The following is a 115,343-nucleotide window of genomic DNA, read 5'->3' as shown; positions in this document are numbered from 1 at the left end:
AATACCTGGAACACTATTCATGATAATAAAAAAGAAAATGCCGCACTCAATGATGTTCAGGTCGAAGTTAATTACGCAATAAAACTTGATGATCAATGGACTGTGCGCCCGGGAATGTTAACCCATTTTAGCAGCAACGGTACACGCTACGGACCTTACGTAAAACTGTCCTGGGATGCGACAAAAGATCTCAATTTTGGCATTCGCTATCGTTACGACTGGAAAGCCTACCGACAGCAAGACTTATCCGGCGATATGTCTCGTGATAACGTTCATCGTTGGGATGGATATGTCACTTACCATATTAATAGTGATTTCACCTTCGCCTGGCAAACAACGCTATACAGCAAACAAAACGATTATCGCTATGCAAACCATAAGAAATGGGCGACGGAAAATGCATTTGTTCTACAATACCATATGACGCCAGATATTACGCCATACATAGAATATGACTACCTTGACCGTCAGGGTGTTTACAACGGTAGAGATAATTTATCTGAAAACAGTTATCGCATTGGTGTGTCATTTAAACTGTAGTAGACAGGAGACAGTCACAATGAATAAAAAAATAATGGCACTTGCTATCATAATGGCTTCATTTGCCGCAAACGCGTCTGTATTACCAGAAACCCCTGTGCCTTTTAAAAGCGGTACTGGAGTGATTGATAACAACACTGTCTACATTGGTTTAGGTAGCGCAGGAGCAGCATGGTACAAGCTGGATACGCAAGCCAAAGATAAGAAATGGATAGCCCTGGCGGAATTCCCGGCTGGCCCGAGAGATCAAGCAACCTCTGCATTTATTGATGGTAATTTGTATGTATTTGGCGGTGTTGGTAAAAACAGAGATGGGTTAACTCAGGTGTTCAACGACGTACACAAATATAATCCCGAAACCAATACCTGGGTTAAATTGATGTCACACGCACCGATGGGCATGGCGGGTCATGTGACTTTTGTACACAACGGCAAGGCTTATGTTACTGGCGGTGTTAACCAGAATATCTTCAATGGCTATTTTGAAGATCTCAATGAGGCTGGAAAAGATTCAAAGACTATAGATAAAATCAACGCCAACTATTTTGACAAAAAAGCAGAAGATTATTTCTTCAATAAGTTTCTGTTGTCTTTTGATCCCTCTACACAGCAATGGAGTTATGCTGGTGAATCTCCCTGGTACGGTACGGCTGGAGCGGCGGTAGCAAATAAAGGTGATAAAACCTGGCTTATTAATGGCGAGGCAAAACCAGGATTGCGAACTGATGCTGTATTTGAGCTTGATTTCACCAGCAATAACATAAAATGGAATAAACTTTCTCCCGTCTCCTCACCGGATGGCGTAGCTGGCGGTTTTGCTGGTATTAGCAATGACTCTCTTATATTTGCCGGAGGAGCCGGATTTAAAGGTTCACGGGAAAATTACCAGAACGGTAAGAACTATGCGCATGAAGGCCTGAAAAAATCGTATAGCGCTGATATTCATCTTTGGCATAACGGGAAATGGGAGAAATCTGGCGAACTGACGCAAGGTCGGGCCTACGGAGTATCATTGCCCTGGAATAATAGTCTATTGATTATTGGCGGTGAAACTGCGGGTGGTAAAGCAGTGGCGGATTCAGTGTTGCTCTCAGTGAAAGATAATAAAGTTACTGTGCAAAACTAACTTTTCAGGGCTCCAGTAAAGGAGCCCTGATATCAATTCATCATTTTAATTACGCGACATTTATATGAACGCAATAATATCGCCCGATTATTACTATGTTCTTACCGTTGCCGGTCAGTCTAATGCTATGGCGTATGGCGAAGGACTCCCGTTACCAGACAGTGAAGATGCGCCTCATCCCAGAATAAAACAACTGGCGAGATTCACTCAGACGCATCCCGGTGGCCCGTTATGTCAATTTAATGACATTATTCCACTGACTCACTGCCCACACGATGTCCAGGATATGCAGGGTTATCACCATCCTCTGGCAACGAATCATCAAACACAGTACGGCACCGTTGGCCAGGCACTACATATTGCGCGGAAATTACTGCCCTTCATTCCTGATAATGCAGGCGTTCTTATCGTTCCCTGTTGCCGTGGTGGATCGGCTTTTACCACGGGCAGCGAAGGGACATATTCAGAACAGCACGGAGCCAGCCATGATTCATGTCGTTGGGGAGCGGATACTCCGCTGTATCAGGATTTAGTCAACAGAACACGAACGGCACTGTCAAAGAATCCGCAGAATAAATTCCTCGGCATATGCTGGATGCAGGGCGAATTTGACTTAATGACCAGTGACTACGCGTTACATCCTCAATACTTTAATCATATGGTTGAAGCCTTTCGTGAGGATTTGAAACAGTATCGTTCTCAGCTTAATAATATTGCTGCCGCTCCGTGGTTTTGCGGCGATACCACCTGGTACTGGAAAGAAAATTACCCTCATGCGTATGAAACGATTTATGGCAATTATAAAAATAATGCCTTAGCCAATATTATTTTCGTCGGCTTCCAGCAACAAGGTGAAAGAGGGCTGACGAACGAGCCAGATGAAGATCCGGACGATTTTAGCACGGGATATTACGGTTCAGCGTACCGAACACCAGAAAACTGGACGACGGTGCTACGCAGCAGTCATTTCAGCTCAGCAGCCCGTCGGGGGATTATTTCTGACAAATTTGTTGAAGCTATTTTACGGTATTGCTGCGAAAGGTGGTCGGGGAGTTTATTCATGGGGGATACTCTTATACGTTCTCAGAACAGGCAACAAAAAAACAAATGAGATCAAGGTAATATATCTTCGCTTGCGGGTTTGAACAGCAGGCAATTGCCAACATAAAAATCTGGCACAAGGGTGAACAGCGCGCGCCACATAAACCTCTGTTACTGCTATACGTATTGGCTGGCTACCAGCATGGACATCCACGCCTTTTCGATTATGGCTCGGAAATCTACGAACCTCTGCACAGTTTACTGGAACGTTTTGGATCACAGCATTCGCAGTATCGGCCTGATATGCCGTTCTGGCGATTACAAGGCGATGGATTCTGGCAATTAGACAATGATGATATGCTTAATACGGGCCGAAGACATTAGGCCATTGTTGTATCTGCTTTCATTCCTAAAAGCCCCTGTCGTTAATGCCAGGCGCATTATGCAAAGGAGAATGATTAGGTAAACAATAAGATTGAAAATCAGGAAAAGCGACTCGCAATAAATCTGAAAGTCGCCTTCACATTGTTAAAATATATCCCTTACCACTCCTGTGTTGTGAACTGTTCATCACACTTATAGCTGACGTTGATCCAGACTGCTATATATCGCCTTTATTTCATTTTTTACGCCTTCGCCACGGTACACCAAAGACGTATCGTATCGTTGATATTTATCTTCTCGCGCAGCACTGAACCAGTTAAAAGATCCAACGCACAGCAACTCCTCATCTCTAATCACAATTTTGCTGTGAACGCGATTCACCAATTTTGTAGCAATGCCCATATTATTGAGCTTTTCGACTGCATCATTTAGAAGATGCAGTTTCTCCTGGCGCTTATCATCATCGACATGCGCAATATTGCAGTTTTTATCCGTTACCACGGTAATATCAATACCCCGGGAACGGGCCAGAGCCATCGACGCAAGAAAACCCGTTTGCTCCACTTTTTGCCAGGATAACCAGGGGGAAATAATCGTGATCTTCTGTTGAGCTGCGGCCAGAGCATTATTCAAAAATTCATCATGCTGCTCCACACCATGCAACGTTGAAATTTGTGTCTGTGCGGAACTTAAATCCTGCCGTTTCTGAAACTCAAATTGCAACGCATTATTATCTGAAGCAAACAGAAATTTTGCCAATAACCCTCGCGGCGAAAATGCTGGCTGCATCTCTATAAGGTCCATATCACCGAAGACCAGAAAACTATCTTTAGCGCGTGAGACTGCGACATTCAGGATACTGCTATTGCTGTCAATAAACTGACCATCTTCATGTTTTGAATAGACCGTAGAAAAGAGAACAATCGCCCTTTCCGCACCCTGCAAGGAGTGCACAGTCCCCACGGTCAGCGAACCCTCTTCGTCATTGCAATTAATCTCCAGCTTACGCAATGACGTCTTGATGGCATTAACCTGTGCCGAAAATGGCGTCACAATACCAACGACTTTATACAGCGGTTCCCCGTAATGGCGCTCTATACCATCCTTATGCGCCACCAGCCATGCTGCAATTGTTTCCGCTTCAAGAGGGTTATAACGGCTACCTCCATTTGGCTTCATGCCCCTGCCGTCAATATGCAAAAACCCCATTGCCGGGAAAATCGTCTCTTTTTCCATTCCTCTTTTGGGCTGCAACTTACCGTGATAGCAAAGTGAGTTACAGTAGCCGATGATGTTATTGAAACAGCGACGATGCTCATACAGATACATTCCGCGCTCGAACCTGGGATCATATTGGTAGCGAGAATTGTACTGAGCAACTTTCATCACGCTGCCGGATGCCGCACTTTTTCCAGACTCACACACATGGGAATATGCATTCATTAGCTCTTCCTGAGTGTCGCCAGAAAGAATGTTCTCCTCCAGCATATTGCCTATATCGGTGACAGGCAGACAATTCCAGATTGGTGCTATTTGTTCTGTATCGCCTATTACCAGCGCTTTCTTAGCTAATGCAAAGGAAGCCGCAGCAACCTCCGGGAGCACCTGCCCTGCTTCATCGACGATCAGTAAATCAGCAAAGTTATATAAATAATCATTATCAAATTGCCTGGCACCTCCGACAAATTTCCCCGTTATCATTTGAGAAGGCAACATGTAGCAGGTCATCACCACACAGGGGGTAAGTTTCATTCTTCTTCGCCATCGGGCCTTGACACTAATCGCCCCAGTGAGTCCTTTTTCTTTTTGCAGATTATCGATTGTCGCCATATCCATCAGCCAGCGACCTTCCCAATAATGAGTCGCTAGCAAGAACGCAGGAAAACGAATCTGAGTATCGGCAAGCTCGTCCGCGCCGGCGAGGTTCAGCTCATCGCATCCCCTGTAGCCCAGCGCATAAGTCAACTCGTGCCATTGTTTTGCTGCTTCCACTTCACGTCGGGCTATGTCCTGCGCAAAGTTGATATTCTGTTGGCACACCGCCTGCTCTTGTTGCGCTTTAGCGATCAAACTATCGATAAATTTATCAATATCTTCGGGACAATTTCCCTGGAACGCTGTCATTCTTGCGCCGAACGTAGAGTCCAGGAAGAGGTTAATCTGGTAATGGCGTTTAGCACGAACAGCAGGGGCCATGACAAAAATGCATACATAAGCGACTCATTGGCACGGTATTGCTGCCACTGCTTTTTACCTCTGACTAAAAGTGAAATTTCATTGCCAATATTGAGAAGAAGTGTGTTTTTGTCCTGAAGATACTGGTCGAGATTCTCACTGATGACTCGCTGTTCATGGCGGATATCATTGAGTCTGCGCCATGCGGGTTCGATTTGCTGAAGTTGCATAAACTGTGAAGTTAAACGTTCATGCAAAAGCGTCACTACATGCTCTGGCGAATTGTACTCTCCAGCTCCAAACGCCGCCTCCGCTTTTTCAAGGTAAAAGGCCCGGGCTTTTTCCAGATATTCCTGGGATTCAACGCGGTTAAAAAAATCTCCAGTCTGGTATTTCTTCGCTGCCTCAACCAGACGGCTTTTAGACGGAAAATAAGCGCCATAGCTTATTACCTCCGGCAACCAACGCCCAGACATTACGCCAAAACCAGTAGAGAAATCTTTTCCAAAGGCTTCAATAATATTGGTGACGGCCTGATTGTTAGTCGATGTGGCAATGATTACAGGAGGTTCAGTTTGATTAAGTGCGGCTCTTGTCCATTCGGTGGCAATAATAGAAAGCACCAGCGTAGTTTTACCCGTTCCCGGAGGACCGTTGACAGCGAGCATATCACCCTGCTGTTGAGTCAGATAATGGCTCAGGGCATCGCGCTGCGCCACTGCCAGCGGAAACTTATCGCCGGAATGCCCCAAACGTTCGCAGAACATCACATTCTTAGCGAGAAGTGGCTCCACTGGAGCCATTTCGTTTGAGGCAAAACGCGTTAATAGCGGAACCTTAACCTGGCTCATCAGAAGATGGTCATACATAGGCAGGATATGAACGCTGGCCCCTACATGCTGGCTAGCTTTAACTATATAACCGTATCCAGCCCGTTCGTATGGCTCAGATGTAGCGACCCAATTTCCAGTGACGTTTCTTAAAAGGTTATCTGACTGTTGAAGATAATTTTGCCAATGCTGACGATACCTGGCATGGCGTTCCGCTTTCTCTTCGTCAGTTTCTTCGTAATGTTCTGGGTCATCTTCATTAATGGTGGCTGTGTTATGCGTGGTTTTGTATTTGTCATATTGCGCCAACTCACCAATAGAAAAATGACCGGAAGGGAGAGGTTCAAGCAGATCGCGGGGAATAGTGGCTGAAGCGGCAGGAAACAAAAAACCTTCCCTATTCAGAAGAGCGGAGGTAACCAGTGGCGTGATAATTGCGGGTGCATCTGCCATTTGCTCTTTGCCATGCTTTACTATGCGGTTCCACACTTGGGGCCGTAACACGACTTCAACGGTTTTTACCGACTCCCCTTCACCGTCAAAAAATGCCCGAATAGTCTCGTCATCCAACTTCCCTGTGGTGATATTTATCCATCGAATGAATGAATCTGTATCTTTACGTGAAAACGTTCCTTTACCAGATTCGGCGTCAGCTAAGGAGTTGCGCCAGTATGAAGTGAATCCCAATGTATTGCTGTCCATTTTCCATTCCGTGACATGATAGAAATCATTGATTTCATTGATGTAAATATTACTTATGATTAAACATTGTCCACGATGCGAGCACGATCGCAATAAATATTGTGCCTGGAGGATGGATTAGATTTTCTGAAAGAGCCGAATCCTTAATAGATAAGCGCAAACATACTTGGTTCGGTATTCTTAAGGGATTTAATATGGATTGAACCAGGTTGACGTTAGTTGGAAAAAACAGCGGAAAAGATTTGTGTGGCGCGGATTTCAGGCATAAAAAAAGACCTCAGTTGAGGTCTATTTACATACTTTTGGTGCCGAAGGCCGGACTCGAACCGGCACGTATTTCTACGGTTGATTTTGAATCAACTGCGTCTACCGATTTCGCCACTTCGGCACTGAAGAGGTATGCGGAAAACGTTGTGGATTATACCTGTCACGCGCCGCCATGCAAGCGTCAGCTTGCACCCACCTTGCTAAGTGCTGAAAATTTCAGCACCATTCTCAGTAATGTGTAACCTTTGTCACACTCCAGGCCTCCCGCCCGACCATGCTCTACACTTCCCGGGCAATATCAGAGAAGGGCAAAAGCATGTCGATGATAAAAAGCTATGCTGCAAAAGAGGCTGGCGGGGAACTGGAGCTCTATGAGTACGATCCCGGTGAACTGAAGCCACAAGACGGCGAAGTACAGGTGGATTACTGCGGGATTTGCCATTCTGGCCTGTCGATGCTCGACAACAAGTGGGGATTCTCACAGTACCCACTGGTTGCCTGTCATGAAGTGATTGGTCGCGTGGTTGCGCTGGGTAGCGCCGCGTAAGATAAAGGTTTGCAAATCAGTCAGCGTGTCGACCTCTGATCGCTCTGCCGGGTCACTTCTACCGGTCTTTAAGATATCTCGCAATCGGCTGAATTTAGTGGTGAAAAGCGCTCAACCGTGTCTATACTCCAGGCAGGGAACTGGAGGAAATCTCATGAGCGAACCGCGTTTAATTGCCCGCACGCCGGACACAGAACTGTTTTTACTACCCGCTATGGCTAACCGTCACGGACTGATTACTGGCGCAACAGGGACAGGTAAAACTGTCACGCTGCAAAAACTGGCGGAATCTCTGTCAGAAATCGGCGTTCCGGTATTTATGGCCGATGTAAAAGGTGATTTGACCGGGGTTGCGGCAGAAGGTACTACCTCGGAAAAACTGCTCGCTCGGTTGAAAAATATCGGCGTCAACGACTGGCAGCCACATGCGAATCCAGTCGTTGTGTGGGATATTTTTGGTGAGAAAGGTCATCCAGTACGGGCAACGGTCTCGGATCTGGGACCGCTGTTGCTTGCACGGCTGTTAAATCTCAACGACGTGCAATCCGGCGTGCTGAATATCATCTTCCGTATTGCCGACGATCAGGGACTATTGTTACTCGACTTTAAAGATCTCCGGGCGATTACCCAATATATCGGTGATAACGCCAAATCATTCCAGAATCAGTACGGTAATATCAGTAGCGCATCGGTTGGCGCCATCCAGCGCGGATTACTGACACTGGAACAGCAAGGGGCGACGCATTTCTTTGGTGAGCCGATGCTGGATATCAAAGACTGGATGCGTACCGATGCCAACGGTAAAGGTGTTATCAATATTCTTAGCGCCGAAAAGCTCTACCAGATGCCAAAACTGTACGCCGCCAGCCTGCTGTGGATGCTTTCTGAGTTGTATGAGCAACTGCCAGAAGCAGGCGATTTGGATAAACCGAAACTGGTATTTTTCTTCGACGAAGCGCATCTGCTGTTCAACGATGCACCGCAGGTGTTGTTGGATAAGATTGAACAGGTAATAAGACTTATCCGCTCGAAAGGTGTGGGCGTCTGGTTTGTTTCGCAAAACCCGTCTGATATCCCTGACAACGTGCTTGGGCAGTTGGGAAATCGCGTTCAGCACGCTCTGCGCGCCTTCACGCCGAAAGACCAGAAAGCGGTGAAGACGGCGGCGCAAACCATGCGTCCCAATCCGGCATTTGATACGGAAAAGGCGATTCAGGAACTAGGAACCGGCGAAGCGTTGATCTCTTTTCTGGATGCGAAAGGAAGTCCTTCTGTGGTAGAGCGTGCGATGGTGATCGCGCCTTGTTCACGGATGGGGCCGGTAACGGAAGATGAGCGTAACGGCCTGATTAATCACTCTCCGGTGTATGGCAAGTATGAAGATGACGTAGACCGGGAATCCGCCTATGAGATGCTGCAAAAAGGCGTGCAGGCCAGTACCGAACAGCAAAATAACCCTCCTGCCAAAGGGAAAGAGATAAGTGAAGATGACGGTATTCTGGGTGGGTTGAAGGATATTTTGTTTGGCACTACCGGACCGCGCGGCGGGAAGAAAGATGGCGTGGTACAGACTATGGCGAAAAGCGCCGCCCGTCAGGTGACGAACCAGATTATACGCGGGGTGCTGGGGAGTTTGCTGGGGGGAAGAAGAAGGTAAGTCAGGTGCGATTTATCTTCGCCTGATGCGGCGCTGGCGGGTCTTATCAGGCCTACACCACTGCAATATATTGATTTTTCAGGCATGAACGAAACACACTTTGCTGACAATAATAAAGGGAGCTTATGCTCCCTTTATTCGTTCATCAAGTTACGATTTTCTCATTAACAGCCACAGGCTGATTAAGAAGAAGCTGGCGCTTGGCAACAGTGCGCCGATGATCGGCGGGATACCGTAAACCAGCGTCAGTGGGCCGAAGATCTGATCCAGCACGTAGAACACAAAGCCAAAGCTGATACCGGTGACCACGCGCACGCCCATCGGCACGCTGCGCAGTGGACCGAAGATGAACGACAGCGCCATCAACATCATCACCGCGACAGAAAGCGGCTGGAAGATTTTGCTCCACATATTGAGCTGATAACGTCCGGCGTCCTGGCCACTCGACTTCAGATACTTCACGTAGTTGTGTAAACCACTAATGGAGAGAGCATCCGGATCCAGCGCTACAACGCCCAGTTTGTCCGGCGTGAGGTTGGTTTTCCAGGTACCGCTCACGGTCTGCGAACCGGTTATCTGTTTGGGATTGGTCAGGTCAGATTCATCAACCTGCGAGAGACGCCAGACTTTATGTTCCGGGTCAAACTTCGCGGAAGCAGCATAGCGAACGGATTGCAGACGACGATTCTCGTTGAAGGCATAAATACTGATGCCACCTAACTCTTCATCGCCTTTTACTCGTTCAATATAGACAAAGTTGTCGCCATCTTTCGCCCATAAACCTTGCTGGGTAGAGAGCAACGAGCCGCCGTACATCGCCTGCGCACGGTAGTTACGCGCCATCTGTTCGCCCTGCGGCGCGACCCACTCGCCAATCGCCATGGTCAACAAGACCAGTGGAATGGCGGTTTTCATCACTGACAGCGCCACCTGCATGCGGGTAAAACCAGAAGCCTGCATTACCACCAGTTCGCTGCGTTGTGCCAGCATCCCCAGTCCGAGCAACGCGCCCAGCAAGGCCGCCATCGGGAAGAAGATTTGCACATCTTTCGGCACGCTCAGCAGGGTATACATCCCCGCGCCTAACGCGTCGTAGCTCCCCTGCCCGGCTTTTTTCAACTGATCGACAAACTTGATAATGCCGGAAAGCGACACCAGCATGAACAGCGTCATCATGATGGTGGTGAAAATAGTTTTACCGATATAGCGGTCAAGTACACCAAAGGGTTGCATTATACCGCTCCTTTACGCGTAAAACTGGCGCGCAGACGGCGGACCGGCACCGTATCCCAAAGGTTGAGAACAATCGCCAAAGCCAGATAAATCAGGTTTACGGTCCACATCCACAGCGTCGGGTCCAACTTACCTTTACCGCCGTTCGATTTCAGCGAGGTCTGGATCAGGAAGAAAAGCAGATACAGCAACATGGCCGGTAGCATCGACAGGACACGCCCCTGACGCGGGTTAACCACGCTCAGAGGCACAACCATGAGCGCCATCATAAACACGGTGAATACCAAAGTGATACGCCAGTTCAGTTCCGCGCGGGCACGATCGGTGTCAGTGTTCCACAGTGTGCGCATGTCCATCTGGTCAGTATCGTTCGGGTCCAGCGCTACCGCCTGATGACCGATGATCGCCTGATAATCCTGGAAGTCCGTAATGCGGAAATCACGCAGCAGTGCAGTGCCTTCGAAGCGCGTTCCCTGATTGAGGGTCACGACCTGAGAGCCATCTCGCAACTGAGTTAAATGTCCGGAATCGGCCACCACCACGGAAGGACGCGCATTACCTTTTGGTCGAATTTGCGCGAGGAACACATCTTTGAAATCGCTACCGTCAACACTTTCGATGAACAGCACCGAGCTGCCATTCGTCGCTTGCTGGAACTGACCTTGCGCCAGCGCCGCCATGCCGGGGTTAGCTTTCGCTTCCGCTAACACTTCATCCTGATGGCGCGATGACCACGGTCCTGCCCACATAACGTTAACCGCCGCGACAATCGCCGTGAATACCGCGAGAACCATCGCCGCTTTGACCAGAACCGCTTTGCTCAGGCCACAGGCATGCATTACCGTAATTTCACTTTCGGTATACAGTTTACCCAACGTCATCAGCAGCCCGAGGAACAGGCTTAATGGCAGGATAAGCTGCGCCATTTCCGGCACGCCCAACCCAAGAAGGGAGAGCACCAGGTTCGCCGGAATGTCGCCGTCAACCGCCGCGCCGAGGATCCTCACTAACTTTTGACAGAAGAAGATCAAAAGCAAGATGAAGAGTATCGCCAACTGGCTTTTGAGCGTCTCCCGAACCAGATATCTTATGATTATCACTTTAAATACGCCCGTAAAAACTCGTCTTTTGCAGGATTTTAGCTTGTTTCATGGCTTAAACGTCATTTATTCTCTTGAGTCGTCGAAATCGTCGCTAAGATAATTATACTCAACGGATTCGCCCCTCAGATTTTGTTCTGACGTGCCAATGCCGTAATAACGTTAAGATTAACACGAAGTCATCGCAACAGCGGACATGAGTTACGAAAGCTTGCAATTCTATCTGTAGCCACCGCCGTTGTCTTTAAGATTCAGGAGCGTAGTGCATGGAGTTTAGTGTAAAAAGCGGTAGCCCGGAGAAACAGCGGAGTGCCTGCATCGTCGTGGGCGTCTTCGAACCACGTCGCCTTTCTCCGATTGCAGAACAGCTCGATAAGATCAGTGATGGGTACATCAGCGCCCTGCTACGCCGGGGCGAACTGGAAGGAAAACCGGGGCAGACCCTGTTGCTGCACCATGTGCCAAATGTGCTCTCCGAGCGCATCCTCCTTATTGGTTGTGGCAAAGAACGTGAGCTGGATGAGCGCCAGTATAAGCAGGTTATTCAGAAAACCATTAATACACTGAATGATACTGGCTCAATGGAAGCGGTCTGCTTCCTGACTGAACTGCACGTCAAAGGCCGCAATAACTACTGGAAAGTGCGTCAGGCTGTCGAGACGGCAAAAGAGACGCTATACAGTTTTGATCAACTAAAAACGAATAAGACCGAGCCGCGTCGTCCGCTGCGTAAAATGGTGTTCAACGTACCGACTCGCCGTGAACTTACCAGTGGTGAGCGTGCGATCCAGCACGGTCTGGCGATTGCCGCAGGGATCAAAGCGGCGAAAGATCTCGGCAATATGCCGCCAAATATCTGTAACGCCGCCTACCTCGCCTCCCAGGCACGCCAGTTGGCTGACAGCTACAGCAAAAATGTCATCACCCGCGTTATCGGTGAACAGCAGATGAAAGAGCTGGGGATGCACTCCTATCTGGCGGTTGGTCAGGGTTCGCAGAACGAATCGCTGATGTCGGTGATTGAGTACAAAGGCAACGCGTCGGAAGATGCGCGCCCAATCGTGCTGGTCGGTAAAGGCTTAACCTTCGACTCCGGCGGTATCTCGATCAAGCCTTCCGAAGGCATGGATGAGATGAAGTACGATATGTGCGGCGCGGCGGCAGTTTACGGCGTGATGCGTATGGTCGCGGAGCTGCAACTGCCGATTAATGTTATCGGCGTGCTGGCAGGCTGCGAAAACATGCCTGGCGGTCGTGCCTATCGTCCGGGCGATGTGTTAACCACCATGTCCGGTCAAACCGTTGAAGTGCTGAATACCGACGCTGAAGGCCGTCTGGTGCTGTGCGATGTGTTAACTTATGTTGAGCGTTTTGAGCCAGAGGCGGTGATTGACGTGGCGACGTTGACGGGTGCTTGTGTGATCGCGCTGGGCCATCATATCACTGGCCTGATGGCGAACCACAACCCGCTGGCTCATGAGCTGATTGCCGCGTCTGAACAGTCTGGCGACCGCGCATGGCGTTTACCGCTGGGTGACGAGTACCAGGAACAGTTGGAGTCCAATTTTGCCGATATGGCGAACATTGGCGGGCGTCCTGGCGGGGCGATTACCGCAGGCTGTTTCCTGTCGCGCTTTACGCGTAAGTACAACTGGGCACACCTGGATATCGCGGGTACTGCGTGGCGTTCTGGTAAAGCAAAAGGCGCAACCGGCCGTCCGGTGGCGTTGCTGGCACAGTTCCTGTTGAACCGCGCCGGGTTTAACGGCGAAGAGTGATTGCATCAAGAATTATTGTTCTTGCCGGATGCGGCGTGAACGCCTTATCCGGCCTACACGCAGCACTGAACTCGTAGGCCTGATAAGACGCGACAGCGGCGCATCAGGCAATGTTGTTATTGTCGGATGCGGCGTGAACGCCTTATCCGACCTACACACAGCACCGAACTTGTAGGCCTGATAAGACGCGACAGCGGCGCATCAGGCAATGTTGTTATTGTCGGATGCGGCGTGAACGCCTTATCCGACCTACACACAGCACCGAACTTGTAGGCCTGATAAGACGCGACAGCGGCGCATCAGGCAATGCGGTGTATTACCTGATGCATATTTAAATCCACCACAAGAAGCCCCATATATGAAAAACGCAACGTTCTACCTTCTGGACAATGACACCACCGTTGATGGCTTAAGCGCCGTTGAGCAACTGGTGTGTGAAATTGCCGCAGAACGTTGGCGCAGCGGTAAGCGCGTGCTCATCGCCTGTGAAGATGAAAAACAGGCTTACCGGCTGGACGAAGCCCTGTGGGCGCGTCCGGCAGAAAGTTTTGTTCCGCACAATTTAGCGGGAGAAGGACCGCGCGGCGGTGCGCCAGTGGAGATCGCCTGGCCGCAAAAACGTAGCAGCAGCCCGCGCGATATATTGATTAGTCTGCGAACAAGCTTTGCAGATTTTGCCACCGCTTTCACAGAAGTGGTAGACTTCGTCCCTTATGAAGATTCTCTGAAACAACTGGCGCGCGAACGCTATAAAGCCTACCGCGTGGCTGGTTTCAACCTGAATACGGCAACCTGGAAATAATGGAAAAGACATACAACCCACAAGATATCGAACAGCCGCTTTACGAGCACTGGGAAAAGCAGGGCTACTTTAAGCCTAATGGCGATGAAAGCCAGGAAAGTTTCTGCATCATGATCCCGCCGCCGAACGTCACCGGCAGTTTGCATATGGGTCACGCCTTCCAGCAAACCATCATGGATACCATGATCCGCTATCAGCGCATGCAGGGTAAAAATACCCTGTGGCAGGTCGGTACTGACCACGCCGGGATCGCTACCCAGATGGTCGTTGAGCGCAAGATTGCCGCAGAAGAAGGTAAAACCCGTCACGACTATGGCCGCGAAGCCTTCATCGATAAAATCTGGGAATGGAAAGCGGAATCCGGCGGCACCATTACTCGTCAGATGCGTCGTCTCGGCAACTCCGTCGACTGGGAGCGTGAGCGCTTCACTATGGATGAAGGGCTTTCCAATGCGGTGAAAGAAGTTTTCGTTCGTCTGTATAAAGAAGACCTGATTTACCGTGGCAAACGCCTGGTCAACTGGGATCCGAAACTGCGCACCGCTATCTCTGACCTGGAAGTGGAAAACCGCGAATCGAAAGGTTCGATGTGGCACATCCGCTATCCGCTGGCTGACGGCGCGAAAACCGCAGACGGTAAAGATTATCTGGTCGTCGCGACCACCCGCCCGGAAACTCTGCTGGGCGATACCGGCGTCGCTGTTAACCCGGAAGATCCGCGTTACAAAGATCTGATTGGCAAATATGTCATTCTTCCGCTGGTGAACCGTCGTATTCCTATCGTTGGCGACGAACACGCCGACATGGAAAAAGGCACTGGCTGCGTGAAGATCACTCCGGCGCACGACTTTAACGACTATGAAGTAGGTAAACGCCACGCTCTGCCGATGATCAACATCCTGACCTTTGACGGTGATATCCGTGAAAGCGCCCAGGTGTTCGATACCAAAGGTAACGAATCTGACGTTTATTCCAGCGAGATCCCGGCAGAATTCCAGAAACTGGAGCGTTTTGCTGCACGCAAAGCGATCGTTGCTGCCGTTGATGCCCTCGGCCTGCTGGAAGAGATTAAACCGCACGACCTGACTGTTCCTTACGGCGACCGTGGCGGCGTAGTTATCGAACCGATGCTGACCGACCAGTGGTATGTACGTGCCGATGTACTGGCGAAACCGGCAGTTGAAGCGGTTGAGAACGGCGACATTCAGTTCGTACCGAAGCAGTACGAAAACATGTACTTCTCCTGGATGCGTGATATTCAGGACTGGTGTATCTCTCGTCAACTGTGGTGGGGTCACCGCATTCCGGCATGGTACGACGACGCGGGTAATGTTTATGTTGGCCGCAACGAAGATGAAGTGCGCAAGGAAAATAACCTTGCCGCCGACGTCGCTCTGCGTCAGGACGAAGACGTTCTCGATACCTGGTTCTCCTCTGCGCTGTGGACCTTCTCTACTCTTGGCTGGCCGGAAAACACCGACGCCCTGCGTCAGTTCCACCCGACCAGTGTGATGGTATCTGGCTTCGACATCATCTTCTTCTGGATTGCCCGCATGATCATGATGACCATGCATTTCATCAAAGATGAAAATGGCAAGCCGCAGGTGCCGTTCCACACCGTTTACATGACCGGTCTGATTCGTGATGACGAAGGCCAGAAGATGTCCAAATCCAAGGGTAACGTGATTGACCCGCTGGATATGGTCGACGGTATTTCGCTGCCAGAACTGCTGGAAAAACGTACCGGCAATATGATGCAGCCACAACTGGCGGATAAAATCCGTAAGCGCACCGAGAAGCAGTTCCCGAACGGTATTGAGCCGCACGGTACTGACGCCCTGCGCTTCACCCTGGCGGCGCTGGCTTCTACCGGTCGTGACATCAACTGGGATATGAAGCGTCTGGAAGGTTACCGTAACTTCTGTAACAAACTGTGGAACGCCAGCCGCTTTGTGCTGATGAACACTGAAGGTCAGGATTGCGGCTTTAACGGCGGCGAAATGACCCTGTCACTGGCAGACCGCTGGATCCTGGCGGAGTTCAACCAGACCATCAAAGCGTACCGCGAAGCGCTGGATAGCTTCCGCTTCGATATCGCCGCAGGCATTTTGTATGAGTTCACCTGGAACCAGTTCTGCGACTGGTATCTGGAGCTGACCAAGCCGGTAATGAACGGTGGAACTGAAGCCGAACTACGTGGTACTCGCCATACGCTGGTGACCGTGCTGGAAGGTCTGCTGCGCCTCGCGCATCCGATCATTCCGTTCATCACCGAAACCATCTGGCAGCGTGTGAAAGTACTGTGCGGCATCACTGCCGACACCATCATGCTGCAACCGTTCCCGCAGTACGATGCGTCTCAGGTTGATGAGGCGGCGCTGGCTGACACCGAGTGGCTGAAACAGGCGATCATTGCGGTGCGTAACATCCGCGCGGAAATGAACATCGCACCGGGCAAACCGCTGGAGCTTCTGCTGCGTGGTTGCAGTGCGGATGCAGAGCGTCGCGTAAATGAAAACCGTGGCTTCCTGCAAACACTGGCGCGTCTGGAAAGCATCACTGTGCTGCCTGCCGATGACAAAGGTCCGGTTTCCGTTACTAAGATCGTCGACGGTGCTGAGCTGCTGATCCCGATGGCTGGCCTCATCAATAAAGAAGATGAGCTGGCACGTCTGGCAAAAGAAGTGGCGAAGATCGAAGGCGAAATCAGCCGCATCGAGAACAAGCTGGCGAACGAAGGCTTTGTATCCCGCGCACCGGAAGCGGTTATCGCGAAAGAGCGTGAGAAGCTGGAAGGTTATGCGGAAGCGAAAGCGAAACTGATTGAACAGCAGGCGGTTATCGCCGCGCTGTAATACCCACCGTGAAAACGAAGGCCGGAGCATGCTCCGGCCTTTTTATTTAGATAAACGGAACATACGGCATAATACCGCGAGATATCCACATTAACGGCCCGCTATCCTGCGGTTTGTCATCATTGGTTAATTCCAGCGAATCAAGGTCACCCTGAACATGGGTATTATTGGCAATCCAGCCAACCATCCACATTTTCAGCCAGGGATAAGCCAGTCCACAGGTGATTGAAGCCCCCATTAATATCGCAAACATGCGCAGAAGCATACCGAAGGTGGTAACAGACGAATGGAAATGAATTGTTCCATTTGCCAGTGTCAGATTATTCAGAAACAGACCGCGTAACGTTGCATAGAGATAACTGGCAAAAACAAGAATCGCCACAAAATACAGGAAATAGGAAGCCATAATCTGCGGGTAATATTGCAATATAAGATCACTACCCGCACCAGCCCGCCCTAACATAGTCATCATCATTAATTGCTGAAATACTGGCGCAATCATAATACCAATGACAATGATGAAAGGAACCATGGTCAATATTGCGAGCATACATCCTTTAATGCATTCTTTTACGTTTACCTTAATAGAGAACTGATGAGTGCCAAAGGTCGCGTTATTACCCAGCAACGGCATCCATTTGCTATAGGTAATACCGTGGACAACACCCAATCCGACGGCTGAAAGTAAACTTAACACCACTAAATTAAAGACTAATCCTCCTATTGATGTCATAACTTGCGCAATAAGGTATAGCGCTAACCAAAAAGCTAACGCCAACAGAACAGGCAGACCTAACATCACCCACCATGCACGGAGCATGGAGCAGTTAAAGCCAAAGCGAATACCATTCAGTGAGGTCATGTTCGCCTGATATTGCAGACTCTTCACTGCCATGCAAGGAATACCGCAGATCAAGAGGGCAAACAGGAAAAAACCAAGCACAAAGTGTTGGCCTGAAAAACAAAAAATACTGAAAAAATAAACGATCATAATAAGTAACATGCTAACAAAAATGGCACCACCTGTTCCCTTATAACTAAATGGTTGCCCCTTGAGTGTCACATGTTGATAAATATAACGACGGCATTTCACTAATGCCCACGGCCCATATATTCCCAGCGTAATAATTGTCAGTAAAAAATTCACAAGACAAATAAGAAAATACTCACCACCCTTGCCTGTAAAAACAAATGCGTGACGAGGATTATCTTTCCCGACGTTTACACCATTCATGAACTATATCCCTAAAATAAATTCCATTCATACAGATAATAAATCCAGTACAATAATACTGGTACGCCTAGAATACGCCTTCTCAAAGAGATATATGCTTAATATTTTCTGATTTATCTTCTTCTTGCACCGCATAAGCGAGGGTGGTATTAAAGTGAGCTATAAATCATACATTTGAAATTGAGCTATGCTATGAATGTTGTCGCTTCTCCCGCGCTCCGTTTGCGCAAACTTACCGCCACCGATAATCCTGCTATTGCCAGCGTCATCCGCCAGGTGTCCGCAGAGTACGGTCTGACCGCCGATAAAGGCTATACCGTTGCCGATCCCAATCTCGACGAGCTGTATCAAATGTATAGTCAGCCTGGCCATGCGTATTGGGTGGTTGAATACCACGGCGAAGTGGTCGGCGGCGGCGGAATTGCGCCATTAACCGGGAGTGAGTCAGACATTTGCGAATTACAAAAAATGTATTTTCTTCCTGCTATTCGCGGCAAAGGGCTGGCAAAAAAACTGGCCTTAATGGCGATGGAGCAGGCGCGAGAAATGGGCTTCAAACGCTGCTATCTGGAAACAACCGCTTTTTTGAAAGAAGCGATTGGTTTGTATGAACATTTAGGTTTTCAACATATCGACTATGCGCTTGGCTGCACGGGCCATGTCGATTGTGAAGTGCGGATGCTGCGCGAACTGTAAAAAAATGCCCGCTAGTGTGTGCTATCGGGCATTTTAATCAATTAATTAATGGCGAACACCGTCATCATCTTCGTCGACAAAATCTTCATCGTCGCCTTCTTCACCGTTAGGATCTTCAAAGTAAGTCCCCCAACCGTCGTATTCAACGTCGAATTTCTCTGCCAGGTTCATCAATTGCTCAACCTGAGCATCGATCAGATCGGCATTCAACGCGCATTCGCTGATGATGTCACAGCAAATCACGATATCACCCTCTTCAACTTCCAGCTCTTCTGGATCGGTCACTTCATAGCCGAGTTTAAATGCTTCAACCGCCGCTTTTTCCAGGGTTTCCAGATCGTCTGCGGAAAGGTGATGCTCGATGGTGTACAGCGCGTCTGGATCGCTACCATCTTCCAGTAATTCTTCAATAATCAAACGCGTTTCTTCACGCTGTTCTTCCAGTTGTTCCGGGTTTGCCATGGCTTATTCCTCTTAATGTCCTGCCGATACTCTTATTGTCACACACCACTGACATTGCCTCCACCTTTGTGATAAAGATTTATGCCTCAGGCTTGCAAATGAATATTCATACATATAAATTGAATTTTAATTCATTAGGCGTTAGCCACAGGAGGGATCTATGTCCGGGTTTTATCATAAGCATTTCCTGAAATTACTCGATTTCACACCCGCTGAAATCAACAGCCTGCTTCAGTTAGCCGCGAAGCTGAAAGCCGATAAGAAAAACGGTACTGAAGAAGCCAGACTCACGGGTAAAAACATCGCGCTCATCTTCGAAAAAGACTCGACACGTACCCGATGCTCTTTCGAAGTTGCCGCATATGACCAGGGCGCTCGCGTCACTTATCTCGGCCCCAGCGGCAGCCAGATTGGTCATAAAGAGTCGATTAAAGATACTGCCCGCGTGCTTGGACGCATGTATGACGGTATTCAGTATCGCGGCTATGGTCAGGAGATCGTCGAAACGCTGGCAGAATACGCTGGCGTGCCGGTCTGGAACGGGCTGACCAATGAATTCCATCCAACGCAGTTGCTGGCTGATCTGCTGACCATGCAAGAATATTTACCGGGTAAAGCGTTCAATGAAATGACGCTGGTCTACGCCGGAGATGCCCGCAACAACATGGGCAATTCGATGCTGGAAGCTGCTGCGCTGACTGGCCTGGATTTACGCCTGGTGGCACCGCAGGCGTGCTGGCCGGAAGCCTCGCTGGTTGCGGAATGTCGCGCGCTGGCACAACAGAACGGCGGGAATATTACACTGACAGAAGATATCGCGGCAGGCGTTAAAGGCGCAGACTTTATCTATACCGATGTGTGGGTGTCGATGGGGGAAGCGAAAGAGAAATGGGCAGAACGTATTGCACTGCTGCGTGATTATCAGGTAAACAGCAAAATGATGCAGTTGACGGGTAATCCCGAAGTCAAATTCCTGCACTGTCTGCCCGCATTTCATGACGATCAAACCACGCTTGGCAAGAAAATGGCTGAAGAATTTGGCCTGCATGGTGGGATGGAAGTGACGGATGAGGTCTTCGAATCTGCCGCCAGCATTGTTTTTGATCAGGCGGAAAACCGTATGCATACCATCAAAGCAGTGATGGTCGCGACGCTTGCCAAATAACACCAGTACCGGAGGCGGCGTAACGTCGCCACCGGTATAATCCGCTTATACCATCTGCATCTTCACAACCGCTTTGCGAACCCTGGCTGGCTCGCCCACTGCGCACAGTGGCTTGTGCACTTCACCCGGATAGAACACGACAAAGTCCCCTTCATTGAGGATGACGGTCTTCTCTTCAACGCCTTCCGGCAAAAAAGCGATGTCTTTATCTGCTAACCAGTCAGTATCCGGTGTACCCGCAGGTTGCGTGCTAAAGGTCATGCCCTCCTGCCCTTTTAACACAATTTGAATGTCGAGATAGCGAGCATGATACTCTGCGCGACGCGCTTCATACGGCTCGGTCATATCTTCAGAGATAAGATAAAACAGACGGTTGCCTTCGATATCGTGCTTACCCTTTGGCGTTTCTGCCGTAACGTGCGCTTTAATATGCTCAATCGCCTGGCGTAACTCTTCCGGCAACCATTGCTGGAGATTATGAATATTTCCGATGATCATTTCTTTCCTTTCCTCAATTAAAACATTGTTTCATTTCTCTTGTTATACGTAATTCCTTATAGCCATACCAGTATTTTTTGCCGCCTGATTGCGCCAGCGCATATTTTCCTGCCCGTTCCCGCGCCATCCCACCTTATGTTATAAATTCAAATTTAAAGCATATAAATTCACAACAATCGTTTACCTGGGGAGTTTTTTGCATTAATCGCTTGATCCCACTTTCTGGCTGAGTATAATGCCGGACAATTTGCCGGGAGGATGTATGGTTCAGTGTGTTCGACATTTTGTCTTACCGCGTCTGAAAAAAGACGCTGGCCTGCCGTTTTTCTTCCCGTTGATCACCTATTCCCAGCCCCTCAATCGAGGGGCTTTTTTTTGCCCAGGCGTCAGGAGATAAAAGATGGCTAATCCGCTATATCAAAAACATATCATTTCCATAAACGACCTTAGTCGCGATGACCTTAATCTGGTGCTGGCGACAGCGGCGAAACTGAAAGCAAACCCGCAACCAGAGTTGTTGAAACATAAAGTGATTGCCAGTTGCTTCTTCGAAGCATCAACCCGCACCCGCCTCTCTTTCGAAACCTCGATGCACCGCCTGGGTGCCAGCGTGGTGGGATTCTCCGACAGCGCCAACACGTCATTGGGTAAAAAAGGGGAAACGCTGGCCGATACCATTTCGGTTATTAGTACCTATGTCGATGCGATTGTGATGCGCCACCCGCAGGAAGGTGCGGCGCGCCTGGCCACCGAGTTTTCCGGCAATGTACCGGTACTGAATGCCGGTGATGGTTCCAACCAACATCCGACGCAAACCTTGCTGGATCTGTTCACGATTAAGGAAACTCAGGGGCGTCTGGACAATCTCCACGTCGCAATGGTCGGTGACCTGAAATATGGCCGTACCGTGCACTCTCTGACCCAGGCGCTGGCAAAATTCGACGGCAACCGTTTTTACTTCATCGCCCCGGATGCGTTGGCAATGCCGCAATACATTCTGGATATGCTCGATGAAAAAGGTATCGCCTGGAGTCTGCATAGCGCCATCGAAGAAGTGATGGCGGAAGTGGATATTCTGTATATGACCCGCGTGCAAAAAGAGCGCCTGGATCCGTCTGAATACGCCAACGTGAAAGCGCAGTTTGTCCTGCGCGCCAGCGATCTCCACAACGCCAAAGCCAATATGAAAGTGCTGCATCCGCTGCCGCGCGTTGATGAGATTGCGACAGATGTTGATAAAACGCCGCACGCCTGGTACTTCCAGCAGGCAGGTAACGGAATTTTCGCTCGCCAGGCGTTACTGGCACTGGTTCTGAATCGCGATCTGGTACTGTAAGGGGAAATAGAGATGACACACGATAATAAATTGCAGGTTGAAGCTATTAAACGCGGCACGGTAATTGACCATATCCCCGCCCAGATCGGTTTTAAGCTGTTGAGTCTGTTCAAGCTGACCGAAACGGATCAGCGCATCACCATTGGTCTGAACCTGCCTTCTGGCGAGATGGGGCGCAAGGATCTGATCAAAATCGAAAATACCTTTTTGAGTGAAGATCAGGTAGACCAACTGGCATTGTATGCACCGCAAGCCACGGTAAACCGTATCGACAACTATGAAGTGGTTGGCAAATCGCGCCCCAGCCTGCCGGAGCGCATCGACAATGTGCTGGTCTGCCCGAACAGCAACTGTATCAGCCATGCCGAACCGGTTTCTTCCAGCTTTGCAGTGAGAAAACGCGCCAATGATATCGCGCTCAAATGCAAATACTGCGAAAAAGAGTTTTCCCATAATGTGGTGCTGGCCAATTAATTGCGGTTGGTAATAAAAGTCTGGCTCCCTATAATGAGCCAGACTTTTTACCGCTGTAATAAAGGAGAAATCATGAGCAAAACTATCGCGACGGAAAATGCACCCGCAGCTATCGGTCCGTATGTTCAGGGCGTTGATCTGGGCAGTATGATCATCACCTCCGGTCAGATCCCGGTAAACCCGAAAACGGGCGAAGTTCCGGCAGACGTAGCCGCACAGGCGCGTCAGTCTCTGGATAACGTAAAAGCGATCGTGGAAGCGGCTGGCCTGAAAGTGGGCGATATCGTTAAAACCACCGTTTTTGTGAAAGATCTGAACGACTTCGCAACCGTAAATGCCACTTACGAAGCCTTCTTCACCGAACACAATGCCACCTTCCCGGCACGTTCTTGCGTTGAAGTTGCCCGTCTGCCGAAAGACGTGAAGATTGAGATCGAAGCGATCGCTGTTCGTCGCTAATCTCTTTCAAAAAGATAATCCAGGTTTCGCGCCTGGATTATCTGATTCAACCACGGAGGGTTGAAGATGGCTAAAGCCCGTTTCACTGATGAACAAATTGCTGAAATTTTACAGCAGTCAAAAAAGGGTGCACCTAATAAGGATTTATGTGAACACTATCAATTTAGTGTTAGTACGCTGCGGCGCTGGCAAGAACAGCACGCAGAAGGCGTAAGAAGTGAATTAAAAAAAATAGAATCCAAAGCGCAAATCGTCTTTCTGCTTTTCTTTGCTGTCTCCATTATACTCACGCTTATATTTGGCAAGCCTACAGGTGGATGGGTAATACCGCCTTTATTACTTTATTGTGTTTATTATATCCGCCTGTATCGCAACATCTCCTCCAGACACATTAAAAAAGAAGACATCTATCTCTCTCGTTCGGTAAATAAAAGCTATAGCGCCCTTTATAATTTGAGCTGGACGTTTATTTGTTTTTTTATTTTTGCAGTAATCTATTTTTTTGTGCAGATTTTTTCGTAGGTGACCGACCTGAAAGAATATTTCAGGTCAGTCTCATCACTGGCTTACTGCCAGCCGTAACGACGGCTATAGAACCCTTTCACCAGTTGCGTTAATGTCATATACCCTGCCAGAATCGCAATCAGCCACGGGAAATAGCTTAACGGCAACGCCTGCAGTTGCAGATAACTGGCCAGCGGCGAGAACGGCAACGCGATCCCCACAACCATCACGATCACGGTCATGATCATTAACGGCCACGATGCGCGGCTCTGAATAAACGGAACACGGCGGGTACGGATCATATGTACAATCAGCGTTTGCGACAGTAACCCCACCACAAACCAGCCCGACTGGAACAGCGTTTGCGTTTCCGGTGTGTTGGCATGGAATACCCACCACATCAGGCAAAACGTCAGAATATCGAAGATCGAACTGATCGGTCCGAAGAAGATCATAAAGCGCCCCAGATCCGCCGGATTCCAGCGCTGCGGCTTTTGAATTTGCTCGTCGTCGACGTTATCAAACGGGATAGCCACCTGTGACACATCGTACAGCAGGTTCTGAATAAGCAAGTGTAACGGCAACATCGGCAGGAAAGGCAAGAAAGCACTCGCCACCAGCACGCTGAACACATTACCGAAGTTAGAACTCGCCGTCATTTTGATGTATTTCAGCATGTTGGCGAAAGTGCGACGTCCCTCAATAACCCCCTCTTCCAGCACCATCAGGCTTTTTTCCAGCAGGATGATATCAGCCGCTTCACGAGCAATATCTACCGCGCCGTCCACGGAAATTCCAATATCCGCAGCGCGTAAGGCGGGCGCATCATTTATTCCATCGCCCATAAAGCCAACCACATGCCCTTCACGCCTCAGTAAGGTCACAATGCGTTCTTTATGCATCGGCGTCAGGCGCGCGAACAGCGTGGTACGTTGCGCGAGATTTGCCAATTCGTCGTCAGTTAGCGTTTCAATATCACTACCAGTAACCACTTCTCCTGCGTCCAGCCCCACTTCATGGCACACTTTCGCCGCCACTAACTCACTGTCGCCAGTAAGGAGCTTCACGGTAATTCCACTGGCTTTTAACGCCCGCAGAGCCGGAGCCGTTGTCTCTTTTGGCGGATCAAGAAAAGCGATATATCCTTCGAGGATCAGATCGGATTCATCAATTCGCTGGTAATCTCCTTCACGCGCTGGCAGGTATTTCGTCGCCACCGCAACCACGCGCAGCCCCTGACGGTTCAGCGTATCAGTAACCCGTTTAATCTTGCGTAACATGGTGTCATCAAGCGGGACAATCTCGCCATTGTGACGCACTTGCGAACACACATTGAGGATCTCCTGCAATGCACCTTTGCAGACCAGTTGATGGTGTTCGGCATTTTCTGCCACTACTACCGACATCCGGCGGCGCTCGAAATCAAACGGAATTTCATCCACTTTCTGCCAACGACTGGCCAACAGACGGGCAGACTCTTCATCGATGCCTTCCAGCACCGCCGTATCGAGCAGGTTTTTAAGCCCGGTCTGGTAATGGCTGTTCAACCACGCACTATGTAGCACCCGCTCGCTGGTTTTACCGGAGATATCGGTATGATTCTCCAGCACAATTTTATCTTGCGTCAGGGTGCCTGTTTTATCAGTGCACAGAATATCCATAGCGCCAAAGTTCTGAATGGCATCCAGATGTTTGACGATCACTTTCTGTTTCGACAGCTTGACTGCGCCACGTGCCAGCGTCGAAGTGACAATCATCGGCAACATTTCCGGTGTTAAGCCTACCGCAACCGAAAGCGCGAACAGCGCTGCTTCCCACCAGTCACCTTTGGTGTAACCGTTGATGAGCAGCACCACCGGCGTCATCACCAGCATAAAGCGAATCAACAATATGCTGACGCGGCTGATCCCTTGTTGAAAGGCGTTCGGCTCGCTTTCCTGCTCGCTGACACGCCCCGCCAGTTGACCAAACCAGGTATTGGCACCTGTGGCAATCACCATTGCTTGTGCCGTGCCGCTCACCACGGTGGTGCCCATAAAACACAAAGTGTCGCACTCCAGCGGATTACAGTGCTCTGACTGGCGGGTAGTTGCTGCTTTTTCAACAGGCAGAGACTCACCGGTTAATGACGCCTGAGCGATGAACAGATCGCGCGCCTGCAAAATACGTAAATCGGCCGGGATCATATCCCCCGCCGCCAGTTTAATAATATCGCCAGGCACTAACTGGTCGATTGGGATCTCCAGCCAGCCATTTTCCCCTTTGTCGTTAATTACACGCAGCACCGTCGCGGTATTGCTGACCATCGCTTTCAGGGCATCTGCCGCTTTAGTGGAACGCGCTTCCTGAATAAAGTTCAGCAGCGTGGAAATAGCCACCATTAACGCGATCACACCTGCAGCAAATAAATCCTCCGTGGCATAAGAAATACCGCCGAGAATGGTGAGCAATATATTAAAGGGGTTGCGATAACAGACCCACAAATGTACCCACCACGGAGACGGTTGTTGCGCAGGTAATTTATTTTCACCATGTTGTTCGCGGGCTAATTCCACTTCCGCCTGATTTAACCCTTCCGGATGGGTGTCGAAGGTTTTCCATAATTCCTCTTCTGGCATTACCGCCATTTTCAGGCAATGCGCACTTAAGGAAGGGGGGATCGGAATATTCGCTGTCTGTTGCGCGCCAGGCAACGGATCGCGATGAACCAGACGAGAAGGTAAATGGCGAATGAGCCGGGTAAAAATTTCTTTAAACATAGGAAGTCCCTCCGCACCCCGTAAGCATGGTGCAGAAAATATCTTCAGGCGTTGCAAAGCCTTACCTGAAGGTAATAAAAATGAGCTGGGACGTTAAAACGTCACGGCCTTACGCATCCGGTAACGCCGTGAAAAGACAGGCTTACCGGAAAAGTTTTAATCTCCGTCGAGGGAGAGGCGTGGGATCAGGTTCCATATAACCTCCGGTAAGTGAAAAATAGCGCCAGGAATCCAATAATATTGGTAGCATTTATGCCGATATAATACCTGCAGACAACTAAACCAACGATAAACCAGACTTTGCCCATTGCGGTATGCACAGGTAAAGTTAGGCTCAAATAATTAAACCGCAAGTTACGGGGCAACAGGATGCAAAATCGGCTGACCATCAAAGACATCGCGCGCTTAAGCGGCGTGGGGAAATCCACGGTTTCCCGGGTGCTGAATAACGAAAGCGGCGTGAGTCAGCGCACACGTGAGCGCGTGGAAGCAGTGATGAATCAGCATGGATTTTCCCCTTCCCGCTCCGCACGCGCCATGCGTGGGCAAAGCGATAAAGTCGTCGCCATTATCGTTACCCGTCTGGATTCGTTGTCAGAAAATCTCGCCGTTCAGACCATGCTGCCTGCATTCTATGAACAGGGCTACGACCCAATCATGATGGAAAGCCAGTTTTCACCACAATTGGTCGCAGAGCATCTGGGCGTTCTGAAACGTCGTAATATTGACGGCGTGGTGCTGTTTGGTTTTACCGGCATAACGGAAGAGATGTTAGCCCACTGGCAGTCATCACTGGTGCTGATGGCACGTGACGCAAAAGGCTTTGCTTCAGTCTGTTATGACGACGAAGGGGCGATCAAAATCCTGATGCAGCGACTGTATGACCAGGGGCACCGCAATATCAGCTATCTCGGCGTGCCACACAGTGACGTCACTACCGGTAAGCGACGCCATGAGGCCTATTTGGCATTTTGCAAAGCGCATAAACTGCATCCCGTCGCCGCTCTGCCGGGCCTTGCCATGAAGCAAGGCTACGATAACGTGGAAAAAGTGATTACGCCTGAAACCACCGCGTTGCTGTGCGCAACCGACACGCTGGCACTTGGCGCAAGTAAATACCTGCAAGAGAAACGCATTGACACTCTACAGTTGGCGAGTGTTGGTAATACGCCGTTGATGAAGTTCCTCCATCCGGAGATCGTCACCGTTGATCCCGGCTACGCTGAAGCCGGACGCCAGGCGGCCTGCCAGTTGATCGAGCAGGTAACCGGACGCAGCAAACCCCAACAAATCGTCATCCCCGCCACCCTTTCCTGATCGTTGACTGAACGATAATTTGTGATCTTCGCTGCGTTTCGGGAACGTTCCCATTTTTAATATTCTCTTCCCACGATATTCTGCCATCAACCAAATATGTCATCTGCCACGGGGCTTTACGATGAGCAAAGTGAACCAAACGGATATCGACCAGTTGATTGAACTGGTCGGCGGGCGCGACAATATCGCGACGGTGAGCCACTGTATTACACGCCTGCGCTTTGTCCTCAACCAACCGACCAATGCCAGACCGAAAGAAATTGAACAATTACCAATGGTGAAAGGCTGCTTCACCAATGCCGGGCAATTTCAGGTGGTCATTGGCACCAACGTTGGCGATTACTATAAAGCGCTGTTGGCGAGGACTGGTCAGGCGCAGGTCGATAAAGAGCAGGTGAAAAAAGCTGCACGGCAAAATATGAAATGGCATGAACAGTTGATCTCCCATTTCGCAGAGATCTTCTTCCCGTTGCTACCGGCGCTAATTAGTGGTGGTTTGATCCTCGGTTTTCGCAATGTGATTGGCGATCTACCTATGAGCAACGGGCAGACGCTGGCGCAAATGTACCCTTCTCTAAAAACGATCTACGATTTTTTGTGGTTGATCGGTGAAGCGATCTTCTTCTACCTGCCAGTCGGAATCTGCTGGTCAGCGGTGAAAAAGATGGGTGGCACACCGATTCTCGGTATCGTACTTGGCGTGACGCTGGTTTCTCCACAATTGATGAACGCCTATCTGCTCGGGCAGCAGGTGCCAGAAGTATGGGACTTTGGCATGTTCAGCATCGCTAAAGTGGGCTATCAGGCACAGGTGATCCCGGCACTGCTGGCCGGGCTGGCGCTTGGCGTTATTGAAACCCGCCTTAAGCGCATCGTGCCAGATTACCTCTATCTGGTGGTTGTGCCGGTCTGTTCGTTGATCCTCGCGGTGTTCCTTGCCCATGCACTTATTGGTCCCTTTGGCCGCATGATTGGCGATGGCGTTGCCTTTGCGGTACGCCACCTGATGACCGGCAGCTTTGCGCCGATTGGTGCGGCATTGTTTGGCTTCCTGTACGCCCCGTTGGTGATCACCGGCGTACACCAGACCACGCTTGCTATTGATTTGCAGATGATTCAAAGCATGGGTGGCACGCCAGTGTGGCCGCTGATTGCACTGTCGAATATCGCTCAGGGCTCCGCCGTGATAGGTATTATCATTTCCAGCCGCAAGCACAATGAACGCGAGATCTCCGTGCCTGCCGCGATCTCCGCCTGGCTTGGGGTCACAGAGCCGGCAATGTACGGCATCAACCTGAAATATCGCTTCCCGATGCTGTGCGCGATGATTGGTTCTGGTGTGGCGGGATTGTTATGCGGCCTGAACGGCGTCATGGCGAACGGCATCGGTGTTGGCGGTCTGCCGGGCATTCTCTCTATTCAGCCGAGCTACTGGCAGGTGTTTGCGCTGGCAATGGCTATCGCCATCATCATTCCGATTGTACTCACCTCGTTTATCTACCAGCGGAAATATCGCCTGGGTACGCTTGAAATTGTTTAATTTTCTTCGGGGCGCACTTGCGCCCCCTCGCATTTGCAGGAATAACCTAATGACTAATCTTCCCCACTGGTGGCAAAACGGCGTTATCTACCAGATTTATCCAAAGAGTTTTCAGGACACCACCGGCAGCGGCACCGGCGATCTGCGCGGAGTCACCCTGCGCCTCGACTATCTACAAAAACTGGGGGTCGATGCTATCTGGTTGACCCCCTTTTATGTCTCTCCCCAGGTCGATAACGGTTACGACGTGGCGAACTATACGGCGATTGATCCCACGTATGGCACGCTGGATGATTTTGACGAACTGGTGGCGCAGGCGAAATCGCGCGGTATTCGCATTATTCTTGATATGGTGTTTAACCATACTTCTACCCAACACGCCTGGTTTCGCGAGGCGCTAAACAAAGAAAGCCCTTATCGTCAGTTTTATATCTGGCGTGACGGCGAACCAGGAATACCACCAAATAACTGGCGTTCTAAATTCGGCGGCAATGCCTGGCGCTGGCACGCAGAAAGCGAACAGTATTATTTGCATCTGTTTGCACCTGAACAGGCCGATCTCAACTGGGAAAACCCAGCAGTACGCACAGAACTGAAAAAAGTCTGTGAGTTCTGGGCCGATCGCGGGGTAGACGGGCTGCGTCTGGATGTGGTGAATCTGATCTCCAAAGACCCGCGCTTCCCTGACGATCTGGATGGCGACGGGCGTCGCTTCTACACCGACGGGCCACGAGTCCATGAGTTTTTGCACGAGATGAACCGTGATGTCTTTACACCACGCGGGTTGATGACCGTAGGTGAAATGTCCTCCACCAGCCTTGAACATTGCCAGCGATACGCGGCGCTGACAGGCAGTGAATTGTCGATGACCTTTAATTTTCATCACCTGAAGGTCGATTATCCCGGCGGTGAAAAATGGACGCTAGCTAAACCTGACTTTGTAGCGTTAAAAACATTGTTCCGCCACTGGCAACAGGGAATGCATAACGTCGCGTGGAATGCTTTGTTCTGGTGTAACCACGATCAGCCGCGCATTGTTTCTCGCTTTGGCGATGAAGGTGACTACCGAGAGCCTGCGGCAAAAATGCTGGCGATGGTGCTGCATGGTATGCAGGGAACGCCTTATATTTACCAGGGGGAAGAGATTGGCATGACCAATCCGCATTTCACACGCATTACCGATTACCGCGACGTGGAAAGCCTCAACATGTTTGCCGAACTGCGCAACTGCGGGTGTGACGCCGAAGAGTTATTGGCGATCCTCGCCAGCAAGTCCCGCGATAACAGCCGCACGCCAATGCAATGGAACAACGGCGATAACGCCGGGTTTACTACCGCCGAACCGTGGATTGCCGTGTGTGATAACTATCGGGAAATCAACGTGGAAGCCGCGCTGGCCGATGAATCTTCGGTGTTTTACACCTATCAGAAATTAATCGCGCTGCGTAAACAAGAACCCATTCTGACATGGGGCGATTACCAGGATCTGCTGCCAAACAGCCCTGCGTTGTGGTGCTATCGCCGCGAATGGCAGGGGCAAACCTTATTGGTGATTGCCAACCTTAGCCGCGACATACAACCCTGGCAGCCAGGGCAAATCCGCGGCGACTGGCAACTGTTAATGCACAACTATGAAGAAGCCTCCTCTCAACCGGGAGCCATGACATTACGGCCTTTTGAGGCTGCCTGGTGGTTGCAGAGATAATTCTTCTCCTGGCCCCGGTAAAGCGAGCATTTTCGGGGCCTTACATGGCAGCACATTGTTTTTGTTGGTTTTTTAAACAGAAAATTATTAAAAATTTACACATCGCTGTAGCGCCCGTCATCCGTACACTCTGCTTTTTACTTTGAGCTAAATCAAAAAAAGCTCAAACATCCTTAATGCAAAGCACTATATATAGACTTTAAAATGCATCGCAACCCAATATGTTGTATCCGTCGACTATACTTGCATCAAGATACACACCAACTAAGCCGACATAATTGTGGATAAGGCAGATTGGGACTGCTGTAACTCCCCGTAAAAAGAGCCAAATAAACCGGGGCGCACTTCCCAATTTTCTGTGTATAACCTGTTCTTAAAAATATGGAGCGATCATGACACCGCATGTGATGAAACGAGACGGCTGCAAAGTGCCGTTTAAATCAGAGCGCATCAAAGAAGCTATTCTGCGTGCAGCTAAAGCAGCGGAAGTCGATGATGCAGATTATTGTGCCACTGTTGCCGCTGTCGTCAGCGAGCAAATGCAAGGCCGCACCCAGGTCGATATCAACGAAATCCAGACTGCAGTTGAAAACCAGCTCATGTCTGGCCCGTACAAACAACTGGCTCGTGCTTACATCGAGTACCGTCATGATCGCGACATTGAACGTGAAAAACGCGGTCGCCTGAACCAGGAGATCCGTGGCCTGGTCGAGCAGACCAACTCTTCGTTGCTCAATGAAAACGCCAACAAAGACAGCAAGGTGATTCCGACCCAGCGCGACCTGCTGGCCGGGATTGTTGCTAAACACTATGCACGCCAGCATTTGCTGCCGCGTGACGTGGTTCAGGCGCATGAGCGTGGCGATATTCACTACCACGATCTCGATTACTCGCCGTTCTTCCCGATGTTCAACTGCATGTTGATCGACCTGAAAGGTATGTTGACCCAGGGCTTTAAGATGGGGAACGCCGAGATTGAACCGCCGAAGTCGATCTCTACGGCAACCGCAGTAACTGCACAGATTATCGCCCAGGTTGCCAGCCATATTTATGGCGGCACCACCATTAACCGTATCGACGAAGTTCTGGCACCGTTCGTCACTGCCAGCTACAACAAGCACCGTAAAACAGCGGAAGAGTGGAGCATTCCAGACGCTGAAGGCTACGCCAACTCTCGTACCATCAAAGAGTGCTACGACGCGTTCCAGTCGCTGGAATATGAAGTGAATACCCTGCACACAGCCAACGGTCAGACGCCGTTTGTCACCTTTGGCTTTGGTCTGGGTACTAGCTGGGAGTCGCGTCTGATTCAGGAATCTATCCTGCGTAACCGTATCGCGGGCCTCGGTAAAAACCGTAAAACTGCCGTGTTCCCGAAACTGGTGTTTGCGATCCGCGATGGCCTGAACCATAAAAAAGGCGATCCGAACTACGACATCAAACAACTGGCACTGGAGTGTGCAAGCAAGCGCATGTATCCAGACATTCTGAACTACGATCAGGTGGTTAAGGTTACTGGGTCGTTTAAAACGCCAATGGGTTGCCGCAGCTTCCTCGGCGTGTGGGAAAACGAAAACGGCGAGCAGATCCACGATGGACGTAACAACCTCGGCGTAATCAGCCTTAACCTGCCGCGTATTGCGCTGGAAGCAAAAGGTGATGAAGCCACCTTCTGGAAGCTGCTGGATGAACGCCTGGTGCTGGCGCGTAAGGCGCTGATGACCCGTATCGCCCGTCTGGAAGGCGTGAAAGCGCGCGTGGCCCCAATCCTCTATATGGAAGGTGCCTGTGGAGTACGTCTGAATGCTGATGACGACGTTTCTGAAATCTTCAAAAACGGTCGTGCATCGATTTCGCTGGGTTATATCGGGATCCACGAAACGATTAATGCGCTGTTCGGCGGCGAACATGTTTACGACAACGAGCAACTGCGTGCGAAAGGTATTGCTATTGTTGAACGTCTGCGTCAGGCGGTGGATCAGTGGAAAGAAGAAACCGGCTACGGTTTCAGCCTCTACAGTACGCCGAGTGAAAACCTGTGCGATCGCTTCTGTCGTCTTGATACTGCGGAGTTTGGCGTGGTGCCGGGCGTGACCGATAAAGGTTACTACACCAACAGTTTCCACCTCGATGTTGAGAAGAAGGTTAACCCGTACGACAAGATCGACTTTGAAGCGCCTTATCCGCCGCTGGCGAACGGTGGCTTCATTTGCTACGGCGAGTATCCAAATATTCAGCACAACCTGAAGGCGCTGGAAGATGTCTGGGATTACAGCTATCAGCATGTGCCGTATTACGGCACCAACACGCCGATCGATGAATGCTACGAATGTGGCTTTACCGGTGAGTTTGAGTGCACCAGCAAAGGCTTCACCTGCCCGAAATGTGGTAACCATGACACCTCCCGTGTGTCGGTGACTCGCCGCGTGTGCGGGTATTTAGGCAGTCCTGATGCGCGTCCGTTTAACGCCGGTAAACAGGAAGAAGTTAAGCGCCGCGTTAAACATTTGGGCAATGGGCAAATCGGTTGATCTTCACTCTGCGGTAAGCAAATGCCGGATGCGACGCGAAAGCGTCTTATCCGGCCTACACGCGGACTGATAAGCCAGGCAAAAATGAATTACCATCAATACTATCCTGTCGACATCGTTAACGGCCCCGGCACTCGCTGCACCCTGTTTGTCTCCGGGTGCGTCCATGAATGTCCTGGCTGCTATAACAAAAGCACCTGGCGGGTAAATTCCGGTCAACCGTTTACCAAAGAAATGGAAGACCAGATCATCAACGATCTGAACGACACCCGCATCAAACGCCAGGGTATTTCCCTCTCCGGCGGCGACCCGCTGCACCCACAAAACGTGCCGGATATTTTAAAACTGGTACAACGCATCCGCGCCGAGTGCCCTGGTAAAGATATCTGGGTATGGACAGGCTATAAACTCGACGAACTCAATGCTGCGCAAATGCAGGTTGTTGACTTGATTAACGTGCTGGTCGACGGCAAATTTGTGCAGGATTTAAAAGATCCGTCCCTGATCTGGCGCGGTAGCAGCAACCAGGTGGTGCATCATTTGCGGTAATCACTCATCCAGCCGTTTATCCGCCTCATCATAAACGGCTGAGTTCTCTCTCTTACCAATAGCTATCACCAACACGAGCAACGCTTTATCATTGACCTGATAGACCAGACGATATCCCAGTGTCCGAAACTTAATTTTGTAGCAGTCCGGCAAATCCCGCAGTTTAGCCGATGGATTGCTCGGCCTTTTCAGCACATTCTCAAGCTTTTTTAAAATTGTTCCCGGACTGCCACGCCCAGCTTTTGCCACTCTTTCAGCGCTCGCGGATCAAAGGCCAGCTCATAGTTCATCCAGTCGGACCTTAATGGCCTCTTGTGGGTTGGCCAGTCGTTCCCTGACAGTGCGTAACAAGGCTTCTTCGCTATCACTGACAGTGAGCGTTTTTACCGGCATTCGCCCATTTTCCGCAACGTACTGAAACAGCAGTCGCACTGCTTCAGTAGGTGTGATATTTAATTTTTCCAGCACCGCATAAGCCTCATTTTTCAGTTTGTCATCCAGGCGGACGTTAAGTGTGGCCATTATGCCTCCGGTAATTACGAAAAGTGTAATGCATTATAGCATTACATATGCATTACATTCATTTATGGAAAACGCCTCGCAAAAATGGGGCTACGCACAAGACAATGGTCGTGTTGAAAGTAAATTCTGCGTGGGATTTATGAAAGGAGAAGAGCGTTGGGCGGTGATGTTTCACCGCCCAATCCAGCATTAACGATACTTCTTGTGATAGGTGTTGCGGGTGGTTTTCAGTTGCTCTGCGGCGGCCTGTGCTTCTTTGACTTTACCTTCGTTCGCCAACTTCAGCGCGTCGTCAATCTGGCCGACCAGAATGTCGAAACCGTGACGGAAATCTTTCATTTCCGGACTGTCTGGCGATTTACCTTCCAGCTTCGGCGGCGTTGCTTTTTGCGCATCCAGCGCCGCGGCGCGCATTTTGGTTAACGCATCTTTGACTTGCGCCGCGTTATCCGCTTTTTCGACCACTTTTAAATTGTCGTTGAGGGTTTCCATATTGCCTTCCAGATCAGCGGCAAACGACGCCGAACTGAATACCAACGAGGAGACTGCAAGAATAGCTAACAGGCTTTTACGCATTGCTCACTTCCTTCCATTTTTCTTATTAAGATTCGGCGCGGCAGGTCGCGCCAGTTTTTTACTGCCCGGCGATTTTCATCTCCGGCAACAGTACAGAACCACACTGTATATTGCTGCGTGTTTCAATATCGTTACCGACGGTGACAATATTGCGCCACATATCTTTTAAATTACCTGCGATGGTGATTTCGCTAACCGGATACTGAATTTCGCCGTTTTCTACCCAGAAACCCGCGGCACCACGGGAATAATCACCGGTAATTGCGCTCACGCCCTGGCCCATCAATTCTGTCACCACCAGCCCGGTGCCCATCTCTTTGAGCATCTGCTCGAAGCTCAGACCTTGCCCGGCAATACGCCAGTTGTGGATACCGCCCGCATGACCGGTACTTTTCAGCCCCAGCTTGCGCGCAGAGTAGGAAGTCAGCAGCCACTGAGTCAGGATGCCATCTTTGATGATATCGCGACGCTCGGTGCGCACACCTTCACTGTCGAATGGCGTGGATGCCAACCCTTTTAGCAGATGCGGGTGTTCTTCAATGGTCAGCCAGTCAGGCAAAATTTGTTTACCGAGCGAGTCGAGCAGAAAAGTCGATTTGCGGTAGACCGCACCACCGGCAATCGCGCCGACCAGATGACCAAACAGCCCCGTGGCAACTTCATTGGCAAAAATTACCGGCGCTTTCATAGTGGAGAGTTTACGCGGTGACAGGCGCGATAAAGTACGGCGGGCGCAGTCTGCCCCGACCCATTCCGGCGTTTGTAGATCGCTCATCGCGCGACCAATGGTGTAGGCATAATCACGCTCCATATCGCCGTTCTCTTCGGCAATCACGCAACTGGAGAGTGAATGGCGCGTTGAACAGTAGCCCTGCAACATGCCGTGGCTGTTACCAAATACTTTTACCCCGTAGTGGCTGTTAAAACTGCCACCTTCGGTATTGGTGATGCGTTTGTCCGCCTTTAACGCAGCCTGTTCAGCACGGGCCGCCAGTTCAATGGCTTCATCCGGAGAGACTTCCGCAGGGTGGAACAAGTCGAGATCAGGCGCGTCAAAGGCCAGCAACTCTTTATCTGCCACGCCTGCGTAGGGATCTGGCGAGGTATAACGGGCAATATCCAGCGCCGCCTGTACGGTGCGGGCAATGGCCTGCGGGCTTAAATCGGTGGATGATGCACTACCTTTGCGGTTCTGGTGATAAACGGTGATCCCCAGCGCGCCATCGCTATTGAATTCGACATTCTCCACTTCACCATAACGCGTGCTTACGCTAATGCCGGTGGTCTTGCTGACGGCAACTTCTGCACCGTCCGATTTGCCTGAGGCCAACTCCAGCGCAGTCGAAACTGCTTCTTCCAGAATCTTGCGCTGCGCTTCAACTTGAGAGATTACTTTCATTGCAAGTGCCATAATGTAGAGAGTTTCTCTGAAGTCTAACAGAGAACCGTTTTTCAGTGCGCATCTTAACTGGTAACATTAGCCTCTTTTTTTAAGGAGCCTGACATGACTAAGCAGCCCGAAGACTGGCTCGACGACGTTCCCGGTGATGATATCGAAGACGAAGACGATGAAATTATCTGGGTCAGTAAAAGTGAAATTAAACGCGATGCCGAGGAGTTAAAACGCCTGGGTGCGGAAATTGTAGATCTGGGGAAAAACGCGCTGGATAAGATCCCGCTAGATGCGGATCTGCGCGCAGCTATCGAGTTAGCCCAGCGTATTAAGATGGAAGGCCGCCGCCGCCAGTTGCAGCTTATCGGTAAGATGCTGCGCCAGCGCGATGTAGAACCGATCCGTCAGGCGCTGGATAAGCTGAAAAACCGCCACAACCAGCAGGTTGTGCTGTTCCATAAACTGGAAAACCTGCGCGATCGTTTGATCGACCACGGTGATGATGCCATCGCTGAGGTATTGAACTTGTGGCCAGATGCCGATCGTCAGCAATTACGTGCTCTGATCCGCAACGCGAAGAAAGAGAAAGAAGGGAACAAGCCGCCGAAATCCGCACGACAGATTTTCCAGTATCTGCGTGAGTTAGCGGAGAACGAAGGGTAAGTTTTGTTGCTGATGTGAGTATGGTTTGCCGGATGCAGTGCACCGCCAGATCTGTAGGCCTGATAAGACGCGTCAAGCGTCGCATCAGGCGCTATGCTCAAATGCCGGATGCGGCGTGAACGCCCTATCCGGCCTACAAAAGCACGTTGCCCCTGTAGGCCTTATAAAACGTCTCAGGGTTACTGCGCGGCTTCCGCCTTCTTCGCCAGACCATCCAGCAGTTTCTGATGAATACCACCAAAACCGCCGTTGCTCATCACCAGAATATGGTCGCCAGGCTGGGCGGTTTTCACCACCATATCTGCCAACGCATCGACATCACCACTCCAGTGTGCAGGCTGAATACAGGCTTCCGCCACTTCGGCTACCTGCCACGGAATATGCGCCGGTTGCAACAGGAAGACTTCATCGGCACGACCTAACGACGGTGCTAAATCATCTTTGCAGACGCCCATCTTCATGGTGTTCGAGCGTGGTTCCAGCACGGCAATAATACGCGCCGTACCACCAACTTTACCGCGCAGCGCCGCCAGCGTTGCCAGAATTGCCGTCGGGTGATGGGCAAAATCGTCATATACCGTCACGCCATTTGCTTCACCACGCAGTTCCAGACGACGACGAGCGTTGATAAATGACCCCAGCGCATTAGCAGCATCTGCCGGAGCAACACCAACATGACGGGCCGCAGCAATCGCCATCAGACCGTTGTGCATGTTATGTTCCCCCACCAGCGACCATTTCACTTCACCCACTTTTTCACCATCCAGCAAAACTTCCCATTCGGAAGCGTCGGTGGTCAGCTTTTTCGCCTGCCAGTGTCCCTGCTCGCCCACCAGCTCCTGCTCGCTCCAGCAGCCCATCGCCATGGTCTGTTTCAGGTTGATGTCGTTTTCCGGCCAGATAATACGGCCCTGCCCCGGAACAATACGTACCAGATGGTGGAACTGTTTCTGGATCGCTTTCAGGTCGTCGAAAATATCGGCGTGATCAAACTCAAGATTATTGAGGATCAGCGTGCGCGGGCAGTAATGAACAAACTTAGAACGTTTGTCAAAGAAGGCGCAGTCATACTCATCCGCTTCGATAACAAAGAAGTCGCTTTCGCCCAGACGCGCCGAAACCTCAAAGTTTCCAGGTACACCGCCGATCACAAAACCCGGTTTATAGCCGCACTGTTCCAGAATCCAGGTCGCCATTCCCGCGGTAGTGGTTTTGCCGTGTGTACCAGCAACGGCCAGAACCCAGCGGTCACGCAGCACAAAATCGTGCAGCCACTGTGGACCTGACATATACGGAATGTTTTTTTCCAGTACCGCTTCCACACACGGATTTCCACGGGTCATGGCATTGCCAATAATCACCAAATCCGGCTGCGGATCGAGCTGGCTGGCATCGAAACCCTGAATCAGTTCAATGCCTTGCTTCTCAAGTAAGGTGCTCATCGGCGGATACACATTGGCGTCCGAACCCGTTACTTCATGGCCCAACTGGCGCGCCAGAATCGCCAGACCACCCATAAACGTGCCACAAATTCCTAAAATATGAATGCGCATACGTCATTATCCTTTTTTAATCTACCGCTCATTTTACGCATATGTCGGGCAAGTGAGAAACGCATTTCAGGATAATCCGTAATTTGCTGGCGCGATTCACCTGAGCGCAACATTCAGATTATTTGTTAAGATTGTTGCGGTCGCTTTACTCCATAAACATTGCAGGGAAAGTTTTATGAAAACGTTAGGTGAATTTATTGTCGAAAAGCAGCACGAGTTTTCTCATGCTACCGGTGAGCTCACTGCTTTGCTGTCGGCAATAAAACTGGGCGCCAAGATTATCCATAGAGATATCAACAAAGCCGGACTGGTTGATATCCTGGGTGCCAGCGGTGCTGAGAATGTGCAGGGCGAGGTGCAACAAAAACTCGACCTGTTCGCTAATGAAAAACTGAAAGCCGCATTGAAAGCGCGCGATATCGTTGCGGGCATTGCATCTGAAGAAGAGGATGGGATTGTCGTCTTTGATGGGTGTGAACACGCAAAATACGTTGTGCTGATGGACCCCCTGGATGGCTCGTCCAACATCGATGTTAACGTCTCTGTCGGTACTATATTCTCCATCTACCGCCGCGTCACGCCTGTTGGTACGCCGGTAACGGAAGAGGATTTCCTCCAGCCTGGTAATAAACAGGTTGCCGCAGGTTACGTGGTATACGGCTCCTCTACCATGCTGGTTTACACCACTGGCTGCGGCGTCCACGCCTTTACTTATGATCCGTCACTCGGCGTTTTCTGTCTGTGTCAGGAAAAAATGCGTTTCCCGGAGAAAGGCTCAACCTACTCCATCAACGAAGGAAACTACATTAAGTTTCCTAACGGCGTGAAGAAGTACATTAAATTCTGCCAGGAAGAAGATAAGTCCACCAACCGCCCGTACACCTCACGTTATATCGGTTCACTGGTCGCGGATTTCCACCGTAACCTGCTGAAAGGCGGCATTTATCTCTATCCAAGCACCGCAAGTCACCCGGACGGTAAACTGCGTTTGCTGTATGAATGCAACCCAATGGCATTCCTGGCGGAACAAGCTGGCGGTAAAGCGAGCGATGGCAAAGAGCGTATTCTGGATATCATCCCGGAAACCCTGCATCAGCGCCGTTCGTTCTTCGTCGGCAATGACCATATGGTTGAAGATGTCGAACGCTTTATCCGTGAGTTCCCGGACGCGTAATGGTCTAAAAACGCCGGAGCAGTCCGGCGTTTTTGCGTTTTAATTAACAAAAGTTAATTTGACGCGTTTAGAGACACGGAAATAGGGAACCCAGATAGCCAGATGAATGATATTTTTCAGCACACCCCATGCGTCTGAAAGATCAATTGTGGCATGAAGAAATTGTACTGCTCCCCAGGTATCAGCAACATTCAATGCGAAGAGCGCCAGAAGAAGGGCAATATAGTAGTGAGGAAGTTGGCGTTTCTTATTAAAAAACAAAAAAGTAGTATAACTCACCAACAGAAATATCGTGGCACATCCGACCACTTCCAGATAAAGCAGAGTTCTGAGCGGTTCTTCCTGACTGCCCTGAGCAAGCCCCCATGTTCGTACAAAAGAATAAATGCTCGAAATAATCACCAGCACTAAAGAAATAGCAGGTAAATACAGCCAACCTCCAATCCCCGTAAGCTTTTTATCAGCACAACCTTTACAATAATCGTCAGGTGGTAAAACAGCTACTCCACAACTTTTGCATGTTGTACTTAAATCCTCGCCTTCCTTTGCCCACATAAAAATATCCTTGTATATCAGTAAATTTACTCTTTTATTGTATTTTCCGGACTCACTCTTATTACTGGCGAACTCTGACGGTTCTCCCACAGCACCGTTAACCCACGCTGTAATGCAATGAAAATAAACAGCAAAATGCCGATGGCGATTTTCGTCCACCATGAACTCATCGTGCCGTCAAAGTTTATGTAAGTCTGAATGAGTCCCTGAATCGCTACGCCAAAAAGCGTTCCTAATACTGTCCCAACACCGCCGCTTAAAAGTGTACCGCCAATCACCACGGAGGCGATAGCGTCCAGTTCCACACCTACGCCTGCCAGCGCGTATCCGGCCTGGGTGTAAATAGAGAAGACAATCCCCGCCAGTGTCGCCAGTCCGGTGGAGAGCATATAAATGCGAATAGTGGTGCTGCGAGTAGAAATTCCCATCAGGTTTGCCGAAGTCGCGTTGCCACCAATGGCATATACCTGATTACCAAAACGGGTACGATGTGCGAGGAAAATACCAATAACCACCACCGCAAGCATCAGCAGCCCCATCGCGCTTAAGCGACCACCGCCGGGGATTTTCCACGCCAGGCTTGAGAGCGTTTCATAAATGGGATGGTTAATCGGGATCGACTCTTCCGAAACGAGATAGCTGACGCCGCGCAAAAAGAACATTCCTGCCAGGGTAATGATGAATGCCGGGATCTTCAGCGCGTCGATCAGAAGCCCCATAAATGCGCCGAAGGCACAGCCCATCACCAGTACCAGCGGGAAGGCCAATAGTGGCGAAAAGCCGAAGTCACCAATCACCTTTGCCAGAAACACGCCGGTAAAAGCGATCACCGAACCGACAGAAAGATCGATCCCACCGGAGAGGATCACAAAGGTCATGCCGACAGCGATGATCCCCAGAAAAGCGTTATCAGTCAGGATATTGCAGATCACCCGCGTGGAGGCAAAACCGGGAAACTGCGTCAGACAGTAGAGATAGCCCAACACAAAGACGCCGATGGTGATCATCAGTGGCAAGTTACGTTTTATCACGGCTACGCACTCCTTTAATCAGACTGATAAAGCGTTGCGACTGAACAATCAGCACGCAAAGCACCACCACCGCTTTCACCACCTGATTCATCTCCGGCGGAAAGCCCGAGAGCAAAATCCCGGTATTCATTCCCTGAATAATCAGCGCCCCCACCACCGAGAGCAGCAGGTTAAAGCGCCCGCCCATCAGTGATCCACCGCCGATCACCACCGCAAGAATGGCGTCCAGTTCCAGCCATAATCCAGCATTATTGGCGTCGGCACCGCGAATATCCGCCGCCACGATAATGCCCGCAATCGCCGCACACAGCCCGCTCAACACATAGGTGAGCATGACGATGATCCGCGTGTTCACTCCGGCATTTTTCGCTGCCCGAATGTTGATGCCAACAGCTTCAATAAACATCCCCAGCGCCGTTTTGCGAGCCAGCAACCAAAACAGAAGAAGTGTCAGCACTGCAATAATGACCGGCGTTGGCAGGAACAACAGCGATCCGCTGCCGAACCAGGAGAGATCCGGCGAGTTGAAAGTAACGATCTGTCCGGAGGTGATCAGTTGCGCCACGCCGCGCCCGGCAACCATCAGGATCAGAGTGGCGACAAACGGTTGAATTTTGAGGATCGCCACCAGAATGCCATTCCACAATCCAGCCAGAATGCCGGTGCCTAACGCACTGAGTAGCACAATCGGCACGCTATACCCCGCTACCGTCATCGCGGCCGTTGTGGCTCCGGCAATAGCCATCACCGCGCCTACGGAAAGATCGATGCCGCCAGTGGCGATCACCAGCGTCATGCCGATCGCCAGCAGCGCAACGGGAGCCGCGCGGTTAAGGATATCGATGGGACTCCCGAACAGACGCCCATCCTGAAGCACCACCTGCCAGAAATGCGGGGCGACCAGGCTATCGACCAGCAGCACCAGCAATAGCGCTGCCAGTTGCGGCATTCCCGTCGGCCAGCGAAAACGCCTTTTCGACGACGCGGTGTCAGGGAGAGATTGAGGCATCACACTGTTCTCCTTACGCCGCAATGGCGTTCATGATCGCCGGAACGGAAAGCTCTGCCAGCGGGATCTCTGCCACTTGTTTACGATCACGCATGATGATCACCCGATCGGCATAGCCCACCAGTTCTTCCAGTTCCGAGGAGATCACCAGCAGTGCCAGACCATCGGCGCACAACGTTTCAATCAGGCGGATGATCTCGGCGTGGGCACCAACGTCAATACCGCGCGTTGGCTCGTCGAGAATTAGAAATTGCGGACGAGTCAGCAGCCAGCGTGAAAGCAACACTTTTTGTTGATTACCGCCAGAGAGGAACTCTATCGGCTGTTCCGTGGAAGGGGTGCGAATACCGAGCTGGCGGATAAATCGTTCTGCTATTTCCTGCTGTTCTTTGCGTGAAATCGGTCGCAGCCAGCCGCGCTGGGCTTGTAAGGCAAGGATGATATTTTCCCGTACCGAAGCGGCAGCAATAATGCCATCGGTTTTCCGGTCTTCCGGACAGAAACCAATACCCAGTACCGATGCATGATGCGGCGATCGCAGGGTTTGCGGTTTACCTTTGATCAACGCTGTGCCGCTGTCGGCGGGTTTGATACCGAAGATCACTTCCGCAGTTTCTGTACGTCCTGATCCCAGCAAACCTGCCAACCCGACGATCTCGCCGGGACGAATTTCCAGATCAAACGGCGCGATCGTCCCTTTCTTGCCGTAATTGTTAAACTCGGCAACAGGTTTGTCGCTCAACAATGTTCGCCCGGCACGCTGTAGCGCATGAGTGTCGAGTTCACGCCCCAGCATCATTTTCACCAGTTCGATCTGCGGAAGCTCGCGGGTTTCCCGACAGCCAACAAAGCTGCCGTTGCGTAAGACGGTGATCCGATCACTGACCTGGTATACCTGATCGAGAAAGTGAGTGACGAAGATCAGGCTGACGCCGCGATCTCGAAGCTGGCGCATCAGGCCAAACAATAGTTCCACTTCCTGGGTGTCGAGGCTGGCGGTGGGTTCATCAAGGATCAGCACTTTGACGGAGAGATCGATGGCCCGGCAAATGGCGACGATTTGCTGCATTGCCACCGAAAAACGGTTGAGCGGTTCGCGCACGTCGAGGGAGAAACCGTAGGATGCCATTAACCCGGTTGCGCGCTTTTCCATCTCTTTGCGCCGTAGCAAGCCGAAACGTTTGGGCTCACGGCCGATAAAGAGATTGTCGGCAACCGACATATTGGGTAACAGGTTGACTTCCTGGTAGACGGTGCCGATGCCAAGCTGTTGTGCATGGGCTGTGTTTTTCGGTGAGATGGCCTGGCCTTCCAGCCAGATTGTGCCGCGATCGGCATGGTAAACGCCGGTTAATGCTTTAATCAGCGTCGATTTTCCTGCCCCGTTTTCACCAAGCAGTGCCATAATTTCACCACGACGCAAGCTGAAGTCAACGTTATCTAACGCTTTGACGCCGGGGAAGAATTTGCTTAATCCTTCGGTACGGAGGATTTCCTGGTGTTGGTCGGTAGTCATAGCTCTCCCAGTGTAAAGCGGGCTCCTGGCAGGCCTGATAAGACGCACCAGCGTCGCATCAGGCATCTGCGCACAAATGCCGGATGCGGCGTGAACGCCTTATCCGACCTACCAGTCGGCATCGGTTTGTAGGCCTCAATACCCCATATTTTTCTTCTTCTCTAACTCTTCTTTTGCGGTATCAGGCAGATAAAGGGTGGACTTAGTCAGCGTCAGCTTTTCAGGCATGGTGCCGTCTTTCTTGTATTTCTCCAGCGCGTCGAAAGCTGGGCCTGCCATGTTTGGCGTCAGTTCAACACTGGCATTCGCTTCACCATCAATCATCGCTTTGTAGATATCCGGCACGCCGTCGATAGAGCCTGTCAGAATATCTTTGCCCGGCTTCAGACCCGCTTCTTTAATCGCCTGAATCGCGCCTATTACCATGTCGTCGTTATGGGCGTAAACCATGCAGATATTTTTGCCGTTGTTTTCCGCTTTGATAAAGCTCTCCATAACTTCTTTGCCTTTACTACGGGTGAAATCACCGGATTGCGAACGGATAATTTTGATATTTGGCGCATTCTTAATAGCTTCGGCAAAACCTTTCTTACGGTCGATGGCAACGCTCGCCCCAACGGTGCCTTGTAACTCAACCACGTTACACGGTTTACCGTTGACCTCTTTCACCAGCCAGTCACCAATCAACTTGCCTTCCAGAATGTTGTCAGCAGTAACGGTCGTCATATAGAGAGATTTGTCTTTCACATCGATGGAACGGTCGAGCAAAAAGACCGGAATTTCGGCATCTTTCGCCTCTTTTAATACTGGTTCCCAGCCCGTCGCCACCACCGGAGCGATAAAGATCGCATCCACACCTTGTGCGACGAAGGAACGTACCGCTTTAATCTGGTTTTCCTGCTTTTGCTGACCATCGGCAATTTTTAGCGTGATACCGCGCTTTTCTGCCTCACTTTTCGCCACGTTGGTTTCTGCGGCACGCCAGCCGGACTCCGATCCGACCTGCGAAAATCCTACGGTTAAGGGAGCGGCCAATGCCATAGACGACATGGCTGCTGAGACCGCAGAGACTACAAGTAAGCGTTTCCACATAGGGTTGTCCTCGTCGGGGTGATTATTATTGTTTAAAAGATGTTCGCGAAAAAACTATAGACAATCGGTCATGTAACAGATTGCGTTACTTCACACTTCAAAAAAGTAAATACATCGTTAATCACAAGTTTGTAATCGCTTTCATCTCGCTATGAAAAATGCGGCTACGGTTATGGATTTTCCTGCTCTGTAAACCGTCTTAAAGCTGGCGAAAAAGGAAAAAGAGGACGAAAACAAGCGAAGACATTCGGCGCGAGTTGGCTATAATACTCGGCACTTGTTTGCCACATATTTTAAAGGAAACAGACATGAGCTTACTCAACGTCCCTGCGGGTAAAGATCTGCCGGAAGACATCTACGTTGTTATTGAGATCCCGGCTAACGCAGATCCGATCAAATACGAAATCGACAAAGAAAGCGGCGCACTGTTCGTTGACCGCTTCATGTCCACCGCAATGTTCTATCCATGCAACTACGGTTACATCAACCACACTCTGTCTCTGGATGGTGATCCGGTTGACGTACTGGTCCCGACTCCGTACCCGCTGCAGCCGGGTTCTGTGATCCGTTGCCGTCCGGTTGGCGTTCTGAAAATGACCGACGAAGCCGGTGAAGATGCAAAACTGATTGCGGTTCCGCACAGCAAGCTGAGCAAAGAATACGATCACATCAAAGACGTTAACGATCTGCCGGAACTGCTGAAAGCGCAGATCGCTCACTTCTTCGAGCACTACAAAGACCTCGAAAAAGGCAAGTGGGTGAAAGTTGAAGGTTGGGAAAACGCTGAAGCCGCTAAAGCTGAAATCGTTGCTTCCTTCGAGCGCGCAAAGAATAAATAATTTCTTGTATACTCTAAATAATTCAAGTTGCAGGAAGGCGACAAGCGAGTGAATTCCCGGGCACCTACATAAGTAAGTGACTGAGGTGAGCGAACGCAGACACAGTACATGCAACTTGCAGCATGACGAGTATATCGTAATAACCCTGAACACCGGGCTTCGGTTAGTAAGGGTTTTTATTTTATATTGACACCTGTTTTGTCTTGCAAAAAACAACCGAATCCGGTGTTGGTAAGGCACAAAGCCCTTCTTATCACATGAATGGTAGACACGTGTTTGGGTAAAACATAGAGGTTCACCTGAAACCGTCATAATTTCATTCAATGCAGATCACGTTTTTTCTCTATACCGATTGAAAGACAACAACATCACTTAGATAATCTGTCGAAATAACCCATTTCTATGATGGCGTGCTACTGCGAAAGCAGGCAAGACCAAAATAGAAATGCTCTCCCGCCAAGGGGAGCATTTCTATTTTGGTCTTTTTTTTTGCCTCAACCCAGGGAACACTATGAACTATAACGAAACAGCAGACAAAATCCTCCACTCGGTGGGTGGTGCGGAGAATATCCGAATGCTCACCCACTGCGCGACCCGCTTGCGCATGGAGTTTAACGATCGCGCAAAGGTTAACGATACGCAGATTGGCGCTATCCCCGGCGTGATAAGCGTGGTGGAGAAAGGCGGTCAGTTCCAGATTGTTATCGGCAATGAGGTGCAGCAGGTTTATCGCCTGCTCAATAAGGCGCTGCCGGAGAAGAAAGGCCCCTCAAGCGGTGGCAAAAACGCCAAACCCACCGGTATCATCGCACGCATTATCAGCGTGATTTCGACCACCTTCACCCCAGTGATCCCGGCCATTACCGGCGCCGGGATGATCAAGGCACTGCTGGCTATCCTCAAACTAACGGGCGTGATTAGCGAAACCAGTTCAACCTATCAGCTACTCAACATTATTGCCGACGCGGCCTTCTTCTTCCTGCCAGTGCTGCTGGCCTACGGGGCATCGCTGAAATTTGAATGTAACCCGATTCTGGCGATGACCCTCGCGGGCGTACTGCTGCATCCGGGCATCGGCCAGATGCTGGCAGCGGGGAAAGCGGTTGATTTTGTCGGTATCAACGTCCTGCTTTCCGATTACGCCGGGTCAGTGCTGCCAATTATTCTGACGGTCTGGCTGATGTCGTGGGTGGAGCGCTTCGCGGAGAAGGTTTCGCCGTCGATCATTAAGTTCTTTGTTAAGCCGATGCTGATCCTGTTGATCACCGCGCCACTGGCGCTGGTGCTCGTCGGCCCTGCGGGTATTTTGCTTAACGATCTGGTGGCGGCTGGCGCGGGCGCTATTGATCGCCACGCCAGTTGGTTAATTCCGATGCTGATGGGCGCTCTGCAACCCTTCCTGATTATTACCGGCACCGCCTGGGCGATGACGCCAATCGCTACCGGTCAGTTGAGTAAAAACGGTTTTGAGATGATCAACGGGCCGGGAATGCTGGCGTCAAACGTGGCAATGGGCGCGGCGACGCTGTGCGTGGCGCTGAAAACCAAAAATAACAACCTGCGCCAGTTGGCCTCATCATCGGGCTTTACCGCGCTGCTGGGGATCACCGAACCGGCACTGTACGGGGTATTACTCAAGTTCCGCCGGGTACTGATTGCCGCGATGATCGGTGGCGGCTGCGCCGGGATTTATGCTGGTGTGAGCGGTCTGGTGCGCTATGCGTTTGTCTCCCCAGGACTTGCGGCGCTGCCGGCGTTTATCGGTGAAAACCCGATGAATATCGTCCATGCGCTAGTGACCTGTGCGATTTCTATCGTAGTAACCTTTGCCCTGACCTGGTTTATCGCCTTTAAAGATACGCCTGAAGAGCAAGAAGAGGTCAGCGAGGCTCCGCAGCCTGTCGTTAGCCCGAAAATTGAGGGTGAGATTGAAGTACTCAGCCCGCTGCGCGGTCAGGTGATGGCGCTGAACGAAGTGAATGATGATGTCTTTTCCGGTGGCCTGCTGGGAGAAGGCGTGGCGATCCAACCACAGGAAGGGGTTCTGCGTGCGCCGTTTAACGGTACTGTAATGATGTTTCTACCTTCCTGCCACGCCGTTGGTTTACAAAGTGAAAGCGGACTTGAGCTGCTGATCCATATCGGTATCGATACCGTTAATCTTAACGGCCAGCACTTTAGCTCATCGCTGAAAGTAGGCGACAAGGTGGAGGTCGGACAGGAGCTAATCCGCTTTGATATCCCCGCCATCGAACAGGCCGGGTATGACCTGATTACCCCGGTGATTGTGGTCAATGGCGACGAGCAGCACTCCCTGCGCCTTACCACCGCCGCGCAGGTCGATTACGGCGAACAACTGATGGTGCAATCCGCTAAGGAGGTGCAGGTATGATTTATCAAAAGAAAACGCAGTTCCCGGACGGTTTTCTGTGGGGCGCGTCCACTTCGGCCTATCAGGTTGAGGGCGCGTGGAATGAAGACGGTAAAGGACCGTCGGTAGTCGACATGCTCAGCCATCCGCCTGGAACGGCTGACTTCCGCATTGCCAGCGATCACTATCATCGCGTGGAGGAAGACGTAGCGCTGATGGCGCAGATGGGGCTGAAGGCCTACCGCTTTTCGGTGGCCTGGTCGCGGGTGATACCTGACGGTGATGGCCCGGTGAATCCGGACGGGTTAGCCTTTTATCACCGCCTGATCGACGCCCTGACACGCCACGGAATAACCCCCATCGTCACATTGTATCATTTCGACTTGCCCTGGGCTCTGGAGTTGAAAGGCGGCTGGCTGAACCGCAAAACCGGGGAGGCGTTTGTTCGTTACGCCCGTCTGCTGTTCAGCGAGTTTGCCGATAAAGTCCCGCTATGGCTGACGATTAACGAACAGAACACCATGATCCTGCATCCCGGCGCGATTGGCGTACCCGCCAATCGTGAACTGCCGGATAAGAAGGCGCTGTACCAGCAGAATCATCATATGATGCTGGCTCAGGCGCAGATCTTCGCCCTGTGCCACCGCGAATTCCCTGGGCTGCGCATCGGCCCGGCGATAAACACCACTTCGATGTACGCCGAAAGTTGCAAACCGGAAGACGCTATTGCCGCGCATAACTGGGAAACGCTGCGCTGCTGGAGTTTTTTAGATGTAGCGGTACATGGTCGCTACAACGCCCTGGCGTGGGCGTATTTGCAGGATCGCGGCCTCGCGCCGGAAATGCAGCCAGAAGATGCGCTGATTTTGCAGCAGGGGCGGCCGGATTTTATCGCCATTAACTACTACTCAACCGCGACGATTGCTGCCAGCCGGGGCGATGGTGCCGATGTTGCCCCCCGCGCGGGCGATCAACAAATTATGCTGGGCGAAGAGGGCGTTTATCGGCCAGCGGAAAATCCGTGGGTCGGCAAAACGCCTTACGGCTGGGTCGTTGATCCGGTGGGATTGCGCCTGACGCTGCGTAAAGTGTGCGAGCGCTACGGCCTGCCGATTCTGATCAGCGAAAACGGTATGGGCGCACCGGATAAGCTGGAGCATGATGGGACGGTGAATGACGATTACCGTATCGCTTTCCTTGAGGCGCACATTGAGCAAATGCGTCTGGCAATTGCTGACGGCGTCGAGCTGATGGGCTACTGCCCATGGGCAGCAATTGATGTGGTAAGCACTCACCAGGGATACGCTAAGCGCTACGGTTTTATTTATGTCGATCGCGGCGAGGATGATCTGAAGAGTTTGCAAAGGATCCGCAAACGCAGTTTCTGGTGGTATAAGGATGTCATCGCGCAAAACGGTAACCACAACGAGTCTCAGAGATGATTGTTCAGAAGGTGCTCAATAATAGCCTGGTGCTCTCCCTTGATGACGATAACAGGGAAGTTATCGTCATGGGGAAAGGTATTGGCTTCAACAGCAGACCCGGGGACGAGATCGCCCCGGAGCAGATAGAGAAGCTATTTGTAACCCAGACGCTTGACGAACGCAGCGGCTATCTTGAGGCACTTTCCGCTATACCGGATGAAGTCATCGAAATGGCTGCGATGATTATTTCCCGTGCCAACATGCAGCTTTCGAGCAAAGTTCGTGAGCAGATTTTCTTTACCCTTGCCGATCACCTGGCTTTTGCCATCGAGCGCAGCCGCAAAGGGATCACCATTCAAAACCGCCTACTACCGGAGGTCAGGCGGTTTTATCCACAACAGTTCCACATCGCCAGCGAGGCTGTAACCATTATTCGCCAGCAGTACGGTATTGAACTACCGGAAGAGGAAGCCGGGAATATCGCTTTTCATCTTGTGAATGGTCAGAGCGAAGGCGACGACGTAGCGCAAACCATGCAGTCAGTGAAAATGTTGAAGGATATTTTTAATCTCGTGCAGTACCACTTTAAGCAGGAGATCGACACTGAATCGATTAATTACTCACGTTTTCTTATCCATATGCAGTTTTTCCTTCAGCGTTTACAGGAGGGAGAACTGGATAGCTCGCGGGACAGTTTCCTGCTAGTGCAAGTGATTAAAGAGTATCCAGAAGCCTGGCAGTGTACGCTACTGATCCGCGATTATATCAAGGTTCAACTCGGTATCACCCTCAGAGGTAACGAACTGCTATGGCTCACAGTCCATCTGGTGAGGATAACTGGACTTGATGCATAAACAGGATGCCTCTGTTTAAATTGACGTATAACATTTGCTTTTGAGAACGCATCTTGCCTGTTCAGAGCCGCTTGCTGGAAATAAGCCGCTCCTGCTCATTCTCACCATTTAAATTGCAAGATGTTTTACCCCTGCGCATTAATGAACACCAGCAGCGTTTTTTATGCGTTAACAGATATAGAAAGCGACTCGGAAGGAAAAGAAACAGGCGGGAAAGTTACAAAACAGAATGCGTGTCGTCTCGCAAAAACAACGCCACCCGAAGGTGGCGTGTTTAATTATGGCTTATCCCTGTCTAACCAGTCGCCGCTTGCAATCAGCTTTAATCCATCGACGGGTCGTTGATATACGTACATCCATGCACTCCCGTACGGCGTCTGAATCAACTGGCGCGCGTATTCACCGCCCCTGGTGCGCAAGGCATCAAGTTCGGCCAGCGTGGCGTTGTCAATACGATAAACTTCACCGTGTACCGTTCCGTTCCCCGGAACTGCGCCTGGATAGTGGCCCAGGCTATACAACTGGTAGTTATCGATACTGAAATCGCCCAGCAACTGGGCATTGGTCATCCAGTGGCTGTTGCCTTGTTTGTGGCGTAAACTGCCGTAGACAAATATTCGCATAGCTAAAACTCGAACTGATAGAGCAAATCCAGTGCCTGGTCTACACCAGACACGGCTTCCAGATATAGCTTCGGCATCAGGCGATAACGTAACGTGAGTGTTGCTATAGAGTCAAATATCCCCACGCCGTATTTCACTTGTAGGCCTGGTAATACATAGCCGCTGACCACCACCTGGGAGGAATCGCCTACCCCCTCGGTGTCGAGCGCTAAATTACTTACGCCAAATGTCTCACCGATTTTACCCACAATCTGACCACTTTGTGCAACCCCCAGACCAATCAGCATCGAGGTCATCGCCGCGCTGTCACTCTGATCGCTCTCCAGCCCTTGTCCGCGTAACAAGTAGGACAATGCCGCCTGTTGTGACATCGCCGGGTCAGAGAAGATCTCCGCTTTCGGCTCATCCGCCAGCCCGGTGACACGAACACCGGCGATCACGTCGTCTTCTGTTGCATCCGGGTTACGAATCGCTTCGATATTGAGATACGGTTGATCCGGCGGGCCAGAGAACAGCAGTTCACCTTTACGCACAATCAGATCCTGACCATAGGCATGGAAGCGACCTTCCGGAATGTTGATCTGCCCGTTCAGACCCAGACCTTGTTTGTCCTGTACGACATTGAGATCGCCCGTCAGTCGCGCTTTCAGGCCGAAGGCATCAATGCGCACATTGTTGCCAACGTGAACAATCAGGTTGCTGTTGATCGGAATCGATGCCGTTTTCGCCTCCTCCGGTTGCAGGTTATCGTTGAGCATTACCACATCGCTGGAGACGCCCACCGCACTTTCCGGTAGATCGTGCACCACAATGCGCGCCCACGGTACATCCACGCGGCCATCGAGGGTAAACAGGCTTGGTGTGGCTTCGAATACGACATCTGGCGACACATCCATGCGCACCATCGGCGGTACGGTGATCCGCACCTTACTGCCTTTTGCCGTCACCCGCGCACGCCAGTTTTCAATCTGACTCCAGTCAGCATCACCGTTCAGGTAAATTTCCCCCTGCTGGGTTCGCACAGTGCCCGCCAGCGTCGAGCGCATACCGTTAAAGTTGACCGCAAGCTGGCTCGGCTGCATATCAAACGGCATAAAGTTGCCATCGATATCCACACCAGTGACCTGGAGCTGACCAAACAACTGCGGGCTCTGCACATCACCGCCCAGACGTAAGTTGGCGCTCACCATACCCGCCGCTTTTTCACCACGCGTAAAGATGGGGTTTACCATCGCGAGGTTGAAGTTACGGATATTCACGTTGCCGCCGAGGTTACGCCGCCCTTGTGGATCGGTTACCTGCACCTGACCATCAAACTGACCGTTATTAGTCAGACGGATTGTCCAGCCCAGCTCGGCACGGTTATTACGCAACTCCGCCGTCAGGTTCAGCGTCTGAAACGCTACTGGCAGCGCCGCATCGTTGACGGTTTGCGTCACCTGCACGTTACGCCCGGAAAGAGTAACACTGCCCTGCGGCAGCCCTTCTTTGGTGGTATCCCAGGCGACATCCGCTTTACCTGTAAAGATACCGCTGGCCTGAGTGGTTTCCGGCATAAACGGCTTCAGCATTGCCAGGTCGAAACGGTTGAGATTCACCACCGCACGCCCTTCAGCCCCGGCATCAATGGTTTGCGGCACGCACAGTTCCGCATTCGGGTTAAGCCAGCAGTGTGGCCCGATGCTGATTTTTTGCTCCTGATTGCGGTAGTCCAGTACGATATCACGCGTCAGCGACCACGGGCCGACCGGCGTCTGGAAGCGCGTATTGCTAAGTGTTCCCTTCCAACGTTCTTCTTTGCGATCAAAACTCCCTGCCAGATTGAGCTGCCCGGAAACCGGCTCGCCCTGAATCCGCAGTTGTAACTCGTGCTGCTTTTCGCTGCCTTTCGCGTTCAGAGTGACGAGGTTGATATTCACATCCGGCTGCGAGATTTGCTCAACGCGCACGTCGAGTTTACCCGCAATCTGATCGGTGGATTTGATATCGCCTTCCACACGAACCTGCGCTACGGAGAGTTCCTGCCAACGCAAACCGCGCGCGGTAATATCTGCCAGTAGTTGTGGCGCTTCCACAGTACCGCGTACTTTCACCAACCCTTTCGCTGTACCACCCAGTCCTGGTAGCGCATTATCCAGCCCCGGCGCGTTGATGGTGGCATCAAGATTGAGATCTTTTACCCCCAACTCGCCTTTCACTTCGGCACTGTTTGGCCCCAGTTCCAGATGCAGACCTGGGATCGTCCACTGCATATAACTGTTGCCTTTCAGCGTTCCGTCAACGTTCACTTTGTTCTGTTTAACATTGCCGGTCAGCTTCAACTCTGGTACGTCCATCTGCCAGGTGCCGCCGTACAGGCTGCCTCGGGTTTTGATCAAACCATTGAGTTTTGACGGCCACTCCGGGAACTCTTTCGCAGTGTTAATGCCGTTAAGCGTTAACTCACCACGCCAGCTAATCGCCTGCTGCCAGTCGAGTAACGCTTTCAACTCGGTTTTCCCTTCCAGCGCTGCGACGGTAAGTTTGTCGAGATTAACCTGCTGTTCATTGCCCTTTGCATCGAGGGTAATGGTCGCTGGCGGGATCTCATGCCCCTTCACCGCCATGTGCATAGAGAGCGTGTAATCAGTCATTTTTCCGGTGAGTTTCAGTTTCAGATCATCCGCCTGATACTGCTTCTCGCCAGTAAACGGCCAGTAAAGCTGTTTGCTGTTTACTTCCACGTTGAGCGGCAATCCGACTTCTGCCAGCCGCGTCTGGGCGCGCAGATCCATATCCACCGGACCGGAAAGATTAACGCCAATCTCCAGTTGTTCGCGCAGCGCACCACCCACTTTCAGCTTCACTTTTTCGCCTTTTAGTGGCTCCACGTTCAGTGTGCTATTGAGGGTGATATCTACCGGCCAGTTATTGGACAGTTGCGCCGTGCCACTGGCATTAACGCTCCCCTGATTAGAGTCGATATCAAGTGCGTCCAGTTTGGTATTGCCATCGATGCTACTGACTTTCAGCAGCATGGTGTGCACGGTGATGTCCGTGTCGCCCGTCACGCGCAGTTGCTCACCCTTAAACTCTTCAATGTTCAGGTTGAGCGGCAAATGTACGTCGGTCATCTCCGGTAATACCGGGCGAGAAAAGAGATCTTTCAGCGTTTCGCCCAGCGGTTTTTCATCCGGCTGCGGATTTTCAATCTTCGGTTCGACAACTTCTTCCTGCGCCACTTCTGCCACTTTCGGCAGGGCAATCAACAGCCCTTTCAGCGATGTCGGTTTCAGGGTCAGGGTTTTCTCTTGCCAGTTCAGACCGGAGGTGAAGTCCATCACCGACACCGTAGTGTCATCAATCTTAATGTTGACGTTATCCAGCGCTACCCGCGTCAGGGTGATGGGATATGGCGTAGAGAGATCCAGCGGCCCGCTATCTTCCTCTTCCTCCGCTTGCTCTGAAGGGGGCATTTTTTTACTGTCGATGTTGACCTGAATATCCTTCAGTGCCAAATCGTTAATACAAACACTGCTGTCCCACAGGCACTCCAGCCCGACCGCCAGATGCAGATTGCCCGCTTTTACCGCCACGCCTGGCTGCTCATAACGAACGTCAGACAAGGTAAGGTCGCGCCAGCCACCGGTGACCTTGCCAATATCCAGCCCTGGCACCCAACGGTCTGCCGCTTTAAATACCAGATGCAGGCCGCTGGTGGTGCCCACCAGAAACGCCACTGATCCCAGCAACAGTAAAATAACGATGACTACGCCGAGGCTGATTTTTTTCCATAAACTCATAATTCTGGCCCCAGACCGATGTAAAACTGTAAACCATGCTCGTCTTTGTCAGCGACCGGAACGGCGAAATCGAGCTTGATCGGCCCGACCGGCGATTCCCAACGCACACCAACCCCGGTGCCGGTTTTAAAGTCACTGCGGCGAATATCGCTTACCGCTTCGCCGCTATCGACAAACACCGCGCCCCACCATTTTCCGGTCACGTTGTACTGATACTCCAGCGATCCGGTAATCAGCTTTGATGCCCCTTTCAGGTCACCATTGGCGTATTTCGGAGCGATCGATTTGTATTTATAGCCGCGAATACTGCGGTCGCCCCCGGCGAAGAAACGTAAATCCGGCGGTACTTTGTCGAAGTCACCGGTTTCAATCCAGCCCAGCGTGCCGCGAGTGACAAAGCGATGGCGATCGTAAAGTGTGCGGATCCAGACGTTCTGCGCCTGGAATACGGAGAAATCGACATCCGATCCCCAGGCGGTGTTGGAGTAGTCGATAGAGTAACGCTGCGAGTCGCCCCAGGTCGGCATCAGGCCGCCGCGTGATCGCGTCCGGCTAATCATGACCCCAGGATAAAACAGCATCGTGGTGTTAGTGATTTCACCCTGAGTAAAGTGGTCGAGACTCCAGCGCAGGTTAATGGCACGCTGCCAGCCACTGGAAAGATCCCAGTAACGGGAAGCAACCAGGGTGGTGGAATCGGATTCGGTATCATTCAGATCAGTACGCTTAAAACCACCCTGTACCAGATAGTATTGTTCCAGTGGGTTCTTAAGCAGCGGCATTTTATAACTAAAATCGAGAGTCTGTTCCGGTGCAGAGATACTTGTGCTGGTGGTCAGGCTGTGACCGTAAGAGTTCATCCACGGCTTTTTCCACGAGGCTTTAACTCGTGGGCCAACGTCCGTTGAGTACCCGACCCCGGTTTCAATGGTGTTTTCCGTGCGCGGCGAAACGACGCCAGTCAGTGGCAATACTTTAGTTTCTCGCGCTTTATCAAACTGCGGTGCAACCACCACCGAGTTAAACCAACCAGTAGCGGAGAGACGGCGGTTCAGTTCCGCCAGATCTTTAGATTCGTACTCATCGCCCTCTTTAAACGGCACCAGATTTTGCAGGTACTCATCGCGGATCTGTGATCCTTCGAAGGTCACATGCCCAAAGCGGTAGCGTTCGCCACTGTTGTAATCAATATCCCAGTAGGCTTTATGCAAGCCAAGTGCGATACCCAACTGTGCTTTGGTAAATTCGCTATCGAAATAGCCTTTACGCAACGCGATGCTGGTTAAGGACTTTTTGAAATTTTCGTAGTCGCCCTGATTCAGCACCGTGCCTATAGCCGGGCGGGTATCGAGCAACTTCAAATAGTCTTTATCAGTCCGCGCACCGCCGCGCAAAACCACATCAGTACCGCCAATCAACACCGGCACGCCGGGCGTGACTTTGGCGATCAACACCTGCCGCCCCTTCTTTGGCGGTGGTCGGAGATCAAATTCAATGGTCGGCTGGTAATAGCCCAGCGCCTTCAGACCTTCGCGGATGGCATCATCAACACGTGCGCGAAAGCGCCGATCTGGCGTAACTTCATCACTTTCAATCGTAGAAAGCTGCGCACGAACGTTCTTTTCTAGCTGCCCCGATAACCCTTCGACCTGTAGACGGACGTTCGCGGCGACGGCAGCTCCGCTAAAGCAGAGTAAGCTTACACAGCATAACTGTCGGATATAGCGCACATTTTCTCCTGAATATCCTTTGTTCCTGCCCCTGGAACTCCGTTAAACGGCTTAACAAAAATCCAGCCATATGGATTTAAAAGCAGACTAAACCCAAAATATTTCTTATGGTTTACTTTATACACATTCACGGGGGTTATTGTGTGCAAATACGTCTCTTGTTACAACCTAATCCCCAAAGGCCGACTTTCGGGAGAGCAACACTATGAGTTTATTTGATAAAAAGCATCTGGTTTCCCCCGCCGATGCCCTTCCTGGACGTAATACCCCGATGCCTGTAGCCACATTGCATGCGGTCAACGGCCACTCAATGACCAATGTGCCTGACGGAATGGAGATCGCCATTTTTGCTATGGGCTGTTTCTGGGGCGTGGAACGCCTTTTCTGGCAACTTCCCGGTGTTTACAGCACTGCCGCAGGCTATACCGGCGGTTACACGCCAAACCCGACCTATCGGGAAGTGTGTTCTGGTGATACCGGCCACGCCGAAGCGGTACGCGTGATTTACGATCCGTCAGTGATCAGCTACGAACAACTGTTACAGGTATTCTGGGAGAATCACGATCCCGCACAAGGGATGCGTCAGGGCAATGACCACGGCACGCAGTATCGTTCCGCAATTTACCCGCTGACACCAGAACAGGACGCTGCCGCCCGCGCCAGTCTGGAACGTTTTCAGGCCGCAATGCTCACCGTCGGTGACGATCGCCAGATAACCACCGAGATCGCCAACGCTACACCGTTTTATTATGCCGAAGATGACCACCAACAATATCTGCACAAAAACCCATATGGCTATTGTGGAATTGGTGGGATCGGCGTTTGCCTGCCGCCTGAAGCGTAGCAATAAAAGGCTGAACTAAAGCGAAATGAAGCAAAAATTTAACCCTCTGGCGACTTTACAGAACCTTACGCTATACTAGCCACTGAAAATGTCGGTTCACTCTCTTCGAACCGGCTTTCAATGTGTATTTCGCACAAATTAATCAACTTCCCCTTCCGAGGATCTGACCTGAACGGTCGGATAAGATATGTTAAACAGTATTTTAGTCATACTATGCTTGATCGCTGTGAGTGCGTTCTTCTCGATGTCCGAGATCTCGCTTGCCGCCTCACGCAAAATCAAACTTAAACTGCTGGCTGATGAAGGCAATATAAACGCCCAGCGCGTTCTGGATATGCAGGAAAATCCCGGCATGTTCTTTACCGTGGTGCAAATTGGTCTGAACGCGGTGGCGATACTCGGTGGTATCGTCGGTGATGCGGCGTTCTCTCCGGCTTTTAACAGCCTGTTCTCTCGCTATATATCAGCGGAACTCTCTGAGCAACTGAGCTTTATTCTCTCTTTCTCATTAGTGACTGGCATGTTTATTCTGTTTGCGGATTTAACCCCGAAACGCATCGGTATGATTGCGCCAGAAGCTGTGGCTTTGCGTATCATCAACCCGATGCGCTTCTGCCTGTTCGTCTGCACCCCTCTGGTGTGGTTTTTCAACGGCCTGGCAAACATGATCTTCCGTATCTTTAAATTGCCGATGGTACGTAAAGATGACATCACTTCTGATGACATCTACGCGGTGGTGGAAGCCGGTGCACTGGCTGGAGTACTGCGTAAACAGGAACACGAGCTGATCGAAAACGTGTTTGAACTGGAATCCCGTACCGTGCCGTCTTCCATGACGCCGCGTGAAAACGTGATTTGGTTCGATCTCCATGAAGATGAGCAAAGTCTGAAGAATAAAGTGGCGGAGCATCCGCACTCAAAATTCCTCGTCTGTAATGAAGATATCGACCACATCATCGGCTATGTGGACTCGAAAGATCTGCTGAACCGCGTGCTGGCCAATCAAAGTCTGGCACTGAATAGCGGCGTGCAGATTCGCAACACGCTGATCGTGCCTGACACTCTGACCCTCTCTGAGGCGCTGGAAAGTTTTAAAGCTGCGGGCGAAGACTTTGCGGTAATCATGAACGAGTACGCCCTGGTGGTGGGGATAATTACCCTCAACGACGTGATGACCACGTTGATGGGCGATCTGGTCGGTCAGGGGCTGGAAGAACAGATTGTCGCGCGTGATGAGAACTCATGGCTAATCGATGGCGGTACGCCGATTGACGACGTGATGCGTGTGCTGGATATTGACGAGTTCCCGCAGTCGGGCAACTACGAAACCATCGGCGGCTTTATGATGTTTATGCTGCGTAAGATCCCGAAACGCACCGATTCAGTGAAACTCTCCGGCTACAAATTTGAAGTGGTGGATATCGATAACTACCGCATCGACCAACTGCTGGTAACGCGGATCGACAGCAAAGCCACCGCCCTTTCACCGAAACAGCCTGACGCTAAAGATAAAAATAAAGAAGAAAGCGTCGCATAACCCCAGAAACATCAACGGCTCCTGAATCAGGAGCCGTCTTATTACTGCATAGCACGCTGGTTAAGCCATCTCTGTTTGCAGACGCATAACCTGACGGTTAACTTCGGACATCACTGACAAATGCAGCTTATCCTTCACTTTTGGGATAAGAATCTTACCCTTATCAAATTCAAAAGCGCCAACGTCCTTGATGTATAACCGTCCACGGAACAGGATTTTCACGTACTTCGCCACCTGCAGTGGGTTGTACCGTTGGAAAATTTTCATTGTTATCTCCTGCTGAGTATTACGCCTTTGTGGTGCCACAATCGGCCCAACTATTATGAGGCGCAAATTTTAATGCCTGATGACTATAGTCTATCGCTGCAATGTTTCCAGTGTGTATAAAGTTTTTTACCTTAACGTTACAGTTATTCAGAATTATCTTTTCGCCTAACCACAATCTTCAGTATAAGCATTCATTTTTCATATGATTTGTGCGCTTGTCCGCAAACTGGCACCACACTTGCGGGAAATTCGATAAATAGCACATATGATTAAAAGTCCGACCCAAGTGGTCGGATCACCTGCATACGATAAGAAGGAAACACTATGACCCTACGCAAGATTCTCGCGCTGACTTGCTTGCTACTGCCGATGATGGCCTCCGCGCATAAATTCGAAACCGGTCAGCGAGTACCACCAATTGGCATTGCCGATCGTGGCGAGTTAGTACTTGATAAAGATCAGTTTAGCTACAATACCTGGAACAGCGCACAGTTAGTGGGGAAAGTGCGGGTACTGCAACATATTGCCGGTCGCACCTCCGCAAAAGAGAAAAATGCGACGCTGATTGAAGCGATTAAATCGGCAAAACTGCCGCATGATCGCTACCAGACGACCACCATTGTGAACACCGACGACGCTATCCCCGGTTCAGGTATGTTTGTACGTAGCAGCCTGGAGAGCAATAAAAAGCTCTATCCGTGGTCACAGTTTATTGTCGACAGCAACGGCATCGCACGCAGCGCCTGGCAGTTGGATGAAGAGAGTTCCGCCATTGCAGTGCTGGATAAAGACGGTCGCGTGCAATGGGCAAAAGATGGAGCGCTCACTCAGGAAGAGGTGCAGCAAGTGATGGACTTGCTGCATAAGTTGCTTAATAAATAGAAACCCGGAACCCTGGATTCAGGAAGGATTCACGCGGAGTGTAATCCAGCGGTTTCCCCTGCCAGTCGTGGACGTGTGCTCCGGCAGCGGCAGCCACAGCATGACCGGCAGCGGTGTCCCAAATATTGGTTGGCCCAAAACGCGGGTAGAGCTGAGCCTGCCCTTCCGCCACCAGGCAAAATTTCAGTGAAGAACCGATGGATGTCGTCTGGTGTTCGCCAAGCTGTTGCAGATACTCTTTCAGCTCCGCATCCGCATGGGAACGGCTAATGACAACCAGAGGCGGGCGAGCGTCGCGTACCTGAATCTGCTTACGCACGCCGCACTCTTCTTTCCAGGCTTTTCCTTCCTCCGCGCTGTACATTACGTTCATTACCGGCGCATACACCACACCTAATATCGGTTTGCCTTTGTCGATCAGCGCAATGTTAACGGTAAATTCGCCATTTCGTTTAATAAACTCTTTGGTGCCGTCCAGCGGATCCACCAGCCAGTAACGTTGCCAGTGCTGGCGGACTTCCCAACCGGGAGGATCTTCTTCAGAAAGAACGGGGATATCCGGCGTCAGCTTACGTAATCCTTCCATGATTACGGTATGCGCGGCGATATCTGCCGCCGTCACCGGAGAGTCATCTGCTTTGTTGGCGACGTCCATCGGTTTAGTCCCGTCGTAGACCTGCATAATGGCATCGCCCGCAATCCGTGCAAGCTGGCATACTTGATCTAACATTCTCCACCTCGTCTCTGTGAGCGGCGTTAACTTATTGTTTTACTTATACCCCATCGCTATAGAATCCGCCAACTGTGATGGCGTCATCGTTTCCTGATTTATTATTTATGGCATCCTTCACGCTCCGTATGAAAGACGTTTCATCTTCTCGTTCATAAAAGGATGTCCCTTATGATTAAGTTTAGCGCAACGCTCCTGGCCACGCTGATTGCTGCCAGCGTGAATGCGGCAACAGTCGATCTACGCATAATGGAAACCTCTGATTTGCATAGCAACATGATGGATTTCGATTATTACAAAGACACATCCACAGAAAAATTTGGGCTGGTACGCACCGCGAGCCTGATTAATGACGCGCGCAATGAAGTGAAAAATAGCGTGTTGGTCGATAACGGTGACCTGATTCAGGGCAGTCCGCTGGCGGATTACATGTCGGCTAAAGGATTAAAAGCCGGTGATATTCATCCGGTCTATAAGGCGCTGAATACGCTGGATTATACCGTCGGCACACTCGGCAATCATGAATTTAATTACGGTCTGGATTACCTGAAAAATGCGCTGGCGGGGGCGAAATTCCCCTATATAAATGCCAATGTCATTGACGTAAAAACCAACCAGCCGATGTTTACACCGTATTTAATTAAAGACACCGAAGTAGTCGATAAAGACGGGAAAAAGCAAACGCTGAAAATTGGCTATATCGGCGTCGTGCCACCGCAGATTATGGGATGGGATAAAGCCAATTTATCCGGCAAAGTTACCGTTAACGATATTACCGAAACAGTGCGCAAGTACGTGCCGGAAATGCGCGAGAAAGGTGCCGATGTCGTTGTCGTTCTGGCGCATTCTGGTCTGTCTGCCGATCCGTATAAAGTAATGGCGGAAAACTCAGTTTATTATCTCAGTGAAATTCCGGGCGTTGATGCCATTATGTTTGGTCATGCCCATGCCGTCTTCCCGGGCAAAGATTTTGCTGATATCAAAGGCGTAGATATCGCCAAAGGTACGATTAACGGTGTTCCGGCGGTAATGCCAGGCATGTGGGGCGATCATCTCGGCGTGGTCGATCTGCAACTCAATAATGACAGCGGGAAATGGCAGGTGACGCAAGCAAAAGCGGAAGCTCGCCCGATTTACGATGTCGCCAATAAAAAATCACTCGCCGCTGAAGACAGCAAGTTGGTTGCAACGCTGAAAGCCGATCACGATGCCACACGCCAGTTTGTCAGCAAACCTATCGGGAAATCCGCCGACAATATGTATAGCTATCTGGCGCTGGTACAGGACGATCCGACGGTGCAGGTGGTGAACAACGCGCAAAAAGCGTATGTCGAACATTACATTCAGGGCGATCCGGATCTGGCAAAACTGCCGGTGCTCTCTGCCGCTGCGCCGTTTAAAGTTGGCGGTCGCAAGAACGATCCTGCCAGCTATGTAGAAGTGGAAAAAGGCCAACTGACTTTCCGTCATGCCGCCGATCTCTATCTCTATCCCAATACGCTGATTGTGGTAAAAGCCAGCGGCAAGGAAGTTAAAGAGTGGCTGGAGTGCTCCGCCGGGCAGTTTAACCAGATAGATCCCAGCAGCACTAAACCGCAGTCATTAATCAACTGGGATGGCTTCCGTACCTATAACTTTGATGTGATTGACGGCGTGAATTATCAGATTGATGTTACCCAGCCAGCCCGCTATGACGGTGAATGTCAGGTGATTAATGCCAATGCGGAAAGGATTAAGAATCTGACCTTTAATGGTAAACCGATTGATCCGGACGCGATGTTCCTGGTTGCTACCAATAATTATCGTGCATACGGTGGCAAATTTGCCGGAACAGGCGACAGCCATATCGCCTTTGCGTCGCCGGATGAGAACCGTTCGGTGCTGGCAGCGTGGATTGCTGAAGAGTCGAAGCGTGCAGGAGAAATTCACCCAGCGGCAGATAATAACTGGCGTTTAGCGCCGATTGCCGGTGATAAAAAACTGGATATTCGTTTTGAAACGTCCCCGTCCGATAAAGCCGCAGACTTTATTAAAGAGAAGGGTCAGTATCCGATGAATAAAGTCGCGACTGATGATATCGGGTTTGCGATTTATCAGGTGGATTTGAGTAAGTAAGACACACCGTTTTCGGTCTACACATCATGCATCGCATCCGGCACTTCCTGGCGGATGCGATGCTGACGCGTCTTATCCGCCCTACAAACCACGAATCGTAGGTCTCCGGCAGTTATGCCGCACGTTCATCCCGCACCGCCAGCACCTCTGGCAAATTCAACTCAATCCAGTCTGCCAGTGCAGCAACCTTTTCACTGACCTGTTCACCCAGCGGTGTGAGGCTATATTCCACATGCGGCGGCACCACCGGATACGCGATACGGTTAACAAATCCATCCTGCTCCAGCGCCTGTAACGACTGCGCGAGCATCTTTTCGCTCACTCCGCCCATTTTACGCCGCAAGTCGCTAAAGCGATGAGTGCCTTCGCGCAGCGCCACCAGAATCAGTACACCCCAACGGCTGGTAACGTGTTTCAACACATCCCGCGACGGACACTGCTCAGCGAAGAGGTTTCCCTCTTTCAGTTGTTGCGACAGGCTTACCCGACTCATTTCATACTTACCTTTTTGTATGTACTTACTAAAAGTTAGTTTAGGTGTTAGCGTATTTAAACACAAGACAAACCAATGGAGATTTCTCATGATCGCAATCACCGGCGCGACCGGCCAGCTTGGTCACAATGTAATTGAATCTTTGCTGCAAACCGTTTCTGCCAGCCAAATAGTGGCTATCGCACGTAATCCGGAAAAAGCGCATGCTTTGAGCGCACAAGGCATTAGCGTGCGTCAGGCTGACTACGGCGATGAAGCTGCACTGACATCTGCGCTACAGGGCGTGGAAAAATTGCTGCTGATCTCTTCCAGCGAAGTGGGACAGCGAGCCTCGCAGCATCGTAATGTTATTAATGCAGCAAAGGCGGCTGGCGTGAAATTTATCGCCTACACCAGCCTGTTACATGCGGACACCTCCCCGCTCGGCCTGGCTGCTGAGCATATCGAGACGGAGAAAATGCTGGCTGATTCTGGCATCGCTTATACCCTGCTGCGCAACGGCTGGTACACTGAAAACTACCTCGCCAGCGCCCCGGCAGCACTGGAACACGGCGTATTTATTGGTGCGGCGGGCGATGGCAAAATTGCCTCAGCAACTCGTGCAGATTACGCAGAGGCTGCGGCACGCGTAATTAGCGAAGCAGGTCACGAAGGCAAAGTCTATGAGCTGGCGGGCGACAACGCCTGGACGCTGACACAGTTAGCGGCAGAGCTGACCAAACAGAGCGGCAAACCAGTTATCTACCAGAATATGAGCGAAGCCGATTTCGCCGCAGCGCTGAAAAGCGTTGGTCTTCCTGGCGGACTGGCGGATATGCTGGCTGACTCTGACGTTGGCGCATCAAAAGGTGGTCTGTTTGATGACAGCAAAACACTCAGCACGCTGATTGGCCGCCCGACAACAACATTAGCCGAAAGCGTAAACGCGCTTTTTAATGTTAATAACTAGTTAATTAAAGTGGCATCCTCCCGCATCCTCTCTGATAATGACGGGATGCGGGGAGCAACCATCTCTGTTCCCTGAATATTTCTTCTGACAGACCAATGGATGCCAGTGATGATTAGCGGCGTGCTGTACGCCCTGTTAGCAGGGTTGATGTGGGGGCTTATTTTTGTCGGGCCGTTGATCGTTCCAGAATACCCGGCGATGTTGCAATCAATGGGACGCTATCTGGCATTAGGTTTAATTGCACTGCCCATTGCCTGGCTGGGGCGCGTGCGTCTGCGCCAGTTGACACGTCGCGACTGGCTTACCGCGCTAATGCTCACCATGATGGGCAATCTCATCTATTACTTTTGCCTTGCCAGTGCCATTCAGCGAACCGGCGCGCCTGTTTCCACGATGATTATCGGCACCCTGCCAGTGGTTATCCCGGTCTTTGCCAATTTGCTGTACAGCCAGCGCGACGGCAAACTCGCGTGGGGGAAACTCGCCCCGGCGCTGGTTTGTATTGGTATCGGCCTTGCGTGTGTAAATATTGCTGAGTTAAACCACGGTCTCCCCAATTTTGACTGGGCACGTTATACCTCAGGCGTCATGCTGGCATTAGTCTCCGTGGTTTGCTGGGCGTGGTATGCATTGCGCAACGCCCGCTGGCTGCGGGAAAATCCAGACAAACATCCAATGATGTGGGCGACGGCGCAGGCGCTGGTCACGCTGCCGGTTTCGCTCATCGGTTATGTTGTTGCTTGTTTCTGGCTGAATACGCAAATGCCTGATTTCTCTCTACCTTTTGGCTCCCGTCCACTGGCCTTTATTAGCCTGATGATTGCTATCGCCGTGCTTTGCTCATGGGTCGGCGCACTTTGCTGGAACGTCGCCAGCCAGCGATTACCGACGGTGATCCTCGGGCCGCTGATTGTTTTCGAAACGCTGGCAGGTTTGCTGTACACCTTTTTACTCCGCCAACAAATTCCACCGCTGATGACGCTGAGCGGTATCGCGCTGTTAGTGGCCGGCGTGATCATTGCAGTCAGAGCAAAACCGGAAAAACCCTTAGCTGAACCTGTCTCTGAAAGTTGACACCTTGCCAGTCTGTTAAATAATCCTCTGCTACGTAAGGGTTATAGCTTTTAACTTAAAGATGCATTTAAAATACATCTTATCTTATTAAGAATGAGGTATCAGCTATGGCTTATCGCGACCAACCTTTAGGTGAACTGGCGCTCTCTATTCCTCGCGCTTCGGCTCTGTTTCGTCAATATGATATGGATTACTGCTGCGGCGGTAAGCAGACGCTGGCTCGCGCGGCGGCACGTAAAGAACTGGATGTTGACGTCATTGAAGCCGAACTGGCAAAGCTTGCTGAACAACCGATTGAGAAAGACTGGCGTAGCGCGCCGCTGGCAGAAATCATCGACCATATCATCGTGCGCTACCACGATCGTCACCGTGAACAACTGCCAGAGTTGATCCTGCAAGCCACCAAAGTAGAGCGCGTTCACGCCGACAAACCGAGCGTGCCAAAAGGGCTGACAAAATACCTGACTATGCTGCATGAAGAGCTTTCCAGCCACATGATGAAAGAAGAGCAGATCCTCTTCCCGATGATCAAACAAGGCATGGGCAGCCAGGCGATGGGGCCAATCAGCGTAATGGAAAGCGAACACGATGAAGCAGGTGAGCTGTTGGAGGTTATCAAACACATTACCAATAACGTCACACCGCCGCCGGAAGCCTGCACCACCTGGAAAGCGATGTATAACGGTATTAATGAACTGATTGATGATTTAATGGAGCACATCAGTCTGGAAAATAATGTACTGTTCCCACGCGCGCTGGCGGGTGAGTGATTTGTTTGATCAACGATCCTGACATGAGCAGGATCGTTGATTGTTAAGTGATTCAGTCACTCAGTGGAAGCAATTCATTATTGTAACTGGTGTACTTACCTTCAACGGTAAGCAGACTGCCGTTTTTATCAAGATGCGCCGCATTGAGTTGTCGAGTCTCATTACGCCGCTTCGCATCACGAACCAACCCATCTCCTACGTAATAAATATAATGGTCATCATGAGCAAAGGTATCTGATAATTGACCATTGGCGTATTTAAACCACGTCCATTGGCCTTTCAGTTCAAAGAGCTCAACCGTGTCTTCGTTAATAAAATACGTATAGCGGTCATCATGTGCCAAATAATTTAATGTTGTGCCATCGGGGCTTTTATACCACGTCCAATGCCCATTAATATCGAAAATAGTCACATCAGCGCTCGCGATGAAATAAACTTTATTCCCTACAATATTAACGCCTCCCTGTAATTCTTGTTTGGGGTCGGGTAAATAAATAACCGAAAGCGTTTTTTCGACCCCAGAAACATACTTCACCAGATAGAGCGAATCTTTATATTGCGCCACATTCTGCGTCAACGGGCGAAAATATTCCGGATCAACATCAGGAATGGTCGCAACCCGGCAGTCATTAGCGCGCCGGGAAGCATCACGCGTCAACCATGTTACTTTATCTCGCTGTAGATCAAACGTACTCCGGCAATCTTTCCCGAACGAATAACGTTTCTCCCCGTTTTTGTCGCGATAAATCAGTAGTGAACCGGCCATCCAGCGCACAAGATGAAAGGTATCCGGATCGGCATTGATGGCATCTCCATTCACAAAGACCTGCGATTGGGTTCGCCAAATGGTATCCCACGGTCCAGGATTACTTTTGCTTTCACAACTATTAGGTGAATAAAGAATGGGGCGACGTGTCCAGGATTTAACGCCAAGAATAGAATACCCTTGTGCACTGCCTAACCAACGCCCTTGAAAATAAATATTGCGGCGATCTTTGAGCACATCCGCAGAATCACCTGAACGAACGCGACCGCCGACTTGTTGCAGCGAATCCATATCAACCTGCTTTTCGCCGCGGTTATCATCCGTGCGTTCGCCATCAAAATAGAGGCTGTCTTTATCAGCGGCAAAACGTCCCCAGGCACGGAATGTTGCGGCATCGACTTTCGGTGTTCCCGGCAGGTTCTGGACTATTTTCCCTGCCCATAAAATATGACGGCCATCAGTCAACCAGTCGAAACGCCAGCCGCCATTAGTTCTGATATAAGTGCCAGCATCCACTTGTACAAAATCATTATTGATATTATCCGGAGAATCATATTTATCATCAGTGCCGTTGGGTACGCGGCGAAGTTGCTTAAACTTGACCTGCGGTAAATGAATATCCGGGAAATAGAGTCCATAATCGTCACTATCTTCAACGCTATATTTTGTTCCTTGCCCCCACGGCTGGTAGTAAAACGCAGCAGAAGGTACACCGGAGCAGGCTAGTGAGGTGGTTGAAAATAAAGCCAGGGCGAGACAAAGGGGTTTAATTCGCAACATAGCGTCATCCTGAAGCTGTTAGTGTGAAGAGGTTATTTAAATAAGGGTTTTAGTCCGCTCGGAGGTTGCTTCACCGATGACCATCCTCCCACACCCAGGTTATAACGCAGCCATTCACCTTGCCGGGCACGCTCTTTCACAATTTCAGTCGCTTGTTGAGCGTAAAGCTGCCCGTCTGGAGATATATACGTATTAATTAATCTCCGCCAACCACCTGCTTCAAGTGAGCCGGAGAGTTCCTCCGACTTAAGATTAATCAATTCACCTTCACCCAAGGCGTTGGTTGTTACTTTATAAATTTGGTTCTTATATAAACCGGTGTCCCAAACAAACAGATAAAAATATTCCGGATCAACCCCCACCAGCGTTTCATAAACACAGTCACTGCCCGCTGGAGTGGCTTCATGTTTGAGCCAGGACACATTATTCAGACCACTATTAAATGGCGCACAGCGATACTCAATATCCTCAAGCTCATAGTCATGCTCGCCGCTTTTATCGCGATAAACCAACCGTTCACCAGGCATCCAACGTTTAATCTGAAAAGTTTTGCGATCGGCGGGCAGAAGCTTACCGTTAACAATTACCTGCGAATTTGTCAGCACAACAAATTGTATGGCTGAATCATGCCGCACGATTTGAAATCCATCGGCATGACCCAACCAGCGACCTTTATGCCAAAGACTATTTTTATCACGCAGTAAATTCCAGATGTCCGTCTCTTCCAGCGTTGACATATCCACCTGCTTATCACCGCTATTATCATCGGTACGCTGACCATCAAAATAGATACTGCGTTTATCGGCAGCGAAAGCGCCGAATGCCTGAAAACTGGTGGCATCGACATTAGGTTTACCGGATGGTTTTGTCAGGACTTTGCCTGCCCAAAGGACAGAGCGTCCATCGGTGAGCCAGGTATGCTGACAATCCCCCTCATCATCGCAATCGAACTTATCGGGATTAAAATCGGACAGTAAGCGGGTTTCTTGTTTATTGGCTAAATTGGCAATGCGCCAAAGGTGGGAAAAATTAATATCTGGTAATTCGGAGAGGATCTCATCTTTTTCCCCCTTCTGTTCGGCAATGTAAACCGTACCTTTCTCCTGCTGGCGGTAATAAAAATCTGCGCCCCAGGAAGGTGAAATGGAGAGAGGTAATGCGGCGATTAATAACCAACTGTGCTTAGCCATAGTGAACTCTGCAATAAGTGGCAAAGATTCACGGTAAGCCCGCGCCTGGGCGCTGTCGATGACGGGAAGTATTTTTAGGAATGTATAAAGACAAAAGAGATTGCAGACAAAGTGTGCTTTGTTCATGCCGGATGTGGCGTAAACGCCTTATCCGGCCTACAAAAGCACGCAAATTCAATATATGGCAGAGCTCCCGTAGGCCTGATAAGCGTAGCGCATCAGGCAATTTTGCAGCCTGAAAGGCACCCGCAGGTGCCTTAGCAGCATTACTTCGCTATACGTTTCTTACCAATAAACAACCAGCCCAGCCCCAGCGCGATAAACCACAGCGGAGTAACCAGCAGTGCCTGCCGAGTGTCATCTTCCAGCGTCAGCAGCACGATAACGAACACAAAAAACGCCATACATACCCAGCACATCAGCTTGCCGAGCGGCATCTTGTAGATCGACTTCTCATGCAGGTGTGGACGCTGTTTGCGATACACCAGGTACGAGCAAAGGATAATAGTCCAGACGAACATAAACAGAATCGCTGAAACCGTGGTGATCATGGTGAACGCGCCAATCACGCTTGGATTCACATACAACATCACCACGCCGCCGAGCAGACAGATACAAGAGAAGGTCAGCCCTTTCGCTGGTACTGCGCGTTTAGAGAGTTTAGCGAACGCTTTCGGCGCGACGCCTTCCTGTGCCAGACCAAACAACATACGGCTGGTAGAGAATACGCCACTGTTAGCAGAAGAAGCCGCAGAGGTCAGCACCACAAAGTTAATCACACTTGCCGCCGCAGGCAGCCCCACCAGCACAAACAGTTCTACAAACGGGCTTTTCTCCGCGACCACTGAACTCCACGGCGTCACGGACATAATCACAATCAGCGCGAAGACGTAGAACATAATGATGCGGATCGGAATGGAGTTAATCGCACGCGGCAGTGATTTCTCTGGATCTTTGGTTTCCGCAGCCGTTGTGCCGACCAGCTCAATCCCCACAAAAGCGAAAACCGCTATCTGGAATCCGGCAAAGAAGCCGCTTAAGCCTTTCGGGAACCAGCCGCCGTCATTCCACAAATGCGCAAACGACGCTTCTACGCCAGTCGGTGACTGGAAGTGCATCATCACCATAATCAGACCGACAACAATCAGCGACACAATAGCGACGATTTTGATCATCGCGAACCAGAACTCCATCTCACCAAACATTTTCACGGTGGCGAGATTAAGAACCAGCAACAGAATGATCACCGACAACGACGCCACCCAGTCGGAAAGTCCTGGAAACCAGAACTGCGCGTAAGCGGTAATCGCCACAACATCCGCCATACCGGTTACCACCCAACAGAACCAATAAGTCCAGCCAGTGAAATAACCCGCCCACGGCCCCAATAAATCGGAAGCGAAGTCACTAAAAGATTTATATTCCAGATTCGAAAGCAGCAACTCCCCCATTGCCCGCATCACGAAAAAGAGCATAAAACCGATGATCATATAAACAAAAATGATCGACGGCCCGGCAAGACTGATTGTTTTACCGGAACCCATAAACAACCCTGTACCTATGGCACCGCCAATGGCAATAAGCTGAATATGCCGGTTTGTGAGATTGCGCCGTAGCGACTGTTCAGCCGGAGCCTGATCATCGGCAACGACTTTTACCTGATCTACCATGTTTTTTCTTCCTGTCTGTGTTGTTCAGGCTCTGCGGCCTTTTGTCAGTCTATGATACGACGAATCGGTATCGGGACTCATCGATATTAGGTAACAATGCGCGGGATGAATACTAAGATTTAGATCTAATGTTAATTTAATGTTTAAAGTGAGTGTCATATCACGGTGATAACGCGAAATAGCTCACAAAAATACACGCTTACGTGGTCTTTGCAACACAAAATAGCGCCGTTTGGCAAACTGAAGGGTTTATTGCTGAATGCCTGCTCCCCTCTGGCTCGAGGGGAACAGAATGCGCTGCTTAGAGGATTTCCAGCAGTTCGACTTCAAACACCAGGGTGCTGAACGGAGGAATAGACGCGCCAGCGCCACGCTCGCCATAAGCCAGTTCCTGCGGGATAGTCAGTTCCCATTTAGAACCTACCGGCATCAGAGTCAGTGCTTCAATCCAGCCTGGGATCACGCCGTTAACCGGGAATTCAGCCGGTTCGCCACGGGCAACGGAGCTGTCAAATACAGTACCGTCGATCAGTTTACCGGTGTAATGAACGCGAACGCGGTCGGTACGTGCCGGAATTGCGCCTTCGCCCTGATTAATCACGCGGAATTGCAGGCCAGATTCGGTGCTGTTCACACCCTCTTTTTTGGCGTTTTCTTCAAGGTATTTCACACCTTCGGCAGCCATCGTCTGGAAACGCTGACGACGAACAGCATCGGCACGTTCGTGGATTTCACGTAGCGCACGGTGCACCACATCAACCGGAACAGCCGGATGTTTGCCTTCCAGCGCATCAGCAATGCCTGCAACCAGTGCTTCTGGCAGTAACCCTTCCAGACCAGATTCACTCAGTTGTTGCCCTACCTGCAAACCAATGCCGTAGCTTGCTTGCGCTTCGATGGTATCAAAAGTTGGGGTGGTCATCGTATTTCCTTTCTTAGGGTAAAAAGTAGCGGGCAGCATATCAGCCACACAACTTTGGGTAAAACTTTGTCGCGGGAATGATGACAAATCACGGGGAAAAAGAAACAATAGCAATATCCCGTATGAATATAATAAAAGCGGGTTTACCACGGACATCATAGCGTTAGCTTATTCATAGGCTATGATTGAGGAACAAGACGCGGAGCAGGAGGAAACCATGCCCGGGCGCTTTGAACTAAAACCAACCCTGGAGAAAGTCTGGCACGCGCCGGACAATTTTCGCTTCATGGACCCGCTGCCGCCGATGCATCGTCGGGGGATCATTATTGCCGCCATTGTATTGGTGGTCGGTTTTCTACTTCCGTCTGATGATACGCCCGACGCGCCGGTGGTGACGCGTGAAGCGCAACTGGATATTCAGTCGCAATCCCAACCGCCGACGGAAGAACAACTGCGGGCGCAATTAGTCACCCCACAAAATGATCCCGATCAGGTGGCACCGGTCGCCCCTGAACCGATACAGGAAAGTCAGCCTGAAGATCAGCCGCAAACCGCACAAACACAACCTTTCCAGCCAGATAGCGGAATTGACAACCAGTGGCGCTCTTACCGTGTCGAACCCGGCAAAACGATGGCGCAACTGTTCCGCGACCACGGTCTACCCGCCACTGATGTCTATGCAATGGCGCAGGTAGAAGGCGTGGGTAAACCGCTGAGTAATTTGCAAAATGGGCAGATAGTGAAAATTCGCCAGAACGCCAGCGGCGTGGTGACGGGCTTAACCATTGATACGGAGAATAATCAACAGGTTCTGTTTACCCGCCAGCCAGATGGCAGTTTTATTCGAGCGCGGTAGATGAAGGTTCAAGCAGAAGCCAGCTAAGGATCGTTTCTTTAATGACCTTACGTCTGGCTTCCAGCGCTTGCGGTGAAACCATGCTGATGTGATAAACCAGGCCAAGCGTATGCTGGTTGATCAAATAATATCCTCCAAGCGCGGCAATATTGATATTCACCTGCAACGGGTCGATATCAGGCTTAAAAATATTGAGTTTCTTCCCTTCAGCCAACAAGGATTCCATTAACTGCAAATGCGCGTGGTTAATTTCCTGAAGACGCTGTGATTTTGCATAATGCACACCTTTGCTCTGGTTTTCACTATGCACAATTTTTAAAAACCAGGGATTAGCAATGTAATAATCCCAGGTAAAATCGATGATTTTTTCAATTGCTTTTTGTGGAGGGAGACCTGAAACATCAAGGGATTTTTCTTTTTGTCGAATATCATTCCAGGTATATTCCAGCACTTCGATAAATAAATTTTCTTTATTACCAAAGTGATGGTAAACCGTCTGTTTACTGCACTCCGCAGCCTTCACGATATTATCGACTCTGGCCCCTTCATAACCATATTCGGCAAATTCATTAACCGCACATAATAATAGTTTTTCCTTCAGGCTTTGTACGTTGCTGGTATCAAGATACATAACGCTTCCCCACGACCTCTTCAGGATTACTATCATAACCTGATTTGATTTCAGCTCCAGAAAAAAGGGCAAAAACTCTTACTTTCATCGAGTTATCAAATGCCCTGTGATCGCTATCGCAGATCAACCAACCAGATGGTTGATCTTTCTTTCCACACGTCGCAAGCTAATCGTCACTCAAGGAAACAATATTCAAAAGAGGGTTATTGTATGAAGTCCACTCGTCCCGTTGCCGTGATTACCGGAGCCGCACGTGGTATTGGAAAAGGCTGTGCGCTGGAACTTGCTCGTGGTGGTTTTAACCTGCTGATTAACGATCGCCCCGATGCCGACAGCGTAGAAAAATTACATGCCACGCAACAGGAATGTCTGGCAGAAGGCGTGGAAGTGATTTGCTTCCCTGCCGATGTTGGCGATCTCTCCCTGCATGAAGAGATGCTCGACGCGGCGCAAAACCAGTGGGGGCGTCTGGACTGTCTGCTCAACAACGCGGGGATTTCTGTGAAAAAGCGCGGTGACCTTCTCGACCTGGAGCCAGACAGCTTCGACCAAAACATTGCCATTAACACCCGTGCGCCGTTTTTCCTCGCTCAGGCATTCAGTAAACGCTTACTGGCACAACCGAAACCGGAAGCGGAGCTACCGCACCGCTCGATTATTTTTGTCAGTTCAATCAACGCTATCATGCTGGCGATGAATCGCGGCGAATATACCATTGCCAAAACCGCCGTTTCTGCCGCTGCTCGTCTGTTTGCCGCTCGCCTTTGCAATGAACAAATTGGCGTCTATGAAGTGCGCCCCGGCCTAATCAAAACCGATATGACCATTCCGGCAACGGCCTATTATGATGAACTAATTGCCAAAGGTCTGGTGCCGTGGGGACGCTGGGGTTATCCGGCTGATATCGCCTCCACAGTACGGGCAATGGCGGAAGGCAAACTGATTTATACCTGTGGCCAGGCGGTCGCTATCGACGGCGGCTTAAGTATGCCGCGCTTCTGAGGCTGAATCATGAGAGATCTGTTACAACGCCCGGATTTATTCAGCATTAATACCGCGACGCTGGGCTATAAAATGCCGCTACCCGCCATTATTGATGCCTGCGCCGCACGCGGTATCGGCGCGCTCGCCCCCTGGCGCAGAGAGTTGCAGGGCGAAGATCTCCAGCAGATCACCCGCCAGCTTGCCGCCAGTAACATGAGCGTTTCCGGTTTGTGTCGTAGCACCTATTACACCGCGCCGACGCTGGCGGAGCGCAAACTGGCAGTAGATGATAACCGTCGGGCGCTTGACGATGCCGCTGCGCTGAACGCCGCCTGTTACATGCAGGTGGTTGGCGGGTTACCAACTGGCACAAAAGATCTGTATGAGGCGCGGGAACAGGTGAAACAAGGGATTCGCCAGTTGCTGCCACATTCGAAAGAAGTCGGCGTGCCAATTGCGCTGGAGCCACTGCACCCGATGACTGCCGCCGATCGTTCCTGTTTGTGTACGCTACGCCAGGCACTGGACTGGTGTGATGAACTCGATCCCAATGGTGAGTTTGGTCTCGGCGTGGCGGTGGATGTCTACCACGTCTGGTGGGACCCGGAACTGGCCAGCCAAATCCTGCGTGCCGGAAAACGAATTCTCGCATTTCATGTTTCCGACTGGTTAGTGCCAACCACCGATCTGGTCAATGATCGGGGAATGCCGGGAGATGGCATCATCAATATTCCGTCAATCCGTCGCCTGGTTGAAAACGCCGGATTTAATGGCGCTATAGAGCTGGAAATATTCTCACCGTACTGGTGGCAGCAAGATATAAACAGCACGCTGGATATTAGCGTCGATCGCATCGCGCATTATTGTTAAGGAATGATCATGAATGACCAACCCGTTCTGTTCAGCAGAGCGGCGGCTTCCTGCCGTCTGACGTTGAACCGTGAAGATAAATGTCATGCCATTAATGAAGAGATGATTGAATCTCTCGATCATTATTTAAATGAAATTGAAAACGACACCACATTACGATTAGTCGAATTAACCGCAACCGGCGATAAATTCTTTTGTGCGGGCGGCGATATTAAATCATGGTCGACTTATTCTCCATTAGATATGGGCAGAAAGTGGATTAAACGCGGTAATGATGTTTTTAATCGCCTACGCAATTTACCGCAATTAACGGTTGCGAATCTAAACGGTCACACCATCGGCGGCGGTATTGAACTTGCCTTGTGCTGCGATATTCGTATCGCTCGCCCCAACGCAAAACTCTCTAACCCGGAAGTGATGCTTGGCATGGTGCCTGGCTGGATGGGCATCGAACGTGTGCTTAATCAGGTCGGTCCGGTGGTTGGTCGCCAGATGCTGATGTTGGGTAAACGCCTGACGGCGCAGGAAGCCCTGGCGGCGAATTTGATTGATGAAGTGGTAGAAAAAGAACAGATAGAAAGCTGGATGGCGAATCAGTTAGCGCACCTGGAAAAATGTGGCCCGGTGGCGCTGGCGCATATTAAGCAACTGATTCTGGCGCTGGAAAATAAACATGCCGATTACTCACACCAGTTACTGGCGGGATTAATGTCCGCCACCCACGATTGCCAGCAAGCCACGCGCGCATTTGCCGAAAAAGGCAGCGTCAGCTTCCATAATCAATAAGGAAATTGTATGCGTAAGATAACAACCGCCGGGGCACTGGCGGCGCAAATTCAGGACGGCGCAACCATTGCCATTAGCGGTAACGGCGGCGGCATGGTGGAAGCTGACCATATTCTGGCAGCCATTGAAGCGCGTTTCCTGCAAACCGGACACCCGCGCAACCTGACACTAATCCACTCGCTGGGCATTGGCGATCGCGACAGCAAAGGCACTAACCGCCTCGCTCATGCCGAAATGCTCAAACGCATAATTGCCGGACACTTTACCTGGTCCCCCAAAATGCAGGAGTTGGTAAAAAATAACGCCATCGAAGCGTATTGCTTTCCTGGCGGTGTAATTCAGGCACTGCTGCGGGAGATCGGTGCCGGACGTCCTGGGCTTTTTACCCACGTAGGGCTGGGATCGTTTGTTGATCCACGCAATGGTGGCGGAAAGTCGAACGCTTGCACCACTGACGATCTGGTAGAACTGATTGAAATTGATGGCGAAACCAAACTCCGCTATCGCCCTTTCAAAGTGGACTATGCCATTTTGCGCGGCACTTATGCCGATCCGCGTGGCAACGTTAGCCTCGAAGAAGAAGCGATTGATATGGATAGCTATTCGATGGCGCTGGCAGCACACAACAGCGGCGGCAAAGTATTCGTCCAGGTGCGCGATGTGCTGGAAGCTGGCGCCATCGAACCACGCCGGGTCAAGCTGCCGGGGATTCTGGTCGATGGCATCGTTGAGCACCGCGAACAACCGCAAACCTATCTTGGCGGCTACGACCTGACAATTAGCGGTCAGCATCGCCGTCTGAGTTCTACCGGCGCTATTGAACTGGTTAGCCATCCGGTGCGCCGTCTGATTGCCCGTCGGGCGGCACGCGAACTGGTGGCTGGCGCTTCTACCAACTTTGGCTTTGGTATTCCGGGCGGTATTCCTGGGGTTGCACTGCGCGAAGGTGTTCCTTATCAAAGTTTATGGTTGAGTGTCGAGCAAGGCGTGCATAACGGCATGATGCTGGATGACGCGTTTTTCGGCTGCGCCCGTAACGCTGACGCGATTATCCCTTCGCTGGATCAATTCGAGTTCTACAGCGGCGGCGGCATTGATATTACTTTCCTCGGCATGGGCGAGATGGATCAGCACGGTAACGTCAATGTCTCACACCTGAACGGCAATCTGATCGGCCCTGGCGGCTTCCTCGAAATTGCACAAAATGCCCGTAAAGTGGTGTTCTGCGGCACATTCGACGCCAAAGGCAGCAAGATCGACGTGACGCCAGATGGTCTGCATATCACCCAGTCAGGTCAAATACCCAAACTGGTTACTCAGGTGGAAAAAATCACCTTTAGCGCCGCTTACGCACAGCAAAGTGGTCAGGAAGTGCTGTACATCACCGAACGCGCGGTTTTTCAGTTAACGACAGAAGGTGTTGAATTAATTGAGATTGCCCCGGGCGTGGAGATTGACCGCGACATTCTGCCGTTCATGGCCTTCCGTCCGATTATCAGGCAGCCGCGTCTGATGGAAAGTAGCCTGTTTACGCCGATGGAGGACGCATGAGCCAGCCTGATGACGCCATCCTCGAGGCGCTGACGCACGTCACCTTTCCGAAAGGTTTTACGCCAGCAGAACCGCACTCAATTGTCACCGTGGAGGATGTTGATTACCCAACCTGGCAAGTTGATGCACTGGTCGTTGGTAGCGGCGCGGCTGGATTACGTGCAGCGGTTGAGCTGAAACGTCGCCAGCAAAATGTGCTGCTTGCTACCGCCGGGTTATACATGGGAACGTCAGCCTGCTCCGGTTCCGATAAACAGACGCTGTTTACCGCTGCTACTGCGGGCAACGGCGACAACTTCGCAAAACTGGCCGAGGCACTGGCGAGCGGCGGCGCGATGGATCACGACACGGCATATGTCGAAGCGGTCGGTTCCCTGCATACCCTTGGCGGGCTGCAATATCTTGGTCTGGAATTGCCGGAAGATCGCTATGGCGCAATTCTCCGTTATCAGACCGACCATGACGAAGCCGGACGCGCGACGTCCTGTGGACCACGCACTTCTCGCCTGATGGTGAAAGTGCTGCTGGAAGAAGTGCAGCGCCTCTCCATTCCACTGCTGACCAGTGCAACGGTGATTAAACTGCTGCATCAACGCGGTGAGAATGGCGAAGATCGCGTGGCGGGGGCTATCCTCGCAACCGGTTCCCGCGCCCATAACCCGTGGGGGCTGGCAATTGTGACTGCGCCCAATGTGGTACTGGCAACGGGCGGACCGGGCGAGCTTTATCGCGACAGTGTTTATCCGCATAAATGCTTTGGCTCGCTGGGGCTGGCGCTGGAAGAAGGTTTGACGCTAACCAATCTGACCGAAAGCCAGTTTGGTATAGGCACGCCGCGCAGCACGTTTCCGTGGAATTTATCCGGCACCTATGTGCAGGTGATCCCGTATATCTATTCTGTGGATACAGAGGGTAACGAGTATAATTTCCTTGCGGATTACTATCGCACTACCCAGGAGCTGGCTTCAAATATCTTCCGTAAAGGCTATCAGTGGCCGTTCCACGCCACACGGGTGATGGATTTTGGCTCCAGCCTGCTGGATATGGCGGTGGCAAAAGAGCAGCAATCAGGCCGCCTGGTGTTTATGGATTTCAATCGCAATCCTGAAGCGGTGCCTGGTGATTTGCCATTCTCATTAGCGCGACTGGATGCTGACGTTCACGCGTATCTGGAAAACAACGGCGCGCTGGCACCATCGCCCATCGAACGCCTGCAACGAATGAATCCGCTGTCTATCTCGCTGTACCAGATGCACGGCTACGGGCTCACCACGCAACCACTGCAGTTCGCCATGAATAATCAACACATGAACGGCGGCATTGAGGTGGATATCTGGGGGCAAACCTCTCTCCCCGGCTGTTTTGCCGTGGGAGAAGTGGCCGGAACTCACGGCGTCACTCGCCCCGGCGGCGCAGCGCTGAATGCCGGGCAGGTTTTTGCCGTGCGCCTGGCGCGCTTTATTGGCTGTACGCAAATGCGGTCTGTTGAGGGAGATATCGCGCAACGGGTAGCTTCGCCCCTGACTACCGTAAGAGAGGTCATCACCCAGGCGCTGGCAAACGAAAACGGTATGACGCTGGCAACGGTGAAAGAAAAAATCCAGACGCGAATGTCTGATTACGCTGGATTTATTTGTCATGCCGATAAAGTTCGCCACGCCACCCGCGATGCCCTGCTGTTGAGTGAATTTGCCCAGCAACACGGTTTAACCATCAACCACGCAGGCGAAGTTGCTGAATTATTTATGTGGCGGCATATGGCGCTGACTTCTGCCGCCGTTTTAACGCAACTCACACATTATATTGACGCAGGTGGCGGCAGTCGTGGGGCGCGGATGGTTATTGATCCGCAAGGCGAATGCCTGCCACAAACTCGTCGCGGCGCAAAAGAAGAATGGCGTTTTCGCTCTGAGCAAGCCGACGATAAAAATCACAAATTAACGATTCAATATTCACAAGGTTCTTTTATTACCGAAGTTAAGTCTTTACGCAAACAACCGCATATTAACGGTATTTTCTTTGAAAAAAACTGGCCAGATTTTCTGAATGGAGAGATTTACACACAATAATTTTTAATATGTTCTCTGTACCTGACTTTATTACCTATTACACGGAAATACCAACAACCAGGGTTTATTAATATAATTAAAAGGTTTAAACATGAATAAAATAAAGAATTATCGGTGGCATATGATTGCCCTCGTATGTTTTATCACTGTAATCAATTATCTGGACAGAACTGCATTAGGTATTGCGGCTCCAACCATTATGGAGACCACCGGAATAACCAAAGAGCAATATTCATGGATCGTCAGTGCGTTCCAGTTGGCCTATACATTAGGGCAACCGGTGATGGGTTTCTTTATTGATACCGTTGGTCTGAAATTAAGCTTTGCGATTTGCGCCGCAATCTGGGGCCTGGCGACAATGGGTCATGCACTGACCGGAACATGGTCAGGTCTGGCATTTATGCGCGCCCTGATGGGGTTCAGCGAAGCATCGGCAATTCCGGCGGGTGTTAAAACAGCATCAACATGGTTCCCGGCAAAAGAGCGCGGTGTGGCTACGGGGGTTTTCAATATGGGAACTTCACTCGGTGCAATGCTTGCGCCACCGCTGATTGCCTGGTGCATTATGTTTCATAGCTGGCAATTTGCGTTTATTGTCTCGGGTAGCCTTGCTTTGCTCGCGGCTATATTTTGGTTCTTTTGTTATAAAGATCCGAAAGATGCCAAACGCCTTTCTGATGAAGAGCGTCAATATATTGAATCAGGACAAGAGCAGCATCTTAAAACAGGTAAAAAAGAAAAAACGTCAATCAAACATATCCTCAGCCAACGTAATTTCTGGGGTATCGGCATCGCGCGTTTTCTCGCAGACCCGGCATGGGGAACCATTAATTTCTGGGTGCCTATATTCTTCGTTGAAACGCTGCATTTTAGCCTGAAAGAAATTGCCATGTTTGTCTGGCTACCTTTCCTGCTGGGCGACCTCGGCTGTTTAGCCAGCGGTTTTGTGGCGAAGTTCTTCCACGATCGCGGCGTGAGTTTAATTAACTCGCGAAGAATTACCTTCACTATTGCTGCGGTCATTATGATGACAATCGGCCTGGTGAGTATTGTCGAAAATCCCTACATTGCCGTATTGCTGATTAGTATTGGCGCGTTCTCGCATCAATGTCTTTCTACTGTTGCGGCAACACTGGGCGGCGATTTGTTCAAAAAAGATGAAGTTGCCACCGCCGTTGGTATGGCGGGTGCCTGTGCGTGGAGTGGTCAGTTGATTTTCAACCTGTTTATCGGGGCATTCGTTCACATTATCGGCTTCGCGCCGTTCTTTATTGCTCTGGCTTTCTTTGACATCCTGGGGGCAATTGCGCTGTGGGCGCTTATCAAAGTCAAAGATGAAGAACCGCACGTACAATTAGCTACGAGCTAATATTTAAGATGAGTGCGCTGTAATTATGGTTATGGCGCTTCAACAATAAAGCAAAACGCCGGAACATGGCCGGCGTTTTTACGTCTCGTTGAATAACGAATTATTCAGCTACTACGTTTACGATCACTTTCGCGAATACTTCGCTGTGAACCTGGAAGCTTACTTCGTGTTCGCCAGTGGTACGCAGAACGCCGTTCGGCAGACGAACTTCGCTCTTAGCCACTTCAACGCCTGCTGCAGTTACAGCATCAGCGATGTCGCGAGTACCGATGGAACCGAACAGTTTACCTTCGTCGCCAGCTTTAGACGCGATGGTAACAGTTTCCAGTGCATTGATTTTCTCAGCGCGAGCATTAGCTGCTGCCAGAACTTCAGCCAGTTTAGCTTCCAGTTCAGCGCGACGTGCTTCGAAGAATTCAATGTTTTTCTTGGTAGCTGGAACAGCTTTACCCTGTGGTACCAGGAAGTTACGAGCGTAGCCCGCTTTAACATTTACCTGATCACCCAGGCTACCCAGGTTTGCTACTTTATCAAGCAGAATAACTTGCATTACCTTATCCTCTCAAAGTCGTATTAATGGACCGTGACCGATTACTGATGGCGATCAGTGTACGGCAGCAGGGACAGGTAGCGAGCGCGTTTGATAGCGCGAGCCAGCTGACGCTGGTATTTTGCACGGGTCCCGGTGATACGGCTTGGGACAATCTTACCGCTTTCGGTGATGTAGTTTTTCAGCGTAGCGATATCTTTATAGTCGATCTCTTGAACGCCTTCCGCGGTGAAACGGCAGAACTTGCGACGACGGAAATAACGTGCCATATGGCTAGTCTCCAGAATCTATCAATTCAATCTGCTCGGCATGCAAAACCATTTTGCTCAGACCGTTCTTTGCCTTGTGGCATGAAATGAACCCCTGAACGGTTATGCGACTGCCGACCGTTATACTGTGAGTAATGGCCTGGTTTTCGTGTCCGCTAATAATAACGGGCATTTGGCACCACGCCTGCCGATGAAAACCGGCTTCCTCCTGCACAGAACGATGCTCAAGCACGAACTGGCAGTGAGGAATTCCTGATGGACTGACCTTTCGAAGGGGCATCCTGCACACGGTGCCGGACAACACCAGACGGTTGGTCATCAGAAATTACTCTTCAGAATCCCCAGCTTCAGCATCATCAGCGGTTTCGTTTGCGAAATCATCGCGACGCTCACGGCGCTCGTCTTTCGCTTTAACCATCGGAGATGCTTCGGTAACGGCGTGCTTAGTACGCATTACCATGCTACGGATAACGGCGTCGTTGAAGCGGAAGGTAGTTTCCAGCTCATCGATCACTTCCTGCGGCGCTTCAACGTTCATCAGAACGTAGTGAGCTTTGTGCAGTTTGTTGATCGGGTAAGCCAGCTGACGGCGGCCCCAGTCTTCCAGACGGTGGATCTTGCCTTCTGCACCAGTGATGGCAGCAGTGTAGCGCTCGATCATGCCCGGAACCTGTTCGCTCTGGTCAGGATGGACCATAAAAACGATTTCGTAATGACGCATCGAATTGCTCCTTACGGATTATTCAGCCTCCTGTCTGGGTCAGCCGCAGCCCATGGAGGCAAGGAACGTGTTAAAGGGCGGCTGAAAAATGACGCGTTATAGTACTGGTATACCCCGCTAAACTCAAGGCCAGCCGACAAATAATTCTCATCTTTCGCTAAATCGTACTAACCCGCTGATTTGAAGTTCATCACATACCATTACGGTGTTTTTTTGAACAACTGCATCAGAAATGGTCACCATCAACTTCTTTATCATTGATTAAAATTAAATCAGAAGATCATCACAGAGGAGCGCATACAAAGACAGCCGTCGAGGAGGTATTTATGTTCAGTCGTGTTTTAGCCCTTCTGGCTGTGCTTTTGCTAAGTGCAAATACATGGGCAGCCATTGAAATCAATAACCACCAGGCCAGAAATATGGACGATGTGCAGAGCTTAGGCGTGATTTATATCAATCATAACTTTGCCACTGAAAGTGAAGCACGTCAGGCATTAAACGAAGAAACCGACGCGCAGGGCGCAACGTACTACCACGTGATTCTGATGCGGGAACCGGGGAGTAACGGCAACATGCACGCCAGCGCGGATATTTATCGCTAGCACCAGGTATAACCAACGAAACATTGTCATAGTTTGCATTGCCCCCTTCACCGGGGGCTTTTTTATGAAAAACGGCTGCGGAATCAGACCAGTTATCTCCCGAAGAAGGATATTTCCGCAGCGCGTGTTTTACTTCTGCCCGTAATAAGCGTTGGGACCATGCTTACGCATAAAGTGCTTATTCATCAGATAACTATCGATGGGATTCAGTTGCGGGTTAATGCCGCGCGCAATCCACGCCATTTTCGCCACTTCTTCCATCACCACCGCATTATGCACCGCATCATGAGCGTCTTTACCCCAGGCGAACGGCCCGTGCTGGTAAACCACAATCCCCGGCGTATGCAGCGGCTCGGCATCGCCCAGCGTTTCGATGATCACTTTGCCGGTGTTCAGTTCATACTCGCCCTGCACCTCTTCTTCGCTTAATCCGCGCGTACACGGAATATCGCCAAAGAAATAGTCAGCGTGTGTGGTGCCTAACGCCGGGATCGCCATCCCCGCCTGCGCCCATGCGGTGGCATGGGTTGAGTGGGTATGCACGATTCCACCGAGAGATGGATAACGACGGTAAAGCTCGAGATGCGTTGCAGTGTCTGACGATGGACGATACTGCCCTTCCACCACATTGCCACTCATGTCAACCACCACCATATCGTCCACTTGCATGGTTTCGTAGGCGACGCCGCTGGGCTTAATCACCACCAGCCCGCGTCCGCGATCAATAGCGCTGACGTTGCCCCAGGTAAAGGTCACCAGTCCATAACGCGGCAGATCCATGTTGGCTTCAAATACCTGTAGTTTCAGCTTTTGCATTATGCGGCCTCCACCATGCCCGCTTTGGCCATGCGCGCTTTCACCCAATCACGCGCTTTCGCCACTTCTGCCGCCGGGTCTTCCGCCGTTTCGCTCCACATCTCAATCAGATAAGGCCCGCAATAACCACTCTGTTTGAGCGTTTCAAAGCAACGTTCGAAGTCCACCACGCCTTCGCCAAACGGCACATTTTTAAAGACGCCCGGTTTGGTGTCTTTCACATGCACCGCGACGATGTGCCCTATTCCAGCCTGTAATTCCATCTGCACGTCGTTATCCCACGCCGACAGGTTGCCGATATCCGGATAGAGCTGGAACCACGGGTTGTTGAGATAGTGTGCATAGCCCAGCGCCTTGCTGATGGAGTTCATCAACGGGTAATCCATGATCTCCATCGCCAGCGTCACCTGCGCACGGCTCGCCATCTCAACACTCTCTTTCAGCCCTTCGCGAAAACGACGACGCGTTTCGTTATTGGCTTCCTGATAGTAGACGTCATAGCCCGCCAGTTGGATCACGCGAATGCCGACATCCTGGGCGAACTGGATAGCTTTACGCATAATCTCCAGCCCCTGCGCCCGCACTGTGTCATCTTCGCTGCCCAGCGGAAAACGACGATGGGCAGAAAGGCACATGGACGGTACGCGCACGCCAGTTTCAACAATCGCATTCACCAGCGTCAGACGTTGTTCGCGGCTCCAGTCAAGGCGAGACAGGCGAGCGTCCGTTTCATCTACTGACATCTCAACAAAATCGAAGCCCAACGTTTTTGCCAGTTGCAACCGTTCCAACCAGCACTCCCCGGTGGGGAGTGCTTTTTCATAGATGCCAAGCGGGATTTGTTTGGACAACATATCCGCTCCTTAGCCCCACAGTTGGGCGATGGAACGTTTGAACTGACGCGCAGCTTCAACCGGAGACGCGGCATCACGGATGCTACGACCAGCGATAAAGACATGAATCGGAATACCTTTGAACAGTGGCAGATCTTCCAGCGCCAGGCCACCGGTAATGGTTACTTTGAAGCCCATATCAGAAAGGCGTTTGATCGCGGCGATATCTGATTCGCCCCAGCCTACACCGGCTGCTTGCGCATCACGGCTGCGGTGATACACCACCTGCTGGATGCCCGCTTCACGCCATGCATCCGCCTGTTCCCAGGTCCAGAAACCAGTCAGCTCAATCTGTACGTCGCCGTTAAACTCTTTTGCCACATCCAGCGCGCCTTTGGCGGTGTTGATATCCGCACAGCAAATCACGGTGACCCAGTCAGCGTTGGCTTCAAAGCACATACGAGAAAGGATTTTGCCCGCATCAGCAATTTTGGCGTCTGCCAGCACAATCTTGTGTGGATAGAGTGCTTTCAGATCGCGCACCGCACGCACACCTTCCCCCATACACAGAATGGTGCCCACTTCGATAATATCGACTTCTTCAGCAATCAGACGAGTGGTTTCATAGGCGCTATCCATAGTCTGGTTGTCCAGCGCGACTTGCAACATGGGTAATGACATCTTCAATTCCTTCTTAAGCAGCCGCGTTGGTGCGGTCAATTAAATCCAGTACTTCCTGCTCGGTACGGCAGGCGCGTAAACGGTCGAAATTCTCTTCATCTTCAAACAGGTTGACGATTTGCATGATGCCCACTTCCTGATGAGTATTGGCATCGACTGCCGCCATCGTGATGAGGATATCCACCGGGTCGTTATCTTCGTGGTTGAACTCCAGCGGCTTTTTCAACGTCACCAGCGCAAAACCGGTTTTCTTAACCCCCTCTTCCGGGCGTCCGTGTGGCATTGCCAGGCCTGGCGCGAGCACAAAGTACGGGCCGTGCTGTTCAACCGCATCCAGAATCGCCTGGTAGTAACGCGGCTCAACAACATCCGCCGCCACCAGCAGGTCAACGCCAATTTTTACCGCGTCCTGCCAGGTCTCTGCTTCTGCCTGCAAACAGATAGATTTATTTTCTGCCAGCGAATCACGTAATTTCATGGCGCGTCCTTACTTCATGTCCTGCGGGAAATGTTCTTTGATCACTTCCAGCAGTTTCGGGCCAAAGTCTGTGGGTGAGAGCATGTTGCGCACGCCAACCACATATTTGTTGCCGGTAACAGTGATTTCGCCCGCAATATGGGTAGAAGCGATGATGATATCCGCGCCGCTCAACTCGCTTTTGTACTCGCCAACCGCGCAGCTATTTACCGTGTGGTCAATGTTTGATTGGGTTAAAAACTGGTCCACTTTCATTTTCATGATCATGGAACTGCCTTGTCCGTTGCCACACACAGCCAGAATACGTACGGTCATAATCAAAACTCCTTATTAAGCAGACTGTTCTGCCAGTTGTTTTTCTGCATCTTCTTCTGCGCGCAGCGCGCGGCCAGCGAAGTACATATAAGCCAATGCAATAACGATGATGACGGCCATAAAGGCGATACCGATGGAGAAGAAGCCCTGCATCATCGGCGGTGCCAGAATCGACCAGTCCGCCATGCCCATCCAGGCACTCATACCGGTGAGTTTCACCGCCCAGACGCAGCCAAAGATTTCAATCATCCCCATCACCAGACAAATCTTCAGCGCCGCACGCCAGCCGCCGAAGTGGTTCGCGAATACGCCGATGGTGGCGTTGGAGAAAAACATCGGGATAAAACCAGGAATGATCAGAATCGCGGAACCGCAGGCGACCAGAATACCAACCGCTATTAGTTGCCCGATGGTGCCCCACATAAAGCCCCAGACCACGGCATTCGGCGCAAAGCTATAGATAGCCGCACAGTCAATCGCCAGAACCGCACCCGGGATCAGACGCTGGGAGATACCGTTAAATGCTTCAGAGAGTTCCGCGACAAACATGCGCACGCCCTGAGTAATGATGAAGATCGCCACCGCAAAGGAGAAACCGGTTTGCAGGATGTACACCACCCAGTTCACTTTGCCTGCCATCGCCTGCACGGTATCGATACCGAAAGAGAGCAGAATGGCACCAAAGAAGATGGTCATCACAATCGCCGTGGAGACGATGTTGTCGTGGAAAATGTTCAGCCAACCGGGCAATTTGAGGTCTTCAACGCTTTCCTCTTTTTTGCCCAAATACGGCGCGACCTTATAGGCAAGCCAGGAAGCAAACTGCTGTTGGTGACCGATGGAGAAACCGCAGCCGTCCGTCACTTCCTGAGTCGGCTTGTACATCATGTTGGAGGTGATGCCCCAGTAAAGCGAAACCAGAATCGCAGTGCAGATAATGGTAGTCCACATGGAGTAGCCGAAAATAAACAGCGTGACAGCTATCAGACCCGCCTGTTGGAACATGATGTGGCCGGTCAGCATGATGGTGCGAATACCAGTAATGCGACGCAGCAGCACGTAACAGATGTTTAGCGCCAGTGCCAACAACACCGCATAACCCACCCAGCTATAGGCATCGCCCATACGCTCAATAGTTGCCATCATCGATGCGTAGGTATCTGAAATCGCGCCATTAATGCCATAGACTTCCGACATTTTTGCCACCACCGGTTTAAAAGTGCTGGTCAGGATGCCGGACCCTGCTTGCAGCAACATAAAACCGATAATCGTTTTGATGGTGCCTTTGATAATCACGCTGACGCTTTTACGCAGCAGGATGTAGCCCAGGCAGGTCACAATACCCAGCAATAACGGGGCATTGGTCATGACCTGGTTAAAGAACACGGTAAAGATGCTGTAGAGGATCTCCATAACGATCTCCTGAAGAAGAGGTAACCGGGAATTCCGCACACCCGGAATGTTGTGCACTCACTCTAATTTTCAAAAATAATCACAACAAGATTATTTGTGATTAAATGTGACGCGGCACGCAAATAATTCCACATAGAAAGTATGGTGTTCACAAGACGAAACAATTATTCATTTAAATTCATTTAGTTAATTAAATTACACACTCCTTTAAATCTTTCCATACTCAAAATCATCAACAACGCTTTCGGTGAAAAGTCAAAAAATGGTCATTGCCTTCCTGAAAAAACAGTGTCAGGATTAATCAAAACCAATCAAACATTGATTCAAATTGAACTATCATGAAGGTAAATGGCGATGAGTAAAGTGAAAAGTATCACCCGTGAATCCTGGATCCTGAGCACCTTCCCGGAATGGGGTAGCTGGCTGAATGAAGAAATAGAGCAAGAACAGGTCGCACCAGGCACCTTTGCGATGTGGTGGCTCGGCTGCACCGGGATCTGGTTGAAATCGGAAGGCGGCACCAACGTGTGCGTCGATTTCTGGTGCGGTACTGGCAAACAAAGTCACGGTAACCCACTGATGAAACAGGGTCACCAGATGCAGCGCATGGCTGGGGTGAAAAAACTGCAACCGAACCTGCGCACCACACCATTTGTCCTTGATCCGTTTGCCATTCGCCAGATCGACGCTGTGCTGGCGACTCACGATCACAACGATCATATCGACGTGAACGTCGCTGCAGCCGTAATGCAAAACTGCGCCGACGATGTGCCATTTATCGGGCCGAAAACCTGTGTGGATTTATGGATTGGCTGGGGCGTGCCGAAAGAACGCTGCATCGTGGTCAAACCAGGCGATGTGGTAAAAGTGAAAGACATTGAAATTCATGCCCTTGACGCGTTCGACCGTACTGCACTGATTACCCTGCCTGCGGATCAAAAAGCGGCTGGCGTACTGCCGGACGGGATGGATGATCGCGCAGTGAACTATCTGTTCAAAACGCCGGGCGGTTCCCTGTATCACAGCGGCGACTCCCACTACTCCAACTACTATGCAAAACATGGTAATGAGTATCAGATCGATGTGGCGTTAGGATCTTACGGCGAGAACCCGCGCGGTATTACCGACAAAATGACCAGCGCCGATATGTTGCGTATGGGTGAAGCGTTAAATGCAAAAGTGGTGATCCCGTTCCACCACGATATCTGGTCAAACTTCCAGGCCGATCCGCAGGAAATTCGCGTACTGTGGGAGATGAAAAAAGATCGTCTGAAGTATGGCTTTAAGCCGTTTATCTGGCAGGTTGGCGGCAAGTTCACCTGGCCGCTGGATAAAGACAACTTCGAATACCACTATCCGCGTGGTTTTGAGGATTGCTTCACCATTGAACCGGATCTGCCGTTCAAATCGTTCCTGTAATCCGTCGCTTTTACCGGATAGCGTGGAGATGTTCCCGCTATCCGGCGTAGTATTTCCTGGCTATTTCAAATATCATCTAAAAAAATCAAATTTTATCGGAATAGCTCATGACTGAAGCACAAAGACATCAAATCCTCCTGGAAATGCTCGCACAATTGGGCTTTGTGACCGTAGAGAAAGTTGTTGAGCGCCTGGGAATTTCGCCTGCTACCGCACGACGGGACATTAATAAACTCGACGAGAGCGGCAAACTGAAAAAAGTGCGCAATGGCGCGGAAGCCATCACCCAACAGCGTCCTCGCTGGACACCAATGAATCTCCACCAGGCACAGAACCACGATGAAAAAGTGCGTATCGCCAAAGCGGCATCGCAACTGGTCAATCCGGGCGAAAGTGTGGTCATCAACTGTGGTTCCACCGCATTCCTGCTCGGAAGGGAAATGTGTGGCAAGCCTGTGCAAATCATCACCAATTATTTACCGCTGGCAAATTACCTGATCGATCAGGAACATGAGAGCGTGATCATCATGGGCGGGCAGTACAATAAAAGCCAGTCCATCACCTTAAGCCCGCAGGGCAGTGAGAACAGCTTGTATGCCGGCCACTGGATGTTTACCAGTGGCAAAGGGCTGACGGCAGAAGGGTTGTATAAAACCGATATGCTAACAGCGATGGCAGAGCAGAAGATGCTGAGCGTGGTGGGGAAACTGGTGGTTCTGGTCGATAGCAGCAAGATTGGTGAGCGCGCGGGTATGCTCTTTAGCCGCGCCGATCAAATCGATATGCTGATCACTGGCAAAAATGCTAACCCGGAAATCCTGCAACAACTGGAAGCGCAAGGGGTCAGCATTCTGCGCGTTTAAAGATGCTGGCGGAAAAATTTCACCGCGGCATCTAACGCTTCTGGCGTAATGCGATGACGCACGCCTGGCTGCCATGAACAGGTTAACTGTTTATCCAGCCCCGCTTCTCTTAGTGCCTGCTGCAAACGTACTGATTCGTCGGCAGGTACGACATCATCATCAAGACCATGCCATAAGAGCAGTGGTCTGTTTCCCAGCTCTTCCAGGTGGTTTGTCGCTTCCCACTCCACCAGCGGAGCGATAATGTTATTAAATTCGCGCTGCTGCGCTGCCGTTTCAGGTATCAGCGGTGGAAACAGTGAACGGGCAAGCGATGTGAAATAGCCCGATCCCATCATGCTGGCGGTACATTTCACCGTGGAGTGGCGAGCGGTAATTCCCAAGGCCGTCATCGCGCCCATCGATGCGCCGCCGACTGCCAGACGGTCATCAAGCAGCCAGTTTTCTTTAACAATAGCCGCACGTAATGGCGTAAATTCTTGCATATTTTGCCGCAATATTTGCCAGAACTGATTTAACCGTCGCGGTGTGTCGCCACTAAAACGGATACCGTGATCGGGTGCGTCTGGCATGATTACCCGCATACCGGCCTGTGCCAGCGCAACGGCAAAATAGCTATACACCAGACTGGATGAAGTAAAACCGTGATAAAAAATCACGCACGGTAACGGAGTTTCTTTTTGCCCAACGGGATAAGCATGTAGAACGGGAATATCTGCCAGTACGCGCGATTCTAATTCAATCATCTATTCCTCCTTTTTGTCTGGTATGACATGAAGAAATCCTTAGCACAAGTTTCCGCTGGCAGTATTAGTTCATAATGTTGAGATATGGGTTACGCTTTCACCACGTTTTCATTCGAAAATCGCGTACCAGGTAACAATTCGGGAACATTCCCCCAAAGTTAAATTAATAAGGCACTACACTATGGTTAGCAGGAAACGTAATAGCGTTGTTTACCGGTTTGCCAGTTTATTATTGGTGTTGATGTTAAGCGCCTGTAGCGCACTGCAAGGTACGCCACAGCCAGCGCCACCAGTAACGGATCATCCGCAGGAAATTCGCCGCGACCAAACCCAAGGGCTACAGCGAATTGGAACGGTAAGCACAATGGTCCGTGGCTCACCGGATGACGCATTAGCAGAAATCAGAGCGAAAGCTGCCGCGGCAAAAGCTGATTATTACGTCGTCGTAATGGTGGATGAAACCATTGTGACAGGACAGTGGTATTCACAAGCCATTTTGTACCGTAAATAAATCAGACAACTTATACAGTAAGCTTTACATTGCTTTGCGTCCCTATGCGTTTACCTGTGCACAATAAATTACCGGCTGGAAGCTCGGGCGTTTATTACCGCGATGGAATGCCCTGCAACATGTGGGGAAACGAAAAATGGAGCTGACGATGAAACAATTACTTGCCTCACCCTCGCTGCAATTAGTTACGTGTCCCGCGAGCGCCACGGCACAGTCTGCAGAATTCGCCAGTGCTGACTGCGTGACGGGCCTGAATGAAATAGGTCAGATCTCAGTTAGCAATATTTCGGGGGATCCGCAGGACGTGGAACGTATCGTGGCGTTAAAGGCCGATGAACAGGGGGCGTCATGGTATCGCATTATTACCATGTACGAGGATCAGCAGCCCGATAACTGGCGTGTACAGGCGATACTGTATGCATGAGTGTTATCAACAGCGAATGAACAATGCCGGATGCGGCGCGAGCGCCCTATCCGGCCTATAAATTCTATATATTTCATTAAGCGTAAACGCTTACAAACACACACCACCAGTCGCCCGCAGTAACAAATCATTCTGGATCTGCCCTGACAACCGCACACCACCGCGCGTATCTAACATCATCTGACACCACGCCTGCGCCATTGGCGGAGAAGCATATTTCAACATTTGCGCGCCACTACCCAGCAAGAATAGCTGATGAGTAATCTCTCGCCCCAGCTCTTCAGACGGTTTGCGCAGTTGCTGCTGTAAACGACGAACCGCGCGATCAAAATAGCGATCCTGTCCTTTCACTTCCATAAACGCTTCCGTCAATAACTCGTATACGCCAGCCTGCTTATTAAGAACGCGCAGCACATCCAGACACATAATATTGCCGGAGCCTTCCCAGATACTGTTCACCGGCATCTCCCGGTACAGCCGCGGCAACTCGCTCTCCTCGCAATAGCCAATACCGCCCAACACCTCCATCGCTTCGGCCACAAATGGGACGCCACTTTTGCAAATCACAAACTTCGCTGCTGGCGTAAATAAACGCGCCCACAGGGCTTCTTTAGCATCGGCACGCCGATCCCACGCCCGTGCCAGACGAAACAACAGCGCCGTTTGCCCTTCAAGCTGAAGCGCCATGCGACTTAAGACATGACGCATAAGGGGCTGTTCGATCAACGGATTGCCAAATACATGTCGTTGATGAGCGTGATAAATCGCCAGCGAAAATGCACGGCGCATCATGGCATGGCTACCCAGGGCGCAATCAAAACGCGTCATCCCGCCCATTTTCAGGATCAGGCGGATGCCTTCTCCCTCCTGGCCTAACAGCCAGCCGATAGCATCCTGAAACTCCACTTCGCAACTGGCATTAGAGCGATTGCCCAGCTTATCTTTCAGGCGTTCCAGGCGAATCGCGTTACGTTGTCCATCAGGCAAAAAACGCGGCACAAAGAAGCAGGACAATCCGCCCGTGGTCTGTGCCAGCACCAAATGCGCGTCGCTTTGCGGCACCGAGAAAAACCATTTATGCCCCACCAGCCGATAAGAACCATCGTCCAGACGCTCTGCCCTGGTAGTATTGCTCATCACATCAGAGCCGCCCTGCTTTTCTGTCATTCCCATGCCAATCAACAGACCGCGTTTTTGCCCGCCTGGCAGCAAATGGGAATCGTAGCGATCGCTCAACAGCGGCGTGGTCCAATCCTTGAATGGTGCAGGTAACATCTGCAATAACAATGGGGTGGCGGCAAAAGTCATGGTTATCGGACATAACGATCCGGCCTCAACCTGTGCGTGCAACATAAAACGCGCCGCGCGCGCCACAAATGCGCCAGAACGAGCATCTTCCTCCCAGGCCAGATTGTGCACCCGATTGGTACATAGTGCCTGCATCAGCAAGTGCCATGCCGGATGAAAACGCACATCGTCCAGACAGCGTCCCTGAGCATCGTAGCGCAACAATTCTGGCGGATTCACATTCGCCAGTCGCCCCAGTTCAAGGGATTCAGCCGTCCCTAACTGCTGACCAATACTGGCGAGAAAATCACTATCCCAGCCCGCACCTTCACGTGTTACCGCTTCGCAAAGCGCGCCATCGGACAGGTATAGATTGCTGTTATTTAAAGGTATCGGTTGATTAAAAACGGTGTGAGTTTGCCAGTGCACTGTGTCTCCCTCCATCAATGGCAGTCACCATTAGTATGGTCACTGCCACGGATTCCTGACAGAAAGAGATTGCTAAAACATTCTTAACCCGCAATGTAATGCGGAACAAAACGCGAAGTATCTTTAGTGATCAGCGTGTTATCTTCGCGAATCCCCATACCGCACGCTTCATCATCGACAATCCAGCTACCAATCAATGTGTAGCTATCGCCAAAGCGCGGCAAAGGCTGAAAAGCCTGGTAGATCATCGGTTCATCGGCGTAATCACCCTCAGCATGGTCAACGACGTTGTTCTGACCGTCAAAGATGGTGACGTTACCGCCTTCCCGTGAGTAGATCGGTTTACGCACGTAGCTTTCGCCCGCAGCAATCTGCGGTTTCTCGCCCTCAAACCAGGATGCCAGAAGATTAGGATGACCAGGGAAAAAGCGCCACAATAGCGGCATTAACCCTTTGTTGCTCAAGATACTTTTCCATAACGGTTCCACCCATTGCTCACGACGCTTGCGCAGCAGCGGGCCGTTATCGTCACGCATCATCCACTCCAGCGGATACAGCTTAAACGCACGCTGGATGACGTTATCATCGAGATCGGTCAGCACACCGCCGACGCCCAGGCCGAGATCTTCAATATAGATAAACCGCGATTCCTGCCCTGCCTGCTGGGCGCAGTCCTGCAAGTACAGCACGGTAGTCCTGTCTTCGTCGGTATCCTGACAGCAACAAAAATAAAACGGTTCACGGCTATAAATCTCGCTAAAGCGCGAAATCAGACGCTCCTGAATGACATTGTACTGATCAGCGTCACGCGGAATAATGCCGCTGCGCCGGGCATCTTCCAGCCACAACCACTGAAAATAAGCCGATTCATACAGCGAGGTCGGCGTATCGGCGTTGTACTCCAGCAACTTCACCGGCGCATTACCACACCAGGCAAAATCCATACGGCCATACAGCGAAGGATCGCGCGCGCGCCAGCTTTCAGCAATTACATCCCAGTACAGCGGGGGGATCGCCAGTTGCGTCAGGATCTCTTCATTTTTAACCGCACGATCCACCACCTCAAGGCACATCTGATGCAGTTCCGCAGTCGGTTTTTCGATCTGCTCTTCAATCTGCCGCAGGGTAAAGCGATAAGCACGACTCTCATCCCAATAGATTTCATTGTCGATGATATGAAAGTCAAATCCGTTATCGGCAGCGATCTGATCCAGATCCCGCCGCACAGGAACGTTGTGTCTCAGCATGATTAGCCTCCCCAATGCCCACGGGCGCTGGAAGAACGACCATAGCCGCCGCGAGAAACGGTTGATGCTTTTCTGGTGGTAAAGCCGCCCGAAGAGTAAGACTCTTTTTTGCCAGAACCGGAGCGCCAGGAGTAATCACCGGAAGTGTTGCGCCAGACGGGGCGCGAAGCATAAGAGGAGCCGCCACTGTTATAAACAAACTGCTCATCGCGATCTTTACGAATAACCCGACTTAATAAAAATCCAGAAATGACCGGGAGCCAACTCTGTTCGACGTTGTCGTAATAGCAATTTTCGTACTTAGACTGACAATTCTGCTGAGTCATATTCTTCGGAACATCGGCATAAAATGCCGCTTTGGCGTTGTTCCAGCCATGAGCACAGATATCTGAATTATTACCGTCATCAATGCAATCCTGCACTGTCGAGTAAAACGTTCCGTCGCCGTCGTTATCGACATCGCCACTATCGCCACAACTTTTCAATACGAAAAAAGCGGCTCCCCCCATTAGCGCCAACGTTAAGTATTTATGTGCGTAGCGATTTCGCTGCGGTGCGAAGGGATTATTCGGTCGATTAATACGGCTGATGGCTCCGTGAGCTGGTTTACTGCTATTTCTTGATTTGCGTTTTCTGGCCATGATCGTCCATTACCATGTCATACAAGCTGCGTTAAAAATACCACCAGCCAGCGCGGCGGTTCCCATAAACATTCCTGCGGCGGTATTGTGATTAATAATTTTGTCGCTTAATGCGGGTATATAAAGTCTGACGCCAGAAAAAACGAGTAATTGAATCACCAGTGCGATCCCACCCCAGGCAAAATAATCAGGAATACTCACCGCATTGATTGCCGCACTGGATAATGGAATAACATAACCCAGCAATGTCCCGCTGAACGCCAATGACGCCGCGATATTATTGTTTTTGATTAACTGCCATTCATTATGCGGAGTAATTTTGGAATAGATAAACAGAAAGATAATCACCATAGCCACGCCAATAAAAAAATAGGCGCTAAAAGCAAGGAGTGAATCAAGAATATGCATTATAAACTTCCCTGTAATTAACCAATAATATGAAGTGATGTTAGTGGGATATCGACACCCAGCGCACGCGAAAATAACCACTCCGGTTCACCGAGTTCGTTAAAGGATTCCTCACCATTTAACAGCAAATATTCGTAAGTATCTTCGGTTACCTGTCGCTGGTAACCCATCATAAAGTTATGCACTTCCCATTTGGTATGGTTTTGATTTTCTATTTTTTCCAGCATGTAGACCGGCTCAATATTACCTGGTTCTTCGCTATTAAAAAATCGCTGCCAGCGTTTTTCCTGCCAGTTTAAGGTCATCATCCCCATTGCTTTGGCATTAATTGCCTCGCGCCAGTGGCTCTCTTTGCTGATACCGTAACTCTCTTCATAGACAAAGAGCTTGATATCATCAATGTCATCAATGTCTTCGCCGCCAGTGGTATTGATTTGCAGGAATTCATCACCGGAAGTGTAGTAACGGAATATCTGACTACCGCCCCCCAGATCGATGCGACTGGCTGCAGCTACAGTGTATTCTTCCCCCGGTAACGCAATCAGTAATTCATCTTCCAGTAAACGAAACGCTAACGTATCGAGCGTAAAACCATTATGGAGATGCAACCCCAGCGGACCACGAGCGACAGCAGGCTTATCATCATTGCCAAACAGGCGCTGGAAAAAACCAGACATATTTTACCCTTAAAATAGCTGCCAGCCTTTTAGTGAGGCTGGCAAAAAAATTACTCACCCTGTTGGCGTTGCAGCCTTGCCAGCACATCCTGAGCACTGCTTTTGTTAACTCCACCAATCCCCGCTTCCGCCAGTTTTTCGTCGAGATCGCGGCCGTCTGCCACTTTCTCCAGTTGTGCAGCGGCATCCAGCCGTGCCTGACGTTCGGCCTGACGCGCTTGCAGGCGTTTTAAGGATTCAGCCGCTGTAGAGACGCTGGAAGATGCTCCAACGGTAGAGGTCGTTACTGCCTGTTGCGCACGCTGCATGGCTTCAGTGGCCTTAACGACTTCCATCTGTTGCTCAAATTGAGCAATACGCTGTGCCGTTGCCGTTACCGCTTTTTCCACACCATCACGGGAGACTTCAAGATTCGACAACACTTGCTCTTCAGCGGTAATGAGATTCTCAAGGCGCGCGATTTCTTCAGCGACTTCGTTAATCAACGACGGGTTGACGTTCTTACTTAATGCTTCCAGCGCACGGGCTTCCAGAGTGGCTTTACGCTCACGTAAATCTTTCAGTTTATCGTTACTTAATTTCACTCGCGCCAGCAGATCGACGCGTGATTTTCCGGCTTTATCCAGTTCAGCTTTGGCGTCGCGAATATGTTGTTCCAGCATCCGCACACCCTGGTTTTCTTCAATGGATTCTTCCGCCTGTGAAATAAAAGACTTACCTAATGTAAATAAACTTTTTAAAATCCCCATAAATACCTGTCTTCGTGATTAATATGAATATTCTTCAGTAATTTCAGCTAAATCCAATGCATTATCTACCAGCGTGGTTATCTCCAGCAGGAGATCATCAAGGGAAGAGTTAAGCGATAATGCACCAAAAACAATGTAATACTCTTCCTGCTCCACACTGGAGATCCCTACCGATGACAGTGGCATAATCTTCTGATTTCTTAATAAGAAGGTATTAAATTCATCTGGATTACTGATACAACTTACCGGGCAAATAAATGTTTCGATAATCATCTGGCGGGAAGTAAAAAGAATATTGATTTGCAAATCGCCATAATCATTCATTTTAATAATTAATGCGTTTTCATTATTTGTTATATCAATATTTTGTTCAGGTACAGTTTGCAGCGCCGTCGCCAGCGCCAACGGATTCCATGTCATATATTATTCCATAGTGATTAAGTTAAAATATTAATAATATGAATATTTGTAGCACGTAAATATCTTACCAGCTCCAGGTAAAAAAAAACCATCCAAATATGGATGGTTTTTCATAATTCAGAGGAATTAGCTACGCTGGCGTACTGCTTCAAATAAACAAATGCCGGTCGCTACCGAAACGTTCAGGGAAGAAACGCTTCCTGCCATCGGGATGCTGATCAACTCATCGCAATGTTCACGGGTCAGGCGACGCATGCCTTCACCTTCCGCGCCCATCACCAGTGCCAGACGCCCGGTCATTTTGCTCTGATAGAGAGTATGATCCGCTTCACCCGCCGTACCGACGATCCAGATATTCTCTTCCTGCAACATACGCATGGTGCGCGCCAGGTTAGTCACCCGAATCAGAGGAACGCTTTCTGCCGCGCCACAGGCCACTTTTTTCGCCGTTGCATTGAGTTGAGCGGAACGATCTTTCGGTACAATCACCGCATGAACGCCAGCGGCGTCTGCGCTACGCAGGCACGCACCGAGGTTGTGTGGATCGGTAACGCCGTCGAGGATCAGCAGGAACGGTTGTTCGAGCGAAGCGATCAGATCCGGCAGATCGCTTTCCTGATACTGACGTCCAGGCTTCACGCGGGCGATAATGCCCTGATGCACGGCACCGTCGCTTTTCTCGTCGAGATATTGACGATTTGCCAACTGGATAACCACGCCATGAGATTCGAGGGCGTGAATCAGCGGTAACAGACGTTTATCTTCACGGCCTTTTAAAATAAAGACTTCCTGAAAACGTTCAGGGGCGCGCTCCAGCAGGGCCTGCACTGCGTGGATGCCGTAAATCATTTCGCTCATTAATGTACTCGTTGTTAACGTTTTGCCTGATACGCTACGCTTATCAGGCCTACATGATTCTGCAATATATTGAATTTGCGTGATTATGTAGGCCTGATAAGGCGTTCACGCCGCATCCGGCATGAACAAAGCGCACTTTGTCAGCAATCTGACCCTCTTCTTTTTGAAGAGGGTTTTGATCACTCAGCTACTTTTTTCTTCGCTGCACGCTTCGCTTTGGTCGCTGCAGCTATTTTCTGCGTTTTAGCCGATGGCTTTTTCGCTTTTCTCGCGTCTTTTTTCGCCGCTTTCGGCTTCGCTTTTTTCTCACCACGGAAAGCACTGTCTGGCTCAAAGTTTACCTTTTTGCCCACCTGACGACGCTTACCGGCTTTTTTACCTGCATCACCTTTTTTCGCTTTCTCGCGCGCCGTTTTACCGACGTTGCGTGGCGCGCGTTCGCTGGAGATCAGGCTAAAGTCGATCTTGCGCTCGTCCATATTAACCGCTTCGACGCGAACTTCCACGCGGTCGCCCAGGCGATAAGTCTGGCCGCTGGATTCCCCCATCAGACGTTGACCAACCTGATCAAAGCGATAGTAGTCGTTATCCAGCGAAGAAACGTGGACCAGGCCATCAATAAACAGATCATCCAGGCGAACAAAGAAACCGAATCCAGTGACGCTGGAAATTACGCCTTTAAAGACGTTGCCCACCTGGTCGAGCATAAAGTCACACTTCAGCCAGTCTGCCACATCACGCGTTGCTTCATCGGCACGACGTTCCGCCATCGAACAGTGCTGACCCAGTTGCAGCATCTCTTCCATTGAATAATGGTAGCCACCGGTTTCAGTCGTGTTCCCCTGATGCCCCTGCTCTTTCGCCAACAGATACTTAATGGCACGATGCAGCGTCAGGTCAGGATAACGACGAATCGGTGAGGTAAAGTGGGCATAAGACTGCAATGCCAGACCAAAGTGACCGCGGTTTTCCGGATCGTAAATCGCCTGTTTCATTGAGCGCAGCAGCATGGTTTGTAGCATTTCTGCGTCAGGACGGTCGGCAACCGACTCCAGCAGTTCTGCGTAGTCGCGCGGTTCTGGCTTGTTACCACCCGGCAATTCCAGCCCCAGTTCCGCCAGCACTGAACGGAAAGAGGTAATCGCTTCGGTGCTCGGCTTGTCGTGAATACGGAACAATGCCGGTTCTTTCGCTTTCTCAACGAAACGTGCCGCCGAGATATTCGCCAGAATCATACACTCTTCAATTAATTTGTGCGCGTCGTTACGCTGAGTCTGTTCGATACGTTCAATACGACGTTCAGCGTTGAAAATAAACTTCGCTTCTTCACTCTCAAACGAGATCCCACCGCGCTCTTCGCGGGCTTTATCCAGCACTTTATAGAGGTTATGCAGCTCTTCGAGATGCTTAACCAGCGGCGCGTATTGTTCACGCAGTTCCTGATCGCCCTGCAGAATATGCCAAACTTTGGTGTAAGTCAGACGCGCATGAGAGCTCATCACCGCTTCGTAGAATTTATAGCCGGTCAGGCGACCTTTCGACGAAATGGTCATCTCGCACACCATACACAGGCGGTCTACCTGCGGATTGAGCGAGCACAGGCCGTTAGAGAGTACTTCCGGCAGCATCGGGATAACCTGCGACGGGAAGTAGACCGACGTACCGCGGTTACGTGCTTCTCTGTCCAGCGGTGTTGGTGGACGCACATAGTAACTGACGTCGGCAATTGCGACCCATAAACGCCAGCCACCGCCGCGTTTCTTCTCGCAGTAAACCGCATCGTCAAAGTCACGGGCGTCTTCGCCATCAATGGTGACCAACGGTAAATCACGCAGATCGACACGGCCTGCTTTTGCCTCTTCCGGCACTTCTTCTTTCAGCCCGGCAACCTGTTGCTCAACAGCCTGCGGCCAGATGTACGGAATTTCATGGGTGCGCAGGGCGATATCAACCGCCATGCCGGTGCCCATATTGTCGCCAAGTACTTCGACGATTTTACCCACCGCTTTGGTACGACGTGTCGGGCGTTGAGTCAGTTCGACAACAACGACAAAGCCCATGCGTGCGCCCATGATCTGATCAGGTGGGATTAAGATATCGAAGCTCAAACGGCTGTCGTCAGGAACCACAAAGCCGACGCCCGCTTCGGTAAAGTAACGACCCACAATCTGGCTCGTTTTTGGCACCAGTACGCGGACAATACGCGCTTCACGGCGGCCTTTACGGTCAGCACCAAGCGGTTGCGCCAGAACCTGATCGCCATGAATGCAGGTTTTCATCTGCTCGCTGGAAAGATACAAATCATCTTTACGCCCTTCAACCCGCAGAAAGCCGTAGCCATCACGGTGGCCAATAACAGTACCTTTCACCAGATCGAGACGTTCCGGCAGCGCATAGCACTGACGGCGAGTGAAGACCAGTTGACCGTCGCGCTCCATCGCGCGCAGGCGACGACGCAGGCCTTCAAGCTGCTCTTCGCCTTCAATGTGCAGCTCTACCGCCAGCTCATCACGGCTGGCCGGTTTTTCACGTTTGGTTAAATGTTCGAGGATAAATTCCCGACTAGGGATGGGATTCGCGTATTTTTCAGCTTCGCGTTCCTGGAAAGGATCTTGTGACATCTCGGTTCCTCCGTTGTCATCTCTGATGAAGATTTTCGTCACTCCACCAGCAATAATTTATAAAGCGGTTGATTCTCTTCAACCAAATCGGCAAGCGTGTAGTTATCCAGTTCCGTAAGAAAACTTTGCACGGCCTTTGAAAGTGCCTGTTTCAACCGACAGGCAGGTGTAATGTGGCAAAACTCACTGCTGCAATTCACCAACGATAAGGGTTCCAGCTCGCGCACCACATCACCAATACGTATAGCACTCGCCGGTTTACCCAGGCGAATGCCGCCATTTTTTCCACGAACAGCAGTCACGTAGCCGGCACGACTAAGTTGATTGATTATTTTGACCATATGATTACGGGAAACGCCGTAGACGTCAGTCACTTCAGAAATGCTGGTCATCCGCCCTTCTGGCAATGATGCCATGTAGATCAGCGCGCGTAATCCGTAATCAGTGAAACTCGTTAACTGCACATCAACCTCAAAAAAGGGAAAGCGGGAAAAAATACATTTACATTGATGATAAACCAGCCACAAGCTGTGTCGCTAATTTATTTCAGTTTGGGGAAGGAAAAAAGCGAGGATTTAACACTGTGTCGGATAGCGTAATGGCTTACCCGACACAGTAATGTATCACACTGCTAGCCCGGCAGGCAAAAGATCTGCCGGGCGTACCAGAATTACGCGTCGAACGGGTCGCGCAGAATCATGGTTTCAGTACGATCCGGACCAGTAGAGATGATATCGATCGGCACACCGGTCAGCTCTTCAATACGCTTGATGTAGTTCAGCGCTGCCTGCGGCAGACCGCTACGATCTTTCACGCCAAAGGTGGATTCAGACCAACCCGGCATGGTTTCGTAAATCGGCTCAACGCCTTTCCAGTCGTCTGCTGCCAGCGGAGTGGTGGTCACTTCGCGACCATCCGGCATACGGTAGGCCACGCAGAGTTTCACCTCTTTCAGGCCGTCCAGAACGTCCAGTTTGGTCAGGCAGAAGCCAGACAGAGAGTTCAACTGTACCGCACGACGAACAGCAACGGTGTCCAACCAGCCGGTACGACGGCGACGACCCGTTGTCGCGCCAAATTCGTTACCCTGCTTGCAGAGGAACTCGCCGGTTTCATCAAACAGTTCAGTCGGGAACGGACCTGCGCCAACGCGAGTGGAGTAAGCTTTGAGGATACCCAGAACGTAATCAACATAACGCGGCCCCAGGCCGGAACCGGTCGCCACGCCACCCGCAGTGGTGTTGGAAGAAGTTACGTACGGATAAGTACCGTGGTCGATATCCAGCAGCGTACCCTGCGCACCTTCGAACATGACGAAATCGCCACGTTGACGCGCCTGGTCGAGCAGGTCAGAAACGTCAACCACCATAGAAGTCAGGATGTCAGCAACCGCCATCACATCATCCAGAACTTTCTGGTAATCAACCGCTTCAACTTTGTAGTAGTTAACCAACTGGAAGTTGTGATATTCCATCACTTCTTTCAGTTTTTCAGCGAAGGTTTCTTTGTCGAAAAGGTCGCCAACACGCAAACCGCGACGTGCTACTTTATCTTCGTAGGCCGGCCCGATACCACGACCCGTGGTGCCGATCGCTTTCGCACCACGCGCTTTCTCACGTGCGTTATCCAGCGCCACGTGATAATCAAGGATCAGCGGACATGCTTCAGACAACAGCAGACGCTCACGAACGGGGATGCCACGGTCTTCCAGTTCTTTCATCTCTTTCATCAGCGCAGCCGGAGACAGCACAACACCGTTACCGATGATGCTGGTTACATTCTCGCGAAGAATACCTGATGGAATAAGATGGAGAACGGTTTTTTCACCGTTGATTACGAGAGTATGGCCTGCGTTGTGACCGCCCTGGTAGCGTACAACATATTTAGCCCGTTCAGTCAGAAGATCGACGATCTTACCTTTACCTTCGTCACCCCATTGGGTGCCCAGTACGACGACGTTGTTACCCATTTTTCAAAATCACCGTTTGCTTAAAAATGGATTCTACCATCGCTTTTTCAGAGTTACAGCACTTTTTGCATCCAAAAATGACCTTAGTCAGTCTATTTTTTGCTCAGCCAATCGTTTTCCTCAACATGTAGTAGACCACAACGCCCGCAACCACAAGTCCACCGCCAAAACGGCGTAAAATATTATCGGGCAAATTGGTCATCGCGGAGATCATCTTCTTCCACGCCTGTGGGTAAAGCATCGGCCCTAAACCTTCCAGCACCAAAACCAGAGCAAGCGCCAGCCAGATTGTCGAATTCATTCATTGTCCTTATAGAAAAAGAAAACCACCGGCATCCCTGAGGATGCGGTGGCTTTATTTACCTGTACCGCGGTCGTTATCTTAACGCGTCGCAGAGCTCGGCGTCTTCATGTAGCGGAAGAAATCGCTGTCCGGGCTCATGACCATCACGTCCTGATTACCGGAGAAGCTATTCTCGTAGGCACGCAGGCTACGGATGAACGCGTAGAAGTCTGGGTCCTTGCTGAATGCATCAGCAAACAGTTTAGCCGCTTCGGCATCACCTTCACCGCGCATGATACGGCCCTGACGCTCTGCTTCTGCCAGCGTTCTGGTCACTTCATAGTCGGCAGTCGCGCGCAGTTTTTCCGCTTCTTCCTGACCTTGTGAACGGTGACGACGCGCTACCGCTTCACGCTCGGCGCGCATACGGTTGTAAATCGCTTCAGACACTTCGGTCGGCAGGTTGATCTGCTTGATACGCACATCGACAACTTCAATACCCAGCGCAGCCATACTGTTCGGGTTGATGACCGGAACCTTGCCCTTAGTCTCTGCCGTTACACGTTCAGCGGCTTCTGCGATAGCGTTATCTGCCGCAGGCGTAGACACTTCATCTTCCGTCCCCGCAGAACCAGAGTTCAGCGCGTCACGCACTTCGAGGGTCAGACGACCACGAGAATCAGTGACGATGTCTTTCACATCCAGACGACCAATTTCAGAACGCAGACGGTCAGAGAACTTACGTTTCAGCAGCACTTCTGCTTGCGAAATATCGCCGCCGCCCGTTGCCAGGTAGTAACGGCTGAAATCGCTGATGCGCCATTTGATGTAAGAGTCGACGATCAGGTCTTTCTTCTCTTTGGTCACAAAGCGGTCTGCCTGGTTGTCCATGGTCTGAATACGCGCGTCGAGCATTTTCACCGTTTCAATGAACGGTATCTTGAAATGCAGACCCGGTTCATAAACCAGAGGTTTGTTGTCATCGTCACGCAGTACCTTACCAAAACGCAGCGTAATACCGCGCTCACCTTCTTTGACGACAAAGACAGACATGTAAAGCACTACCAGCACGATGATGATAATCGCGATAACTGACTTACGCATCGTTATTCCCCCTGACGCTGGTAGTCGTTACGCTGCGCGTTGGCGCGGCGTTGGTCCATAATATCGCCCTGACTGGTGGACGACGTGTTGCTTGCTCCACTGGTTGTGGAGGAAGAGGCTGGCGGCAGACGCAGCAGGTTGCTGGCACCGTTGTCGCTCTTCGCCGCAGGCGCGTTGCCGCCTTTCAGCATCTGGTCTAACGGCAGAACCATCAGGTTGCCACCTTTATCGTTAACCAGCACTTTGCGGGTGTTACCCAACACTTTTTCCATCGTCTCGATATACAGACGCTCGCGAGTAATTTCCGGCGCGGCTTTATATTCCGGCAGAAGTTTAGCAAAGCGCGCCACTTCACCCTGGGCTTCCAGGATAGTCTGAGCCTTGTACGCACGCGCCTCTTCGAGGATACGTTGCGCCTGACCGTTCGCACGCGGCTGAACTTCGTTGGTATACGCCTCTGCTTCACGAATGTATTGCTGTTCGTTTTCACGCGCAGCAATCGCATCGTCAAACGCGGCTTTTACTTCTTCCGGCGGACGAGCGGCCTGGAAGTTGACGTCCAGCAGCGTGATACCCATGTCATACGGACGAATCGTCTCTTCCAGTTCGCGCTGGGTATCGCTACGAATCACAGTACGACCTTCCGTCAGAATGCGGTCCATGGTGTATTTACCGATAACTCCACGCAGGGCGCTGTCGGTAGCCTGACGCAGACTGTCATCCGGGCTGGTCACGCTATACAGGTATTTTTCCGGATTGGTTACGCGGTACTGCACGTTCATCTCAACGCGCACCACGTTTTCGTCCGACGTCAGCATCACACCGGAAGCAGCCAGTTCACGCACGGCTTCTACGTTCACCGGTTTGACTTCGTCGATAAACGTCGGTTTCCAGTTCAGACCCGGCTCAACCAGATGGCTGAATTTACCAAAGCGTGTTACCACGCCACGTTCAGCTTCTTTAATGGTGTAGAAACCACTGGCCGCCCAGATAATGACAATCGCTGCCGCTGCGATGGTAACGACACGACCGCCAAGCTGCGGGCGCGGACCTTGCGATGAACTACCACCGCCAGATCCAGTGCCTTTGCCGCCGCCCAGTCCACCGAGCTTTTTGCTCAGTTTGCGGAAGATATCATCTAAATCAGGTGGCCCTTGATCGCGACCGCCTTTGTTTCCATTTCCCTCAGAGTTGCCGCCAGGTTTGCTGCTTCCCCACGGGTCGCGGTCTTGTCCGTTATTACCGGGCTGATTCCACGCCATGTTTGTGCTCCATATTTGTTATGCGGTGATCCCTGTTGTCTTTCGACGCCAGAGGATATGACTCCACGCTTCAGACGCTTTGCCGGTTAGATCAGGTAATCGATCAACGCCGGTTCTTGTTTACAGAGGCGACGCCAGTCAATGATCGGCATACGAACTTGCAGACTTACGCTGCCGTCCTCCTCCATCCACTCTTTTTCTATTGCCTGAAGCTGATAAAAACGGCTTCTCAGACGCCCTTCCTGCGGCGGCAAACGCAATGTATGCTGCGCCACCTCACCGGAAAGCCGCTCCGTCAAAGCCTGAAAAAGCTGTGGTATCCCCGCTCCGGTCTGCGCGGAAAGCCAGACACGAATCGGTTTGTTCTCTTCATCTCGATCAATACGCGGTTCGAAATCGTCCAGCATATCGATCTTGTTCATCACCAGCAGGGTTGGGATCTCGTGAGCATCGATCTCTTCAAGAACCGTATTCACCGCTTCGATGTTCTCCTGTACGCGCACATCTGCCGCATCAATGACGTGCAGCAGCAATGTGGCTTGCCGCGTCTCTTGCAACGTGGCTTTAAACGCCGCCACCAGATCGTGCGGCAAGTGGCGAATGAACCCTACGGTATCCGCCAGTACGGTTTCACCGACATCCGCGACGTCAATACGCCGCAACGTAGGGTCGAGGGTGGCAAACAACTGGTCTGCCGCATAAACCCGTGCTTCGGTGATGCGATTGAAAAGGGTAGATTTACCGGCGTTGGTATATCCCACCAGCGAAACTGTAGGAACGTCGGCTTTGATGCGCGATTGCCGCCCCTGCTCACGCTGCTTTTCAACTTTTTCCAGGCGCGACTGTATCTGCACAATGCGATTACGCAACAAACGACGGTCGGTTTCGAGCTGGGTTTCGCCCGGCCCACGCAAACCGATCCCGCCTTTCTGTCTTTCAAGGTGGGTCCAACCACGCACCAGGCGCGTGGCCAGATGGCGCAACTGCGCCAGCTCAACCTGCAACTTACCCTCATGAGTACGTGCACGTTGGGCGAAAATATCTAAAATAAGACCAGTGCGGTCGATAACACGACATTCGCACAAACGCTCCAGGTTACGCTCCTGCGCCGGACTCAGTGCATGGTCAAAAAGAACGACCGAAGCACCCGTCGCTTTTACGGCTTCCGCAATTTCAACGGCTTTACCTTCACCAACAAAATACTTTGGGTGCGGCGCTTTACGGCTACCGGTAATCACCTGCAATGCTTCGACACCGGCGGAAGAGACCAGAGATTCAAACTCCTGGAGGTCTTCCATATCTTTGTCTTGCGTAAAATAGATGTGTACCAGCACCGCCTGCTCACCAGCATCATAACGGTCAAACAAGCGTATAACCCTCTAAATAGATCAGCGGGGAACGCAGGATCGCTGGCTCCCCGTGTAAAAAAACAGCCCAAAACCTTATTCGGTTTCTTCGCTGTCCTGTTGCGCGGAAGTATTCTGCGCGCTGCTACCATGATGGTAGTTACTGCTGGTACTGCCACCGGCGTTGTTACTGTGATGAGAAACCGGGCGAGACGGGACAACAGTAGAAATCGCGTGCTTATAAACCATCTGGCTGACCGTGTTTTTCAACAGGATCACGAACTGATCAAAAGACTCGATTTGTCCTTGCAGCTTAATACCATTCACCAAATAAATAGAAACTGGAACACGTTCCCGACGCAGTGCGTTCAGGAACGGATCTTGTAAAGATTGCCCCTTAGCCATTCTCTCTTTTCCTTATATGCTTATTTGTACTTTGAACCTTTCGATTCTGAAAAAATTGCGCACGATACGTCTCAATTGTACACATTCAGCCTGCGATAGCACCAACAACCTGTAATACTTCGTCACGCGCCTGTTCTGGTTTTTCACTGTCAAGCCAGTGAACCCCTTCCCAACCACGCAGCCAGGTTATTTGCCGCTTCGCCAACTGTCTCGTGGCGCAAACACCTCGATAAACCATTTCATCGTATGAGATTTCGCCTTCAAGGTAAGACCACATCTGGCGATAACCCACGCAACGAATGGAAGGCAAATCCGTATGCAAATCTCCTCGGGCAAAAAGCGCCCGGACTTCTGCTTCAAAACCTGAAGCCAACATCTGATGAAAACGCTGCTCAATTCGTTGATGGAGCAGTTCACGGCTCGCCGGGGCGATGGCGAACTGATGCACCTGATACGGTAGAGCGTCTCCTGACGTTTGCGTCAGTTCCGTTAAAGTTTTACCCGAAATGAAAAAAACTTCCAGTGCCCGGGAAAGCCTTTGTGGATCATTTGGATGAATCCTTGCTGCCGCAACCGGATCGATCTCCTGAAGTTGACGGTGCAATGACTCCCAACCTTGCTCTGCCGCCTGTTGCTCAATTCTGGCCCGTACTTCCGGGTCCGCCGACGGTAGCGGCGACAACCCTTCCAGTAACGCCTTGAAATACAACATCGTACCGCCTACCAACAGCGGGATCCGCCCCGCCGCGGTGATATCGGCCATTTCCGCCAGCGCATCGCGGCGAAAATCAGCAGCCGAATAAGCCTGCGACGGATCGCGAATATCCAGCAATCGGTGCGGCGCGGCGAGTAACTCTTCAGCGTCCGGCTTCGCCGTCCCGATATCCATCCCTTTGTAAATAAGGGCAGAATCAACGCTTATCAACTCTACTGGTAAAATTTTACGCAGCTCAATAGCCAGCGCCGTTTTACCGGAGGCCGTTGGCCCCATCAAAAAAATTGCCTTAGGCAGGCTCGCCTTACTGATATCACTCATCTTTCAGGGCTTTTATCGCCGGATGTAAATCAACAGATTGTAACAGACCACCCGGCGGCGTTTTCACAAGCTGAGGACATAACCGTTCTACGTCCGCCAGTAGGGTAATGGCTTGTGCCATTGACCACTGTGCATGTTCGCTCGTCAGATTTCGTGCAATCCACTGCGCAATATTGCCATGTTCGAATACGGACTGCTTTGCCAGGTAGCCTATCAGTTCAGGAATCAAGATTTGTAAATTTTGTTGGCGTAAGGGTAAAGGCACGGCCCTGATGGTCACATGCTGCGCATCGGACTGATATTCAATGCCTAACTCTGCCAGTGCAGACTGCGCTTTTTCTAATGCCGATTTTTCTTCGCCAGAGACTTTTAGCCGCAACGGAATAAGCAACGGCTGGGCGCAAACTGGCGATTCACCCGGCGTCAGTTGCACCTGACGCAACCAGCGTTCCGCTACCGGCAGGGCTAAAAGTGAAATTTTGCCGTCGCGTTCCAGCAGCGCACAGTCAGAATGGACGATAGTCAGCACCCGACCAAAGCTTTGACCATTCGCTGCCAGCGTAAGTTCCTGCGGTTCTGACGCTTTTGGTTTGTGCATTGGCGCAGGCGTTTGCAAAAGCTGGCGATACACTTCGCCTTGCTGTTTCTGGTAGCCTGGCTGTGCGTTCGGCCACGGAGCGGCCTGGCGGCTGCCTGTTGCTGGAGCAGGAGAGTAGCGCTGGGCTGCTGGCTCACGAACTGCCGGTTCAGCGAAATGATTACGCCCTGCTGCCACGCGGTTTTCTGGTACAGGACGCGGTGCTGGCTGAGCGTTACCCTCCAACGGCAAAGGCGTTTCCAGTTGCTGTTGCAGCACGCTTAACACCCCCTGATAGATAAAATCATGCACCAGGCGCGACTGATGAAAACGCACTTCGTGTTTGGCAGGGTGCACGTTAACATCCACCTGATGCGGGTCGATCTCAAGATACAACACAAACGCCGGTTGTTGGTCGGCCCCCAGTTTATCTTCGCAGGCCTGGCGAATCGCGTGATTGATCAGGCGATCGCGCATCATGCGCCCATTCACGTAGCAATACTGAATTTCTGCCAGCGCGGGCGTGGTATGAGTCGGATCTACGACCCAGCCGTGCAGCGTGAGGTCACCGTGCTGCCATTCAATCGCCAGCGCATGTTCGAGAAAAGCGGTGCCACAAATCGCCCCTAAACGGCGCTCTTTTTGCCCGCCTTCCGGCACCGCGCGGTACTGGCGCATGATTTTGCCGTTATGTGACAGGTTGATGGTCACATCGAAACGCGCCAGTGCAATACGCCGGATAATCTCATCAATATGGTTAAATTCCGTTTTCTCGGTGCGCATGAATTTGCGCCGCGCCGGGGTGTTGTAGAACAGATCCAACACTTCCAGCGTCGTTCCCACCGGATGGGCAGCAGGTTTAACCGTCACATCCATCTCACGCCCTTCGGCATAAGCCTGCCAGGCTTCCTGCTGTTCCGCGGTGCGCGAAGTGAGTGTCAGGCGGGAAACCGAACTGATACTCGCCAATGCCTCACCGCGAAAGCCCAGGCTGATAATGGCTTCGAGATCGTCCAGAGAGGCGATTTTACTGGTGGCATGACGCGCCAGCGCCAGCGCCAGTTCATCTTTTTTGATACCGCAGCCGTTATCACGAATGCGGATAAGTTTCGCCCCGCCACGTTCGATATCAATATCAATGCGCGTCGCCCCCGCATCGAGGCTGTTTTCCACCAGTTCTTTGACTACCGACGCAGGTCGCTCGACCACCTCACCTGCGGCAATCTGGTTCGCCAGTTGTGGCGGTAAGACCTGAATTGGCATCAATAATCCTTAGTTTGGCAGCGTGCGATCTGACGTCGTGGCAGTACTGGCTGTCTGCGCAGTTGCGCCCTGCGGCGCAGACTGCATCGGATGCGCAAGGAAATAATTGCGCAGGCCGTTGTAAATGGCTTCTGCCAACTGCTGTTGATAATCGTCGCTCGCCAGCAAACGCTCTTCGCTGTTATTGCTGATAAAACCGGTTTCGACCAGTACTGACGGGATATCCGGCGAACGCAGAACGCCAAGGCTGGCGTGTTCTGGTCGACGTTTATGAATTTCGCCAATGCGTTGTAACTGGCTGATCATACTGGTCGCCACATCATACCCTACCCGCTGGGAATGACCGAACTGTAAATCCAGCACAGCCTGGCTTAAGTACGGATCCGACTGGCTGTTTGCCAGCACATCACCAGCACCGCCCAGCAACTCTGACTGTTTCTCGTGCTGTTCCAGCCAGCTTGCCATTTCACTGTTTGCGCGACGGTTCGAGAGCACCCATACAGAGGCGCCGGTGGCACTGCGGTTCGGTGCGGCATCGGCGTGAATCGACACGAGGAAATTGGCGTTTTGCTTACGTGCGACGTCACTACGCCCCATCACCGAAATAAAGTAATCCCCGTCACGGGTTAAAACCCCCTTAAACATCGGATCGGCATTGAGCAAAGTACGCAATTTACGCGCGATGGCGATGGTGACATTTTTCTCCCGCGTACCGCCAGGGCCGATAGCGCCTGGGTCCTGACCGCCGTGCCCGGCATCAATGGCGATGACAATTTTATCGCCAGTGTTAGCCGTCGCGCGCGCTGCCGGACGCGTTACCGTATTGCTGCTGATGACACCTGTTGTGCGGTTGCTTTCAGTTTTAAACGGATTGCGCGCAGGTTCACTTACGCGCGGTGCGACAACCGTAGGTGTTTCAACGCGTTTAGCAACCACAGGCGGCGGAGGGGGCGGTGGCGGTGCATCGGCGTTAATCGTAAAGACGACTGTGTAATTGCTACCATTCTGCCGCTTCACCGCTTCGGTTTTACCGTTTTCGGTAAGATCGACCACCAACCGCAGCGTTTGCGCATCTTTTGGCGTGCCAGAGCGAATAGCTTTTACCAAATTATTGCCACTGAACAACAACGGTAGTCCCTGAATTACACCGGTTTGTTTAATATCCAGCGCCACAGTGCGTTTGCTTTGATGGCTAAAGGCATAATCAGGATCGCCAATAAAACTCAACGTTATCCGCGCCTGCTCACTGCCATTAGAAACCTGAATATCAGAGAGCGTAGCGGCACCAGCCTGTGCGCACAACAGCACCAATGCCGCCACCAACCAATTTTTGATGCGATACATCATCCCGCCACCTTTTAAAGGTTAACCGGCTAAACGCGCCAGCAACAATTCACCCGCAGAGGAAACAGCACTCACGCGCGCCTCACGGCCTTGTGCCTGATAATCAATGTGTATTTCGACATCCGGGTCAGGAAGAACACCTGTACCTTGTTGTGGCCATTCCACCAGGCAGATGGCATCGTGGGCAAAATAATCGCGGATCCCCATAAACTCCAGCTCCTCGGGATCGGCAAGGCGGTACAAATCAAAGTGATAAACCATTAATTTGTCGAGCGTATAGGGTTCGACCAGCGTATAGGTGGGGCTTTTGACATTACCCTGATGGCCCAGAGCTTGTAAAAAACCCCGGCTGAAGGTGGTTTTACCTGCACCTAAATCGCCATACAGATAGATTACGGTAGCGCCATCGCAGGCTTTAGCTACCCGTTCGCCCAGGTCTAATGTTGCCTGCTCGTCAGGGAGCGGAATTACTCGATTCATCATGGTTTTTATCAGTCACTTCCGGGTTAACAATACGCTGTAGCGTGGAAAAGAGATCGGTTGCCAGCATCCCGCGCGTACCAAAACGCGCTGCCAGCACATCGGCCGCCGCACCGTGCGCAACACAACCGGCACAGGCAGCATCATACGGCGCCAGTTTCTGCCCTAACAATGCGCCAATAATACCAGAGAGCACATCGCCCATGCCGCCACTGGCCATACCTGCATTTCCGGCGTCAACAATACCTAACGCATCAGGATGTGCAGCGACCACGGTTCCGGCACCTTTCAGCACCGCTACACCACCATAACGTTGTACCAGACGTTGTGCGTAATGTAAGCGGTCACTTTCAATTTCAGCCACGGAACAGCCCAACAACCGTGCAGCCTCGCCAGGATGCGGCGTGATCACGCGATTGTGACGCTTATCGGGATTGATTGCCAGCAGGTTCAATGCATCAGCATCCCACAACATCGGTTTGCGAAAATTCTCGACTTTTTGTAGGGCTTTTTTCCCCCACTCTTGCTGACCCAGACCAGGGCCAATCACCACCACATCGGCCCATTCCAGGCTATCAGCTAAGGATTCCGCAGTCAGTTCGTATACCATCAATTCCGGGCGCGCGGTCAGCAACGGCGCAATGTTTTCACTGCGCGTCAGCACTCTGACCAAACCAGCGCCAGCACGCAGCGCCGCTTCGCCCGCCATACGGATCGCGCCCGCCGTGCCGTGATCGCCACCGATAATCACCAGTCGCCCGTGATCGCCTTTATGTGATGTCGGGCGACGCGGTTTCAGCCAGTGAGAAAGTTGCGATGCGGAAAAGCGCTGAATTTTCGCCTCCTGAGTTGCCAGCCACCTATCCAGCCCCAGCGAGTCAAAATGCAGATCCCCGGTTACATCCCGCGCTTTCCCGGTTAGCAAGCCTGGTTTCAGGGCAATAAAGGTCACGGTGTGAGAGGCGTTGATCACCGCACCTGGCGTGGCTCCGGTTTGTGCTAACAGGCCGGAAGGAATATCAACTGCCACAATCGGCGCAGGATGAGTATTGGCATGATCGATTAATTTACTGATGGGTTCACGGGGCGCTTGCTGCAATCCGGTGCCGAGCAGCGCATCAACTATCAGATCCACCGACTCAGGCCAGACAATATTCGAAGCATGAATCTCGCCTCCCGCGTTTAACCATGCATCGCGCGCTTGTGCGGCCTCTTCTGGCAACGGTTTGTCGCTCTCCTGGGCCAGCAGCGTGACCTCAATGCCGATGGCTTTTGCCCGCCGCGCGACCACATACCCATCGCCACCGTTATTGCCATGACCGCACAGCACCAGCCAATGACGGGCGTCAGGATAAGCGGTACGACACACCTGAAACGCGGCTTCCCCCGCACGAAGCATCAGTTCATAGAGCGTTAGCCCCAGCGCATCCGCCGCCTCGCGTTCTCCACGGCGGATATCGTCGGCGTGCCAGACGGTGTGTGGTATACTTACGGGGTTTTTCTTCATTGTATGGTCCGTCATGTCAGAGCCCCTCGATCTCAATCAGTTAGCGCAAAAAATTAAACAGTGGGGGCTGGAACTGGGCTTTCAGCAAGTAGGTATTACCGATACCGATCTCAGCGAGTCCGAGCCAAAACTGCAAGCATGGCTGGACAAACAATACCATGGCGAAATGGACTGGATGGCGCGTCACGGTATGCTGCGCGCCCGCCCCCACGAGTTATTGCCCGGTACACTGCGCGTGATCAGCGTGCGGATGAATTATCTTCCTGCCAACGCCGCATTTGCCAGCACGCTGAAAAATCCCAAACTCGGCTATGTTAGCCGTTATGCGCTGGGCCGTGACTATCACAAACTTCTGCGCAACCGACTCAAAAAGCTGGGCGAGATGATTCAGCAACATTGTGTTTCGCTGAATTTTAGACCGTTTGTCGACTCTGCGCCTATTCTTGAGCGTCCGTTAGCTGAAAAAGCAGGTCTTGGCTGGACAGGTAAGCACTCACTTATTCTTAATCGCGAAGCTGGTTCGTTCTTCTTTTTAGGCGAACTGCTGGTTGATATTCCGCTACCTGTGGATCAACCGGTTGAGGAAGGATGTGGTAAATGCGTTGCCTGCATGACGATTTGCCCGACCGGAGCCATCGTGGAACCATATACCGTCGATGCTCGCCGCTGTATCTCTTATCTCACCATTGAACTGGAAGGAGCAATCCCGGAAGAACTACGGCCATTAATGGGAAACCGTATTTACGGTTGCGATGATTGTCAGCTTATCTGCCCGTGGAATCGCTATTCACAACTGACAACTGAAGATGATTTCAGCCCGCGTAAACCGTTACATGCGCCGGAACTCATTGAGCTTTTTGCCTGGAGCGAAGAGAAGTTTTTAAAAGTCACGGAAGGATCAGCGATTAGGCGGATTGGTCACTTACGCTGGCTGCGAAATATCGCCGTAGCACTAGGAAATGCGCCCTGGGATGAAGCGATTCTGGCGGCACTGAACAGTCGGAAAGGTGAACACCCACTTCTCAATGAACACATAGAGTGGGCGATTGCGCAGCAAATCGAGCGACGAAATGCCTGCGTGGTCGAGGTGCAACTACCGAAAAAACAGCGTCTGGTTCGCGTGATAGAAAAAGGCCTACCACGTGACGCCTGATTCATCCACAGCTTGTGAATAAAATTAAAAACACATTGCAATTCAAGCCAGAAAAAATCGTCAAGTGATCAATGCGACAAATCAAAACCTTATTTTTCAACTTAAATATCAACACGTTAAAAAATTACTATTCACCGTGCGAAGTTTTCCTGAAATTAAGATTACAGCCCGACACTGTGGATAACTCTGTTTACAAGAGTTTGTCAGAGATAACAAAAACCAGCAATAACGCATCGCGTCGCTGTGGATATTTTATTGAGAGGAGAATTTGGAGCGGGAAACGAGACTCGAACTCGCGACCCCGACCTTGGCAAGGTCGTGCTCTACCAACTGAGCTATTCCCGCTTGGGTGGTCTGTGCTTTATAGCACTTTCAAATTTTGGAGCGGGAAACGAGACTCGAACTCGCGACCCCGACCTTGGCAAGGTCGTGCTCTACCAACTGAGCTATTCCCGCTTGGGTGGTCTGTGCTTTATAGCACTTTCAAATTTTGGAGCGGGAAACGAGACTCGAACTCGCGACCCCGACCTTGGCAAGGTCGTGCTCTACCAACTGAGC

General features: G+C 51.0%; 106 protein-coding genes, 3 tRNA genes and 4 pseudogenes (1 of these 113 running past the window's edge). 48 read left to right on the top strand and 65 right to left on the bottom strand.

Annotated features, from left to right (window positions below):
* The 4 genes and pseudogenes from nanC to BEA93_RS10430 all read left to right on the top strand — a co-directional run.
* On the top strand, positions 1-540 hold the 3' portion of the coding sequence (gene nanC, locus BEA93_RS10445) for an N-acetylneuraminic acid outer membrane channel NanC (protein ID WP_000709387.1). It extends 177 nt beyond the left edge of the window; only the last 540 of its 717 coding nucleotides appear in the window; the start codon falls outside the window, past its left edge; its stop codon occupies positions 538-540.
* A gap of 19 nt (positions 541-559) precedes the next feature.
* The gene (locus BEA93_RS10440; RefSeq protein ID WP_105224538.1) at positions 560-1,666 is read left to right on the top strand and encodes an N-acetylneuraminate epimerase; all 1,107 of its coding nucleotides are present in this window, start codon (positions 560-562) and stop codon (positions 1,664-1,666) included.
* Positions 1,667-1,730: 64 nt separating this feature from the next.
* A complete protein-coding gene (locus tag BEA93_RS10435; RefSeq protein WP_105224539.1) occupies positions 1,731-2,777 on the top strand; it encodes a sialate O-acetylesterase in 1,047 nt (348 codons plus the stop codon).
* 14 nt (positions 2,778-2,791) lie between these two features.
* Positions 2,792-3,076, top strand: a pseudogene (locus tag BEA93_RS10430) (phosphorothioated DNA-binding restriction endonuclease); the annotation flags it as partial.
* Between the two features lie 207 nt (positions 3,077-3,283).
* Here the strand turns inward: BEA93_RS10430 and yjhR are convergent.
* Together yjhR and BEA93_RS10420 are read right to left on the bottom strand one after the other, a co-directional pair.
* Positions 3,284-6,798 (bottom strand): annotated as a pseudogene (gene yjhR, locus BEA93_RS10425) (helicase YjhR).
* Positions 6,799-7,101: 303 nt separating this feature from the next.
* Positions 7,102-7,186 (bottom strand) — tRNA-Leu (locus tag BEA93_RS10420).
* 195 nt (positions 7,187-7,381) lie between these two features.
* On the opposite strand from BEA93_RS10420, the pseudogene BEA93_RS10415 reads away from it, so the two are divergent.
* Both BEA93_RS10415 and BEA93_RS10410 read left to right on the top strand, forming a co-directional pair.
* Positions 7,382-7,609, top strand: a pseudogene (locus BEA93_RS10415) (alcohol dehydrogenase catalytic domain-containing protein); the annotation flags it as partial.
* Between the two features lie 157 nt (positions 7,610-7,766).
* Positions 7,767-9,269, top strand: a complete 1,503-nt coding sequence (locus tag BEA93_RS10410; RefSeq protein WP_001294846.1) for a helicase HerA-like C-terminal domain-containing protein — start codon at positions 7,767-7,769, stop codon at positions 9,267-9,269.
* Positions 9,270-9,419: 150 nt separating this feature from the next.
* On the opposite strand, the gene lptG is transcribed toward BEA93_RS10410, so the two are convergent.
* From lptG to ytgA, 3 genes are all read right to left on the bottom strand, one after another.
* Positions 9,420-10,502 carry an LPS export ABC transporter permease LptG gene (gene lptG, locus BEA93_RS10405; protein WP_001182249.1) on the bottom strand — a complete coding sequence of 361 codons (1,083 nt, stop codon included), beginning with the start codon at positions 10,500-10,502 and terminating at the stop codon, positions 9,420-9,422.
* Complete coding sequence (lptF, locus tag BEA93_RS10400) at positions 10,502-11,602, bottom strand: LPS export ABC transporter permease LptF (protein WP_000584138.1); 1,101 nt, start codon at positions 11,600-11,602, stop codon at positions 10,502-10,504. The genes lptG and lptF overlap by 1 nt, the downstream gene beginning before the upstream one ends.
* Positions 11,603-11,664: 62 nt before the next feature.
* Entirely contained in the window at positions 11,665-11,715 is a 51-nt protein-coding gene (gene ytgA, locus BEA93_RS25695; protein WP_211180521.1) for a protein YtgA, read from the bottom strand.
* A gap of 153 nt (positions 11,716-11,868) precedes the next feature.
* Here ytgA and pepA point away from each other — a divergent pair, with 153 nt between their 5' ends.
* The 3 genes from pepA to valS all read left to right on the top strand — a co-directional run bounded on the left by pepA (position 11,869) and on the right by valS (position 17,037).
* On the top strand, positions 11,869-13,380 hold the full coding sequence (gene pepA / locus BEA93_RS10395) for a leucyl aminopeptidase (RefSeq protein WP_000397162.1): 1,512 nt from the start codon (positions 11,869-11,871) through the stop codon (positions 13,378-13,380).
* 358 nt (positions 13,381-13,738) lie between these two features.
* Positions 13,739-14,182 carry a DNA polymerase III subunit chi gene (holC, locus tag BEA93_RS10390; RefSeq protein WP_000786399.1) on the top strand — a complete coding sequence of 148 codons (444 nt, stop codon included), beginning with the start codon at positions 13,739-13,741 and terminating at the stop codon, positions 14,180-14,182.
* Positions 14,182-17,037: a valine--tRNA ligase gene (valS, locus tag BEA93_RS10385; RefSeq protein WP_001517658.1), complete on the top strand. Its 2,856-nt coding sequence runs from the start codon at positions 14,182-14,184 to the stop codon at positions 17,035-17,037. Before holC ends, valS begins: the two co-directional genes overlap by 1 nt.
* A 46-nt stretch (positions 17,038-17,083) precedes the next feature.
* Here the strand turns inward: valS and BEA93_RS10380 are convergent, their stop codons facing one another.
* The gene (locus tag BEA93_RS10380; protein WP_001014712.1) at positions 17,084-18,271 is read right to left on the bottom strand and encodes a YjgN family protein; all 1,188 of its coding nucleotides are present in this window, start codon (positions 18,269-18,271) and stop codon (positions 17,084-17,086) included.
* A gap of 192 nt (positions 18,272-18,463) precedes the next feature.
* Here BEA93_RS10380 and BEA93_RS10375 point away from each other — a divergent pair, with 192 nt between their 5' ends.
* A complete protein-coding gene (locus BEA93_RS10375) occupies positions 18,464-18,967 on the top strand; it encodes a GNAT family N-acetyltransferase (RefSeq protein ID WP_001468314.1) in 504 nt (167 codons plus the stop codon).
* Positions 18,968-19,012: 45 nt separating this feature from the next.
* On the opposite strand, the gene rraB is transcribed toward BEA93_RS10375, so the two are convergent.
* The gene (gene rraB, locus BEA93_RS10370; RefSeq protein WP_000002962.1) at positions 19,013-19,429 is read right to left on the bottom strand and encodes a ribonuclease E inhibitor RraB; all 417 of its coding nucleotides are present in this window, start codon (positions 19,427-19,429) and stop codon (positions 19,013-19,015) included.
* A gap of 160 nt (positions 19,430-19,589) precedes the next feature.
* Between rraB and argF the strand changes: the two genes are divergently transcribed.
* Entirely contained in the window at positions 19,590-20,594 is a 1,005-nt protein-coding gene (argF, locus tag BEA93_RS10365; protein WP_000012892.1) for an ornithine carbamoyltransferase, read from the top strand.
* A gap of 45 nt (positions 20,595-20,639) precedes the next feature.
* Here argF and tabA read toward each other — a convergent pair whose 3' ends face one another.
* Positions 20,640-21,092 (bottom strand): toxin-antitoxin biofilm protein TabA, encoded by a 453-nt coding sequence (gene tabA / locus BEA93_RS10360; protein WP_000583473.1) that lies wholly within the window; start codon positions 21,090-21,092, stop codon positions 20,640-20,642.
* Positions 21,093-21,354: 262 nt separating this feature from the next.
* On the opposite strand from tabA, the gene pyrL reads away from it, so the two are divergent.
* The 5 genes from pyrL to BEA93_RS10335 all read left to right on the top strand — a co-directional run bounded on the left by pyrL (position 21,355) and on the right by BEA93_RS10335 (position 23,883).
* The gene (gene pyrL / locus BEA93_RS10355; protein WP_032141493.1) at positions 21,355-21,489 is read left to right on the top strand and encodes a pyr operon leader peptide; all 135 of its coding nucleotides are present in this window, start codon (positions 21,355-21,357) and stop codon (positions 21,487-21,489) included.
* 3 nt (positions 21,490-21,492) lie between these two features.
* Positions 21,493-22,428 carry an aspartate carbamoyltransferase gene (gene pyrB / locus BEA93_RS10350; RefSeq protein ID WP_000013036.1) on the top strand — a complete coding sequence of 312 codons (936 nt, stop codon included), beginning with the start codon at positions 21,493-21,495 and terminating at the stop codon, positions 22,426-22,428.
* A 12-nt stretch (positions 22,429-22,440) separates the two neighbouring features.
* Complete coding sequence (gene pyrI / locus BEA93_RS10345; RefSeq protein WP_000148581.1) at positions 22,441-22,902, top strand: aspartate carbamoyltransferase regulatory subunit; 462 nt, start codon at positions 22,441-22,443, stop codon at positions 22,900-22,902.
* A 72-nt stretch (positions 22,903-22,974) separates the two neighbouring features.
* Positions 22,975-23,361, top strand: a complete 387-nt coding sequence (locus BEA93_RS10340) for an enamine/imine deaminase (RefSeq protein ID WP_000047542.1) — start codon at positions 22,975-22,977, stop codon at positions 23,359-23,361.
* A gap of 66 nt (positions 23,362-23,427) precedes the next feature.
* Positions 23,428-23,883: a transposase gene (locus BEA93_RS10335; protein WP_001029764.1), complete on the top strand. Its 456-nt coding sequence runs from the start codon at positions 23,428-23,430 to the stop codon at positions 23,881-23,883.
* A gap of 44 nt (positions 23,884-23,927) precedes the next feature.
* Here BEA93_RS10335 and mgtA read toward each other — a convergent pair whose 3' ends face one another.
* Positions 23,928-26,624, bottom strand: coding sequence for a magnesium-translocating P-type ATPase (mgtA, locus tag BEA93_RS10330; protein ID WP_105224540.1), 2,697 nt, complete (start codon positions 26,622-26,624; stop codon positions 23,928-23,930).
* A 142-nt stretch (positions 26,625-26,766) separates the two neighbouring features.
* Positions 26,767-26,820: a mgtA regulatory leader peptide MgtL gene (gene mgtL, locus BEA93_RS10325; protein WP_001387276.1), complete on the bottom strand. Its 54-nt coding sequence runs from the start codon at positions 26,818-26,820 to the stop codon at positions 26,767-26,769.
* 173 nt (positions 26,821-26,993) lie between these two features.
* Between mgtL and treR the strand changes: the two genes are divergently transcribed.
* The 5 genes from treR (at position 26,994) to nrdG (ending at position 34,266) form a co-directional block, all read left to right on the top strand.
* Complete coding sequence (treR, locus tag BEA93_RS10320; protein WP_105224541.1) at positions 26,994-27,941, top strand: trehalose operon repressor TreR; 948 nt, start codon at positions 26,994-26,996, stop codon at positions 27,939-27,941.
* Between the two features lie 121 nt (positions 27,942-28,062).
* Entirely contained in the window at positions 28,063-29,481 is a 1,419-nt protein-coding gene (treB, locus tag BEA93_RS10315) for a PTS trehalose transporter subunit IIBC (protein WP_000049038.1), read from the top strand.
* 49 nt (positions 29,482-29,530) lie between these two features.
* A complete protein-coding gene (treC, locus tag BEA93_RS10310; RefSeq protein WP_085449522.1) occupies positions 29,531-31,186 on the top strand; it encodes an alpha,alpha-phosphotrehalase in 1,656 nt (551 codons plus the stop codon).
* Between the two features lie 392 nt (positions 31,187-31,578).
* Entirely contained in the window at positions 31,579-33,717 is a 2,139-nt protein-coding gene (gene nrdD / locus BEA93_RS10305; RefSeq protein ID WP_000187807.1) for an anaerobic ribonucleoside-triphosphate reductase, read from the top strand.
* 84 nt (positions 33,718-33,801) lie between these two features.
* Positions 33,802-34,266 (top strand): anaerobic ribonucleoside-triphosphate reductase-activating protein, encoded by a 465-nt coding sequence (gene nrdG, locus BEA93_RS10300; RefSeq protein ID WP_001106237.1) that lies wholly within the window; start codon positions 33,802-33,804, stop codon positions 34,264-34,266.
* Here the strand turns inward: nrdG and BEA93_RS10295 are convergent.
* A pseudogene (locus BEA93_RS10295) lies at positions 34,267-34,556 on the bottom strand (type II toxin-antitoxin system RelE family toxin). It lies immediately after the preceding gene.
* On the bottom strand, positions 34,546-34,788 hold the full coding sequence (locus BEA93_RS10290) for a type II toxin-antitoxin system RelB/DinJ family antitoxin (protein ID WP_000212715.1): 243 nt from the start codon (positions 34,786-34,788) through the stop codon (positions 34,546-34,548). The pseudogene BEA93_RS10295 and the gene BEA93_RS10290 overlap by 11 nt, the downstream one beginning before the upstream one ends.
* A 28-nt stretch (positions 34,789-34,816) precedes the next feature.
* Here BEA93_RS10290 and BEA93_RS10285 point away from each other — a divergent pair, with 28 nt between their 5' ends.
* Positions 34,817-34,981 carry a hypothetical protein gene (locus BEA93_RS10285; protein ID WP_228029481.1) on the top strand — a complete coding sequence of 55 codons (165 nt, stop codon included), beginning with the start codon at positions 34,817-34,819 and terminating at the stop codon, positions 34,979-34,981.
* Here the strand turns inward: BEA93_RS10285 and cybC are convergent.
* Positions 34,978-35,364, bottom strand: a complete 387-nt coding sequence (gene cybC, locus BEA93_RS10280) for a cytochrome b562 (protein ID WP_001232257.1) — start codon at positions 35,362-35,364, stop codon at positions 34,978-34,980. The two genes, BEA93_RS10285 and cybC, sit on opposite strands and share 4 nt — an antisense overlap.
* A 58-nt stretch (positions 35,365-35,422) precedes the next feature.
* The gene (gene pmbA / locus BEA93_RS10275; protein ID WP_001162190.1) at positions 35,423-36,775 is read right to left on the bottom strand and encodes a metalloprotease PmbA; all 1,353 of its coding nucleotides are present in this window, start codon (positions 36,773-36,775) and stop codon (positions 35,423-35,425) included.
* A 93-nt stretch (positions 36,776-36,868) separates the two neighbouring features.
* Here pmbA and yjgA point away from each other — a divergent pair, with 93 nt between their 5' ends.
* Positions 36,869-37,420 carry a ribosome biogenesis factor YjgA gene (gene yjgA / locus BEA93_RS10270; RefSeq protein WP_000166266.1) on the top strand — a complete coding sequence of 184 codons (552 nt, stop codon included), beginning with the start codon at positions 36,869-36,871 and terminating at the stop codon, positions 37,418-37,420.
* Between the two features lie 179 nt (positions 37,421-37,599).
* Here the strand turns inward: yjgA and mpl are convergent, their stop codons facing one another.
* Positions 37,600-38,973, bottom strand: a complete 1,374-nt coding sequence (gene mpl / locus BEA93_RS10265; RefSeq protein ID WP_001219774.1) for a UDP-N-acetylmuramate:L-alanyl-gamma-D-glutamyl-meso-diaminopimelate ligase — start codon at positions 38,971-38,973, stop codon at positions 37,600-37,602.
* A gap of 175 nt (positions 38,974-39,148) precedes the next feature.
* Between mpl and fbp the strand changes: the two genes are divergently transcribed.
* Positions 39,149-40,147 (top strand): class 1 fructose-bisphosphatase, encoded by a 999-nt coding sequence (fbp, locus tag BEA93_RS10260; RefSeq protein WP_000853758.1) that lies wholly within the window; start codon positions 39,149-39,151, stop codon positions 40,145-40,147.
* 39 nt (positions 40,148-40,186) lie between these two features.
* Here the strand turns inward: fbp and BEA93_RS10255 are convergent, their stop codons facing one another.
* The 5 genes from BEA93_RS10255 to ytfQ form a co-directional block, all read right to left on the bottom strand.
* Positions 40,187-40,702, bottom strand: a complete 516-nt coding sequence (locus BEA93_RS10255) for a DUF2569 domain-containing protein (protein ID WP_000263317.1) — start codon at positions 40,700-40,702, stop codon at positions 40,187-40,189.
* Between the two features lie 26 nt (positions 40,703-40,728).
* Positions 40,729-41,733, bottom strand: coding sequence for a galactofuranose ABC transporter, permease protein YjfF (gene yjfF / locus BEA93_RS10250; protein WP_000596001.1), 1,005 nt, complete (start codon positions 41,731-41,733; stop codon positions 40,729-40,731).
* Positions 41,720-42,742: a galactofuranose ABC transporter, ATP-binding protein YtfT gene (gene ytfT, locus BEA93_RS10245; RefSeq protein WP_001468307.1), complete on the bottom strand. Its 1,023-nt coding sequence runs from the start codon at positions 42,740-42,742 to the stop codon at positions 41,720-41,722. The genes yjfF and ytfT overlap by 14 nt, the downstream gene beginning before the upstream one ends.
* 13 nt (positions 42,743-42,755) lie before the next feature.
* Entirely contained in the window at positions 42,756-44,258 is a 1,503-nt protein-coding gene (gene ytfR / locus BEA93_RS10240) for a galactofuranose ABC transporter, ATP-binding protein YtfR (protein WP_105224542.1), read from the bottom strand.
* Positions 44,259-44,393: 135 nt separating this feature from the next.
* The gene (ytfQ, locus tag BEA93_RS10235) at positions 44,394-45,350 is read right to left on the bottom strand and encodes a galactofuranose ABC transporter substrate-binding protein YtfQ (protein WP_000265933.1); all 957 of its coding nucleotides are present in this window, start codon (positions 45,348-45,350) and stop codon (positions 44,394-44,396) included.
* A gap of 308 nt (positions 45,351-45,658) precedes the next feature.
* Between ytfQ and ppa the strand changes: the two genes are divergently transcribed.
* The 4 genes from ppa (at position 45,659) to licT (ending at position 50,838) form a co-directional block, all read left to right on the top strand.
* Positions 45,659-46,189, top strand: coding sequence for an inorganic diphosphatase (ppa, locus tag BEA93_RS10225; protein WP_000055070.1), 531 nt, complete (start codon positions 45,659-45,661; stop codon positions 46,187-46,189).
* A 511-nt stretch (positions 46,190-46,700) separates the two neighbouring features.
* On the top strand, positions 46,701-48,581 hold the full coding sequence (locus BEA93_RS10220) for a beta-glucoside-specific PTS transporter subunit IIABC (protein WP_001108705.1): 1,881 nt from the start codon (positions 46,701-46,703) through the stop codon (positions 48,579-48,581).
* Positions 48,578-50,002, top strand: a complete 1,425-nt coding sequence (locus BEA93_RS10215) for a glycoside hydrolase family 1 protein (RefSeq protein WP_000640262.1) — start codon at positions 48,578-48,580, stop codon at positions 50,000-50,002. Before BEA93_RS10220 ends, BEA93_RS10215 begins: the two co-directional genes overlap by 4 nt.
* On the top strand, positions 49,999-50,838 hold the full coding sequence (gene licT, locus BEA93_RS10210; protein WP_000636962.1) for a BglG family transcription antiterminator LicT: 840 nt from the start codon (positions 49,999-50,001) through the stop codon (positions 50,836-50,838). The genes BEA93_RS10215 and licT overlap by 4 nt, the downstream gene beginning before the upstream one ends.
* A gap of 278 nt (positions 50,839-51,116) precedes the next feature.
* Here licT and BEA93_RS10200 read toward each other — a convergent pair whose 3' ends face one another.
* The 3 genes from BEA93_RS10200 to tamA are packed head-to-tail and all read right to left on the bottom strand — an operon-like array spanning position 51,117 to position 56,973.
* Complete coding sequence (locus BEA93_RS10200) at positions 51,117-51,461, bottom strand: gamma-glutamylcyclotransferase family protein (RefSeq protein WP_001219159.1); 345 nt, start codon at positions 51,459-51,461, stop codon at positions 51,117-51,119.
* 2 nt (positions 51,462-51,463) lie between these two features.
* Positions 51,464-55,243, bottom strand: a complete 3,780-nt coding sequence (tamB, locus tag BEA93_RS10195; protein WP_105224544.1) for an autotransporter assembly complex protein TamB — start codon at positions 55,241-55,243, stop codon at positions 51,464-51,466.
* Positions 55,240-56,973, bottom strand: a complete 1,734-nt coding sequence (gene tamA / locus BEA93_RS10190; RefSeq protein ID WP_001269290.1) for an autotransporter assembly complex protein TamA — start codon at positions 56,971-56,973, stop codon at positions 55,240-55,242. Before tamA ends, tamB begins: the two co-directional genes overlap by 4 nt.
* A gap of 205 nt (positions 56,974-57,178) precedes the next feature.
* Between tamA and msrA the strand changes: the two genes are divergently transcribed.
* On the top strand, positions 57,179-57,817 hold the full coding sequence (gene msrA / locus BEA93_RS10180; protein WP_085449519.1) for a peptide-methionine (S)-S-oxide reductase MsrA: 639 nt from the start codon (positions 57,179-57,181) through the stop codon (positions 57,815-57,817).
* A 187-nt stretch (positions 57,818-58,004) separates the two neighbouring features.
* Complete coding sequence (locus BEA93_RS10175; RefSeq protein ID WP_001517648.1) at positions 58,005-59,354, top strand: hemolysin family protein; 1,350 nt, start codon at positions 58,005-58,007, stop codon at positions 59,352-59,354.
* Positions 59,355-59,414: 60 nt separating this feature from the next.
* On the opposite strand, the gene BEA93_RS10170 is transcribed toward BEA93_RS10175, so the two are convergent.
* Positions 59,415-59,621 (bottom strand): DUF1107 domain-containing protein, encoded by a 207-nt coding sequence (locus tag BEA93_RS10170; protein ID WP_000689228.1) that lies wholly within the window; start codon positions 59,619-59,621, stop codon positions 59,415-59,417.
* 324 nt (positions 59,622-59,945) lie between these two features.
* Here BEA93_RS10170 and BEA93_RS10165 point away from each other — a divergent pair, with 324 nt between their 5' ends.
* Positions 59,946-60,503 carry a YtfJ family protein gene (locus BEA93_RS10165; RefSeq protein ID WP_001517647.1) on the top strand — a complete coding sequence of 186 codons (558 nt, stop codon included), beginning with the start codon at positions 59,946-59,948 and terminating at the stop codon, positions 60,501-60,503.
* Here BEA93_RS10165 and cysQ read toward each other — a convergent pair.
* Positions 60,493-61,233, bottom strand: coding sequence for a 3'(2'),5'-bisphosphate nucleotidase CysQ (gene cysQ / locus BEA93_RS10160; protein ID WP_000886881.1), 741 nt, complete (start codon positions 61,231-61,233; stop codon positions 60,493-60,495). The two genes, BEA93_RS10165 and cysQ, sit on opposite strands and share 11 nt — an antisense overlap.
* 171 nt (positions 61,234-61,404) lie before the next feature.
* On the opposite strand from cysQ, the gene cpdB reads away from it, so the two are divergent.
* Positions 61,405-63,348, top strand: a complete 1,944-nt coding sequence (gene cpdB, locus BEA93_RS10155) for a 2',3'-cyclic-nucleotide 2'-phosphodiesterase (protein ID WP_105224545.1) — start codon at positions 61,405-61,407, stop codon at positions 63,346-63,348.
* Positions 63,349-63,460: 112 nt separating this feature from the next.
* On the opposite strand, the gene BEA93_RS10150 is transcribed toward cpdB, so the two are convergent.
* Complete coding sequence (locus tag BEA93_RS10150) at positions 63,461-63,841, bottom strand: winged helix-turn-helix transcriptional regulator (protein WP_001517645.1); 381 nt, start codon at positions 63,839-63,841, stop codon at positions 63,461-63,463.
* A gap of 88 nt (positions 63,842-63,929) precedes the next feature.
* On the opposite strand from BEA93_RS10150, the gene BEA93_RS10145 reads away from it, so the two are divergent.
* The 3 genes from BEA93_RS10145 (at position 63,930) to ytfE (ending at position 66,634) form a co-directional block, all read left to right on the top strand.
* Positions 63,930-64,790, top strand: coding sequence for an SDR family oxidoreductase (locus tag BEA93_RS10145; protein ID WP_001517644.1), 861 nt, complete (start codon positions 63,930-63,932; stop codon positions 64,788-64,790).
* A 108-nt stretch (positions 64,791-64,898) separates the two neighbouring features.
* Entirely contained in the window at positions 64,899-65,864 is a 966-nt protein-coding gene (locus BEA93_RS10140) for a DMT family transporter (RefSeq protein WP_010379620.1), read from the top strand.
* A gap of 107 nt (positions 65,865-65,971) precedes the next feature.
* The gene (gene ytfE, locus BEA93_RS10135; RefSeq protein WP_000331472.1) at positions 65,972-66,634 is read left to right on the top strand and encodes an iron-sulfur cluster repair protein YtfE; all 663 of its coding nucleotides are present in this window, start codon (positions 65,972-65,974) and stop codon (positions 66,632-66,634) included.
* Positions 66,635-66,686: 52 nt separating this feature from the next.
* Here ytfE and BEA93_RS10130 read toward each other — a convergent pair whose 3' ends face one another.
* The 4 genes from BEA93_RS10130 to fklB form a co-directional block, all read right to left on the bottom strand.
* On the bottom strand, positions 66,687-68,180 hold the full coding sequence (locus BEA93_RS10130; protein ID WP_105224546.1) for a hypothetical protein: 1,494 nt from the start codon (positions 68,178-68,180) through the stop codon (positions 66,687-66,689).
* 32 nt (positions 68,181-68,212) lie between these two features.
* Positions 68,213-69,370 (bottom strand): hypothetical protein, encoded by a 1,158-nt coding sequence (locus BEA93_RS10125; protein WP_105224547.1) that lies wholly within the window; start codon positions 69,368-69,370, stop codon positions 68,213-68,215.
* Positions 69,371-69,636: 266 nt separating this feature from the next.
* On the bottom strand, positions 69,637-71,040 hold the full coding sequence (gene cycA, locus BEA93_RS10120; RefSeq protein ID WP_000228359.1) for a D-serine/D-alanine/glycine transporter: 1,404 nt from the start codon (positions 71,038-71,040) through the stop codon (positions 69,637-69,639).
* A 301-nt stretch (positions 71,041-71,341) separates the two neighbouring features.
* Positions 71,342-71,962: an FKBP-type peptidyl-prolyl cis-trans isomerase gene (fklB, locus tag BEA93_RS10115; protein WP_000211229.1), complete on the bottom strand. Its 621-nt coding sequence runs from the start codon at positions 71,960-71,962 to the stop codon at positions 71,342-71,344.
* Positions 71,963-72,179: 217 nt separating this feature from the next.
* Here fklB and ytfB point away from each other — a divergent pair, with 217 nt between their 5' ends.
* On the top strand, positions 72,180-72,818 hold the full coding sequence (gene ytfB, locus BEA93_RS10105; protein WP_001517640.1) for a cell division protein YtfB: 639 nt from the start codon (positions 72,180-72,182) through the stop codon (positions 72,816-72,818).
* On the opposite strand, the gene BEA93_RS10100 is transcribed toward ytfB, so the two are convergent.
* A complete protein-coding gene (locus tag BEA93_RS10100; protein WP_105224548.1) occupies positions 72,802-73,449 on the bottom strand; it encodes a TetR/AcrR family transcriptional regulator in 648 nt (215 codons plus the stop codon). The genes ytfB and BEA93_RS10100 overlap by 17 nt on opposite strands.
* 210 nt (positions 73,450-73,659) lie before the next feature.
* Here BEA93_RS10100 and BEA93_RS10095 point away from each other — a divergent pair, with 210 nt between their 5' ends.
* From BEA93_RS10095 to BEA93_RS10070, 6 genes are all read left to right on the top strand, one after another.
* Positions 73,660-74,451, top strand: a complete 792-nt coding sequence (locus BEA93_RS10095) for a 3-ketoacyl-ACP reductase (protein WP_000843394.1) — start codon at positions 73,660-73,662, stop codon at positions 74,449-74,451.
* A 9-nt stretch (positions 74,452-74,460) separates the two neighbouring features.
* Entirely contained in the window at positions 74,461-75,303 is an 843-nt protein-coding gene (locus BEA93_RS10090) for a sugar phosphate isomerase/epimerase family protein (RefSeq protein ID WP_105224549.1), read from the top strand.
* 9 nt (positions 75,304-75,312) lie between these two features.
* Entirely contained in the window at positions 75,313-76,089 is a 777-nt protein-coding gene (locus BEA93_RS10085; RefSeq protein ID WP_001517637.1) for an enoyl-CoA hydratase/isomerase family protein, read from the top strand.
* 9 nt (positions 76,090-76,098) lie between these two features.
* The gene (locus BEA93_RS10080) at positions 76,099-77,640 is read left to right on the top strand and encodes an acyl CoA:acetate/3-ketoacid CoA transferase (RefSeq protein ID WP_001517636.1); all 1,542 of its coding nucleotides are present in this window, start codon (positions 76,099-76,101) and stop codon (positions 77,638-77,640) included.
* The gene (locus tag BEA93_RS10075; RefSeq protein WP_001517635.1) at positions 77,637-79,709 is read left to right on the top strand and encodes an FAD-dependent oxidoreductase; all 2,073 of its coding nucleotides are present in this window, start codon (positions 77,637-77,639) and stop codon (positions 79,707-79,709) included. The genes BEA93_RS10080 and BEA93_RS10075 overlap by 4 nt, the downstream gene beginning before the upstream one ends.
* A gap of 91 nt (positions 79,710-79,800) precedes the next feature.
* Positions 79,801-81,078 carry an MFS transporter gene (locus BEA93_RS10070; protein ID WP_001033611.1) on the top strand — a complete coding sequence of 426 codons (1,278 nt, stop codon included), beginning with the start codon at positions 79,801-79,803 and terminating at the stop codon, positions 81,076-81,078.
* A gap of 100 nt (positions 81,079-81,178) precedes the next feature.
* On the opposite strand, the gene rplI is transcribed toward BEA93_RS10070, so the two are convergent.
* Genes rplI through rpsF form a run of 4 tightly spaced genes read right to left on the bottom strand, consistent with a single transcriptional unit; the run spans position 81,179 to position 82,618 of the window.
* On the bottom strand, positions 81,179-81,628 hold the full coding sequence (gene rplI / locus BEA93_RS10065; protein ID WP_001196062.1) for a 50S ribosomal protein L9: 450 nt from the start codon (positions 81,626-81,628) through the stop codon (positions 81,179-81,181).
* A 41-nt stretch (positions 81,629-81,669) separates the two neighbouring features.
* Entirely contained in the window at positions 81,670-81,897 is a 228-nt protein-coding gene (rpsR, locus tag BEA93_RS10060; protein ID WP_000135199.1) for a 30S ribosomal protein S18, read from the bottom strand.
* A gap of 4 nt (positions 81,898-81,901) precedes the next feature.
* A complete protein-coding gene (gene priB / locus BEA93_RS10055) occupies positions 81,902-82,216 on the bottom strand; it encodes a primosomal replication protein N (RefSeq protein WP_001517634.1) in 315 nt (104 codons plus the stop codon).
* 6 nt (positions 82,217-82,222) lie between these two features.
* Positions 82,223-82,618 (bottom strand): 30S ribosomal protein S6, encoded by a 396-nt coding sequence (gene rpsF, locus BEA93_RS10050; RefSeq protein WP_001216676.1) that lies wholly within the window; start codon positions 82,616-82,618, stop codon positions 82,223-82,225.
* Positions 82,619-82,944: 326 nt separating this feature from the next.
* Between rpsF and yjfY the strand changes: the two genes are divergently transcribed.
* Positions 82,945-83,220: a DUF1471 family protein YjfY gene (gene yjfY, locus BEA93_RS10045; protein WP_000492914.1), complete on the top strand. Its 276-nt coding sequence runs from the start codon at positions 82,945-82,947 to the stop codon at positions 83,218-83,220.
* 129 nt (positions 83,221-83,349) lie between these two features.
* On the opposite strand, the gene ulaF is transcribed toward yjfY, so the two are convergent.
* From ulaF to ulaA, 6 genes are read right to left on the bottom strand one after another with little or no spacing between them, the layout of a single operon-like run.
* The gene (ulaF, locus tag BEA93_RS10040; protein WP_001517633.1) at positions 83,350-84,036 is read right to left on the bottom strand and encodes an L-ribulose-5-phosphate 4-epimerase UlaF; all 687 of its coding nucleotides are present in this window, start codon (positions 84,034-84,036) and stop codon (positions 83,350-83,352) included.
* Positions 84,036-84,890 carry an L-ribulose-5-phosphate 3-epimerase UlaE gene (gene ulaE / locus BEA93_RS10035; protein WP_000949556.1) on the bottom strand — a complete coding sequence of 285 codons (855 nt, stop codon included), beginning with the start codon at positions 84,888-84,890 and terminating at the stop codon, positions 84,036-84,038. Before ulaE ends, ulaF begins: the two co-directional genes overlap by 1 nt.
* Positions 84,891-84,899: 9 nt before the next feature.
* Complete coding sequence (gene ulaD, locus BEA93_RS10030) at positions 84,900-85,550, bottom strand: 3-keto-L-gulonate-6-phosphate decarboxylase UlaD (RefSeq protein ID WP_000056742.1); 651 nt, start codon at positions 85,548-85,550, stop codon at positions 84,900-84,902.
* Between the two features lie 13 nt (positions 85,551-85,563).
* Positions 85,564-86,028, bottom strand: a complete 465-nt coding sequence (ulaC, locus tag BEA93_RS10025) for a PTS ascorbate transporter subunit IIA (RefSeq protein ID WP_000776497.1) — start codon at positions 86,026-86,028, stop codon at positions 85,564-85,566.
* Between the two features lie 9 nt (positions 86,029-86,037).
* Positions 86,038-86,343, bottom strand: a complete 306-nt coding sequence (ulaB, locus tag BEA93_RS10020) for a PTS ascorbate transporter subunit IIB (RefSeq protein WP_000218363.1) — start codon at positions 86,341-86,343, stop codon at positions 86,038-86,040.
* Between the two features lie 15 nt (positions 86,344-86,358).
* The gene (ulaA, locus tag BEA93_RS10015; protein WP_001517632.1) at positions 86,359-87,756 is read right to left on the bottom strand and encodes a PTS ascorbate transporter subunit IIC; all 1,398 of its coding nucleotides are present in this window, start codon (positions 87,754-87,756) and stop codon (positions 86,359-86,361) included.
* 354 nt (positions 87,757-88,110) lie between these two features.
* Here ulaA and ulaG point away from each other — a divergent pair, with 354 nt between their 5' ends.
* Positions 88,111-89,175, top strand: coding sequence for an L-ascorbate 6-phosphate lactonase (ulaG, locus tag BEA93_RS10010; RefSeq protein ID WP_105224550.1), 1,065 nt, complete (start codon positions 88,111-88,113; stop codon positions 89,173-89,175).
* Between the two features lie 107 nt (positions 89,176-89,282).
* Positions 89,283-90,038 carry an HTH-type transcriptional regulator UlaR gene (ulaR, locus tag BEA93_RS10005; protein WP_000133636.1) on the top strand — a complete coding sequence of 252 codons (756 nt, stop codon included), beginning with the start codon at positions 89,283-89,285 and terminating at the stop codon, positions 90,036-90,038.
* Here the strand turns inward: ulaR and yjfP are convergent.
* Positions 90,035-90,784: an esterase gene (yjfP, locus tag BEA93_RS10000; protein ID WP_000571047.1), complete on the bottom strand. Its 750-nt coding sequence runs from the start codon at positions 90,782-90,784 to the stop codon at positions 90,035-90,037. The two genes, ulaR and yjfP, sit on opposite strands and share 4 nt — an antisense overlap.
* A gap of 181 nt (positions 90,785-90,965) precedes the next feature.
* Between yjfP and bsmA the strand changes: the two genes are divergently transcribed.
* A complete protein-coding gene (bsmA, locus tag BEA93_RS09995; protein ID WP_000254648.1) occupies positions 90,966-91,295 on the top strand; it encodes a biofilm peroxide resistance protein BsmA in 330 nt (109 codons plus the stop codon).
* 148 nt (positions 91,296-91,443) lie between these two features.
* Positions 91,444-91,719, top strand: coding sequence for a DUF1471 family protease activator YjfN (yjfN, locus tag BEA93_RS09990; RefSeq protein WP_001517630.1), 276 nt, complete (start codon positions 91,444-91,446; stop codon positions 91,717-91,719).
* Positions 91,720-91,809: 90 nt separating this feature from the next.
* Here yjfN and BEA93_RS09985 read toward each other — a convergent pair whose 3' ends face one another.
* The 21 genes from BEA93_RS09985 to nnr all read right to left on the bottom strand — a co-directional run bounded on the left by BEA93_RS09985 (position 91,810) and on the right by nnr (position 113,647).
* Entirely contained in the window at positions 91,810-93,435 is a 1,626-nt protein-coding gene (locus BEA93_RS09985; RefSeq protein WP_105224551.1) for an isovaleryl-CoA dehydrogenase, read from the bottom strand.
* An 83-nt stretch (positions 93,436-93,518) separates the two neighbouring features.
* The gene (locus BEA93_RS09980; RefSeq protein ID WP_000943972.1) at positions 93,519-94,682 is read right to left on the bottom strand and encodes a glutathionylspermidine synthase family protein; all 1,164 of its coding nucleotides are present in this window, start codon (positions 94,680-94,682) and stop codon (positions 93,519-93,521) included.
* A gap of 2 nt (positions 94,683-94,684) precedes the next feature.
* Positions 94,685-95,323: a DUF1190 domain-containing protein gene (locus BEA93_RS09975; protein ID WP_000101693.1), complete on the bottom strand. Its 639-nt coding sequence runs from the start codon at positions 95,321-95,323 to the stop codon at positions 94,685-94,687.
* A gap of 9 nt (positions 95,324-95,332) precedes the next feature.
* On the bottom strand, positions 95,333-95,731 hold the full coding sequence (locus tag BEA93_RS09970; RefSeq protein WP_001517628.1) for a DUF350 domain-containing protein: 399 nt from the start codon (positions 95,729-95,731) through the stop codon (positions 95,333-95,335).
* A gap of 17 nt (positions 95,732-95,748) precedes the next feature.
* Positions 95,749-96,408, bottom strand: a complete 660-nt coding sequence (locus tag BEA93_RS09965; RefSeq protein WP_001517627.1) for a YjfK family protein — start codon at positions 96,406-96,408, stop codon at positions 95,749-95,751.
* Positions 96,409-96,458: 50 nt separating this feature from the next.
* Positions 96,459-97,157 carry a PspA/IM30 family protein gene (locus BEA93_RS09960; RefSeq protein WP_000511941.1) on the bottom strand — a complete coding sequence of 233 codons (699 nt, stop codon included), beginning with the start codon at positions 97,155-97,157 and terminating at the stop codon, positions 96,459-96,461.
* Between the two features lie 18 nt (positions 97,158-97,175).
* Complete coding sequence (locus BEA93_RS09955) at positions 97,176-97,577, bottom strand: DUF2170 family protein (protein ID WP_000220117.1); 402 nt, start codon at positions 97,575-97,577, stop codon at positions 97,176-97,178.
* Positions 97,578-97,703: 126 nt separating this feature from the next.
* A complete protein-coding gene (gene rlmB, locus BEA93_RS09950) occupies positions 97,704-98,435 on the bottom strand; it encodes a 23S rRNA (guanosine(2251)-2'-O)-methyltransferase RlmB (RefSeq protein WP_001293269.1) in 732 nt (243 codons plus the stop codon).
* Between the two features lie 179 nt (positions 98,436-98,614).
* Positions 98,615-101,056, bottom strand: coding sequence for a ribonuclease R (gene rnr, locus BEA93_RS09945; RefSeq protein ID WP_001517624.1), 2,442 nt, complete (start codon positions 101,054-101,056; stop codon positions 98,615-98,617).
* 38 nt (positions 101,057-101,094) lie between these two features.
* Positions 101,095-101,520: a nitric oxide-sensing transcriptional repressor NsrR gene (nsrR, locus tag BEA93_RS09940; RefSeq protein ID WP_001177639.1), complete on the bottom strand. Its 426-nt coding sequence runs from the start codon at positions 101,518-101,520 to the stop codon at positions 101,095-101,097.
* Between the two features lie 206 nt (positions 101,521-101,726).
* Positions 101,727-103,025, bottom strand: a complete 1,299-nt coding sequence (gene purA, locus BEA93_RS09935; RefSeq protein ID WP_000527967.1) for an adenylosuccinate synthase — start codon at positions 103,023-103,025, stop codon at positions 101,727-101,729.
* Between the two features lie 103 nt (positions 103,026-103,128).
* Positions 103,129-103,326, bottom strand: coding sequence for a DUF2065 domain-containing protein (locus tag BEA93_RS09930; RefSeq protein ID WP_001089300.1), 198 nt, complete (start codon positions 103,324-103,326; stop codon positions 103,129-103,131).
* A gap of 81 nt (positions 103,327-103,407) precedes the next feature.
* Entirely contained in the window at positions 103,408-104,412 is a 1,005-nt protein-coding gene (gene hflC, locus BEA93_RS09925) for a protease modulator HflC (RefSeq protein WP_001232407.1), read from the bottom strand.
* A 2-nt stretch (positions 104,413-104,414) separates the two neighbouring features.
* The gene (gene hflK / locus BEA93_RS09920; RefSeq protein WP_000312488.1) at positions 104,415-105,674 is read right to left on the bottom strand and encodes an FtsH protease activity modulator HflK; all 1,260 of its coding nucleotides are present in this window, start codon (positions 105,672-105,674) and stop codon (positions 104,415-104,417) included.
* Between the two features lie 86 nt (positions 105,675-105,760).
* Complete coding sequence (gene hflX, locus BEA93_RS09915; RefSeq protein WP_000460354.1) at positions 105,761-107,041, bottom strand: ribosome rescue GTPase HflX; 1,281 nt, start codon at positions 107,039-107,041, stop codon at positions 105,761-105,763.
* 75 nt (positions 107,042-107,116) lie between these two features.
* Positions 107,117-107,425: an RNA chaperone Hfq gene (gene hfq, locus BEA93_RS09910; protein WP_001051887.1), complete on the bottom strand. Its 309-nt coding sequence runs from the start codon at positions 107,423-107,425 to the stop codon at positions 107,117-107,119.
* Between the two features lie 85 nt (positions 107,426-107,510).
* The gene (miaA, locus tag BEA93_RS09905) at positions 107,511-108,461 is read right to left on the bottom strand and encodes a tRNA (adenosine(37)-N6)-dimethylallyltransferase MiaA (RefSeq protein ID WP_105224552.1); all 951 of its coding nucleotides are present in this window, start codon (positions 108,459-108,461) and stop codon (positions 107,511-107,513) included.
* The gene (gene mutL / locus BEA93_RS09900) at positions 108,454-110,301 is read right to left on the bottom strand and encodes a DNA mismatch repair endonuclease MutL (protein WP_105224553.1); all 1,848 of its coding nucleotides are present in this window, start codon (positions 110,299-110,301) and stop codon (positions 108,454-108,456) included. Before mutL ends, miaA begins: the two co-directional genes overlap by 8 nt.
* 9 nt (positions 110,302-110,310) lie before the next feature.
* Entirely contained in the window at positions 110,311-111,648 is a 1,338-nt protein-coding gene (amiB, locus tag BEA93_RS09895) for an N-acetylmuramoyl-L-alanine amidase AmiB (protein ID WP_016262802.1), read from the bottom strand.
* 18 nt (positions 111,649-111,666) lie between these two features.
* Positions 111,667-112,128, bottom strand: coding sequence for a tRNA (adenosine(37)-N6)-threonylcarbamoyltransferase complex ATPase subunit type 1 TsaE (gene tsaE / locus BEA93_RS09890; protein ID WP_000981973.1), 462 nt, complete (start codon positions 112,126-112,128; stop codon positions 111,667-111,669).
* Entirely contained in the window at positions 112,100-113,647 is a 1,548-nt protein-coding gene (gene nnr / locus BEA93_RS09885) for a bifunctional ADP-dependent NAD(P)H-hydrate dehydratase/NAD(P)H-hydrate epimerase (RefSeq protein WP_105224554.1), read from the bottom strand. The genes tsaE and nnr overlap by 29 nt, the downstream gene beginning before the upstream one ends.
* Here nnr and queG point away from each other — a divergent pair.
* Positions 113,646-114,785, top strand: coding sequence for a tRNA epoxyqueuosine(34) reductase QueG (gene queG, locus BEA93_RS09880; protein WP_105224555.1), 1,140 nt, complete (start codon positions 113,646-113,648; stop codon positions 114,783-114,785). The genes nnr and queG overlap by 2 nt on opposite strands.
* A 269-nt stretch (positions 114,786-115,054) precedes the next feature.
* Here queG and BEA93_RS09875 read toward each other — a convergent pair.
* Together BEA93_RS09875 and BEA93_RS09870 are read right to left on the bottom strand one after the other, a co-directional pair.
* Positions 115,055-115,130 (bottom strand) — tRNA-Gly (locus BEA93_RS09875).
* Between the two features lie 35 nt (positions 115,131-115,165).
* Positions 115,166-115,241, bottom strand: a tRNA-Gly gene (locus BEA93_RS09870).
* Between the last annotated feature and the right edge of the window lie 102 nt (positions 115,242-115,343).

This window comes from Escherichia sp. MOD1-EC5950, assembly GCF_002965345.1.
Classification (GTDB): Bacteria; Pseudomonadota; Gammaproteobacteria; order Enterobacterales; family Enterobacteriaceae; genus Escherichia; species Escherichia marmotae.
The sequence above is the reverse complement of the archived record's forward strand: the minus strand, read 5'-3'. Positions and strand labels throughout refer to the sequence as shown.

Bases quoted from the DNA above. Each gene is read 5' to 3' on its own strand.
- mgtA (WP_105224540.1), bottom strand. From the start codon at position 26,624: ATGTTTAAAGAAATTTTTACCCGGCTCATTCGCCATTTACCTTCTCGT.
- nrdG (WP_001106237.1), top strand. From the start codon at position 33,802: ATGAATTACCATCAATACTATCCTGTCGACATCGTTAACGGCCCCGGC.
- rpsR (WP_000135199.1), bottom strand. From the start codon at position 81,897: ATGGCACGTTATTTCCGTCGTCGCAAGTTCTGCCGTTTCACCGCGGAA.
- pyrI (WP_000148581.1), top strand. From the start codon at position 22,441: ATGACACACGATAATAAATTGCAGGTTGAAGCTATTAAACGCGGCACG.
- ytfE (WP_000331472.1), top strand. From the start codon at position 65,972: ATGGCTTATCGCGACCAACCTTTAGGTGAACTGGCGCTCTCTATTCCT.
- msrA (WP_085449519.1), top strand. From the start codon at position 57,179: ATGAGTTTATTTGATAAAAAGCATCTGGTTTCCCCCGCCGATGCCCTT.
- treR (WP_105224541.1), top strand. From the start codon at position 26,994: ATGCAAAATCGGCTGACCATCAAAGACATCGCGCGCTTAAGCGGCGTG.
- fbp (WP_000853758.1), top strand. From the start codon at position 39,149: ATGAAAACGTTAGGTGAATTTATTGTCGAAAAGCAGCACGAGTTTTCT.
- BEA93_RS10335 (WP_001029764.1), top strand. From the start codon at position 23,428: ATGGCTAAAGCCCGTTTCACTGATGAACAAATTGCTGAAATTTTACAG.
- yjgA (WP_000166266.1), top strand. From the start codon at position 36,869: ATGACTAAGCAGCCCGAAGACTGGCTCGACGACGTTCCCGGTGATGAT.
- BEA93_RS10125 (WP_105224547.1), bottom strand. From the start codon at position 69,370: ATGGCTAAGCACAGTTGGTTATTAATCGCCGCATTACCTCTCTCCATT.
- cybC (WP_001232257.1), bottom strand. From the start codon at position 35,364: ATGCGTAAAAGCCTGTTAGCTATTCTTGCAGTCTCCTCGTTGGTATTC.
- BEA93_RS09980 (WP_000943972.1), bottom strand. From the start codon at position 94,682: ATGCTGAGACACAACGTTCCTGTGCGGCGGGATCTGGATCAGATCGCT.
- rpsF (WP_001216676.1), bottom strand. From the start codon at position 82,618: ATGCGTCATTACGAAATCGTTTTTATGGTCCATCCTGACCAGAGCGAA.
- ytfT (WP_001468307.1), bottom strand. From the start codon at position 42,742: ATGCCTCAATCTCTCCCTGACACCGCGTCGTCGAAAAGGCGTTTTCGC.
- mutL (WP_105224553.1), bottom strand. From the start codon at position 110,301: ATGCCAATTCAGGTCTTACCGCCACAACTGGCGAACCAGATTGCCGCA.
- yjfY (WP_000492914.1), top strand. From the start codon at position 82,945: ATGTTCAGTCGTGTTTTAGCCCTTCTGGCTGTGCTTTTGCTAAGTGCA.
- ulaE (WP_000949556.1), bottom strand. From the start codon at position 84,890: ATGTTGTCCAAACAAATCCCGCTTGGCATCTATGAAAAAGCACTCCCC.
- BEA93_RS10080 (WP_001517636.1), top strand. From the start codon at position 76,099: ATGCGTAAGATAACAACCGCCGGGGCACTGGCGGCGCAAATTCAGGAC.
- ulaG (WP_105224550.1), top strand. From the start codon at position 88,111: ATGAGTAAAGTGAAAAGTATCACCCGTGAATCCTGGATCCTGAGCACC.
- yjfP (WP_000571047.1), bottom strand. From the start codon at position 90,784: ATGATTGAATTAGAATCGCGCGTACTGGCAGATATTCCCGTTCTACAT.
- ppa (WP_000055070.1), top strand. From the start codon at position 45,659: ATGAGCTTACTCAACGTCCCTGCGGGTAAAGATCTGCCGGAAGACATC.
- BEA93_RS10290 (WP_000212715.1), bottom strand. From the start codon at position 34,788: ATGGCCACACTTAACGTCCGCCTGGATGACAAACTGAAAAATGAGGCT.
- BEA93_RS10165 (WP_001517647.1), top strand. From the start codon at position 59,946: ATGACCCTACGCAAGATTCTCGCGCTGACTTGCTTGCTACTGCCGATG.
- purA (WP_000527967.1), bottom strand. From the start codon at position 103,025: ATGGGTAACAACGTCGTCGTACTGGGCACCCAATGGGGTGACGAAGGT.
- hfq (WP_001051887.1), bottom strand. From the start codon at position 107,425: ATGGCTAAGGGGCAATCTTTACAAGATCCGTTCCTGAACGCACTGCGT.
- BEA93_RS10130 (WP_105224546.1), bottom strand. From the start codon at position 68,180: ATGTTGCGAATTAAACCCCTTTGTCTCGCCCTGGCTTTATTTTCAACC.
- BEA93_RS10440 (WP_105224538.1), top strand. From the start codon at position 560: ATGAATAAAAAAATAATGGCACTTGCTATCATAATGGCTTCATTTGCC.
- pyrB (WP_000013036.1), top strand. From the start codon at position 21,493: ATGGCTAATCCGCTATATCAAAAACATATCATTTCCATAAACGACCTT.
- cysQ (WP_000886881.1), bottom strand. From the start codon at position 61,233: ATGTTAGATCAAGTATGCCAGCTTGCACGGATTGCGGGCGATGCCATT.
- amiB (WP_016262802.1), bottom strand. From the start codon at position 111,648: ATGATGTATCGCATCAAAAATTGGTTGGTGGCGGCATTGGTGCTGTTG.
- ytfB (WP_001517640.1), top strand. From the start codon at position 72,180: ATGCCCGGGCGCTTTGAACTAAAACCAACCCTGGAGAAAGTCTGGCAC.
- BEA93_RS10140 (WP_010379620.1), top strand. From the start codon at position 64,899: ATGATTAGCGGCGTGCTGTACGCCCTGTTAGCAGGGTTGATGTGGGGG.
- hflK (WP_000312488.1), bottom strand. From the start codon at position 105,674: ATGGCGTGGAATCAGCCCGGTAATAACGGACAAGACCGCGACCCGTGG.
- ulaB (WP_000218363.1), bottom strand. From the start codon at position 86,343: ATGACCGTACGTATTCTGGCTGTGTGTGGCAACGGACAAGGCAGTTCC.
- fklB (WP_000211229.1), bottom strand. From the start codon at position 71,962: ATGACCACCCCAACTTTTGATACCATCGAAGCGCAAGCAAGCTACGGC.
- BEA93_RS09970 (WP_001517628.1), bottom strand. From the start codon at position 95,731: ATGCATATTCTTGATTCACTCCTTGCTTTTAGCGCCTATTTTTTTATT.
- BEA93_RS10100 (WP_105224548.1), bottom strand. From the start codon at position 73,449: ATGTATCTTGATACCAGCAACGTACAAAGCCTGAAGGAAAAACTATTA.
- BEA93_RS09930 (WP_001089300.1), bottom strand. From the start codon at position 103,326: ATGAATTCGACAATCTGGCTGGCGCTTGCTCTGGTTTTGGTGCTGGAA.
- BEA93_RS09965 (WP_001517627.1), bottom strand. From the start codon at position 96,408: ATGTCTGGTTTTTTCCAGCGCCTGTTTGGCAATGATGATAAGCCTGCT.
- treB (WP_000049038.1), top strand. From the start codon at position 28,063: ATGAGCAAAGTGAACCAAACGGATATCGACCAGTTGATTGAACTGGTC.
- rplI (WP_001196062.1), bottom strand. From the start codon at position 81,628: ATGCAAGTTATTCTGCTTGATAAAGTAGCAAACCTGGGTAGCCTGGGT.
- licT (WP_000636962.1), top strand. From the start codon at position 49,999: ATGATTGTTCAGAAGGTGCTCAATAATAGCCTGGTGCTCTCCCTTGAT.
- BEA93_RS10410 (WP_001294846.1), top strand. From the start codon at position 7,767: ATGAGCGAACCGCGTTTAATTGCCCGCACGCCGGACACAGAACTGTTT.
- argF (WP_000012892.1), top strand. From the start codon at position 19,590: ATGTCCGGGTTTTATCATAAGCATTTCCTGAAATTACTCGATTTCACA.
- pmbA (WP_001162190.1), bottom strand. From the start codon at position 36,775: ATGGCACTTGCAATGAAAGTAATCTCTCAAGTTGAAGCGCAGCGCAAG.
- BEA93_RS10435 (WP_105224539.1), top strand. From the start codon at position 1,731: ATGAACGCAATAATATCGCCCGATTATTACTATGTTCTTACCGTTGCC.
- BEA93_RS10170 (WP_000689228.1), bottom strand. From the start codon at position 59,621: ATGAAAATTTTCCAACGGTACAACCCACTGCAGGTGGCGAAGTACGTG.
- ytfQ (WP_000265933.1), bottom strand. From the start codon at position 45,350: ATGTGGAAACGCTTACTTGTAGTCTCTGCGGTCTCAGCAGCCATGTCG.
- BEA93_RS10220 (WP_001108705.1), top strand. From the start codon at position 46,701: ATGAACTATAACGAAACAGCAGACAAAATCCTCCACTCGGTGGGTGGT.
- ulaR (WP_000133636.1), top strand. From the start codon at position 89,283: ATGACTGAAGCACAAAGACATCAAATCCTCCTGGAAATGCTCGCACAA.
- BEA93_RS10200 (WP_001219159.1), bottom strand. From the start codon at position 51,461: ATGCGAATATTTGTCTACGGCAGTTTACGCCACAAACAAGGCAACAGC.
- rnr (WP_001517624.1), bottom strand. From the start codon at position 101,056: ATGTCACAAGATCCTTTCCAGGAACGCGAAGCTGAAAAATACGCGAAT.
- nnr (WP_105224554.1), bottom strand. From the start codon at position 113,647: ATGACGGACCATACAATGAAGAAAAACCCCGTAAGTATACCACACACC.
- BEA93_RS10285 (WP_228029481.1), top strand. From the start codon at position 34,817: ATGCATTATAGCATTACATATGCATTACATTCATTTATGGAAAACGCC.
- mpl (WP_001219774.1), bottom strand. From the start codon at position 38,973: ATGCGCATTCATATTTTAGGAATTTGTGGCACGTTTATGGGTGGTCTG.
- yjfN (WP_001517630.1), top strand. From the start codon at position 91,444: ATGAAACAATTACTTGCCTCACCCTCGCTGCAATTAGTTACGTGTCCC.
- BEA93_RS10090 (WP_105224549.1), top strand. From the start codon at position 74,461: ATGAGAGATCTGTTACAACGCCCGGATTTATTCAGCATTAATACCGCG.
- ulaA (WP_001517632.1), bottom strand. From the start codon at position 87,756: ATGGAGATCCTCTACAGCATCTTTACCGTGTTCTTTAACCAGGTCATG.
- BEA93_RS10215 (WP_000640262.1), top strand. From the start codon at position 48,578: ATGATTTATCAAAAGAAAACGCAGTTCCCGGACGGTTTTCTGTGGGGC.
- BEA93_RS09960 (WP_000511941.1), bottom strand. From the start codon at position 97,157: ATGGGGATTTTAAAAAGTTTATTTACATTAGGTAAGTCTTTTATTTCA.
- hflC (WP_001232407.1), bottom strand. From the start codon at position 104,412: ATGCGTAAGTCAGTTATCGCGATTATCATCATCGTGCTGGTAGTGCTT.
- holC (WP_000786399.1), top strand. From the start codon at position 13,739: ATGAAAAACGCAACGTTCTACCTTCTGGACAATGACACCACCGTTGAT.
- miaA (WP_105224552.1), bottom strand. From the start codon at position 108,461: ATGAGTGATATCAGTAAGGCGAGCCTGCCTAAGGCAATTTTTTTGATG.
- cycA (WP_000228359.1), bottom strand. From the start codon at position 71,040: ATGGTAGATCAGGTAAAAGTCGTTGCCGATGATCAGGCTCCGGCTGAA.
- bsmA (WP_000254648.1), top strand. From the start codon at position 90,966: ATGGTTAGCAGGAAACGTAATAGCGTTGTTTACCGGTTTGCCAGTTTA.
- rraB (WP_000002962.1), bottom strand. From the start codon at position 19,429: ATGGCAAACCCGGAACAACTGGAAGAACAGCGTGAAGAAACGCGTTTG.
- ytfR (WP_105224542.1), bottom strand. From the start codon at position 44,258: ATGACTACCGACCAACACCAGGAAATCCTCCGTACCGAAGGATTAAGC.
- BEA93_RS10255 (WP_000263317.1), bottom strand. From the start codon at position 40,702: ATGTGGGCAAAGGAAGGCGAGGATTTAAGTACAACATGCAAAAGTTGT.
- ulaF (WP_001517633.1), bottom strand. From the start codon at position 84,036: ATGCAAAAGCTGAAACTACAGGTATTTGAAGCCAACATGGATCTGCCG.
- priB (WP_001517634.1), bottom strand. From the start codon at position 82,216: ATGACCAACCGTCTGGTGTTGTCCGGCACCGTGTGCAGGATGCCCCTT.
- BEA93_RS10075 (WP_001517635.1), top strand. From the start codon at position 77,637: ATGAGCCAGCCTGATGACGCCATCCTCGAGGCGCTGACGCACGTCACC.
- rlmB (WP_001293269.1), bottom strand. From the start codon at position 98,435: ATGAGCGAAATGATTTACGGCATCCACGCAGTGCAGGCCCTGCTGGAG.
- BEA93_RS09955 (WP_000220117.1), bottom strand. From the start codon at position 97,577: ATGACATGGAATCCGTTGGCGCTGGCGACGGCGCTGCAAACTGTACCT.
- BEA93_RS10340 (WP_000047542.1), top strand. From the start codon at position 22,975: ATGAGCAAAACTATCGCGACGGAAAATGCACCCGCAGCTATCGGTCCG.
- BEA93_RS10085 (WP_001517637.1), top strand. From the start codon at position 75,313: ATGAATGACCAACCCGTTCTGTTCAGCAGAGCGGCGGCTTCCTGCCGT.
- ulaC (WP_000776497.1), bottom strand. From the start codon at position 86,028: ATGAAATTACGTGATTCGCTGGCAGAAAATAAATCTATCTGTTTGCAG.
- tabA (WP_000583473.1), bottom strand. From the start codon at position 21,092: ATGATCATCGGAAATATTCATAATCTCCAGCAATGGTTGCCGGAAGAG.
- BEA93_RS10175 (WP_001517648.1), top strand. From the start codon at position 58,005: ATGTTAAACAGTATTTTAGTCATACTATGCTTGATCGCTGTGAGTGCG.
- BEA93_RS10380 (WP_001014712.1), bottom strand. From the start codon at position 18,271: ATGAATGGTGTAAACGTCGGGAAAGATAATCCTCGTCACGCATTTGTT.
- tamB (WP_105224544.1), bottom strand. From the start codon at position 55,243: ATGAGTTTATGGAAAAAAATCAGCCTCGGCGTAGTCATCGTTATTTTA.
- nrdD (WP_000187807.1), top strand. From the start codon at position 31,579: ATGACACCGCATGTGATGAAACGAGACGGCTGCAAAGTGCCGTTTAAA.
- pepA (WP_000397162.1), top strand. From the start codon at position 11,869: ATGGAGTTTAGTGTAAAAAGCGGTAGCCCGGAGAAACAGCGGAGTGCC.
- queG (WP_105224555.1), top strand. From the start codon at position 113,646: ATGTCAGAGCCCCTCGATCTCAATCAGTTAGCGCAAAAAATTAAACAG.
- treC (WP_085449522.1), top strand. From the start codon at position 29,531: ATGACTAATCTTCCCCACTGGTGGCAAAACGGCGTTATCTACCAGATT.
- lptG (WP_001182249.1), bottom strand. From the start codon at position 10,502: ATGCAACCCTTTGGTGTACTTGACCGCTATATCGGTAAAACTATTTTC.
- BEA93_RS10070 (WP_001033611.1), top strand. From the start codon at position 79,801: ATGAATAAAATAAAGAATTATCGGTGGCATATGATTGCCCTCGTATGT.
- valS (WP_001517658.1), top strand. From the start codon at position 14,182: ATGGAAAAGACATACAACCCACAAGATATCGAACAGCCGCTTTACGAG.
- BEA93_RS10145 (WP_001517644.1), top strand. From the start codon at position 63,930: ATGATCGCAATCACCGGCGCGACCGGCCAGCTTGGTCACAATGTAATT.
- BEA93_RS09975 (WP_000101693.1), bottom strand. From the start codon at position 95,323: ATGGCCAGAAAACGCAAATCAAGAAATAGCAGTAAACCAGCTCACGGA.
- ulaD (WP_000056742.1), bottom strand. From the start codon at position 85,550: ATGTCATTACCCATGTTGCAAGTCGCGCTGGACAACCAGACTATGGAT.
- BEA93_RS10150 (WP_001517645.1), bottom strand. From the start codon at position 63,841: ATGAGTCGGGTAAGCCTGTCGCAACAACTGAAAGAGGGAAACCTCTTC.
- BEA93_RS10375 (WP_001468314.1), top strand. From the start codon at position 18,464: ATGAATGTTGTCGCTTCTCCCGCGCTCCGTTTGCGCAAACTTACCGCC.
- BEA93_RS10095 (WP_000843394.1), top strand. From the start codon at position 73,660: ATGAAGTCCACTCGTCCCGTTGCCGTGATTACCGGAGCCGCACGTGGT.
- pyrL (WP_032141493.1), top strand. From the start codon at position 21,355: ATGGTTCAGTGTGTTCGACATTTTGTCTTACCGCGTCTGAAAAAAGAC.
- cpdB (WP_105224545.1), top strand. From the start codon at position 61,405: ATGATTAAGTTTAGCGCAACGCTCCTGGCCACGCTGATTGCTGCCAGC.
- tsaE (WP_000981973.1), bottom strand. From the start codon at position 112,128: ATGATGAATCGAGTAATTCCGCTCCCTGACGAGCAGGCAACATTAGAC.